The 90,440-nt window shown below is 65.3% G+C and carries 73 protein-coding genes and 2 pseudogenes; 48 read left to right on the top strand and 27 right to left on the bottom strand.

What is annotated here, in order from left to right; translation table 11 throughout:
- Positions 1–86 precede the first annotated feature (86 nt).
- From recC to DN387_RS23780, 6 genes are all read left to right on the top strand, one after another.
- Positions 87–3,566 (top strand): exodeoxyribonuclease V subunit gamma, encoded by a 3,480-nt coding sequence (gene recC, locus DN387_RS23805; protein ID WP_054916700.1) that lies wholly within the window; start codon positions 87–89, stop codon positions 3,564–3,566.
- Complete coding sequence (recB, locus tag DN387_RS23800; protein ID WP_054916701.1) at positions 3,563–7,246, top strand: exodeoxyribonuclease V subunit beta; 3,684 nt, start codon at positions 3,563–3,565, stop codon at positions 7,244–7,246. Before recC ends, recB begins: the two co-directional genes overlap by 4 nt.
- Positions 7,243–9,321 carry an exodeoxyribonuclease V subunit alpha gene (gene recD / locus DN387_RS23795; RefSeq protein ID WP_054916702.1) on the top strand — a complete coding sequence of 693 codons (2,079 nt, stop codon included), beginning with the start codon at positions 7,243–7,245 and terminating at the stop codon, positions 9,319–9,321. The genes recB and recD overlap by 4 nt, the downstream gene beginning before the upstream one ends.
- A gap of 115 nt (positions 9,322–9,436) precedes the next feature.
- Positions 9,437–10,012 (top strand): YfiR family protein, encoded by a 576-nt coding sequence (locus DN387_RS23790; RefSeq protein WP_043860717.1) that lies wholly within the window; start codon positions 9,437–9,439, stop codon positions 10,010–10,012.
- Positions 10,009–11,286: a diguanylate cyclase gene (locus tag DN387_RS23785; protein WP_043860716.1), complete on the top strand. Its 1,278-nt coding sequence runs from the start codon at positions 10,009–10,011 to the stop codon at positions 11,284–11,286. Before DN387_RS23790 ends, DN387_RS23785 begins: the two co-directional genes overlap by 4 nt.
- Positions 11,283–11,783 (top strand): OmpA family protein, encoded by a 501-nt coding sequence (locus DN387_RS23780; RefSeq protein WP_082405805.1) that lies wholly within the window; start codon positions 11,283–11,285, stop codon positions 11,781–11,783. The genes DN387_RS23785 and DN387_RS23780 overlap by 4 nt, the downstream gene beginning before the upstream one ends.
- On the opposite strand, the gene DN387_RS23775 is transcribed toward DN387_RS23780, so the two are convergent.
- Positions 11,780–12,727 carry a LysR family transcriptional regulator gene (locus DN387_RS23775; RefSeq protein ID WP_043860715.1) on the bottom strand — a complete coding sequence of 316 codons (948 nt, stop codon included), beginning with the start codon at positions 12,725–12,727 and terminating at the stop codon, positions 11,780–11,782. The two genes, DN387_RS23780 and DN387_RS23775, sit on opposite strands and share 4 nt — an antisense overlap.
- A gap of 133 nt (positions 12,728–12,860) precedes the next feature.
- Here DN387_RS23775 and DN387_RS23770 point away from each other — a divergent pair, with 133 nt between their 5' ends.
- Positions 12,861–14,387: a CoA-acylating methylmalonate-semialdehyde dehydrogenase gene (locus DN387_RS23770; RefSeq protein ID WP_043860714.1), complete on the top strand. Its 1,527-nt coding sequence runs from the start codon at positions 12,861–12,863 to the stop codon at positions 14,385–14,387.
- Positions 14,388–14,397: 10 nt separating this feature from the next.
- The gene (mmsB, locus tag DN387_RS23765; RefSeq protein WP_054916703.1) at positions 14,398–15,285 is read left to right on the top strand and encodes a 3-hydroxyisobutyrate dehydrogenase; all 888 of its coding nucleotides are present in this window, start codon (positions 14,398–14,400) and stop codon (positions 15,283–15,285) included.
- Between the two features lie 96 nt (positions 15,286–15,381).
- Here mmsB and DN387_RS23760 read toward each other — a convergent pair whose 3' ends face one another.
- From DN387_RS23760 to DN387_RS23730, 7 genes are read right to left on the bottom strand one after another with little or no spacing between them, the layout of a single operon-like run.
- The gene (locus tag DN387_RS23760; protein ID WP_043860712.1) at positions 15,382–16,314 is read right to left on the bottom strand and encodes a phosphatidate cytidylyltransferase; all 933 of its coding nucleotides are present in this window, start codon (positions 16,312–16,314) and stop codon (positions 15,382–15,384) included.
- Between the two features lies 1 nt (position 16,315).
- Entirely contained in the window at positions 16,316–16,939 is a 624-nt protein-coding gene (locus DN387_RS23755; protein WP_043860711.1) for a lysophospholipid acyltransferase family protein, read from the bottom strand.
- A gap of 10 nt (positions 16,940–16,949) precedes the next feature.
- Positions 16,950–17,405, bottom strand: coding sequence for a hypothetical protein (locus DN387_RS23750; RefSeq protein WP_043860710.1), 456 nt, complete (start codon positions 17,403–17,405; stop codon positions 16,950–16,952).
- Positions 17,402–18,721 carry a phosphatase PAP2/dual specificity phosphatase family protein gene (locus DN387_RS23745; RefSeq protein WP_054916547.1) on the bottom strand — a complete coding sequence of 440 codons (1,320 nt, stop codon included), beginning with the start codon at positions 18,719–18,721 and terminating at the stop codon, positions 17,402–17,404. The genes DN387_RS23750 and DN387_RS23745 overlap by 4 nt, the downstream gene beginning before the upstream one ends.
- Complete coding sequence (locus DN387_RS23740) at positions 18,718–20,475, bottom strand: bifunctional alpha/beta hydrolase/class I SAM-dependent methyltransferase (protein ID WP_043860708.1); 1,758 nt, start codon at positions 20,473–20,475, stop codon at positions 18,718–18,720. The genes DN387_RS23745 and DN387_RS23740 overlap by 4 nt, the downstream gene beginning before the upstream one ends.
- 30 nt (positions 20,476–20,505) lie before the next feature.
- Positions 20,506–21,111 (bottom strand): CDP-alcohol phosphatidyltransferase family protein, encoded by a 606-nt coding sequence (locus tag DN387_RS23735; RefSeq protein ID WP_054916548.1) that lies wholly within the window; start codon positions 21,109–21,111, stop codon positions 20,506–20,508.
- Positions 21,112–21,152: 41 nt separating this feature from the next.
- Positions 21,153–22,091, bottom strand: coding sequence for a LysR family transcriptional regulator (locus tag DN387_RS23730; protein WP_054916549.1), 939 nt, complete (start codon positions 22,089–22,091; stop codon positions 21,153–21,155).
- A gap of 77 nt (positions 22,092–22,168) precedes the next feature.
- Between DN387_RS23730 and DN387_RS23725 the strand changes: the two genes are divergently transcribed.
- Positions 22,169–22,933 carry a sulfite exporter TauE/SafE family protein gene (locus tag DN387_RS23725; RefSeq protein WP_054916550.1) on the top strand — a complete coding sequence of 255 codons (765 nt, stop codon included), beginning with the start codon at positions 22,169–22,171 and terminating at the stop codon, positions 22,931–22,933.
- Here DN387_RS23725 and DN387_RS23720 read toward each other — a convergent pair.
- Positions 22,923–23,237: a putative quinol monooxygenase gene (locus DN387_RS23720; protein ID WP_043860704.1), complete on the bottom strand. Its 315-nt coding sequence runs from the start codon at positions 23,235–23,237 to the stop codon at positions 22,923–22,925. The two genes, DN387_RS23725 and DN387_RS23720, sit on opposite strands and share 11 nt — an antisense overlap.
- Before the next feature lie 185 nt (positions 23,238–23,422).
- Here DN387_RS23720 and DN387_RS23715 point away from each other — a divergent pair, with 185 nt between their 5' ends.
- The 3 genes from DN387_RS23715 to ggt all read left to right on the top strand — a co-directional run bounded on the left by DN387_RS23715 (position 23,423) and on the right by ggt (position 26,725).
- A complete protein-coding gene (locus tag DN387_RS23715) occupies positions 23,423–24,013 on the top strand; it encodes an NAD(P)H-dependent oxidoreductase (protein ID WP_054916551.1) in 591 nt (196 codons plus the stop codon).
- Positions 24,014–24,080: 67 nt separating this feature from the next.
- The gene (locus DN387_RS23710; RefSeq protein ID WP_054916552.1) at positions 24,081–24,977 is read left to right on the top strand and encodes a LysR family transcriptional regulator; all 897 of its coding nucleotides are present in this window, start codon (positions 24,081–24,083) and stop codon (positions 24,975–24,977) included.
- Between the two features lie 80 nt (positions 24,978–25,057).
- Complete coding sequence (gene ggt, locus DN387_RS23705) at positions 25,058–26,725, top strand: gamma-glutamyltransferase (protein WP_043860701.1); 1,668 nt, start codon at positions 25,058–25,060, stop codon at positions 26,723–26,725.
- A 97-nt stretch (positions 26,726–26,822) separates the two neighbouring features.
- On the opposite strand, the gene DN387_RS23700 is transcribed toward ggt, so the two are convergent.
- Positions 26,823–28,730 (bottom strand): methyl-accepting chemotaxis protein, encoded by a 1,908-nt coding sequence (locus tag DN387_RS23700; protein ID WP_043860700.1) that lies wholly within the window; start codon positions 28,728–28,730, stop codon positions 26,823–26,825.
- A 195-nt stretch (positions 28,731–28,925) separates the two neighbouring features.
- The gene (locus DN387_RS23695) at positions 28,926–29,810 is read right to left on the bottom strand and encodes a neutral zinc metallopeptidase (RefSeq protein WP_043860699.1); all 885 of its coding nucleotides are present in this window, start codon (positions 29,808–29,810) and stop codon (positions 28,926–28,928) included.
- Positions 29,811–30,003: 193 nt separating this feature from the next.
- On the opposite strand from DN387_RS23695, the gene pcaH reads away from it, so the two are divergent.
- Both pcaH and pcaG read left to right on the top strand, forming a co-directional pair.
- Entirely contained in the window at positions 30,004–30,723 is a 720-nt protein-coding gene (pcaH, locus tag DN387_RS23690) for a protocatechuate 3,4-dioxygenase subunit beta (RefSeq protein ID WP_054916553.1), read from the top strand.
- An 11-nt stretch (positions 30,724–30,734) separates the two neighbouring features.
- The gene (pcaG, locus tag DN387_RS23685) at positions 30,735–31,340 is read left to right on the top strand and encodes a protocatechuate 3,4-dioxygenase subunit alpha (protein WP_043860697.1); all 606 of its coding nucleotides are present in this window, start codon (positions 30,735–30,737) and stop codon (positions 31,338–31,340) included.
- 6 nt (positions 31,341–31,346) lie between these two features.
- Here the strand turns inward: pcaG and DN387_RS23680 are convergent, their stop codons facing one another.
- The 3 genes from DN387_RS23680 to DN387_RS23670 form a co-directional block, all read right to left on the bottom strand.
- A complete protein-coding gene (locus DN387_RS23680; protein ID WP_054916554.1) occupies positions 31,347–31,817 on the bottom strand; it encodes a hypothetical protein in 471 nt (156 codons plus the stop codon).
- A gap of 100 nt (positions 31,818–31,917) precedes the next feature.
- On the bottom strand, positions 31,918–32,829 hold the full coding sequence (locus DN387_RS23675; RefSeq protein ID WP_054916555.1) for a LysR family transcriptional regulator: 912 nt from the start codon (positions 32,827–32,829) through the stop codon (positions 31,918–31,920).
- Positions 32,830–32,885: 56 nt separating this feature from the next.
- On the bottom strand, positions 32,886–34,604 hold the full coding sequence (locus DN387_RS23670; protein WP_054916556.1) for an FAD-dependent oxidoreductase: 1,719 nt from the start codon (positions 34,602–34,604) through the stop codon (positions 32,886–32,888).
- Positions 34,605–34,774: 170 nt separating this feature from the next.
- Here DN387_RS23670 and DN387_RS23665 point away from each other — a divergent pair, with 170 nt between their 5' ends.
- Positions 34,775–35,551, top strand: coding sequence for an IclR family transcriptional regulator (locus tag DN387_RS23665; RefSeq protein WP_043860693.1), 777 nt, complete (start codon positions 34,775–34,777; stop codon positions 35,549–35,551).
- Between the two features lie 145 nt (positions 35,552–35,696).
- Positions 35,697–36,518, top strand: coding sequence for a sugar phosphate isomerase/epimerase (locus DN387_RS23660; protein WP_054916557.1), 822 nt, complete (start codon positions 35,697–35,699; stop codon positions 36,516–36,518).
- A gap of 41 nt (positions 36,519–36,559) precedes the next feature.
- Here the strand turns inward: DN387_RS23660 and DN387_RS23655 are convergent, their stop codons facing one another.
- Positions 36,560–37,900: an MFS transporter gene (locus DN387_RS23655; protein ID WP_043860691.1), complete on the bottom strand. Its 1,341-nt coding sequence runs from the start codon at positions 37,898–37,900 to the stop codon at positions 36,560–36,562.
- Positions 37,901–38,179: 279 nt separating this feature from the next.
- On the opposite strand from DN387_RS23655, the gene quiC reads away from it, so the two are divergent.
- Entirely contained in the window at positions 38,180–40,087 is a 1,908-nt protein-coding gene (gene quiC / locus DN387_RS23650; protein ID WP_054916558.1) for a 3-dehydroshikimate dehydratase QuiC, read from the top strand.
- Positions 40,088–40,168: 81 nt separating this feature from the next.
- Positions 40,169–40,837 carry a TetR/AcrR family transcriptional regulator gene (locus DN387_RS23645; protein WP_043860689.1) on the top strand — a complete coding sequence of 223 codons (669 nt, stop codon included), beginning with the start codon at positions 40,169–40,171 and terminating at the stop codon, positions 40,835–40,837.
- Positions 40,838–40,912: 75 nt separating this feature from the next.
- Here the strand turns inward: DN387_RS23645 and DN387_RS23640 are convergent, their stop codons facing one another.
- Positions 40,913–41,767, bottom strand: a complete 855-nt coding sequence (locus DN387_RS23640; RefSeq protein ID WP_177333025.1) for a shikimate dehydrogenase — start codon at positions 41,765–41,767, stop codon at positions 40,913–40,915.
- A gap of 175 nt (positions 41,768–41,942) precedes the next feature.
- On the opposite strand from DN387_RS23640, the gene DN387_RS23635 reads away from it, so the two are divergent.
- On the top strand, positions 41,943–43,109 hold the full coding sequence (locus DN387_RS23635) for an alkaline phosphatase family protein (RefSeq protein ID WP_054916560.1): 1,167 nt from the start codon (positions 41,943–41,945) through the stop codon (positions 43,107–43,109).
- 108 nt (positions 43,110–43,217) lie between these two features.
- On the opposite strand, the gene trmA is transcribed toward DN387_RS23635, so the two are convergent.
- Together trmA and DN387_RS23625 are read right to left on the bottom strand one after the other, a co-directional pair.
- The gene (trmA, locus tag DN387_RS23630) at positions 43,218–44,303 is read right to left on the bottom strand and encodes a tRNA (uridine(54)-C5)-methyltransferase TrmA (RefSeq protein WP_043860686.1); all 1,086 of its coding nucleotides are present in this window, start codon (positions 44,301–44,303) and stop codon (positions 43,218–43,220) included.
- Positions 44,300–45,595 (bottom strand): NCS2 family permease, encoded by a 1,296-nt coding sequence (locus DN387_RS23625; RefSeq protein ID WP_043860685.1) that lies wholly within the window; start codon positions 45,593–45,595, stop codon positions 44,300–44,302. The genes trmA and DN387_RS23625 overlap by 4 nt, the downstream gene beginning before the upstream one ends.
- A gap of 159 nt (positions 45,596–45,754) precedes the next feature.
- Between DN387_RS23625 and DN387_RS23620 the strand changes: the two genes are divergently transcribed.
- Positions 45,755–46,240 (top strand): N-acetyltransferase, encoded by a 486-nt coding sequence (locus DN387_RS23620; RefSeq protein ID WP_054916561.1) that lies wholly within the window; start codon positions 45,755–45,757, stop codon positions 46,238–46,240.
- Positions 46,241–46,332: 92 nt separating this feature from the next.
- Here the strand turns inward: DN387_RS23620 and DN387_RS23615 are convergent, their stop codons facing one another.
- Positions 46,333–47,562 (bottom strand): MFS transporter, encoded by a 1,230-nt coding sequence (locus DN387_RS23615; protein WP_054916562.1) that lies wholly within the window; start codon positions 47,560–47,562, stop codon positions 46,333–46,335.
- Positions 47,563–47,935: 373 nt separating this feature from the next.
- On the opposite strand from DN387_RS23615, the gene DN387_RS23610 reads away from it, so the two are divergent.
- From DN387_RS23610 to DN387_RS23600, 3 genes are read left to right on the top strand one after another with little or no spacing between them, the layout of a single operon-like run.
- Positions 47,936–49,372, top strand: coding sequence for a cytochrome ubiquinol oxidase subunit I (locus tag DN387_RS23610; RefSeq protein WP_054916563.1), 1,437 nt, complete (start codon positions 47,936–47,938; stop codon positions 49,370–49,372).
- Between the two features lie 3 nt (positions 49,373–49,375).
- Positions 49,376–50,383, top strand: coding sequence for a cytochrome d ubiquinol oxidase subunit II (gene cydB / locus DN387_RS23605; RefSeq protein ID WP_043860577.1), 1,008 nt, complete (start codon positions 49,376–49,378; stop codon positions 50,381–50,383).
- A 12-nt stretch (positions 50,384–50,395) separates the two neighbouring features.
- Positions 50,396–50,551, top strand: a complete 156-nt coding sequence (locus tag DN387_RS23600) for a DUF2474 domain-containing protein (protein WP_043860576.1) — start codon at positions 50,396–50,398, stop codon at positions 50,549–50,551.
- A 116-nt stretch (positions 50,552–50,667) separates the two neighbouring features.
- Here DN387_RS23600 and DN387_RS23595 read toward each other — a convergent pair whose 3' ends face one another.
- Together DN387_RS23595 and DN387_RS23590 are read right to left on the bottom strand one after the other, a co-directional pair.
- Complete coding sequence (locus DN387_RS23595; protein WP_043860575.1) at positions 50,668–51,792, bottom strand: methyltransferase; 1,125 nt, start codon at positions 51,790–51,792, stop codon at positions 50,668–50,670.
- A 108-nt stretch (positions 51,793–51,900) separates the two neighbouring features.
- A complete protein-coding gene (locus tag DN387_RS23590) occupies positions 51,901–52,605 on the bottom strand; it encodes an autoinducer binding domain-containing protein (RefSeq protein WP_054916564.1) in 705 nt (234 codons plus the stop codon).
- Between the two features lie 245 nt (positions 52,606–52,850).
- On the opposite strand from DN387_RS23590, the gene DN387_RS23585 reads away from it, so the two are divergent.
- Positions 52,851–53,627 (top strand): ferredoxin--NADP reductase, encoded by a 777-nt coding sequence (locus DN387_RS23585; protein ID WP_043860573.1) that lies wholly within the window; start codon positions 52,851–52,853, stop codon positions 53,625–53,627.
- Between the two features lie 48 nt (positions 53,628–53,675).
- On the opposite strand, the gene mscL is transcribed toward DN387_RS23585, so the two are convergent.
- Positions 53,676–54,089: a large-conductance mechanosensitive channel protein MscL gene (mscL, locus tag DN387_RS23580; protein WP_054916565.1), complete on the bottom strand. Its 414-nt coding sequence runs from the start codon at positions 54,087–54,089 to the stop codon at positions 53,676–53,678.
- 175 nt (positions 54,090–54,264) lie between these two features.
- Between mscL and radA the strand changes: the two genes are divergently transcribed.
- The 5 genes and pseudogenes from radA (at position 54,265) to DN387_RS26200 (ending at position 57,591) form a co-directional block, all read left to right on the top strand.
- Positions 54,265–55,632 (top strand): DNA repair protein RadA, encoded by a 1,368-nt coding sequence (gene radA, locus DN387_RS23575; RefSeq protein WP_054916566.1) that lies wholly within the window; start codon positions 54,265–54,267, stop codon positions 55,630–55,632.
- 91 nt (positions 55,633–55,723) lie between these two features.
- A pseudogene (locus DN387_RS23570) lies at positions 55,724–56,653 on the top strand (ShlB/FhaC/HecB family hemolysin secretion/activation protein); the annotation flags it as partial.
- 212 nt (positions 56,654–56,865) lie between these two features.
- The gene (locus DN387_RS26205; RefSeq protein ID WP_156326253.1) at positions 56,866–57,033 is read left to right on the top strand and encodes a colicin E5-related ribonuclease; all 168 of its coding nucleotides are present in this window, start codon (positions 56,866–56,868) and stop codon (positions 57,031–57,033) included.
- Positions 57,034–57,038: 5 nt separating this feature from the next.
- Positions 57,039–57,356: a hypothetical protein gene (locus tag DN387_RS23565; RefSeq protein WP_156326252.1), complete on the top strand. Its 318-nt coding sequence runs from the start codon at positions 57,039–57,041 to the stop codon at positions 57,354–57,356.
- A gap of 25 nt (positions 57,357–57,381) precedes the next feature.
- Positions 57,382–57,591, top strand: coding sequence for a polymorphic toxin type 28 domain-containing protein (locus DN387_RS26200; RefSeq protein WP_156326254.1), 210 nt, complete (start codon positions 57,382–57,384; stop codon positions 57,589–57,591).
- A gap of 65 nt (positions 57,592–57,656) precedes the next feature.
- Here the strand turns inward: DN387_RS26200 and DN387_RS23560 are convergent.
- The 3 genes and pseudogenes from DN387_RS23560 to DN387_RS23550 form a co-directional block, all read right to left on the bottom strand.
- Positions 57,657–58,096: pseudogene (locus DN387_RS23560) on the bottom strand (IS5 family transposase); the annotation flags it as partial.
- A 299-nt stretch (positions 58,097–58,395) separates the two neighbouring features.
- Positions 58,396–59,916 (bottom strand): nucleobase:cation symporter-2 family protein, encoded by a 1,521-nt coding sequence (locus tag DN387_RS23555; RefSeq protein WP_054916569.1) that lies wholly within the window; start codon positions 59,914–59,916, stop codon positions 58,396–58,398.
- Positions 59,917–60,180: 264 nt separating this feature from the next.
- Positions 60,181–60,546: a PilZ domain-containing protein gene (locus tag DN387_RS23550; RefSeq protein WP_054916570.1), complete on the bottom strand. Its 366-nt coding sequence runs from the start codon at positions 60,544–60,546 to the stop codon at positions 60,181–60,183.
- 197 nt (positions 60,547–60,743) lie between these two features.
- Between DN387_RS23550 and DN387_RS23545 the strand changes: the two genes are divergently transcribed.
- From DN387_RS23545 to yjiA, 3 genes are all read left to right on the top strand, one after another.
- Complete coding sequence (locus DN387_RS23545) at positions 60,744–62,810, top strand: carbon starvation CstA family protein (protein ID WP_043860566.1); 2,067 nt, start codon at positions 60,744–60,746, stop codon at positions 62,808–62,810.
- An 18-nt stretch (positions 62,811–62,828) separates the two neighbouring features.
- Positions 62,829–63,026, top strand: coding sequence for a YbdD/YjiX family protein (locus DN387_RS23540; RefSeq protein WP_043860565.1), 198 nt, complete (start codon positions 62,829–62,831; stop codon positions 63,024–63,026).
- A gap of 86 nt (positions 63,027–63,112) precedes the next feature.
- Positions 63,113–64,072, top strand: a complete 960-nt coding sequence (yjiA, locus tag DN387_RS23535; protein ID WP_054916571.1) for a GTPase — start codon at positions 63,113–63,115, stop codon at positions 64,070–64,072.
- Positions 64,073–64,214: 142 nt separating this feature from the next.
- Here the strand turns inward: yjiA and glyA are convergent, their stop codons facing one another.
- Both glyA and DN387_RS23525 read right to left on the bottom strand, forming a co-directional pair.
- Positions 64,215–65,468, bottom strand: a complete 1,254-nt coding sequence (gene glyA / locus DN387_RS23530; protein WP_043860563.1) for a serine hydroxymethyltransferase — start codon at positions 65,466–65,468, stop codon at positions 64,215–64,217.
- Positions 65,469–65,676: 208 nt separating this feature from the next.
- On the bottom strand, positions 65,677–69,519 hold the full coding sequence (locus DN387_RS23525; protein ID WP_054916572.1) for a bifunctional diguanylate cyclase/phosphodiesterase: 3,843 nt from the start codon (positions 69,517–69,519) through the stop codon (positions 65,677–65,679).
- A gap of 364 nt (positions 69,520–69,883) precedes the next feature.
- On the opposite strand from DN387_RS23525, the gene tssA reads away from it, so the two are divergent.
- From tssA to DN387_RS23445, 16 genes are all read left to right on the top strand, one after another.
- Positions 69,884–71,446: a type VI secretion system protein TssA gene (gene tssA, locus DN387_RS23520; RefSeq protein ID WP_043860561.1), complete on the top strand. Its 1,563-nt coding sequence runs from the start codon at positions 69,884–69,886 to the stop codon at positions 71,444–71,446.
- A gap of 32 nt (positions 71,447–71,478) precedes the next feature.
- Positions 71,479–71,988: a type VI secretion system contractile sheath small subunit gene (gene tssB, locus DN387_RS23515; RefSeq protein ID WP_043860560.1), complete on the top strand. Its 510-nt coding sequence runs from the start codon at positions 71,479–71,481 to the stop codon at positions 71,986–71,988.
- Between the two features lie 25 nt (positions 71,989–72,013).
- Positions 72,014–73,489 carry a type VI secretion system contractile sheath large subunit gene (tssC, locus tag DN387_RS23510; protein ID WP_043860559.1) on the top strand — a complete coding sequence of 492 codons (1,476 nt, stop codon included), beginning with the start codon at positions 72,014–72,016 and terminating at the stop codon, positions 73,487–73,489.
- Positions 73,490–73,503: 14 nt separating this feature from the next.
- Positions 73,504–73,911, top strand: coding sequence for a type VI secretion system baseplate subunit TssE (gene tssE, locus DN387_RS23505; protein WP_043860558.1), 408 nt, complete (start codon positions 73,504–73,506; stop codon positions 73,909–73,911).
- Between the two features lie 65 nt (positions 73,912–73,976).
- Complete coding sequence (tssF, locus tag DN387_RS23500; protein WP_054916573.1) at positions 73,977–75,764, top strand: type VI secretion system baseplate subunit TssF; 1,788 nt, start codon at positions 73,977–73,979, stop codon at positions 75,762–75,764.
- Positions 75,728–76,735 (top strand): type VI secretion system baseplate subunit TssG, encoded by a 1,008-nt coding sequence (gene tssG, locus DN387_RS23495; RefSeq protein ID WP_043860556.1) that lies wholly within the window; start codon positions 75,728–75,730, stop codon positions 76,733–76,735. The genes tssF and tssG overlap by 37 nt, the downstream gene beginning before the upstream one ends.
- 6 nt (positions 76,736–76,741) lie before the next feature.
- Positions 76,742–79,330, top strand: a complete 2,589-nt coding sequence (gene tssH, locus DN387_RS23490; RefSeq protein ID WP_177333023.1) for a type VI secretion system ATPase TssH — start codon at positions 76,742–76,744, stop codon at positions 79,328–79,330.
- Between the two features lie 10 nt (positions 79,331–79,340).
- On the top strand, positions 79,341–80,858 hold the full coding sequence (locus DN387_RS23485) for a sigma 54-interacting transcriptional regulator (RefSeq protein ID WP_054916575.1): 1,518 nt from the start codon (positions 79,341–79,343) through the stop codon (positions 80,856–80,858).
- A 96-nt stretch (positions 80,859–80,954) separates the two neighbouring features.
- Positions 80,955–81,095, top strand: coding sequence for a hypothetical protein (locus DN387_RS23480; protein ID WP_043860553.1), 141 nt, complete (start codon positions 80,955–80,957; stop codon positions 81,093–81,095).
- Between the two features lie 17 nt (positions 81,096–81,112).
- Entirely contained in the window at positions 81,113–82,276 is a 1,164-nt protein-coding gene (gene tagH, locus DN387_RS23475) for a type VI secretion system-associated FHA domain protein TagH (RefSeq protein WP_054916576.1), read from the top strand.
- A 5-nt stretch (positions 82,277–82,281) separates the two neighbouring features.
- The gene (gene tssJ, locus DN387_RS23470) at positions 82,282–82,776 is read left to right on the top strand and encodes a type VI secretion system lipoprotein TssJ (protein ID WP_043860551.1); all 495 of its coding nucleotides are present in this window, start codon (positions 82,282–82,284) and stop codon (positions 82,774–82,776) included.
- A gap of 2 nt (positions 82,777–82,778) precedes the next feature.
- A complete protein-coding gene (gene tssK, locus DN387_RS23465) occupies positions 82,779–84,110 on the top strand; it encodes a type VI secretion system baseplate subunit TssK (protein ID WP_054916577.1) in 1,332 nt (443 codons plus the stop codon).
- A 4-nt stretch (positions 84,111–84,114) separates the two neighbouring features.
- Positions 84,115–84,981: a type IVB secretion system protein IcmH/DotU gene (gene icmH, locus DN387_RS23460; protein ID WP_054916578.1), complete on the top strand. Its 867-nt coding sequence runs from the start codon at positions 84,115–84,117 to the stop codon at positions 84,979–84,981.
- A 17-nt stretch (positions 84,982–84,998) separates the two neighbouring features.
- On the top strand, positions 84,999–88,556 hold the full coding sequence (gene tssM / locus DN387_RS23455; RefSeq protein ID WP_054916579.1) for a type VI secretion system membrane subunit TssM: 3,558 nt from the start codon (positions 84,999–85,001) through the stop codon (positions 88,554–88,556).
- A complete protein-coding gene (locus DN387_RS23450) occupies positions 88,557–89,285 on the top strand; it encodes a PP2C family serine/threonine-protein phosphatase (RefSeq protein WP_054916580.1) in 729 nt (242 codons plus the stop codon).
- Positions 89,282–90,331 (top strand): serine/threonine-protein kinase, encoded by a 1,050-nt coding sequence (locus tag DN387_RS23445; RefSeq protein WP_043860548.1) that lies wholly within the window; start codon positions 89,282–89,284, stop codon positions 90,329–90,331. Before DN387_RS23450 ends, DN387_RS23445 begins: the two co-directional genes overlap by 4 nt.
- Positions 90,332–90,440 lie beyond the last annotated feature (109 nt).

The raw sequence follows: 90,440 nt of genomic DNA, 5'->3' as shown, positions 1-90,440 counted from the left end.
GTGGGGCGAAAAGCTGCAGGCCCGCGGTCTGTACGCAGACCGTGATAAGGTTCCCCCCAAAATCCGCACAGCCCAAGGGATGCCCCATGCCGCATGCAAGCACGCTTCAACCGGGATTCATGGTCGTTCACGGCAACCACCTGGATGAACTGCGTGGCCTGGTGGTGAGCCTGATGCGGCGTTATCCGCTGGCACCCCTGGAAAACGAGATGGTGCTGGTGCAGAGCAACGGTATCGCCCAGTGGCTCAAGCTAGCCCTGGCCGAAGACCCGCAGGACGATGACCAGGGCGGTTGCGGCATCGCGGCCGCCATCGATGTGCAGTTGCCTGGTAGCTTCATGTGGCAGCTGTACCGCCGGGTACTTGGCCGCGAAGAGATTCCTGAAACCTCCCCGCTCGACAAGGCGCCCTTGACCTGGCGCCTGATGCGCCTGCTGCCGGAAGTGATCAACCAGCCGCATTTCGAGCCGTTGCAGCGCTTTCTTACCGATGACAGCGACCTGCGCAAGCGCTACCAGCTGGCCGAGCGCCTTGCCGACCTGTTCGACCAATACCAGGTGTACCGTGCCGATTGGCTGAAGGACTGGGCAGCCGGACGTCACGTGCTGAGCAACGCTCGTGGCGACTCCCGTGCGCTGGCCCCCGCCAACTGCTGGCAGGCAGAGTTGTGGCGTGCCTTGCTGCTGGATGTGGGAGAGGAAGGCATGGCCCAGAGCCGTGCCGGCGTGCACCAGCGTTTCGTCGAGCGCATCAATGCACTGGAACAAGCCCCCAAGGGCCTGCCATCGCGGGTCATCGTGTTCGGCATTTCTTCGTTGCCGGCCCAGGCCCTTGAAGCGCTGGCAGGCCTGGCACGTTTCAGCCAGGTGCTGCTATGCGTGCACAACCCCTGCCGTCACCACTGGGCCGATATCGTCGCCGACAAGGACCTGCTGCGCCATCAGTACAAGCGCCAGCAGCGCAAGCAAGGCATGCCCAGCCTGATCGACGCCGACACCCTGCACCAGCATGCCCATCCGCTGCTTGCGGCCTGGGGCAAGCAGGGCCGGGACTACATCAACCTGCTCGACAGCTACGATGACCCGGGCAGCTATCGCAATGTGTTCAGTGACGGGCGCATCGACCTGTTCACCGAAAACGGGCAGGCCACTCTGCTCAACCAGTTGCAGGACGACATTCTCGAACTGCGCCCATTGGTCGAGACCCGCGCCTTGTGGCCCGCCGTCGACCCGGCCAAGGACCGCTCGGTGCGTTTTCATGTGGCCCACAGCGCGCAGCGCGAGGTCGAGATCCTGCACGACCAGTTGCTCGCCCGCTTCAGCGCCGATCCCGGTCTGCGCCCGCGCGACGTGATCGTGATGCTGCCGGACATCAACACCTATGCGCCCCACATCCGCGCCGTGTTCGGCCAGCTTGGGCGCAACGACCCGCGCTACATTCCCTTCACCCTGACCGACCAGGGCCAGCGCGGCCGCGACCCGCTGCTGATTGCCCTGGAGCACCTGCTCAAGTTGCCGGACAGCCGCTTCCCGGTGAGCGAGATTCTCGATCTGCTGGATGTTCCCGCCCTGCGTGCCCGCTTTGCGATCAAGGAAAGCGACCTGCCCACGCTGCACCGCTGGATCGAAGGGGCCGGCGTGCGCTGGGGCCTCAATGCACAGCAGCGTGCCGGCCTGGGCCTGCCCGATGACCTCGAGCAGAACAGCTGGCGATTCGGCCTGCGCCGCATGCTGCTGGGCTATGCGGTGGGCACGGGCGACAGCTGCGACGACATCGAACCCTATGATGAAATCGGCGGCCTCGATGCTGCCCTGATCGGCCCGCTGGTGGCCCTGCTCGATGCGCTCGAGGTGGCCCATGCCGAGCTCTCGCAGCCGGCACCGGTGGCGCAATGGGGCACGCGCCTGCATGCCCTGCTGCAGGTGTTCTTCCTGGCCGAAACCGAACACGATGACTACCTGCTGGTGCAACTGCAGGGCCTGTGCGAAACCTGGCTGCAAACCTGCGAGTCGGTCGGGCTCGAGGACGCCTTGCCGTTGACGGTGGTGCGCGAAGCCTGGCTCGCCGGCCTGGACCAGGGGCGCTTGTCCCAGCGCTTTCTGGCCGGCTCGGTGAACTTCTGCACCCTGATGCCCATGCGTGCCATTCCCTTCAAGGTCGTGTGCCTGCTGGGCATGAACGATGGTGACTACCCGCGTGCGCAGCCGCCGCTGGACTTCGACCTGATGGGCAGCGACTACCGCCCCGGCGACCGCTCTCGACGCGAGGACGACCGTTACCTGCTGCTCGAAGCCTTGCTGTCGGCGCGTGAGCAACTGTACGTCAGCTGGGTGGGCCGCAGCATTCGCGACAACAGCGAGCGGCCGGCGTCGGTGCTCATCGGCCAGTTGCGCGATCACCTCGCCGCCGGCTGGCGCAGCCCCAAGGCCAAGGCCGACGACCCAGTGGAGGGCGGTCTGCAACTGTTGCACGCCTTGACGCAGGAACACCCCCTGCAACCGTTCAGCGCCCGCTACTTCCACAAGCACAGCAACCTGTTCAGCTATGCCAGCGAATGGCGCGCCCTGCACCTGCCGCCAACGCAGTTGCCGACCGAGGCCGACCAACTGGAGCCTTTCGTGCCCGAAGAGCCCCTGAGCCTGACCTTGCTCCAGGACTTCATGCGCCACCCCGTTCGGCACTTCTTCAGCCAGCGCCTGAAGGTGTTCTTCGAAGCCGCCGAAGCCCCCCTGGCCGACGAAGAGCCCTTCGTGCTCGACGCCCTGCAGCGCTACAGCCTGAGCGAAAGCTTGCTGGGCGCAGCCCTGGCCGACCCCACCAACAGCACCGACGCCCTGCAGGCCCAGGCCCGTCGCCTGCAACGCAGCGGGATGCTGCCGCTGGCCGGCTTCGGTGAATGCCTGCAGGCCGAACTGATCGAGCCATTGCCCGACCTGCTGTTGCGACACGCTCAACTGCTCGGCCAATGGCCAACCCTGATCGACAGTGCGCTGCCGATCAGCTTCGTGTATCGCCAGCTGCGGCTCGAAGGCTGGCTGGGGCGGGTGTACCAGCGTGACGACCAGGCGCTGCTGAGCATCACCACCTTGCCCAACGGCATCAGCAGCGGCAAATCGCTCAAGTGGCACCGACTGGTGGCGACCTGGGTCATGCACCTGGCAGCGTGTGCCGTTGGGCACCGGTTGAGCAGCGCAGTGGTCGCCACCGACGTGACCCTGTTGCTCGACCCGCTGGAGCAACCGCGTGCCGCGGAACTGCTCGGCGACCTGCTGGTGGCCCGGCAGGCCGGCATGAATGCGCCGCTGCCGGTGGCGATCAAGACCGCCTTCACCTGGCTCGGCCAGAGTGACCCTGAAAAAGCCCTGGCGGCCGCAGCCAAGGCCTACGACGGCGACGGCCAGAACACCCGCGGCGAGCGCAGCGAAAGCACCGCACTGGCCCGACAGTTCAGTGATTTCGCGGCGCTGACCGCGAGTGAAGAATTCGAGGGCTGGTGCGAGGCACTGTACCGGCCGATGTTCGAAGCCGCCTGGCAACGCCTGGGCAGTGAAGAGGCGCATCCATGACTGCCCACGCACACCAGCCGCCGCTGGCACTGACCTTCCCGCTGCACGGCAGCCAACTGATCGAAGCCAGTGCCGGTACCGGCAAAACCTTTACCATCTCTGCCTTGTACCTGCGCCTGGTGCTCGGCCATGGCGGCGAGCAGGGCTTCGGGCGCGAGCTGCTGCCGCCACAGATCCTGGTGGTGACCTTCACCGATGCGGCCACCAAAGAGCTGCGTGAGCGCATTCGCACCCGCCTGGCCGAAGCGGCGCGGTTCTTCCGTGGCGAACTGCCCGAAGCCGACCCCTTGCTGGTGCAACTGCGCGAGCACTACGCCCCGGACACCTGGCCCGCCTGCGCCAACCGCCTGGACGTTGCCGCGCAGTGGATGGACGAAGCCGCCGTCTCGACCATCCACAGCTGGTGCCAGCGGATGCTGCGCGAGCACGCGTTCGACAGCGGCAGCCTGTTCACCCAGACCCTGGAGACCGACCACAGCGAGCTGCTCGGCCAGGTCATGCGCGACTACTGGCGGCGCTTCTGCTACCCCATGCACGGCGAGGCCCTGGCCTGGGTGCGCAGCCACTGGAGCAGCCCCGAGGCATTGCTGCCCAGGGTGCGCGCGCTGTTCGGCCGCACGCGGAGCGAGGAAGACAGCGCCGACCCACAGGCGCTGATCGAAGCGGTGGTGCAGCAACGTGCCGAACGGCTGCGCCAGCTCAAGGCGCCCTGGGCACAGTGGGCCCAGGAACTGCTGCAACTGTGCCATGCCGCACATGCCGCCAAGCAGGTGGACGGGCGCAAGATGCAGCCGCGCTATTTCGAACCCTGGTGCGAGAAGATCGCGGCCTGGGCCCAGGACGAGCAGGCGGTGGAGCTGGATATTGGCACCGGGTTCACCCGCTTCACCCCGCAAGGCATGGCCGAAGCCTGGAAGGGCGAGCCGCCCAGCCACCCGGCGCTGGATGCCATGCCCGGCCTGCGCCTGGAGCTGCAGGCGTTGCCGACCCCGGACGCCCGCCTGCTCGAACACGCCGCCAACTGGGTGTCGAAACGCTTCGAGCAGGAAAAGCGCCGCCGCGCCGAAATGGGCTTCGACGACATGCTGCTGCGTCTCGACTCGGCCTTGGGCGGGACGGCCGGCGAGCGCCTGGCCGGGCTGATCCGCGAGCAGTTCCCGGTGGCCCTGATCGACGAATTCCAGGACACCGACCCGGTGCAGTACCGCATCTTCCAGCGTATCTATCGCATCGAGGAGGACGTGCGCGAAACCGGGCTGTTCATGATCGGCGACCCCAAGCAGGCCATCTATGCCTTCCGCGGCGCCGACATCTTCACCTACCTGGGCGCCCGGCGCGCCACCCACGGCCGGCTGCACAGCCTGGACACCAACTACCGCTCAAGCCAGCCGATGGTCGATGCGGTCAACCATGTATTCATGCGCGCCGAACAGCGCGAGGCCGGTCGCGGGGCGTTCCTGTTCCGCGACGGCGCCGACAACCCCGTCCCCTTCGTGGCGGTCAGGGCGCAGGGGCGCAAGGAGCACCTGCAGGTCGACGGGCAGCCCCTGGCAGCGCTCAACCTGTGGCACCTGGCAAGCGACGAGCCGCTGTCCGGCGCGGTCTATCGCCAACAGGTAGCCGCCAGCTGCGCCACCCAGATCGTCAGCCTGCTCAACGGCGGCCAACTGGGCACCAGCGGCTTTGTCCAGCCAGGCCAGGCGTTGCGTGGCTGTTTGCCATCGGACATTGCGATCCTGGTTCGCGACGGTCGCGAGGCCCAGCTGATCCGCGCCGAACTGGCCGCCCGCGACGTACGCAGCGTCTACCTGTCGGACAAGGACTCGGTGTTCGCCGCCCAGGAGGCACACGACCTGCTGGCGTGGCTCAAGGCCTGCGCCGAACCCGACAGCGAGCGCCTGCTCAAGGCGGCGCTGGCCAGCGTCACCCTCGACCTGCCGCTGACCCGGCTGGCCCAGCTCAACCAGGACGAGCGGGTGTGGGAACACTGGGTCATGAAGTTCCGCGACTATCGCCACCTCTGGCGCACCCAGGGCGTGCTGCCGATGCTGCGTCACCTGCTGCACGACTTCGACCTGCCCCAGGTACTGATGCGCCGCAGCGATGGCGAACGGGTGCTGACCAACCTGCTGCACCTGGCCGAGCTGCTGCAGCAGGCGGCCACCGAGCTGGACGGCGAGCAGGCGCTGATCCGCCACCTGAGCGAACACCTGGCCAGCTCCGGCCAGGCCGGTGAAGAACAGATCCTGCGCCTGGAAAGCGACGAGCAACTGGTCAAGGTGGTGACCATCCACAAATCCAAGGGGCTGGAATACCCGCTGGTGTTCCTGCCCTTCATCAGCACCGCCAAGCCGGTGGACGGAAAGCGCCTGCCCCTGGGCTGGCACGACGCCCAGGGCAATGCCCAGCTGACCCTGACCCCTGATGCCGAGCAGATCGCCCTGGCCGATGACGAGCGCCTGGCCGAAGACCTGCGTCTGCTCTACGTGGCCCTGACCCGTGCCCAGCACGCGTGCTGGCTGGGGGTGGCGGACCTCAAGCGCGGCACCGGCAAGGAATCGCTGCTGCACCGCTGCGCGCTCGGCTACCTGCTGGGCGGCGGCGCTGTACTGCCGGCTTCCACCGCCCTTGAGGGCTGGCTGCAGGCATTGCAGGAAGGTTGCGCGACCATCCACAGCCAGGTATTGCCGATTGCCGACACCCAGCGCTACCAGGCCCCGCGCAACACCGCCGAGCTGCTGCCGGCCCGCCAGCCGCGCCGCCGCGCCGCAGAGAACTGGTGGATCGCCTCCTACAGTGCACTGCGTATCGGCGAGGAGCTGCTCACCGCCGACAGCTCCCAGGCCCAGCAACTGCTCGATGACGAACCGGCCGATCCGCAGGCCCTGCGCGAGGTCGTGGCGACGGGCGGCGACATTCACCGCTTCCCGCGTGGCCCCAACCCCGGCACCTTCCTCCACGGGCTGCTCGAATGGGCCGGTCACGAAGGCTTCGGCCAGGTGGTCGCGGCGCCCGAGCAACTGCACAAGACCGTGGCCCAGCGCTGCAACCGGCGCGACTGGACCGGCTGGATCAACACCCTCGGCAACTGGCTCGAACACCTGCTGAACGCACCGCTGCACCTGGCACCGGACAGTGCGCCGGTTGCCCTGGGCCAGTTGAGCCAGTACCAGATCGAGATGGAGTTCTGGTTCGCCAGCCATCAGGTCGACGTGCTGGCCCTCGACCGCCTGGTATGCACCCACACCCACGACGGCGCAGCCCGACCGGCCGCGCAGTCGGCGCTGCTCAATGGCATGTTCAAGGGCTTCATCGACCTGGCATTCGAGCACGACGGGCGCTACTACGTGGCCGACTACAAGTCCAACTGGCTGGGCACCGACGACCAGGCCTACAGCGAGCTGGCGATGGAGGGCGCGATCCTCGAGCATCGCTACGACCTGCAGTACGTGCTGTACCTGCTGGCCCTGCACCGTCAGCTGCGTGCCCGCCTGCCCGACTACGACTACGACCGGCATGTGGGCGGCGCGGTGTTCCTGTTCCTGCGTGGGGTGCACGCGGCCAGCCAGGGCTTGTACTTCATCAAGCCGCCGCGCGTACTGATCGAGCGGCTCGATGCCCTGTTCAGCGGCGCAAGCACACCGCAGCAACCTGATCTGTTTTCCGGAGACAGCGCATGAGCCGCACGTTCGACGACCTGTTGCCCACCCCTCTGGATGCCGGGCATCTGGCGGCCCTGGCGCCGTTGACGGTGGGCGCCGACCTGCTGGCGCTGCTCGATCGATGGGTCGAGCGCGGCTGGCTGCGAGCACTGGACCGCGCCTTCGTGGCTTTCCTCGGCGAACGCGACCCGCAGGCCGACCCGCTGGTGCTGCTGGCCGCCACACTGGCCAGCCACCAGTTGGGGCACGGGCACGTGTGCCTGGACCTGGCCGAAACCCTGGCCGAGCCTGACTTTGCCCTGTCGTTGCCACCCGAGGGCGATGCCCTGGCCGGCCCCTTGCTGCTGCCTTCGCAACTGCTGGAGCGCCTCGATCTGGCCACCTGGTGCCAGCGCCTGCAAGGCAGCGCGCTGGTTGCCCTGGGCAGCAGCGAAGCGCAGGCTTCGCGCCCGCTGGTGTTGAGTGGGCAGCGCCTGTACCTGCGCCGCTACTGGGCCTATGAACGGCGCATCGACAGTGCCCTGCGCGAACGCCTGGAACAGGCCGAACCCACGCCCGCCGATTTGCGCGCCCGCCTGGATGCGCTGTTCGAAGGCTCGGCGCTGGCCGGTCAGGTCGACTGGCAGAAGCTCGCCTGCGCGCTGGCCACCCGCAGTGCGTTCAGCATCATCACCGGCGGCCCCGGCACCGGCAAGACCACCACCGTGGTGCGCCTGCTGGCCCTGTTGCAGGCCCCGGCCGTGGAGGTCGGGCGCCCGTTGCGTATCCGCCTGGCCGCACCGACCGGCAAGGCAGCGGCGCGTCTTACCGAATCCATCGGCCAGCAGGTGGAGCGGCTGGCCGTCAGTGACGCCGTGCGCAGCAACATCCCCAGCGATGTCTCTACCGTGCACCGCCTGCTGGGCAGCCGCCCGGGCTCGCGACATTTCCGTCACCATGCCGGCAACCCGTTGCCACTGGACGTGCTGGTGGTCGACGAGGCCTCGATGATCGACCTGGAAATGATGGCCAACCTGCTGGCGGCGATGCCGGGGCATGCGCGCCTGATTCTGCTCGGGGACAAGGACCAGCTGGCGTCGGTCGAGGCCGGCGCAGTGCTGGGCGACCTGTGCCGCGATGCCGAGGCCGGGCGCTACAGCGCTGCCACCCGCAGCTGGCTGGAGCAGGTCAGTGGCGAGTCGCTGGCCGGCAGCGGCCTGGTCGAGGGCGATGCCCAGCGCGACCCCTTGCCCCAGCAAGTGGTGATGTTGCGCCATTCGCGCCGCTTTGGTGAGGGCAGCGGTATCGGCCAGCTGGCGCGCCAGGTCAACGGCCAGCAGCCGGAACAGGCCCGTGCGCTGCTCGAGCAAGGTCTTGCCGACGTGCGCAGCCTGCGCCTGAGCGGCGAGCACGACCGCAAGCTCGACACCCTGCTGCTGCAGGGGCTGGGCCGCGGTGGCGACAGTCCGCAGGGCTATCGTGAGTACCTGCACCTGATTCGCCAGACCCGCCCGGCGCCGGATACCGCCGCTGACGATCCACGCTGGGAGGCGTGGGCACTGAAGGTGCTGCGCGCCTTCGAGCGCTTCCAGCTGCTGTGCGCGGTGCGCAAGGGCCCCTGGGGTGTCGAGGGCCTGAACCAGCGGGTCGGCAAGGTGCTGGCGGCGGCCGGCCTGATCGATGGCGAACAGCCCTGGTACGAAGGTCGCCCGGTGCTGATGACGCGCAACGACTATGGTCTGGGCCTGATGAACGGCGATATCGGCATTGCCTTGCGCCTGCCGGACGCCCAGGCCTCCACACCGTTGCTGCGGGTGGCGTTTCCTCGGAACGATGGCCAGGGCGGCGTCAGATTCGTCCTGCCCAGCCGGTTAAGTGAGGTTGAAACCGTGTACGCCATGACGGTGCACAAGTCCCAGGGCTCGGAGTTCTCCCACACGGTTCTGGTGCTTCCCGACGCCTTGAACCCGGTGTTGACCAAGGAACTGATCTACACCGGCATCACCCGCGCCAAGGACTGCTTCAGCCTGATAGAGCCGCGCCAGGGCATTTTCGAGGAGGCGGTGCGGCGCAAGGTCAAGCGTATTTCCGGGCTGATGCTGGAACAGGTGTAAGGCGCCGCCGCAGCCGACGATTCGGCTGATCCGCCTTTGGAGGCGACCTCGCGGGAAAAGCAGGCGTTATGCTATCTTGCCCCCACGCAAGGCATGGTCTTAAGAGATTTCCTATATGAAGGTCGCCGCCCTTACACCGGGACGTGTAAAACGCTGGAGGCTCATGCTGCTGGCGGCGTTGGTGCTGGTACTTCCGCTGCACGGCATGGCCCAGGGCGCCGCGGCCGCCACACTGGCCGAGCAGCGGGCCAAGGCAGTGACCCAGGTGGTACTGGGTATCCTCAGTTACGCGCGCTGGCCGGTGGAACCCGAACAGCTGCGCCTGTGCCTGATCGGCCCTACCGAATATGCCGACGACCTGGTCAAGGGGACCACCCAGGCCACCGGCCGGCCGCTGACCGTACGTCGTCTGCTGGCGGGGGATCCGCGTATCCTCACCCAGTGCGATGCGGTGTACATCGGCAAGCTCAGTGGCGAGGCGCGCAGCCAGCTCATCAGCGCGATCAACGGCAAGCCGGTGCTGAGCATCAGCGAAGCGGATGACCCCTGTACGGTCGGCAGCCTGTTCTGCCTGCGGGTCAAGGACACCCAGGTGGCCTTTGACGTGAACCTCGACTCGGTGGCGCGCAGCGGCGTGCGCATCCATCCCAGCGTGCTGCAATTGTCGCGGCGCCGAGCGCTGCAGCCATGATCGGCTGGCTCAAGACACGCGAACGGACCACGTTGCGCGCGGTGCTCAGCCGCGGGCACCTGGGCGTGGCGTTGCTGGCCATCGGGCTGGCCGGCATCTCGCTGACCGTGCTGGGGGTGCTGGCATTGCGCGTCTATGCCAACCACAACCTTCACCTGATTGCCCGTTCGATCAACTACACCGTCGAGGCCGCGGTGGTGTTCAACGACAGCAGCGCCGCCAACGAAGCCCTGGCGCTGATTGCTGCGGCCGAGGAAGTGGCCAACGTCAAGGTCTTCGACGATGCGGACCAGTTGCTGGCCAGTTGGGAGCGCAGTGAAGGCGGCATGCTCGACCAGCTGGAGCTCAAGATCGCCCGGACCCTGCTCGAAGAGCCGATCCGGCTGCCGGTGGTGCACCAGGGCCAGCAGGTGGGGCGCATCGAGCTGGTTGGCCAGGGCGGCAGCCTGATGCGCTTTCTGCTCAGTGGCCTGGCGGGCATTCTGCTGTGCACGGCGCTCAGCGCGGTAAGTGCCCTGTACCTGTCGCGCCGGCTGTTCGCCGATATCGTGGGGCCCCTGCGCGGGCTGGCCAGCGTGGCCCATGCGGCGCGGCGCGAACGCAGCTTCGACCGGCGCGTGCCCTCCACCCAGATCGCCGAACTCAACGAGCTGGGCAACGACTTCAATGCCCTGCTCGACGAAATGGAAGCCTGGCAAAACCACCTGCAGAGCGAGAACGAGACCCTGGCCCACCAGGCCAGCCACGACAGCCTGACCGGCCTGCCCAACCGGGCGTTCTTCGAGGGCCGCCTGAGCCGCAGCCTGCGCAACGCGATCAAGCATGGCGACGGGCTGGCGCTGCTGTTTCTGGACAGCGACCGCTTCAAGGAAATCAACGACAGCTACGGCCATGCCGCAGGCGACGAGGTGCTGGTCGCCGTGGCCAGCCGGGTGCGTGCGCAGCTGCGCGAGCACGACCTGGTGGCGCGTCTGGGGGGGGACGAATTTGCGGTGCTGCTTACCCCTCTGCATCGCTTCGAGGATGCCCAGCGTATCGCCGACAAGATAGCCGCCAGCATGAGCCTGCCTATCCGCCTGCCGGACGGCCAGTGCGTCGTTACCTCGTTGAGCGTAGGCATCGCAGTGTTTCCCGATGACGGCCGTACCCCGGCCGAGTTGCTCAATGCCGCCGATGCGGCGATGTACCAGGCCAAGCGTCACACCCGTGACGGGCCCCAGTCGGCAGAGGCGGAGTTCTCTGCGTCCAGCGCAAAAACAGGAGCTGAACCGTGATTCACCTGACTCGATACCTTCGCTTGCACCTGGCCTTTCTGGCCCTGGCCCTTTTCGCCCTCGGCGGCTGCCAGACCCCGCCGCCCAAGGGCCTGACCCCCGAGCAGATAGCCGTGCTCAAACAGGAGGGGTTCACCCCCACCGACGAGGGCTGGACCTTCGGCCTGTCCGGCAAGGTGCTGTTCGGCAGCGACCTGGATGCACTCAACACCCAGAGCCGCGAGATCGTCGAGCGTATCGGCAAGGCGCTGCTGTCGGTGCACATCGAGCGGGTGCGGGTGGATGGCCATACCGATTCGTCCGGCAAGGCCAGCTACAACGAACAGCTGTCGGCGCGCAGGGCGGCCAGTGTGGCCAGGGTGCTGGTGGGCGTGGGCATGCGCCCCGAGAACGTCGAGACCCGCGGCCTTGGCAGCCGCGAGCCGGTGGCCAGCAACGACACCGCCGCCGGCCGCACCGAAAACCGCCGCGTGGCGATCGTGGTCGCCTCCGACTAGTCGGCAAAACTCATCGTGTGCGACTCGCCCATCAGCAGGGGCGCGTTGCGCTCGGTCACGTCGCGGATGTAGTCCCACAGCAGCGTGATGCGCTTGAGCTTGCGCAGGTCCTCCCGGCAGTACATCCAGAACTGCCGGGTAATCTCCACTTCCCCCGGCAGCACCGGCACCAGCCGCGGGTCCTGTGCGGCCAGAAAACACGGCAGGATGGCCAGCCCGCGACCCTGCTGGGCCGCCACGTACTGGGCGATCACGCTTGTGCTGCGCAGGTGTGCGGTAGCGGTGGGCAGCAGGTTGGCCAGGTACAGCAGCTCGGAGCTGAATGCCAGGTCGTCCACGTAGCTGATGAACGGGTGCCGGGCCAGGTCGCTGCTGCGCAGGATCGGCTCGTGGTTGTCCAGGTAGTCGCGGGTGGCGTACAGGCGCAGGCGGTAGTCGCACAGCTTGCAGCACACATAGGGCCCGTGTTCCGGGCGCTCCAGCGCGATCACGATGTCGGCCTCGCGTTTGGACAGGCTGATGAAGTGCGGCAGCGGCAGGATATCCACCGAGATCGCCGGGTAGGCATCGACAAAGTGGCTCAACTGCGGGGTGATGAAGAAGCTGCCAAAGCCTTCGGTGCAGCCCATGCGTACATGCCCCGATAGCGCCACGCCCGAGCCGGACACCTGCTCGCAGGCCATGTGCAGGGTGCTCTCGATGGCCTCGGCATAGCTGAGCAGGCGCTGCCCCTCGGCGGTGAGCACGAAGCCGCTGGTGCGCGACTTTTCGAACAGCAACGTGCCCAGCGCCACCTCCAGCGAACTGATGCGCCGCGACACCGTGGTGTAGTCCACGCCCAGGCGCTTGGCGGCGCTGCTGGCCTTGCGCGTGCGCGCCACTTCGAGGAAGAACTTGAGGTCGTCCCAGTTCAGCGACCCCAGGGATGTGATGTTTTTTTGCATGTTGGTCCGGCTTTTATGTGCGTTCTTATTAGAAGTTTGCACATCTATACTCCAATTCAGCCCAGGACCCAAGCACCGTCGCGGCTGCCGCGTCGGCGTTTCTCTCCCTAACAATAAATCCAGGAGAACCCTCATGAACGCATCCCTCACGCCCGGCCAGACCAAGGTCGACAGTGTCAAGCTGCTGATCGACGGCCAGTGGGTCGAGTCGAAAACCACCGAATGGCGCGACGTGGTCAACCCGGCCACCCAGCAGGTGCTGGCCCGCGTACCCTTTGCCACCGCCGAAGAAGTCGATGCCGCCATCGCTGCCGGCCAGCGTGCGTTCAAGACCTGGCGCGATACCCCGATCGGCGCGCGCATGCGCATCATGCTCAAGCTGCAGGCGCTGATCCGCGAACACTCCAAGCGCATCGCCGTGACCCTGAGCGCCGAGCAGGGCAAGACCATCGCCGACGCCGAAGGCGACATCTTCCGCGGCCTTGAAGTGGTCGAGCATGCGTGCTCCATCGGCACCCTGCAGATGGGCGAGTTCGCCGAGAACGTGGCCGGCGGCGTCGATACCTACACCCTGCGCCAGCCCATCGGCGTGTGCGCCGGCATCACCCCGTTCAACTTCCCGGCAATGATTCCGCTGTGGATGTTCCCGATGGCCATCGTGTGCGGCAACACCTTCGTGCTCAAGCCGTCCGAGCAGGACCCGCTGTCGACCATGATGCTGGTGGAGCTGGCGCTGGAAGCCGGTGTGCCGGCCGGCGTGCTCAACGTGGTGCACGGCGGCAAGCAGGTGGTGGATGCGCTGTGCACCCATACCGACATCAAGGCGATCTCGTTCGTCGGCTCCACCGAGGTCGGCACCCACGTGTACAACCTGGCCGGCCAGCACGGCAAGCGCGTGCAGTCGATGATGGGCGCCAAGAACCACGCAGTGGTGCTGCCCGACGCCAACCGCACGCAAACCCTCAATGCCCTGGTAGGTGCCGGTTTCGGCGCTGCCGGCCAACGCTGCATGGCCACCTCGGTGGCGGTGCTGGTGGGCAAGGCCCGCGAATGGCTGCCGGAGCTCAAGGCCCTGGCCGCCAAGCTCAAGGTCAACGCCGGCAGCGAGCCTGGCACCGATGTGGGCCCGCTGATCTCCAAGCGCGCCAAGGAGCGTGTGCTGGGCCTGATCGAAAGCGGCATCAAGGAAGGCGCCACCCTCGAACTCGATGGCCGCGACGTGCAGGTGCCCGGCTACGAGCAGGGCAACTTCGTCGGCCCCACGCTGTTCTCCGGCGTGACCACCGACATGCAGATCTACACCCAGGAAATCTTCGGCCCGGTGCTTGTGGTGCTGGAGGTCGACACCCTCGACGAGGCCATCGCGCTGGTCAACCGCAACCCGTTCGGCAACGGCACCGGCCTGTTCACCCAGAGCGGCGCCGCGGCGCGCAAGTTCCAGAGCGAGATCGACGTGGGCCAGGTGGGCATCAACATTCCGATCCCGGTGCCGGTACCGTTCTTCAGTTTCACCGGTTCGCGCGGCTCCAAGCTGGGTGACCTGGGCCCCTACGGCAAGCAAGTGGTGCAGTTCTACACCCAGACCAAGACCGTCACCGCGCGCTGGTTCGACGACGACAGCGTCAACGATGGCGTGAACACCACCATCAGCCTGCGTTAAGGAGTCGACCATGCGTATTGCATTCATCGGGCTGGGCAACATGGGCGCGCCGATGGCGCGCAACCTGATCAAGGCCGGCCATCAGCTCAGTCTGTTCGACCTGAACAAGGAGGTACTGGCAGAACTGGCCGAACTCGGCGGGCAGATCAGTGCCTCGCCCAAGGACGCGGCCAGCGCCAGCGAGCTGGTCATCACCATGCTGCCGGCCGCTGCCCATGTGCGCAGCGTGTACCTCAACGAAGACGGCGTGCTGGCCGGCGTGCGCGCCGGTACCCCGGTAGTGGACTGCAGCACCATCGACTCGCAGACCGTGCGTGCGGTGCATGCAGCGGCGGCCAGGCAGGGTGTGGACCTGGCCGATGCACCGGTGTCGGGCGGCACCGGCGGCGCGGCGGCGGGTACCCTGACCTTCATGGTCGGCGCCAGTGAGGCGCTGTTCGCCACCCTGCAGCCGGTGCTGGCGCAGATGGGGCGCAACATCGTGCACTGCGGCGAGGTGGGTACCGGGCAGATCGCCAAGATCTGCAACAACCTGCTGCTGGGCATCTCGATGATCGGCGTGTCCGAGGCCATGGCCCTGGGCAATGCCCTGGGCATCGACACCAAGGTGCTGGCCGGCATCATCAACAGCTCCACCGGGCGTTGCTGGAGTTCGGACACCTACAACCCGTGGCCGGGTATCGTCGAGACGGCGCCGGCATCACGCGGGTACACCGGTGGCTTTGGTGCGGAGCTGATGCTCAAGGACCTGGGGCTGGCCACCGAGGCGGCGCGTCAGGCGCACCAGCCGGTGATTCTGGGCGCGGTGGCGCAGCAGCTGTACCAGGCGATGAGCCTGCGCGGGGAGGGTGGCAAGGACTTCTCGGCGATCATCGAGGGCTATCGCAAGCCCGAGTAGAAAGCATCGCGGGTCAAGCCCGCTCCCACAGGGACTGTGCTGTACCTGTGGGAGCGGGCTTGACCCGCGATCGAGTGCGCAGCACTCGCCTGGCCCTCAAGCCCACCAGTAACGTACAAAGTGAAAGAACACCGGCGCCGCGAAACATACCGAATCCATGCGGTCCAGCATGCCGCCGTGCCCCTCGATCATGTGCCCCCAGTCCTTCACCCCGCGGTCACGCTTGATCGCCGACATCACCAGCCCGCCAAAGAAGCCCATGACGTTCACGGTCAGCGCCATCAGCGCCGCCTGCCAGAAGGTGAACGGGGTGATCCAGAACAGCGTCGCGCCGATCAGCGTGGCCAGTGCCACACCGCCCAGCAACCCCTCCAGCGTCTTGGACGGCGACAGCCGCGGCGCCACCTTGCGCTTGCCGAACAGCTTGCCGCACACGTACTGCAGTACATCGGAAATCTGTACCACCAGAATCAGCCAGGCGATCAACAGCAGGTTGCGCCCCTCGAACCCGGGGATATCCAGCGTCATCAGGGCCGGTACCGACGACAGGCAGTACACCGCGATCATCAGCCCCCACTGCACCTTCGAGGCCCGCTCCAGAAAGCGCGTGGTATCGCCGCCGAAACTGGCCAGGATCGGCAGCAGCAAGAACAGGTACACCGGGATGAAGATACTGAACAACCCGTACCAGTCCATCGCGATCAGCAGGTACTGCACCGGCAGCGCCACATAGAACGCCGCCACCAGTGCCGGGTAGTCGCCACGCCGGGTGGGCGTGAGGGTGAGGAACTCGCGCAGCGCATAGAACGACACGCAATAGAACAGCAGGATGACCCCCAGCTTGCCGAACACGAAGGCCAGGCCGATCACCAGCACCATCACCCACCAGGCATTGATGCGCGCATTGAGGTTGTCGATGACCGCGTGCGGGGCCGGGCCCGCGCGCCATTTGAGCAGGCGCCCGATCAGGCTGGCGAGCAGCAGCAGGCCACCGATACCGGCAAACAGCAGAAGTGTGTTGTGGTCCATCTCAGGATTCCTTGGGGGCCAGGGCCAGCAGGGCAAGGCGTGCCCGTTCCAGAAACGCGTGCTTGCTGTCATCGGGCAAGCGTTGCAGCGGCTCGCCGAAGCTCAGGGTGCACAGCAGCGGCAGGGGCAGGGCACGGCCCTTGGGCATCACCCGGTTGAGGTTGGCGATCCACACCGGGATCAGCTCCACCTCGGGGTGGGCACTGGCCAAGTGGAACAGCCCGCTCTTGAACGCCAGCAAGGGCTCGTCGCCCAGGTTGCGCGTGCCTTCGGGGAAGAAGATCAGCGAGTCGCCCTGCTCCAGCGCCGCATGGATCGGCTGCAAGGGGTCGCTCTGAGCCTCGCTGTGCTGGCGGTCGATCAGCACGCCGTTGAACACCCGGTTGATCAGAAATTGGCGAATGCCCGGTTTTTGCCAGTAATCGGCCCCGGCCACCGGGCGGGTGTGCCGGCGCAGTTCCTGGGGCAGCGAGGCCCAGATCAGCACGAAGTCCCCGTGGCTGCTGTGGTTGGCGTAGTACAGGCGTTGCACCGGCTGCGGTGTACAGCCCAGCCACAGGGCGCGGGCGCCCGTGATCAGGCGGGCCACCGAGGTGATGCCGAAGGCGGTGAGGGCGGCTAGCATGACGAGGTCCTTATCCGACGAGAGAAAGCCAGGGCAGGCACAGTATGCCGGCAATCGCCAGCAGTACCTGCACGCCAAGGCACAGCAGTTGCTGGCGCATCAGGCGCAGTGCGGCCCGGCTGCGCGCCTGCCAGTCGCGGTCGTCGACCGGGGCGGGCTTGAGGCCCAGGTCGAACAGCGCCTGGTCCAGCACGCGGGTAGTTGGCGACAAGGTTGCGGCCTGGGTGGCCAGGTGCGCGAACAGCTCGGCGTCCAGCGCAACACGCATGCCCCAGTATTTTTGCAGCAGGCCGGCTGCCAGCAGCAGTACGCACAACAGGGCGCCAATCACAGGGGCCGGCGCGCCGGCAAGTGGCGCCAGGCCATAGGCCAGCGCCAGCAGGCTGATGCCGTCCGACAGGCGTTCCACCTGGCGCCCGCGCCGCAACAGGCTGGCCACCAGCGCCAGGTGGGTCTGGCTACTCACAGGCCGCCCCCCGCCGGCAGGCTGTCGATCACCTGGCGGTGCGCCGGGTGCAGCACGACCCCGGGGCGGGCCTGGGCGATCAGTTGCTGGGCCTGCTGCGCGTTCTGGCAGCGCCCGCCGAGTACCAGCCAGGCGGCCACGGCGCAGGCACTGCGCGAGTAACCCAAGGCGCAGCACACCAGTAGCGGGCCCTGCTGGCGCAGTCGCTCGATGGCCTGGGCCGCCTCGCGGCAACGTTCGGCACTGGGCACCACCAGGTCCAGGCAGGGCAGGCTGCAATAGGCCTGGCCCGGCGTGTGTGCCGCCGGCAGTTCTGCACACAGGTCGACCACCGCGGCAAACGATGCCGCCTGACCTCGTGCAGGCACCCGCCCCAGGTACACCCCCTCGCACACCTCGTCGGCCTGTGGATGGCGGCGCGTACACCAACGCGAATTGAGCCAGGCGCCGATCAGGTACGGCGCCAGCAGCCAGCGCGCGGCATACGACAACTGGCCGCTCGGGCCTTTTTGAAAGCCCTCGGCGCCCAACACGGCATAGTTGAGCGCCACCATCAGCAGTGCGAGGGCGGGCCACAGCAGCAACAGGGCGATACCGCCGGCATACAGCGCCAGCCCACCCAGCACGGCGCTGCCCAGCGCGTAGTACGCGGCCAGGCGCCAGCGCCGGCGGTCACGGGTCGGCTGCAGGCTGCCCAGTACCGGCCGGCCCTCCACGGGCCACAGCCATACACACAGCGCGCCTGCCACTGCGCCACTGGGCACGTCGATGAAGTGGTGCTGCCAGGTGGTCAGCACCGACAAACCGATCAACCCCATCCAGCCATGCAGCAGCCAGCGCACCAGCCGCCCACGGGTGTGCCGGGCGAACATCGCCCAGATGATCACCAGCAGCGCGATGTGCAGCGAAGGGGCCTGGTTGAACGGCTTGTCGAAGCCCATCAGCACATCGAACAGCCAGCCGAACACGCCCTGCAGTTCAGGGCGCTCGAAGGTGAAGCGCAGCGGCCACAGCAGAAAGCCGGCGATGCAGATCAACTGTGCGCTCAGCAGGCGCAAGGCATGCCGGTCCATCTCCAGGCGGCTGAGCGGCAGCAGGAAGGACAACCCGTACAGCAGGTCGATGGACCAGTACGGCAGGATGGTCCACGGCCACAGCGGGATGCTGCTTTCCCAGGCGAACACCAGGCTGCCGACGTCGCTGCGCCCGGCGGTGAAGGTGTTGCTCAGGCCATAGCTCAAGAAGAACAGCGGCCCGAGCAACAGCAGCCAGAGCACGCCGCGCTGGATCAGGCCCGGCTCGCGCACTGTGCTCATTCAGCAACTCGCTGGGCCAGGCTGACGCTGAAGATGCCCCACTCGTCGATGCGCTGGCACACCTTGCGAAAGCCTGCCGCTTCCACCAGCTGGTCCATCTCCACCTGGCTGCGCCGACGCATCACCCAGGCCTGACCGGCGCGGTGGCTGGTCAGGGCGCGGGCGATCATCTCCAGCTGCGGGTGCCACGGCTGGCCGGTGTACACCAGGTAGCCGCCCGGCGCCACGGCCTGGGCCAGGCCACCCAGCGAGTCGCCGACCATCTGATTGCTGGCGAACAGTTCATACAGCCCCGATACCACCGCCAGGCTCGGACGCGGTTCAAGGGTGGCCAGGCTCTGCGCATCGAAGGCATCGCCCTGCACGAAGCGGGCGATGTCGGCCAGGCCTTTGTGTTCGATCAGCGCCGTGCCTTCGCGCACGTTGAGCTCGCTGTAGTCGCGCAGCAGGATCGAATCCGGGCGCTGCTCCAGGCCCTGCAGGGCTTCGAGAATGTAGCGGCCATGGCCGGCGGCGATGTCGACGATATGCACCGGTGCGCCTTGTTCGCGCAGGCGCTCGATGGCCAGGCGCAACAGCTCTTCCACATGCAGCTTGCGCTGGCGGATGCCCTTCCAGCCGATGGCGTCGAGGTAGTTGCGGTCGATCATGCGGCCCAGCTTGCCCTTGCCGGTGGCCTGGTTGCGGTAGACGTAGTCCAGCGTGCTGCCCGAATCGAAACCGGTGTCGAAGCCCAGCTTGACCCCGCTCGACAGGCCCTTGCCCAGGCGCAGGCCGGCGCGGGTTGCGCGCCAGTACAGGTCGGCCGGCGAGTTGCGTGGCAGCGGCGCGGCCAGACTTTCGGCCTCGGCGCAGCTGGCGCCGAGCTGGTCGGCATCGAGCAGCGACGGGCGCTGGGGCGCCACACTGAAGCAGTGCTCCACGAAACGCCGGATACGCGCCAGCGCATGCCCGCGATCACGCTCGCCGAGGGTGTCGTGGAAGAAGCCGGGCAGCACGTGCTTTTCCTTGTGCACGCTTCCCAGGCGCTCGAAGAACTGCTCCTGCGGCTGGCGCTTGACCACGAAGTCGGCGCCGGAAATCAGCAATTGGGTCGGCACCTGGATCGCCTGGGCATCGGCCACCACGCGATCGGCAGCTTCGTACAGCCCAAGCAGCATGTTCACCGAAATCGGCCGGCTGATCAGTGGGTCGTTTTCATACGAGGCGATGCGCTCGGGGTCGTGGCTGAGCAGGCGCGGCTTGACGTAGCTGTTGACGAAGAAGTTGCCGCGCCAGGCGCGCATCAGCTTGAGCCCCGGGCGGGCGAACGGCACGTACAGCTTGACCTTGAAGGCCGGCGAGGCGAGCACCAGGCAGCGCACCTTCGGCGCATAGTCATGCGCCCAGGTTGCGATCAGCACGGCGCCGACGCTTTGCGCCAGCACCGCCATGTCCTGTTCGTCGATGGCATGCTCGCGGGCGATGTGCTCGATGAAGGTCTGCACATCGCGCACGCTGCACGCGAAGCTCGGGCTGTCGCCACGGGCCCCGGGCGACTCGCCATGGCCACGGGCGTCCCAGGCGAAGAAGTCATGGCCGGGCAGGTCGAGTTCATCCACCAGGTGGGCCATGCGCCCGCCGTGTTCGTGGCCACGGTGGAACAGCACCACGGCGCGGCGCGGCTGGCCGGGCTGGCGGTTGGCCGGCCAGTGGCGGTAATGCAGCTCTACGCCGTCATGGGTGGTGAAATGCAGGGATTGCGCGGTGCGCATGGCAAATATCCTTATCTGGCTCGGAGGGCTTCAGCGGGGTTGCGCCAGGCCTCGGCTCACCCGGTTGTAGAGGGTATGAAGCGACAGCAGCAGCACCACCAGCAACACGCCGTTGAGCCACGCTGCGCTCAGCAGGCCGGTGGCCACGCCGGCACCGAGCACACCGAACACGAAGGCACGGTCGCTCTTGCCCATCGGGCCGTCATAACGGCGTTCGGCGCCTACCAGCGGGCCCATCACCCCGGCGTATTCGCTCACCAGCGCGGCCAGCACCACGATCACCACCAGCGCCGGCGACACGCCCGGCAGCAGGGCGAAGGGCAGGTACAGTGCGCTGTCGGCGACCACGTCGCACAGCTCGTTGAGGTAGGCGCCCAGGCGTGACTGCTGGCCGAATTCCCGGGCGAGCATGCCGTCGATGGCGTTGAGCGCCATGCGCAGCAGCATCCAGGCCGGCACCAGGGCGAACAGCCAGGTGATGTGCGGTGCGGCGGCCAGCAGCAGGCCGAGCGCCACACTGACCGCCGCGGCGGCGACCGTCACCTGGTTGGCAGTTATGCCGCGCTCGTACAGACGCTTGACCATAGGGCGCAGCAGCGCCTGGAAGCGCGGTTTCAACTGGTAGATCGACGGCACGGAAAACTCCCTTTACGGCTCGTAGGCACGGCATTGTCTTGTTACATAGCGGTGCGCGAAGGCGATTGTGGGTGGATTGTCCCTGCCGGGGCAATAGCGCCTGCCGACAAGCTTTGCAGAAGTGTGCGCGTGTGCCCGGGAAGCGCCGAAAAATTGCGGCTGCACAGGCGCAGCTGGCGTTGTGCCCAGGGTTCGTCCAGCGCCAGGCTGTGCAGCGCCAGTACCCCTTGCCAGCGTTGCACGGCAGCCTGCGGCACGATGCCCAGGCCTGCGCCATGGGCCACCATGCGTATCACCCCGTCGAAGCCTTCGGCACGTACCCGCACCTGCAGCCGGCGCCCCAGGTGCAGGGCCTGTTCCTCCAGGTACAGGGCCAGGGCGCTGTCTGCCTGCAGGCCGACATGGCCATGTTCAAGGGTGTCGGCAAAGCGCAGGTGCGGGTGGCTGGCCAGCGGGTGATCCGGCGCCATGATCAGCACCAGCGGGTCGTCGCGAAACGCCACGCTCTGCAGGTGCTCGCTGGCCACGGCATTGGAGATGATGCCCAGGTCGGCCTCGCCCTGGGTGATCGCCTGCACGATACGCAGGCTGGGCAATTCGACCACGTCCACGTCGATGGCCGGGTGGTGGGCCAGAAACGTCGCCAGCAGTTCGGGCAGGTACTCGGTCAGCGCCGCGGTGTTGCACAGCAGCCGCACCTGGCCCTGCAACCCCTGGGCATACTGGCCCAGGTCGAATTGCAGCCGCTGCACCTGCTGGCCGATCTGGCGCGCATGGTTGACCAGGGCCTGGCCGGCGGCCGTGGGTTGCACGCCGCGCCGGTTGCGCTGCAGCAGCGGTACGCCCAGCGAGCTTTCCATGGCGCGAATGCGCGCGCTGGCCGCCGGCAGCGACAGGTGGCTGCGCTGGGCGCCGGCGGTGATGTTGCCGCACTCCACGGTGTGCAGAAACAGTCGTAGGTCAATCAGATCGAAATGCATGAGCCTCTGCCTGGGCAATAGTCTGGCTCAGTATATGGCAACTGTTCAGGGGCGTGCGGGCAGGGCAGCATGGGCCCATGACGACTTTATTCGGCTTCTATCAGGCTATCGGCCCGGCGCTGTCGCTGCTGGTTGTGCTTACCTTCGTGCTGGCAGGCACGGTCAAGGGCGTGATCGGCCTGGGCCTGCCCACCGTGGCCATGGGGTTGCTGGGGCTGGCTATGTCACCGGCGCAGGCTGCCGCGCTGCTGATCGTGCCGTCGACGGTCACCAACCTTTGGCAGCTGGCGGCGGGTGGCCACTTGCGTGCGTTGCTGCGCAGGCTCTGGCCGATGCAACTGATGATCTTCATCGGCACCTTGCTGGGCAGTGTCTGGCTGGGCATCGACAGTGGCGCGTGGGCGGCGCACGCATTGGGCGTGGCGTTGCTGGTGTATGCACTGTACGGCCTGTGCCACCCAGGCCTGCACCTGGCCCCCCGCCACGAGCGCTGGCTGGGCCCGCTGTGCGGGTTGGTGACGGGCATCATCACCGCCGCCACCGGGGTGTTCGTGATACCGGCCGTACCGTACCTGCAGGCCCTGGGCCTGCACCGTGAACAGATGGTGCAGGCGCTGGGCCTGTCGTTCACCGTCTCGACCCTGGCGCTGGCCGTGGGTCTTGCCGGGCAGGGCGCACTGGGCGGCGAGGCGCTGGTGGCCTCGCTGGTGGTGCTGATACCGGCATTGCTGGGCATGTGGCTGGGCCAGTGCCTGCGTCAGCGCATCAGTGCCGTGCTGTTCAAACGCTGCTTTTTCATCGGCCTGGCGCTGCTGGGCGCCCATCTGGCGCTCAACGGCTAGCCGAGGACGGGCTGAGCATCTCGATCAACTGGATGTCGAAGTCGCGCTCAAGGTATTCCATGCGCCGCTCGGCAAACTGCTGCATGTGCGGCAGCGCCGAATGCACATCCAGTGCGGCCTTGCTGGCCCAGATTTCGTAGAACACGAACAGGCTCGGGTCCTGCCGGTCGCGCAGCATGTGGTACTCGATGCAGCCGGGCTCGGCACGGCTGGGTTCTACATAGCTGCGAAACAGCGCCTCGAACTCCTCGGCTTTTTCGGGGCGGGTCTTGGCTTTGAGGATGAAACCGTAGGGTTCGCTCATGGGGAGGCTCCTGTAAAAGTGAGCCAATATTATTTCAACAATAAGCGCTGAATTCGTGCTTTTTGGTCAAAAGCGTTTTGCCCGCGCGAGGGTATTTCCGCTGCGCTGAACTGATTAATCTGCCGCCATCACATTCACCGGGCCGCCCCTTCTGTTGGCCGCCCCGAACACACATGAGGCAGATGATGAAGAAGATCCTGTTGCTCAACGGCGGCAAGCAGTTCGCCCACTCCGATGGCCGCCTGAACGAGACCCTGCACGAGGCCGCGCTGGCGTTTCTCGACCGCGCCGGTTTCGACGTCAGGAGCACCTACATCGATGGCGGCTACGACGTTGCCGAAGAAGTGCAGAAGTACCTCTGGGCCGACGTGGTCATCTACCAGATGCCCGGTTGGTGGATGGGCGCGCCGTGGACCGTCAAGCAGTACCTGGACGAAGTGTTCACCGCCGGCCACGGCAGCCTCTACGCCAGCGACGGGCGCACCCGCTCCGATGCGTCGAGCAAGTACGGCAGCGGCGGCCTGATCCAGGGCAAGCAGTACATGCTGTCGCTGACCTGGAACGCACCGCAGGAAGCGTTCGACGATCCGGCGCAGTTTTTCGAAGGCAAGGGCGTGGACGCGGTGTACTTCCCGTTCCACAAGGCCAACCAGTTCCTGGGCATGAGCGGTCTGCCGACCTACCTGGCCACCGACGTGATGAAGAACCCCAACGTCGAGGCTGCCGTGGCCGGCTACGAGCAGCACCTGGCCCGGGTTTTCCACACTGGCGCCTGATGAAGGGTTGCGCGGGCAACGCCAAGCGGCTATCTATCACGGCTGAACGCCACACCAGGGAACAGCCGTGAAAGCCAGGTCCGATGAATTGCAGATGTTCGTCTCGGTCATCGAGTGCGGCTCTATTTCCGCCGCCGCCGAACAGGGCGGGCAGACCCCGTCGGCCATCAGCCGCAGCCTGTCGCGGCTGGAGGCCAAGCTGGGCACCACGCTGATCAACCGCACCACGCGGCGCATGGACCTCACCGAAGAGGGGCGGTTTTTCTTCGAGCGTGCCAAGGCCATCCTGCAACAGATGGACGAACTCGAAGAGCGCCTGAGCCTGCACCGCCAGACCCCGTCCGGGCGCCTGCGCATCAATGCGGCGGCGCCGTTCATGCTGCATGCCATCGTGCCCTGGGTGGGGGAGTTCCGCCAGCTGTACCCGGATATCCAGCTGGAGCTCAACACCGACGACCTGATCATCGACCTGCTCGAACAGAGCACCGATATCGCCATCCGCATCGGCGAGCTGGCCGACTCCAGCCTGCACGCCCGCTCGCTGGGGTGCAGCCCGCTGCATGTGCTGGCCAGCCCCGCGTACCTTGCGCGGCGCGGTACGCCACGGCATGTGGAGGAACTGGCCGGGCATTCGCTGCTGGGCTTCACCCAGACCGAAACCCTCAATCACTGGCCGCTGCGCCACACCGAAGGCGACCGCCTGGCGATCCGCCCCGACCTGTGCGCCTCCAGCGGCGAAACCCTGCGCCACCTGGCGCTGGCCGGCGAAGGCATCGCCTGCCTGTCGCACTTCATGACCCACGAAGACCTCCAGGCCGGCCGCCTGCAACTGGTGCTGGCCGAGGCCAACAGCGGCTATCGCCAGCCGATCAACGCGGTGTACTACCGCAACTCGCAACTGGCCCTGCGTATCCAGTGCTTTCTGGATTTCATCCAGCACAAGCTGTCGATCTACGCCTGCTGAAAACCGCAGGCGGCATTTGAAAAATCCCTGGGCATGCGCCTTAATGGTTGTTCGATAAAAACAACACCAAGGAAACCCGCATGCGCACTCTGATGTTTCGAACGCTGACCTTGAGCGCTGCGATCGTCGCCAGCTCATCAGCCTATGCCGTGACGCTGGACGGCGGCGCGGTGGCCGCGCCCGATCAATATGGTGCACAGGTCGCCGCCGACATCCTCAAGAAGGGCGGCAACGCAGTGGACGCCGCGGTGGCCACTGCCTTCACCCTGGCCGTTACCTACCCCGAGGCCGGCAACATCGGCGGCGGCGGTTTCATGACCCTGTACATGGATGGCAAACCCTACTTCCTCGACTACCGTGAAGTGGCGCCCAAGGCGGCCAGCCGCAACATGTACCTGGACGACAAAGGCGAGATCATCGAGAACCTCAGCCTGGTGGGCGCCCGGGCCGCCGGGGTGCCGGGCACGGTGATGGGCCTGTGGGAGGCGCACCAGAAGTTCGGCAAGCTGCCCTGGGCCGAGCTGCTGACCCCGGCGGTGGGCTACGCGAAGAACGGCTTCAAGATCGCCGCCAAGCAGTACCAGTACCGCGAAGATGCCCAGGGGCTGTTCAAGGACAGCACCAACTTCAACGACTATTTCGGCAGCATGAAGGTGGGCGAGACCTTCAGGCAGCCCGAGCTGGCGCAGACCCTGGAGCGCATTGCCGACAAGGGTGTGAGCGAGTTCTACCAGGGCAAGACCGCCGACCTGCTGGTGGCGCAGATGCAGGCCGACAAGGGCCTGGTCAGCAAGGAAGACCTCAAAGACTACAAGGCCGTGTGGCGTGAGCCGATGGGCATCGAATGGCGTGGCAACGTGGTCTACACCGCGCCGCTGCCCAGCTCGGGCGGCATCGCGCTGGCGCAGTTGCTGGGCATCAAGGAAAACCGCGCAGCCGACTTCAAGGGTGTCGAGCTGAACTCGGCACGCTACATCCACCTGCTTTCGGAAATCGAGAAGCGTGTGTTCGCCGACCGTGCCGACTACCTGGGCGACCCGGCGTTTTCCAAGGTGCCGGTGGCGCAGCTGATTGCCAAGGACTACCTGGCCAAGCGCGCGCAAGAGGTCAACCCGACCGCCATCTCCGACACCGCCAAGGTGCGTCCGGGGCTGGAGCCGCACCAGACCACGCACTTCTCCATCGTCGACAAGCAGGGCAACGCGGTCAGCAACACCTACACCCTGAACTGGGACTACGGCAGCGGCGTGGTGGTGAAGGGCGCGGGCTTCCTGCTCAATGACGAGATGGACGACTTCAGTGCCAAGCCGGGTGTGGCGAACGCCTTCGGTGTGGTCGGTGGCGATGCCAATGCCATCGAGCCGGGCAAGCGCATGCTGTCGTCGATGGCCCCGAGCCTGGTGACCCGCGATGGCAAGGTCACGCTGGTGCTGGGTACGCCGGGTGGCTCGCGGATCTTCACCTCGATCTTCCAGGTGCTCAACAACCTGTACGACTACAACCTGCCGCTGGAGAAGGCGGTGGCGGCGCAGCGTGTGCACCACCAGTTGCTGCCCAAGGACACTATCTACTACGACGCCTATGCGCCGCTCGATGGCAAGGTGGCCGAGGAACTGAAGAAGATGGGCTACACCCTGGAGGACCAGGGCTGGGAGATGGGCGATATCCAGGCGATCCGGGTGACGGGTTCGGCGCTGGAAACCGCGTCTGACCCGCGTGGACGCGGGGTGGGGCAGGTCGTCAAGTAAGGGCTGACAGCATCGCGGGCCAAGTCCGCTCCCACAAGGTTTCGCTGAACCTGGTGGGAGCGGGCTTGACCCGCGATGGCTACGCCGTCCGATGCGGTCAGACGCGGAAGTGGCTGACCAGCATCTGCAACTGATTGCCCAGGCGCGCCAGCTCGACGCTGGATGCCGCCGTCTCCTGGCTCGCCGCCGCCGTCTGCTCCGACACATCACGCACGTTCAGGATGCTGCGGCTGATCTCTTCGGCCACCGCGCTCTGCTGCTCGGCCGCCGCGGCGATCTGCTGGTTCATCGACTGGATGTTCGACACCACGCGGGTGATGTTCTCCAGCGAGGCACCCGCCTTGCGCGTCAGCTCCACGCTGCTGTCGGTCAGGCTGCGGCTGCCATGCATCACGTTGGCCACCTGCTGGGTGCCGCTTTGCAGGCCCGCCACCAGCACCTCGATTTCCTCGGTGGACTTCTGGGTGCGCTGCGCCAGGCCGCGCACTTCATCGGCCACCACGGCAAAACCACGCCCGGCTTCACCCGCCCGTGCCGCTTCGATCGCGGCGTTGAGCGCCAGCAGGTTGGTCTGTTCGGCCACCGACTTGATCACGTCCATCACGCTGCCGATCTTCTGGCTTTCCTGCTGCAACTGGCCCATGGCCTCGGTGGAGCGGTTGACCTCGACCGCCAGGCGCTCGATCTGCGCGATGGCCTGGGCCACCACCTGGTCACCGGCGCGGGCCTGGCCGTCGGCGTCGGTGGCGGCCTCGGACGCCTGCTCGGCATTGCGCGCCACTTCCTGCACGGTGGCCGCCATTTCGTGCATGGCGGTGGCCACCTGGTCGGTCTCGACCTTCTGGCTGTTGACCCCGGCGTTGGTCTGCTCGGTGACCGCCGACAGCTCTTCGGCCGCGCTGGCGATCTGGGTCACGCCGTCACGGATGCCGCCGATCAGGTCGCGCAGGGTTTCGCCCATGCGCTGGATGCCTTGTTGCAGCACGCCCAGTTCGTCACGGCGGGTGACGCGCAGGGTGTGGGTCAGGTCGCCGGTGGCGATCTTCTCGACCACTTCCAGGGTTTCGCGCAGCGGGCGGGTGATCTGGCGGGTGATGATGATCGCCGCCAGCACGCCGAACAGCAGCGCCGCCAGGGTGCTTGCCAGTTGCCAGGTACGCGCCTGGGCACTTTCGAGGTCGCGACGTTGCAGCTGGATGGCGTACAGCTCATCGCTCAGGCGCACGATGTCGTAGCCCTGGGTGGTCATTTCCTTGCGCGCCTCGCCGATCGCCGTGTTGGCGGCCTTGAAGCTGCGCACCGCTTCGGCGTAGTGCAGGGTGGCGGCCTCGAGCGGTCGGGCACGAGCATCGGTGGCGGCCAGCTGGCGGGTTTCGGCCAGGGTGGCGTCGAGCTGGCGGGCGGCGACCTGTTCGGTTTCCGGGGTGAGGTCGGCGATGTAGCCGCGCACCTCGAAGCGGGCCAGCAGCAGGTGCTGGCGTACGGTGGTCAGGCGCTTGAGATGTTCCAGGCGCTCGCTGTCACTCTGGCCAGAGGACAGGCTGTCGGCCAGCAGGGTTTCCATCAGGGCACCGGCCTCATTGGCGGTAACGCCCATGCTGCGGCGCGCTTCGCCACCCTGCTTGTAGGCGCTGCGCATCTTGGCCAGGGACACCTCGTAGGCGGCGACCACCTGCGCCTGTTCGCGCAGCAGCTTGACGTTCTCCGGGCTCTTGAAGGTGTTCAGCAGGTTCTGCTGGCGGGCCTTGAAGGTATCCAGCTTGGCCTGGACATTCTGCGCGAGCTTGTCGTCACCGTCGGCAATCATGTACTGCAGGCGGGCGATGCGCAGTTCGGTGAGCTCGTTGTTGAGCTGGGTGATGTCGCTCATCCAGTTGCTGCGGTCGATCAGACCGCCCAGGCTGGTCCAGCCGGTCAGGGCCAACAGGCCGGTCAGCAGCAGCACCAGGCCGAAGCCCAGGGCGAGTTTCAGGTTGACGCTGATATTGGCAAACCAGCTGTTCATGCGATCCCTCCAGGATTCTGTGCGCTCTTTGATCTAAATCGCTGGAGGTTGTTTTTCTTGGAGGCCAGCTGACGTGAGCTGCCTTTATCGGCGGGATGTTGCAGAGCTGAAACGCTTTTTCTCCAATTCCGACGAAAACCATCAACAAAATGTTTAGGGTGTTTGCGCCAGGCCGCAAACACCCCATTACAGGCGTCAGAGTCTGCTGGCGCCAAAGGTGTCGCACTGGTTGAGGTCGCCCTTGGCGAAGCCGGTCTTGAACCAGCGCACGCGCTGCGCGGAAGTGCCGTGGGTGAACGAGTCGGGCACCACGCGGCCTTTGCTCTGCTGCTGCAGGCGGTCATCGCCGATCGCGTTGGCGGCGTTCAGGGCCTCTTCGATATCGCCCGGCTCCAGCCAGTTATGGCGTTGCTGTGCCTGGTAGGCCCACACGCCGGCCAGGCAGTCGGCCTGCAGTTCCTGACGTACCAGCAGGCCGTTGTCGCCTTGCAGGCGCTGGCCGCTGCGACGGGCCTGGTCGATCCTGGCTGACACCCCCAGCAGGGTCTGCACATGGTGGCCGACCTCGTGGGCGATCACGTAGGCCTGGGCAAAGTCGCCCGCTGCCGCGAAGCGGGTTTCCATCTCCTTGAAGAAGCTCATGTCCAGGTACACCTGCTGGTCGGCCGGGCAATAGAACGGGCCGGTCGCCGACGAGGCAAAGCCACAGGCGGAGTTGACCTGACCGCTGAACAGCTTGAGGGTCGGGTCCTTGTACTGGCGCCCGGCCTGGGCAAACAGGGCGCGCCAGGTGTCCTCGGTGTCGCCCAGGATGCTGGCGACGAACTCGGCCTGTTCGTCGCCGGCCGGTGGTGCCTTGCGCTCGCCGGTGCTTGCCGGCGCGCTCTGTTCGCTCATCTGCCCGCTCAGTTGGCCAAGGATCTGCATCGGGTCCTGCCCGGTCAGCAGGCCGATCCCCACGATCAGTACCACCGCCGTCAGGCTCAGGCCCTTGCCGCCCAGGCGCATGCCACCACCACCGCCGCCTTCACCGCGAGCGTCGACCACGTTGTCGCTGCGCCTGCCTTTTCGCCAGAGCATGAGCGTTCTCCCAAGCTTGAAATATGAAGATAAAGATTAGTCCACCCGGCCCGGCGGCGTCAGCGCTTTGGACATAACCATACGGTTATGGGTTCAAGGATTCTTTTCAATGTTCGCCGGTGCATGCCTCGGCCACACTGCCCATCACTCCTGCCCGTACAGGCCTCCAAAAATCCAATAAGAGGAGAACGGCATGTCTGCACAAGACACCAGTCGTTTCGTTATCCGTGATCGGAACTGGCATCCGAAAGCCCTTACCCCCGACTACAAGACCTCCGTCGCGCGCTCGCCTCGCCAGGCGCTGGTGAGCATTCCACAGTCCGTCAGCGAAAGCACTGGGCCGGATTTCTCCCACCTGAAATTTGCCGAGCACGACAATGACCTGCTGCTGAACTTCAACCACGGCGGCCTGCCCATCGGCGAGCGCATCATTGTGGCCGGGCGCGTGTGCGACCAGTACGGCAAGCCGATCCCGCACACCCTGGTCGAAATGTGGCAGGCCAATGCCGGCGGCCGCTATCGCCACAAGAACGATCGCTATCTGGCGCCGCTGGACCCCAACTTCGGGGGTGTGGGGCGTGCGCTGACCGACAGCGAGGGCTACTACAGTTTCCGTACCATCAAGCCGGGCCCGTACCCGTGGCGCAACGGCTCCAACGACTGGCGCCCGGCGCATATCCACGTGTCGATCAGCGGCCCGTCGATTGCCACGCGTCTGATCACCCAGCTGTACTTCGAAGGCGACCCGCTGATCCCGATGTGCCCGATCGTCAAGTCGATCGCCAACCCGGACGCGGTACAGAGCCTGATCGCCCGGCTCGACATGGCCAATGCCAACCCCATGGACTGCCTGGCCTACCGCTTCGACATCGTTCTGCGCGGCCAGCGCAAGACCCACTTCGAAAACCGCTGAGGAGCCCCGCCATGCCTATCGAACTGCTGCCGGAAACCCCATCGCAGACCGCCGGCCCCTACGTGCACATCGGCCTGGCCCTGGAAGCGGCCGGCAACCCGACCCGTGACCAGGAAATCTGGAACCGCATGGCGCGCAGCGATGCGCCCGGCGAGCACATCCTGCTGATCGGTCACGTCTACGACGGCAACGGCCACCTGGTGCGCGACTCGTTCCTGGAGTTCTGGCAGGCCGACGCTGCCGGGCAGTACCACAGCGAATTCAACCTGGAACAACCGTTCAACAGCTTCGGACGCACCGCCACCACCTTCGATGCCGGTGAATGGACGCTGCAGACGGTCAAGCCCGGTGTGGTCGCCAATGCCGCCGGCGTGCCGATGGCACCGCATATCAATGTCAGCCTGTTCGCCCGCGGCATCAACATCCATCTGCACACGCGGCTGTACTTCGACGACGAGGGCCAGGCCAATGCCAAGTGCCCGGTGCTCAACCTGATCGAACAGCCACAACGCCGCGAGACCTTGGTCGCGCGGCGCTGCGAAGTGGATGGCAAGCTGGCCTACCGTTTCGATATTCGCATCCAGGGTGAAGGCGAAACGGTGTTCTTCGATTTCTGAGGCCGCCTAGCGGGGCACCGGGTTCAGGTCGAAGTGGTTGCGCTGGTACTGGAACAGCAGGCAAGGCTCCTTCTTGGCGGTCATCTTGCAACCGCTCTCATGTTCCAGCCCGGCCGGCAACTGGTAGTACGAACCGGCCGGGTACTCGGTCTCGACCAGCTTGCCGTTCTTGTCCTTGATGCGGGCGTAGAACACGCCGCTCAGCACCACGGTCGGCAACGTCTCGGTGTGGGTGTGGTAGCCATTGTTCACACCGGGACGGAAACTGACGAAGGCCTCGTAGGCACCATTGCCCAGGATGTCGCCCTGCACGTTGGCGTAGGTGACGTTGTTGTTGGTGCCCGGTACCACTTTCCAGGTCAGCGCATTTTTCGGCAGGGAGATGAGTGGGGCGGTGCAGTAGCAGACCGCAGCCACGGCGGTAGTGGCGCAAGCTGCCAGCAGCAAGCCGGCGGCGGTAACTCGAAGTGCTTTCATGGTTGAAACCCTCTGATGAACAATCGAAAGAAGGTTAATCAAACAACGAACGCACAAATACGGCAGAAGCAGCCCAGAACCTGTGTGCTTCTTGCACAGATCACATCTTGATTTCCCATCGTGGTTCAGTGTAGTACGCCCGCGCATACTCGACCAATGCCCGAACCTTGGGTGCCGGATAGCGGCTTTGGGGGAACATCGCGTACACGTGCCGGGAGGGCTGCTGCCATTCGGGCAGCACCTGTACCAGGCGCCCGTCGAGCAGGGCGTCATGCACGATGAAGCGGTCGAAGCTGGCGATACCCAGGCCGGCAATGGCCGCCGTACGCAACGCCATCGGCGAGTTGGCGCTCAGCCGGCTGGGCATTGCCACGTCCAGGCGCTGCCCGTCGGGCCCCTGCAGGCTCAGCCGTTGCGGCTGGGCCAGGCGGTTGTAGCCGAGCAACGCATGCTCGCCCAGGGTGTGCGGTTCGATGGGGGCCGGCCAGCGCTGCAGGTACGCGGGGGCGGCTACCAGCACGACTTCGCTGACGGCCAGTTGCCGGGCCACCAGGTTGGAGTCGGGCAGGTGGGTGGTCACCCGCAGGCACACATCGACCCCTTCTTCGAGCATGTCCACAAAGCGGTCGGTGCAGATGAGCTCCACCTGCAACTGGTCGAAGCGCTCGACGAAGTCCGGTAGCCAGCGCCCCAGCTCCAGTTCACCGAATGCCGTGGCCACGCTCAGGCGCAGGGTGCCTGTGGGTTGCTGCTGGTGTTCGGAAATCTCCAGGCTCATGGCTTCGAGCTGCTCCAGCACCTGCACGCAATGGCGGTAGCACAGTGCGCCGGCTTCGGTGACGTGCAGGCGCCGCGTGGTGCGGCTGAGCAACTGGGTGCCGAGGTGGCGCTCCAGGTTCTTGACCTGGCGCGACAGCACGGTGTGCGATTGCCCGGTCAGGGCCGCAGCGGCGCTGAAACCACCACTCTCTACCACGCGGCGAAACGCCTGCATCGCGCTGATCTGGTCCATGGTCGGCTGGCTCTCATGAAGGAGTCGGGTCGCCAGTCTAGCAGCAGCCGGCGCGCCTACTCGTAGGCACTGACCCCGGCAATGTGCCGCCCGGCGATGTAGCCGAAGGTGGTCGCCGGCCCCAGATTGATCCCGCCCGCCGGGTAATGCCCGCCCATGATGCTGAGCATGTCGCTGCCGGCGGCATACAGGCCGGCAATTGGCTGCTGCTGTGCATCCAGTACCTGGGCGTGGGCATTGGTCCTGAGCCCGGCAAAGGTGCCGAAGCAGCCCGGCTCCACCTTCACCGCATAGAACGGCCCCTGCTCGATGGGCGCCACGCACGGGTTGGGCCGGTGCAGCGCATCGCCCTGCTTGCGGTTGTAGGGCGTGCTGCCACGGCCGAACTGCGGGTCTTCGCCGTGGCGCGCATGGCGGTTGTAGTCGCTGAGCGTGGCACTCAGGCCCTGGGGGTCGATGCCGCAGGCGATGGCCAGCGCCTCGATGCTGTCGCCGCACTTGAGGTAGCCGCTGCGAATGAAGGGCTCCACCGGCAGTGGGAAGGGCCGGGAGATGCCCAGGCCGTAGCGGCGCTGAAAGGCGTGGCTGCAGATCAGCCACGAGGCCACCTGCTCGCCGGGCGCGTTGGCGACCATTGCACTCACGTAGTCGTAATAGCCGTTGGCTTCGTTGACGAAGCGCTTGCCGTTGGCCAGCACACCGATGATGCCGGGCTTGGCACGTTCGATGATGTGCGGGAAATGGCCGAAGCTGCCGTCCTTGTACGGCACTTTCGACACCGGGGCCCAGGCCACCGGGCTTGCCAGGTCGTCGACCACGTGTGCGCCCACGCTCTCGCCCAGGCGCAGGCCATCGCCGCTGGCGCCCAGCGGCGGCAAGGCCAGGTGCTCATGCCCGGTGGGGGTACGCGGGAACAGCGCCTTGCGCCGCTCGATATCGTTGGGGAAGCCGCCGGCTGCCAGCACCACGGCCTTGCGCGCATGAATGCTCACGTCGCCGTTGGCCGTCTGCACCACCGCCCCCGTCACCCGGCCAGCGTTGTGCAGCAGGCGCTGCGCCGGGGCCGATGCCCACAGCAGCACGCCGAGGTCTTCGGCCGACTTGGCCAGGCGCGCGATCAGGGCCACGCCGTTGACCAGCTGCATCGCCCGGCCGTAGCGTGCGAGGTCGAGCAGATGGCGTGCCAGGCGCTTGCCCACATGCAGCAGCGAGCGCCACGAACGGGTCAGGGTGAGAAAGGCGGTAAGGTCCTTGCCGGCCATGATCGGCATGCCCATGAATGAGGTTTCGCGCATCGTGCGGCGCAGCTGCCTGAGCAGCTTGCCGACCTTGCGCCCGTCATACGGGGCGGCGATCACCGAGCGCCCGCCCGTGCCGGCCCCGGGCGTGTCGCCGTGGATATCGGCAATGCCGTTGCCGTCGGCGAACTGCAGGGCGGTATGGCGTTCGAAGAACGACACCATGTGGGGCGCCGCCTCCAGGAACGCATCGATCATCGCCGGTTCGAAGCGTTCGCCCAGTTCGTGTTGCAGGTAGGTGCGCGGCAGCGAACGGTCCTCGACGATGCCGGCGCGCTGTGCCAGCGGGTTGCACGGTACCCACATCCAGCCGCCGGACCAGGCCGTGGCGCCGCCGAACACCGGGTCCTTTTCGACCACGATGACCTTCTGCCCGTGAAAGGCGGCGGTCACCGCGGCGCTCAGGCCGGCAGCGCCGGAGCCGATGACCAGGACATCGCAGTCCACCGGGCGGGAGGTAGGGGTGTGGGCAGTCATGCTGGGTCCTCGCAGTGCGCGCAATTATTATTTTGGAACGAAGTTCCATATTCTATGATTGCACGTCGGCTGCCAAGGCCGTCGCCTGCAAAGTTGGGCGAAGATCGAACAGTGGTTTGCGCTTTGCCCGGCGCTCTTTAGAATCGGCGAAATTTTCAGGGACCGTGACCATGGCCGGCAGTCAGATCGAACGTGCTTTCAGCCTTCTCGAAAGCCTCACCAGCGAGCCGCGCGGGCTGCCGATGCAGACCCTGGCCGAGCAGCTGGACATCCCCAAGAGCGCGACCCATCGCATGCTCGCCGAGCTGATGCGCCTGGGCTACGTGCGCCAGAACCCGGAAAACAGCCGGTACCTGCTGAGCACCAAGCTGGTGGGCATGGGTTTTCGCTACCTGGCCCAGAGCGGTGCCGACATCGTCCAGCCGATTCTCGACCAGTTGGCCGCGCAGACCGGCGAGCTGGTGCGACTGGGGATCATCGACGGCGAGCGCCAGGTGTGGATCGCCAAGGCCCAGGGCGCCCGCTCCGGCCTGCGCTACGACCCGGACATGGGGCGTGAGGCGCCGCTGTTCTACAGCGCCTCGGGGCATGCCTGGCTGGCCAGCCTGAGCGATGCCCAGGCGTTGCTGCTGGTGGAGCGCCAGGGCGTGGGCCGGCGCGAGGACTTCGGGCCGAACGCGCCGGCTTCCAATGCCCAGCTGCTGGAACGCCTGCGCATGGCGCGGGAACTGGGCTATGCGTGGGTGGTGGAGAGTTCGGCGCTGGGTACGTCGGCGTTGGCGGCGGTGGTGCGACACCCGCAGGATGGGCATGTGGTCGGGGTGTTGAGCGTGGCCGGGCCGACCGCGCGCCTGAACGAGGCGCGCCTGCACGAGCTGGCGCCGGCGTTGCTGGCGGCGGCGGCCGAGCTGTCGGCGGCCAGCCCGGCGTCGGAGCTGTTTGTCTAGACGCTTCGCTGGCAAGCCAGCGAAGCGGCCCTCAGGCAAACAAAGGCAGTTTTGCGGAGCGCAAAGCTGTTTTTTTTGTACTTGCATTGAAATTGGAACTAAGTTCTAAATAATGCAAATACAACAACGCACCTGAGACTCCTCCATGAACCCACGCGTCATGTCCCTGGCCGCCCTCACTGTCCTTGAGCTGTCCCCACCCCGGATGGTCGAAGTCGCCGCCCGGGCCGGCTACAGCCATGTCGGCCTGCGCCTCGAGCCGGCCACCCCCGAAGAGCATCACTTCCCGCTGGCAAGCGACGCCGGCCTGCGCCGGCAGACAGCCGAGCGCCTGCGCGACACCGGCATCCGGGTGCTCGATGTGGAGATTCTGCGGCTCAAGCCCGACACCCTGGTCGCCAACTTCGAGGCCCTGCTCGCGGTGGGCGCCGACTTCGGTGCCAGTGAGCTGCTGGTTGCCGGCAACGACCCGGATGAACAGCGCCTGACCGACAACTTCGCGGCGCTGTGCGACCTGGCCGCGCCGTATGGCCTGCACCCGCACCTGGAGTTCATGCCGTGGACCGATGCCAAGGACCTGACCCAGGCCACCCGCATCGTCGAAAACGCCGGGCGCGCCAACGGCTGCGTGCTGGTCGATGCCTTCCACTTCGATCGCTCGGCGTCGCGCTTGGAAGACCTGCGCCGCCTGCCGGCCTCGCGCATCCGCTACGCGCAACTGTGCGACGTGGCGGGCCCGCGCCCCGACGACATGGCCGAGATCCTGCGTCAGGCGCGTAACGAGCGACGTTTTCCCGGGGATGGGGAGTGCGACCTGAACGGGTTGCTGCACAGCTTGCCGGCCGACCTGCCGCTGAGCCTGGAGATCCCCACGCGCCAGTTGCTGGAGCAGGGGGTGAGTGCGCTGCAGCGCGCGCAGTGGGCGCTGGAGAAGGCCCGCAAGGTAATGAACGCCGGCTCCCTGTAGGAGCCAGCGTTGCTGGCGAAGGGCTGCATTGCAGCCCGGGCTTACGCCTCGACTGTCGGGATCCTGCGCGGTGCCATGAAATACATCCACAGCAGCGCGATGAAATACATCGCCGGAATCATGGTGAACAGCACGGTGTAGTTGTTGTTGGTGCTGGTCAGCACATGCCCCACGATCTGGGTCATGAACATCCCCCCGGTGGCCGCGCACATGCCGCCAAAGCCGAACACGGTGCTCATCATGTGCTTGGGCGTGTAGTCCATCACCAGGCTCCAGATGTTGGCGGTCCAGGCCTGGTGCGCGGCAATCGCCAGGGAGATGGCCAGTACCGCCACCCACAGGCTGCTGGCGCCTGCGGCGAAGATCACCCCGACGATGGTGGTGGCGAACAGCAGCATCGACAGCAGCCGCGCCTTCACCGGCGCCATGCCGCGGCCGATCATGAACGAGGACAGGATCCCGCCACCCACGCTGCCGAAGTCGGCACTGAGGTAGATCACGATCAGCGGGATGCCCATCTGCGTGACGCTGATGCCCAGGTTGTACTGCTGGTTCAGAAACGGCGGCAGCCAGTACAGGTAGAACCAGAACACCGGCGCGGTGATCGAGTAGGCCAGGGCAAAGGCCCAGGTGCCACGCATGCGCAGGATACGGGTGAACGGCACGGCCGCCTGTTCAGGCTCGACCTCGCTCTGGATGTACGCCAGTTCCGCCTTGCTCACGCTCGGGTGGTTTTCCGGGTTGAAGTACTTCAGGCCCCAGAACGTGGCCCACACCAGGCCCAGCGCGCCCATGGCCATGAACGCCGCCTGCCAGCCCCACACAGTGAGGATCAGCGGCAGCAGCATCGGGGTGAACATGGCGCCGACGTTGGTGCCGGCGTTGAAGATGCCGGTGGCCACCGCCCGCTCGCCCGCCGGGAACCACAGCCGGGTGGTCTTCACGCAGGCCGGGTAGTTGGCCGCTTCGGTCAGGCCGAGGATGAAGCGACAGACCATGAAGCCCACCGCCGAGGTGGCCAGGCCGTGGGCGCCAGTGGCCAGGCTCCACAGCAGCACCGCGCAGAAGAACACGCGCTTGACGCCGATGCGGTCGATCAGCCGGCCCTGCAGCACGAAGCCGATGGCGTAGCCCACCTGGAACCAGAAGTTGATGTTGGCGTAGTCCATCGCCGTCCAGCTCATTTCCTTGGCCAGGATCGGCTGCATCACGCCCAGTGCGGCGCGGTCGATGTAGTTCAGGGTGGTGGCGAAGAATACCAGCGCCAGCATCACCCAGCGGGTCTTGCCGACGCCCATGGCGCCACGGATCTTGTCGCCGATACCGGCGTGCGGGGTACTGGCCGATGGCTGGGCCAGGGGAGTGCTTTGGCTGTGGATCATGTGGTGATTACCCGTATTTTTATGTTTATGGGTCAAGCCAGGATGACACGCGGTACACCAGTCGACTACGGCAGGTTCGTCGGTGCTTTTGGCAAGATGCTCGTCTGCCCGGTGGTAAGAAATGGTGCGCATTGGTCAAAAAAGGGTCAATTGATCTGGGCGGGTACTGGGCGATAATCGCACACAAAACTAACCAGTTCGTACCTTTTGATTGAGCTAGGATAAACCCCAGCCAATAATTCGTGCAGCTGGGCACTGCCTGCCCGTTGGAGCCTGAAGATGCAGCGTTCGATTGCCACCGTGTCCCTGAGCGGCACCTTGCCGGAAAAACTCGAAGCCATTGCCGCCGCCGGATTCGACGGCGTGGAGATCTTCGAAAACGACCTTCTCTACTACGACGGCAGCCCCCGCGAGATTCGCCAGCGCTGCACCGACCTGGGGCTGGACATCACCCTTTTCCAGCCGTTTCGCGATTTCGAGGGCTGCCCGCGCGGGCGCCTGGCGCGCAACCTGGAGCGCGCCGAGCGCAAGTTCGAACTGATGCAGGAACTGGGCACCGACCTGGTGCTGGTGTGCAGCAACGTGTCGGCCGACGCGCTGGGCGGCCAGCAACTGCTGGTCGACGACCTGAGCCTGCTGGCCGAGCGGGCCGCCGCCCACGGTGTGCGCATCGGCTACGAGGCGCTGGCCTGGGGGCGGCACGTGAACACCTGGCAGCAGGTGTGGGACATCGTGCGCCAGGCCGATCACGCCAACCTGGGCATGATCCTCGACAGCTTCCACACCCTGTCGCTCAAGGGCGACCCCAGCGCCATCGCGCAGGTGCCGGGGGACAAGATCTTCTTCGTGCAGATGGCCGATGCGCCGATCCTGGCCATGGATGTGCTGGAGTGGAGCCGGCATTTTCGCTGCTTCCCGGGGCAGGGCGAGTTCGACCTGCCGGGGTTTCTGGCGCCGATTCTGCAGGCCGGCTATCGCGGGCCGCTGTCGCTGGAGATCTTCAACGACGGTTTTCGTGCCGCGCCGCCACGGGCCAATGCCGCCGACGGCCTGCGTTCGCTGCTGTACCTGGAGGAAAAGACCCGTCAGTTGCTCGAACGCACCGCACCGCTGGCCGACCCCGAGCTGCTGTTCGCGCCGCCGCCGGCCAGCAGCTGCGATGGCATCGAGTTTCTCGAGTTTGCGGTCGACGACGCCTCGGGCGCCAAGCTGGGCAACTGGCTCGAAGGCCTGGGCTTTGCCCGTGCCGGCAAGCATCGCTCGAAGAATGTGAGCCTGCTGCGCCAGGGCGAGATCAACCTGATCCTCAACGCCGAACCCTATTCGTTCGCGCACAACTTCTTCGAAAGCCACGGCCCGTCGCTGTGCGCCACGGCGATCCGGGTCAGGCACAGCGCCCAGGCGCTGGCCAGGGCGGTGGCCTATCACGGCCAGCCCTATCGTGGCCTGGTGGGGCCCAACGAACGTGAGCTGGCAGCGGTACGCGCCCCCGACGGCAGCCTGATCTACCTGGTGGACCAGGGCGCGGACGGGCGCACCATCTACGACACCGACTTCAGCCTCAGCGAGCAACCGGCCCATGGCCTGGGCCTGACCCGCATCGACCACATGGCACTTGCCCTGCCGGCCGACAGCCTGGACAGCTGGGTGCTGTTCTACAAAAGCCTGCTCGACTTCAGCGCCGATGACGAGGTGGTGCTTCCCGATCCCTATGGCCTGGTCAAGAGCCGCGCCCTGCGCAGCCAGTGCAGTTCGATCCGGCTGCCGTTGAACATCTCCGAAAACCGCAACACCGCGATTGCCCACGCGCTGTCCAACTACCGCGGCTCGGGCGTGCATCACATCGCCTTCGACTGCCAGGACATCTTCGCCGCCGTCAAGCGCGCCAAGGAAGCCGGTGTGGCGCTGCTCGATATCCCGCTGAACTACTACGACGACCTGGCGGCCCGGTTCGACTTCGACGATCAGTTCCTGAGCGAGCTGGCCTACTACAACGTGCTGTACGACCGTGATGCCCAGGGCGGCGAGCTGTTCCACGTGTACACCGAGCCGTTCGAGGAGCGCTTCTTTTTCGAGGTGCTGCAGCGGCGCAATGGCTACAGCGGTTACGGCGCGGCCAACGTCGCGGTGCGCCTGGCGGCGATGGCCAAGGCGCGCAGCGGCGGGCTGCGGCATGCCAAGCTGTAACGTGTCAGCGCCCGTCAGGCTTTCTTCTGGCGCACCCCGGGGCCATAATCGCGCGGTTAACCGACTGGTCAAGAGCCCCGTATGACGACAACTCCAGCACCCTTGGCGGCACCTGCCGAGGCGCCGCGCAAGAGCCGCAAGAACAATCCTGAGAAAACCCGCGAGAACATTCTGCAGGCGGCCATCAGCGAGTTCGTGCAGCAAGGCCTGGCCGGTGCCCGGGTCGATGCGATCGCCGAGCGCACCCAGACCTCCAAGCGCATGATCTACTACTACTTCAACAGCAAGGAGCAGCTGTATGTGGAGGTGCTGGAGAAGCTTTACGGCGATATCCGCAGCACCGAAAGCAACCTGCACCTGGCTGAACTGGAGCCGCGCCAGGGCATTCGCCGGCTGATCGAGTTCACCTTCGATCACCATGATCGCAACGTCGACTTCGTGCGTATCGTGTGCAACGAAAACATGCACCACGGCGAGTACGTCAAGCAGTCGGCCGCGATCCGCTCGATGAACAAGACGGTGCTCACCGCGCTGGACGAGATACTCCAGCGCGGGGCTGCCGAGGGGGTGTTCCGCCAGGGCCTGACGGCGCTGGACGTTCACCTGCTGATCAGCTCGTTCTGCTTCTATCGCGTGTCCAACCGGCACACCTTTGGCGAGATCTTCCAGGTGGATTTCGAGGACAAGGCGCTCAAGGACAAGCACCGCGAGATGATCTGCGAGTCGGTGCTGCGCTACCTGCAGGCGTGATGCCGGGGAGCCTCCAGTCGCCGGCAGGGCCGGCACCTATGGGTTGATCACCCTGTACAGGTGCCGGCTAAGCGTTCAATCCCCCAGGCTGTTGAAGTGCCCGATCATGCGCTGTGCATCCGGCACCACGCCGCTGAACAGCTCGAAGGCCTTCACCGCCTGAAACACCGCCATGTTGGCCCCGTTGAGCGTGCGGCATCCCAGTGCCCGCGCCTCGCGCAGCAATAGGGTCTCCAGCGGGAAGTACACGATCTCGGCCACCCACATTTCGGCGCGCAGCAGCGCCCTGGGCACCGGCATGCCCGGCAGCTTGGCCATGCCCATGGGGGTGGTGTTGACCAGCCCGCAGGCCTGGCCCATGGCCGCTTGCAGGTCATGCCCGCAGCGTGCCGGGCTGCCCTCGAAATGCTGGTTGAGGTTGTCTGCCAGTGCCTGGGCCCGGGCGGGCTCCACATCGAAGAGCGTCAGCTGGGCCACCCCTTCGCTGAGCAGCGCATGGGCCACCGCGGCACCCGCACCGCCTGCCCCCATCTGCACCACATGACGACGTGAAACATCACCCAGGCCACGCCTGAAGCCCTCGGCAAACCCCAGACAGTCGGTGTTGTGGCCGATGCGTCGACCGTCCTTGAGCACCACGGTGTTCACCGCGCCGATACCACGCGCCTCGGGCGACAGCTCGTCGAGCAGGGGCACGATCGCCTGCTTGCACGGGAAGGTGATGTTGAGCCCGGTAAAGCCCATGTACTCGGCCGCGGTCAGCAGTTCTTCGAGGGCGCTGCTGTTCAGCTTCAGCTGGTCCAGGTCGATCAGCCGGTACAGGTAGTTGATGCCCTGGGCGGCGCCTTCGTGCTCGTGCAGGGCCGGGGTACGCGAGGCCTGGATGCCGGCGCCGATCAGGCCGGCGAGAATGCCGGAAGGGGAGGCCAAACTCATCGGTAAAACTCCATTGTTGTTCTTGGCAGGGGGGAGGGAGCGTCACGACTAAAATGTACTGACTGGTTAATAGGGTCAATCGGGGCGGGCCGTGCATTGATCGTTTCTGTTCGCTGATCGAACAAGCTGTGCTAAACCTGTTGTTTTGCACGGCACCACGGAGGGCGACATGGCGGCGCAGTTCGAAGAGATGCGGGACGTTCACGACACCTGGCCGGGCCTGGCCAGCCTGACCCAGTCGGTTTTCGCCGGGTTGGGCGCCAGGGGCTTCAGGAATCCGTTCCGGCTCGAGCGCTCTACAGCCACCTGCCTGCTGTTGATCGACGGCTTGGGCTGGAACCTGCTCAAGGCGCACGCCGAGCATGCACCGTTCCTGGCCGCGCTGATGCAGCCCGACAGCCATTTCAAGGTCGGCTTCCCGGCCACCACTGCCGCCAGCCTGGCCGCGGTGACTTCCGGCATGGGCAGCGGTGCGCATGGCATCGTGGGCTGCGATTTCGCCCTGGATGCCCATTCGGTGTTCTCGCCGCTGTCATGGACCACTGCGGCCGCGCAGACGGGCAGCGTGCCGACCGCGGCGCCTGTCGCGGCCTCCTTCATCGTGCCGCAGACCGCCTGGGAAGACGCGGCCGCCCAGGGCGTACAGATCAGCACGGTCATGCTCGGGCGCTTTGCCGATTCGGACTTCACCCGTGCCATCTACAAGGCCGGCGGCATCCTTGCCGCGCCGGCCTACGATGCCTATCCCGAGCTGGTGCGTAGCGCACTGGAGGTGGAGGCGCCAGCCTTCTGCTTTGCCTATTTCGGTGACCTGGACTTTGCCGGGCACCTGTATGGGCCGGGCTCGCCCGACTGGTGCAGGCAACTGGAGATTGCCGATCAGCTGGCCCGCGACATTGCCGGGCGCCTGCCGCGCTCGGCGCGCATGCTCGTGATTGCCGACCACGGCATGCTCGACCTGGACCGCGCCCAGGTGCATGACTTCGATACCGACAGTGCCTTGCAGGACGGGGTGCGGGCGATGGCCGGGGACATCCGGGCGCGCTACCTGTACACCCACGAGCATCAGCAGGACCGCGTGCACGAGCGCTGGCAGAACCGCCTGGGGGATGAATACCGGGTGTTGAGCAAGGCGCAGGCGATTGGCGCGGGGTTGTTCGGGGACGTGATGCTGAGCCAGGCCGAGGGGCGTATCGGGGACCTGATCGTGGTTCCGACCGGGGCCGGCGGGATCATTCGCAGCGTGGAGGAGAAGCACCCCAGCCAGTGGCGCGGGCACCATGGGGCGTTGACGGACGCGGACCAGGTGGTGCCGCTGTTGATGTACTCAGGTTAGGGCCATCGCGGGTCAAGCCCGCTCCCACAGGTACCCCACTGCCCTTCAGAGCCGTGACATTCCTGTGTGAGCGGGCTTGACCCGCGATAGAACACCGCCGATCCGGGCCTAGCGCCGAACCAGCAGCACCCCGCTTTCCATATGGTGCGTATACGGGAACTGGTCAAACAGCGCACACCGCTCGATACGGTGCGTATCGCTCAACTGCTCGATGTTCGCCGCCAGTGTCTCGGGGTTGCACGAGATGTACAGGATGTTATCGAAGCGCCGGGTCAGCTCGCAGGTGTCCGGGTCCATGCCCGCGCGCGGCGGGTCGACGAACACGCTGCCAAAGGCATAGCTTTTCAGGTCGATGCCTTCCAGGCGCCGGAACGGCCGCACCTCGTTCAGGGCCTCGGTCAGCTCTTCGGCCGACAGGCGCACCAGGCGCACGTTATCCACGCCGTTGTCGTCCAGGTTGTGCAGCGCGGCGTTCACCGAGGTCTTGCTGATCTCGGTGGCCAGCACCTTGCGCACCCGCGTGGCCAGCGGCAGGGTGAAGTTGCCGTTGCCGCAGTACAGCTCCAGCAGGTCGTCCTCGCGCTCGCCCAGGGCCTCGTAGGCCCAGTTGAGCATCTTCTGGTTCACCGTGCCGTTGGGCTGGGTGAACGCGCCTTCTGGCTGGCGATAGCGGAAAGTGCGCCCGCCCACGGCCAGCTCTTCAACCGCATAGTCACGGCCGATCACCACGCGCTTGCCCTTGGAGCGCCCGATGATGCTCACGCCCAGGTCGGTCGCCAGTTGCCGGGCAGCGGCTTCCCAATGCTCGTCCAGTGGACGGTGGTAGCACAGGGTGATCATCGCGTCGCCCGCCAGGGTGGTCAGGAACTCCACCTGGAACAGCTTGAAGCTCAGCGCCGAACTGGCCTGCCACGCCGCCTTGAGCTGCGGCATCAACTGGTTGATGCGCTGGCTGGCGATGGGGAAGTCGTCGATCAGGATCGCCTGGTGCTTTTCACCCGGGGCGAACATCGCGTAGTGACGCTGCTCGTTCTCGCGCCACAGGCGAAACTCGGCACGCAGGCGGTAATGCTCGCGCGGCGAGTCGAACACCGCCGGCTCCGGTGCGCCGAATGGCGCCAGCAGTGCGCGCAGGCGCTCGACCTTGGCCTCAAGCTGCGCGGTGTAGGTAGTCGGGTCGTAGACGGAACTCATGCGGCGTACCAGCCCAGCTTGATCACGAACAGGATGGAGAGCACCACCAGCGCCGAGTTCAGTTCATGCCGGCGGCCCGAGATCAGCTTGATCACGGTCCAGGAGATGAAGCCGAAGGCGATGCCGTTGGCAATCGAATAGGTCAGCGGCATGGCCAGCGCGGTGACCACCACCGGGGCGGCCTCGGTCACGTCGTCCCAGTTGATTTCCGCCAGGCCCGAGGCCATCAGCACGGCGACGAACAGCAGTGCAGGCGCGGTTGCGAAGGCCGGCACGCTGCCGGCCAGCGGGGCGAAGAACAGTGCCAGCAGGAACAGCCCAGCCACCACGATGGCGGTCAGCCCGGTGCGTCCGCCAGCACTCACGCCGGCCGCCGATTCGATATAGCTGGTGGTGGTCGAGGTGCCCAGCAGCGAGCCGGCCATGGCCGCGGTGCTGTCGGCGATCAGGGCGCGGCCCATCTTCGGCATGTGGCCGTCTTTGCCCATCAGCCCGGCGCGCTTGGCCACGCCGATCAGGGTGCCAGAGTTGTCGAACAGGTCGACGAACAGGAAGGCGAAGATCACGCTGATCAGGCCGACATCCAGTGCGCCCTTGATGTCCAGCTGCAGGAAGGTCGGGGCCAGCGAGGGCGGCATCGACACGATGCCGTTGAACGGGGTGTAGCCCAGGCCGATGGAGGCGACGGTGACCGCCAGGATGCCGATCAGCACGGCGCCGCGTACCTTCATCGCCTCGAGCGCGACGATCAGGAAGAAGCCCAGGGTGGCCAGTACCGGTGCCGGGTTGCGCAGGTCGCCCAGGCCCACCAGGGTGGCCGGGTTGTCGACCACGATGCCGGCGTTGTGCAGGGCGATCAGCGCCAGGAACAGGCCGATGCCGGCGGCAATTGCCGAACGCAGCGGCAGCGGAATGCTGTTGACGATCCATTCGCGGATGCGAAAGATCGACAGCAGGAAGAACAGCACTGCCGAAATGAATACCGCCCCCAGTGCCACCTGCCAGGTGTGGCCCATGTGCAGCACCACGGTGTAGGTGAAGAAGGCGTTCAGGCCCATGCCCGGCGCCAGCGCGATCGGGTAGTTGGCGATCAGCCCCATCACCGCCGAACCGATGGCGGCAGCCAGGCACGTGGCGACGAAGATCGCGCCCTTGTCCATGCCGGTCTCGCCGAGGATGCTCGGGTTGACGAACAGGATGTAGGCCATGGCCAGGAAGGTGGTGACCCCCGCCAGGATTTCGGTGCGCACGTTGGTATTGTGCGCTTTCAGTTGAAACAGCCTTTCCAGCATGCCAGCTCCCCGTGGCGCACTGCGGCGCCTTGAATGTTCGACCCCATCAGCAAAGCACAGACTGTACCGGACACGGGGTGCCGGACTGAGTGATTTTTGAATGGGCCGCAAAAAAGCCGCGCATCATATCAGCAAGACCGCCACTTTTGGACCAGGACCATGACCGTGCAGCTGATTCACTACGATGCGCTGACCCCGGCCCAGCGCGCAGGCCTGCCCGGCATCGAGGTGCTGGCGGCGCAGCGGGCGTTTTGCGGTGACATCGAGGGCGCGCTGCATACCCTGCTGAACCGGCCCGGCGACGATGTGCGCGGGCTGGCGCTGCTGGTGGGGGGCGTGCCGCAGGGCTTCCTGCTGCTCAAGCGTGGTGCACACCTGCCGCCGTGGGCCCGCCATGATGCGGCCACCTTGCATGCCCTGCAGGTGGACTGGCGGGCGCAGGGGCAGGGGCTTGGCCGCTGGTGCCTGGCGGCGCTGCCGGCGCGGGTGCGCGAAGTGTGGCCGCAGGTGCGTTGCCTGCAACTGTCGGTGGATACCGACAATCAGGCGGCGTTGAGGCTGTACCGCGCGGCGGGGTGGGTGGACAGCGGCGAGGGGTATCGCGGGCGGGTGGGGTATGAGCGGCAGATGACCCTGATGCTTTGATCTGGCTGGCCTCATCGCGGGTCAATCCCGCCCCCACAGATTCAGTGAGGCCCTTGTGGGAGCAAGCTTGACCCGTGATTGGGTGCGCGCGGTCAGCCCTTTTTCTGGGTATGCATGTGATCGCGCCCCGCCAGCGTCGGGAACAGCTTGATCCACACGCCCGTCACCACCAGCGTGCCCACCCCGCCCAGCACCACCGCCGGCACGGTGCCGAACCAGTGCGCCGTGACCCCGGACTCGAACTCGCCCAGCTGGTTCGAGGCGCCGATGAACAACCCGTTCACCGCGCTTACCCGACCACGCATCTCGTCCGGCGTCTCCAGTTGCACGAACGCGCTGCGGATCACCATGCTGATCATGTCCGCCGCGCCCAGCACCGCCAGCACGCCCAGCGAGAACCAGAACGAGGTCGACAGGCCGAAGGCAATGGTCGCCACGCCAAAGACCCCCACCGCCGTGAACATCACCCGCCCGACCTTGCGCTCGATGGGAAAGCGCGCCAGCCACACCGACATCAGCAGCGCCCCCACCGCCGGCGCCGAGCGCAACAGGCCCAGGCCCCACGGGCCGGTCAGCAGGATGTCCTTGGCGAACACCGGCAGCAACGCCGTGGCGCCGCCCAGCAGCACCGCGAACAGGTCCAGCGACACCGCGCCGAGCACGTCCGGGCGGCTGCGAATGAAGCGAATGCCCGCCAGCAGCGATTCCAGGCTCGCCCGGCCCCGGTTGGCCGGCTGGCGGGCGGCGCTCAGGCGCAAGGTCAGGCAGCAGGCGATCACGTACAGCACCACGGTCGGGCCATACACCCACACGCTGCCAAAGGCATACAGAAAGCCCCCCAGCGCCGGCGCGACGATGGTCGCCGACTGCATGGCCGAGGCCGATGCGGCCACTGCCCGCGGGAACAGCGCCGAGGGCACCACGTTGGGCAGCAACGCCTGGGTGGCCGGCATCTCGAAAGAGCGCGCACTGCCCAGCAGGAACGCCAGCACGAAGATCAGTTCGCGGGTCACGCTGTGGGTGCTGCTGCCCACCACCAGCGCCAGGGCGATCAGCGCCTGGGCGAACTGGCACAGCGCTGCCACCCGGCGCCGGTCATAGCGGTCGGCCACATGCCCGGTGTGCAGCATGAACAGCACCCGCGGGGCGAATTCCACCAGGCCCACCAGGCCCAGGTCGAGCACGTTGCCGGTCAGCTGATAGAGGTGCCAGCCGATGGCCACGGTGAGCATCTGGAAGCCGCTGGCAGTGAAAATTCGCGCGCACCAGAACGCCAGGAAGGGGCGGTGATGGCGCAGCAGGAGCGGGGCATGGTCTGACATGTGCGATACAGAGCCTTTGCGGGGGCGGCGGGGCAGATTATCACCAGTTTGTAACAGCAGGTTGCGAAAGCCGTCATCCCCGTGCGGTAGGCGCACCGATTCCTGTGTGCGTAAAGGGGGTGAGGCAACCGGTCACGCGGCAAACCACCACACAACCATGCGGCCCGTTCAGGACTATGCTTTCAGGCAATCGTTGACCTGGATCAATTGTTGTTTTTGCAACTGTTTCAAATGCAACGATGTGGCCGGAGGGCCGAATTCCCTGCGATTGCAAGTTTTCAGAACAATTCCAACTCGCCGCACTCAATGACGTAGGGGCAGTTGGCGCCAAGGCCGTGACCCTGACGCCGGATAACCTGACAGAGGAAGCACTATGTTCGGATTAGAGGCTCTAGATCTCGCCCGAATCCAGTTTGCGTTTACGATCTCTTTCCACATCCTGTTCCCGGCCATCACCATCGGCCTGGCGAGTTACCTGGCGGTGCTCGAAGGCCTGTGGCTCAAGACCCACAACAGCGTCTACCGCGACCTGTACCACTTCTGGTCGAAGATCTTTGCCGTCAACTTCGGCATGGGCGTGGTCTCCGGCCTGGTCATGGCGTACCAGTTCGGCACCAACTGGAGCCGCTTCTCGGACTTCGCCGGCTCGATCACCGGTCCGTTGCTGACCTATGAGGTGCTCACCGCGTTCTTCCTCGAAGCGGGCTTTCTGGGTGTCATGCTGTTCGGCTGGAACAAGGTCGGGCGCGGCCTGCACTTCTTCGCCACCATCATGGTCGCCGTCGGCACGCTGATCTCCACCTTCTGGATCCTGGCGTCCAACAGCTGGATGCAGACCCCGCAAGGTTATGAAATCGTCAACGGCGTGGTGATCCCGGTCGACTGGTTCGCGGTGATCTTCAACCCGTCCTTCCCCTACCGCCTGGCGCACATGGCCACGGCAGCATTCGTGGCCACGGCCTTCTTCGTCGGCGCCTCGGCCGCCTGGCACCTGCTGCGCGGCAAGGACAACCCGGCGATTCGCAAGATGCTCTCGATGGCCATGTGGATGGCGCTGATCGTGGCGCCGGTGCAGGCGGTGATCGGCGACTTCCACGGGCTCAACACCCTCAAGCACCAGCCGGTGAAGATCGCCGCCATCGAAGGCCACTGGGAAAACGTCGGCGACGAGCCGACCCCGCTGATCCTGTTCGGCATCCCCGACATGAAGAACGAGACCACCCACTTCAAGCTGGAGATCCCGGCACTGGGCAGCCTGATCCTGACCCACAGCCTGGACAAGCAGGTGCCGGCGATGAAGGAGTTCCCGCCTGAAGACCGGCCCAACTCCACCGTGGTGTTCTGGTCGTTCCGCATCATGGTCGGGCTGGGCATGCTGATGATCGCCGTGGGCCTGTGGAGCCTGTGGCTGCGCAAGCGCGGCACCCTGTACAGCTCGCGCCCGTTCCTCTACCTGACCCTGTGGATGGGCCCGTCCGGGCTGATCGCGATCCTGGCCGGCTGGTTCACCACCGAGGTCGGTCGCCAGCCGTGGGTGGTGTACGGGCTGATGCGTACCGCCGATGGCGTGTCCAACCACAGCTATGCGCAACTGGGCATCACCCTGGTGATGTTCGTGGTGGTGTACTTCGCGCTGTTCGGCGCGGGGCTCGGCTACATGATGCGTCTGGTGCGCAAGGGGCCGGAAACCGGCGAGGGCGACGAGCCGACCCATGGCGGGCCTGGCCAGCATCGCACCCCGGCGCGGCCGTTGTCGGCTGCCGACGACGACCATGCCGACGACCACGCCAGCCTGAGCAAGGGGAACTGACTCATGGGTATTGATCTTCCGCTTATCTGGGCCGTGATCATCATCTTCGGCATCATGATGTACGTGGTGATGGACGGCTTCGACCTGGGCATCGGCATCCTGTTTCCCTTCGTCAAGGGCGAGCGCGACCGCGATGTGATGATGAACACCGTCGCCCCGGTCTGGGACGGCAACGAGACCTGGCTGGTGCTGGGCGGGGCGGCGCTGTTCGGCGCCTTCCCGTTGGCCTATGCGGTGGTGCTCTCGGCGCTGTACCTGCCGTTGATGCTGATGCTGATGGGGCTGATCTTCCGTGGCGTGGCCTTCGAGTTCCGCTTCAAGGCCAAGGCCGACAAGCGCCACCTGTGGGACAAGGCGTTCATCGGCGGTTCGCTGGCCGCGACCTTCTTCCAGGGCGTGGCACTGGGCGCATTCATCGAAGGCTTCAAGGTGGTCGAACGCAACTACGCAGGCGGCTCGCTGGACTGGCTGACGCCGTTCAGCCTGTTCTGCGGGGTGGGGCTGATCGTGGCCTATGCCTTGCTCGGCTGCACCTGGCTGATCATGAAGACCGAAGGCCCGTTGCAGAGCAAGATGCATGACCTGGCGCGCCCACTGGCCTTCGTGCTGCTGGCCGTGACCGGTGTGGTGAGTATCTGGACGCCGCTGGCGCATCCGGACATCGCCACGCGCTGGTTCAGCCTGCCCAACCTGTTCTGGTTCCTGCCGGTGCCGATCCTGGTGCTGGTCACTTTGTACGGGCTGGTGCGGGCGGTGGCACGCCATGCCCACTACACCCCGTTCCTGCTGACGTTGGTGCTGATCTTCCTGGGCTACAGCGGGCTGGGCATCAGCCTGTGGCCGAACATCATCCCGCCGTCGATCTCGATCTGGGACGCCGCAGCGCCGCCGCAGAGCCAGGGCTTCATGCTGGTGGGCACGCTGTTCATCATCCCGTTCATCCTGGGCTACACCTTCTGGAGCTACTACGTGTTCCGCGGCAAGGTGACCCACGACGACGGCTATCACTAGGAGGGCCTGGCAATGACTGGCAAAGACACCTTCGAACCGGAGAAAAAGCCGCTGATGCAGCGCCTGGGCTGGCTGCTGCTGATCTGGGCAGTGAGCGTGGCAAGCCTGGCCGTGGTGGCCTGGCTGATGCGGATGTTCATGGCGGCGGCGGGCTTGAGTACCCACTGAGCCAAGGTATTTCCCATCCCGCCCTGGGCGGGTTTACACCCTGCGCCGCGTGAGCTGCGCAGGGTTTTTTTTGCCTGTCTCGGCCGCCTGGCGCAGGTGTCGGCTCCGTACCCGGCCTACTTGCGCGCCTTGAGCACCACGAACTTCGGCGTGGCTGCCACCTGCTCCACTCCCCGGAACAATCGCGCCAGCTTGCTGTGATAGCCCAGGTGCCGATTGCCCACGATGTACAGCGCCCCGCCCACCACCAGTGCCTCGCGTGCCTGCTGGAACATGCGCCAGGCGAGAAAGTCCCCCACCACCTGCTGCTGGTGAAACGGCGGGTTGCACAGCACCACGTCCAGGGACTGCGGTGCCTGCCCGGCCAGCCCGTCGTCGGCGCGCACCGTCACGGCTCGCTCGCCCAGCGCCGCCTGCCAGTTCTGCTCGGCCGACTGCACCGCCATGTACGACTCGTCCACCAGGGTGTAGTGCGCCTGCGGGTTGGCCAGCGCGCTGACGATGCCCAGCACGCCGTTGCCGCAGCCAAGGTCGGCCACCCGCGCATCGCCCAGGTCGCGGGGCAGATGTGGCAGGAAGGCACGGGTACCGATATCCAGCCCTTCGCGGCAGAACACATTGGCGTGGTTCACCAGCTCCAGCGGTGGTTGCTCCAGTTGATAACGGGTGGGGTAGGGCGAGGCTGCCGCCGCCCTGGGCTCGGCCGTGGCGATCAGCAGGCGCGCCTTCTTGCGCGCCAGCGATGCCTGCACCGGGCCGATGTACTTCTCCAGCAGGTCGCCGGCTGCCCGTGGCAGGTGCTTGATCATCGCCCCGGCGATTACCTGCGCGCCGGGTGCCAACTGGCCCTGCAGCCGGATCAACTGCTCTTCGAGCAGCGCCAGGGTCTTGGGTACGCGCACCAGCACCCGGTCGAACGGCCCCTGCCAATGCTGGCTGGCGGCGATGAAGGGCACGCTGTCGAATGCCTGGCCATTGCGCACCAGGTTCTTCTCCAGTGCCAGCCGGGCCAGGTAGGAGTCGCCGCTGCCCAGCACCTGGGCATGGGCGCGCAGGCTGATGGCCAGCGCGCCGAAGCTGTCGTTGAGTACCAGTACCCGGCTCGTGGCAGGCAGCGCCTGCGCGGCCAGGTGTTCGAGCAGGTACTCGTCGGCAGCGTCGAAGGCCTGCAAGGGGTCGTTGGCGTATTCGGGCTGGCGAAGCAGCTCGAGCTCGGCGAAGGGGGTGATCAACAGGGGCATGGCGTAGGGCTCTGGGCTTTGGCGCGCGCGCTGGGGCTTGGCGCTGGACGGGCGCAGATTCTACAGCGTTTTTGCAGGTGGGGAGGGGGGGTGTTGGCGAGCAGAACCTCAGATCAACCCGTACTGGGTGGCGATGGCGACCGCGCTGGTCTTGTTGGTGGTGTTGAGTTTGCTGGTGATGCTGCGGATATGAAAATTGACCGTGCTTCTGGACAGCGTGAGGATGCAGCTGATGTCTTCGGCAGTCTTGCCGGCAGCGGTCCACTGCAGCACCTCGCGTTCCCGGGGCGAGAGTGCCTGCAAACGGGCCTTGGGCGGATGCAACTTGGCAACCATCAGGGTGTGCAGCAGGTTGCACAGCCACAGGGTCTGGGCCGACTTTTCGTACAGTTCCGCCATGCTCACTTCGCCCTGCCGGCGTGATACGCACAGCACGCTTTCGTTGCCGCGCAGGTCCTGGGTGCCCTGGCTCCAACCATGGCACAGGCCATGTTCGCACGCCGTCTGTCGCAACTCGGGGGCTTGCCTGTACAACTGCGGGGACCACAGCACCGGCATGTTCGAATGATGGCAATGCACAAGCACCGGGTCGATGCGCTCGTACTCGTTCTTCTTGTAGAGCTCGTTCCATTCGGCCGGGTAGTTGTTGAACATCATGACCTGCGGGCCTTCGGCGACCGTCCTGCCGTTCAGGCGGTATGCCAGAAACTCCATGTCCAGTTGCTCGGCCAGTGACAGTGCAGTGGCAAACATCTGTTGCTGGTTTTCCTCCTGCGTCAGTTGTTGCAATTGCTCCTGCTTCCAATATGGCATTTGAGCCTCCGTGCACCTTTACAATTAGTCACCCTGGATCGAGTGTAGGAAAAATCGCACGTTGTTCTAGGTTTTTTTTGCTATAGAAATGTTCCAGTGCTCTACATAAAAATAAGGTTGTACAACCCGCGTTACATGCTTTGTTACGTGGTTGAAACACATGAGCGTAATGCCATTACATCGCGGCGGTGTTTATCCCGTCAGCTTTGCGCGACACTGTGTTTACCTGAATTGTGGAGCACACCATGACTGCCAGTGCGGAGAAGTTCACCCGCCAGACCCTGCTCGATGTCCAGCCGCTGACCCCCAACCTGTTCAGCCTGCGCGTAACCCGTGATCCCGGTTTTCGGTTCCGGGCTGGCCAGTTTGCTCGCCTGGGCGTGACCCGTGCCGATGGCAGCGTGGTGTGGCGGGCGTACTCGATGGTCTCGTCGCCGTTCGACGAGTACCTGGACTTTTTCTCGATCGTCGTGCCCGGCGGCGAGTTCACCAGTGAGCTGAGCCGGCTGCGCGAGGGTGACCAACTGTTGATCGACCGCCAGGCGTTCGGTTTCCTGACCCTCGATCGCTTCGCCGACGGGCGGGACCTGTGGTTGCTGGCGACCGGTACCGGCATTGCGCCCTTCATGTCGATACTGCAGGACTTCGAAGCCTGGGAGCGGTTCGACACCATCAAGCTGGTCTATTCGGTGCGCGAAGCCAGGGAGCTCGCCTATCAGCAGGAGATCGCCGGCCTGGAGCAGCGCGACTACCTGGCCGAACATGCGGGCAAGCTGCAGTTCATTCCGGTGGTCACCCGCGAGCAACACCCGGGTGCGCTGAACGGGCGTATCACCACCCTGATCGAGAACGGTGAACTGGAGCGTGCGGCCGGCCTGGCGCTGACCCCCGAACATTCGCGGGTGATGCTCTGCGGCAACCCGCAGATGATCGACGACACCCGCCAGGTGCTCAAGGCACGTGATCTTCAGCTGAGCCTCAGCCGCCGGCCGGGCCAGGTGGCGGTGGAAAACTACTGGTAGACAGCACAACGGCGCCCGAAGGCGCCGTTACGGTCAGGCAGGCCCGGTTCAGGGCTGCTGGTTCTGCGCCTTGAGCAGGTCGCGGATTTCGCCCAGCAGTTCTTCTTCCTTGGTGGGTACCGGCGGCAGGGTCGGGGCCACCGCTTCTTCGCGCTTGAGCCGGTTGATCACCTTCACGCCCATGAAGATCGCGAAGGCCACGATCAGAAAGTCGATCACCGTCTGGATGAACTTGCCATAGGCCAGCACTACCGCCGGCGCGTCGCCCTCGGCCGCCTTGAGCACCACCGCCAGATCACTGAAGTCCACTCCACCGATCAGCAGGCCCAGGGGTGGCATCACCACATCGCCAACAAACGATGAAACGATTTTGCCGAACGCGGCGCCGATGATGATACCGACGGCCATGTCGACCACGTTGCCCTTGACCGCGAAGGCCTTGAATTCACTGATCACGCCCATGGTTTATTCCCTGTAACAGATGAGATTGGTCATCGCAGTGTAAATCAGCTATGCGCTTCATGCTCCGCGTTGCAGTAAAAGACCCCGGCTATGCCGAATAGTTTTGTCGCCCAGGCGGCGCCCCGCAGCTGGGTCGGCTCGGCTATCATGGCCCCTTTTTCCAGGAGACTGCCCCATGGCCAAGGCCAAGCGCATGTACGGCTGCACCGAGTGCGGCGCGACCTTTCCCAAGTGGGCGGGCCAGTGCGGCGAATGCGGCGCGTGGAACACCCTGGTCGAGACCATGATCGAAAGTGGCGGCGCTGCGGCGCCTGCCGGGCGCACCGGCTGGGCCGGGCAACAGGCGCAGATCAAGACCCTGGCCGAGGTCAGTGTCGAGGAGATCCCGCGTTTCAGCACCGCCAGCGCCGAGCTGGACCGCGTGCTCGGTGGCGGCCTGGTCGATGGATCGGTGGTACTGATTGGTGGTGACCCGGGCATCGGCAAGTCCACCATCCTGCTGCAGACCCTGTGCAACATTGCCACGCGCATGCCGGCGCTGTACGTCACCGGGGAAGAATCCCAGCAGCAGGTGGCCATGCGTGCCCGTCGCCTGGGCCTGCCGCAGGATCAGTTGCGGGTGATGACCGAGACCTGCATCGAAACCATCATTGCCACCGCGCGGGTCGAAAAGCCCAAGGTGATGGTGATCGACTCCATCCAGACCATCTTCACCGAACAGTTGCAGTCGGCGCCCGGTGGCGTGTCGCAGGTACGCGAGAGTGCCGCCTTGCTGGTGCGCTATGCCAAACAGAGCGGCACGGCGATCTTCCTGGTCGGCCACGTGACCAAGGAGGGCGCGTTGGCCGGGCCGCGGGTACTGGAACACATGGTCGACACCGTGCTGTATTTCGAGGGCGAGTCCGACGGTCGCCTGCGCCTGCTGCGCGCGGTGAAGAACCGCTTTGGTGCGGTCAACGAGCTGGGCGTGTTCGGCATGACCGACCGCGGCCTCAAGGAAGTCTCCAACCCGTCGGCGATCTTCCTGACCCGTGCCCAGGAGGAAGTGCCGGGCAGCGTGGTGATGGCCACCTGGGAAGGTACCCGGCCGATGCTGGTGGAGGTGCAGGCGCTGGTGGATGAAAGCCACATGGCCAACCCGCGCCGTGTGACCCTGGGCCTGGACCAGAACCGCCTGGCCATGTTGCTGGCGGTGCTGCATCGCCATGGCGGCATCCCCACCCACGACCAGGACGTGTTTCTCAACGTGGTGGGCGGGGTCAAGGTACTGGAGACCGCGTCGGACCTGGCCTTGATGGCGGCGGTGATGTCGAGCCTGCGCAACCGCCCGCTGCCACACGACCTGCTGGTGTTCGGCGAGGTGGGCCTGTCCGGTGAAGTGCGCCCGGTGCCGAGCGGGCAGGAGCGCCTGAAGGAGGCCGCCAAGCACGGCTTCAAGCGCGCCATCGTGCCCAAGGGCAACGCGCCCAAGGAAGCGCCGCCGGGGCTGCAGGTGATTGCGGTGACGCGCCTGGAGCAGGCGCTGGATGCATTGTTTGAATAAAATGTAATCAATTTGCCATGATGGCAAATTGACGCCATTGTTCTGTCTCTCTACTATCGCGCCTTCGTTTTTTGCTTCCAGGGATGGGAAGATGGCGTTTTTGGTATCTGGCACAAAGCTGTCCTGCTTCTGGCTGTTGTTGGGCATCCTTGCTGGCCCTGTATCGGCCGCGAGCTTGCCGGGGGACCAGGAACTGATTCGCGAGCGTCAGGGGCGGTTGCTTGAAGAGCAGCAGCGGCGCCTGCAGGAACTCAAGGAGCTGCCTGGCAGCACCGCCCCTACCCAGACTGCACCGGCGCCGGCCGATGCCCGCTGCTTTCAGATCGACACCATCGAGCTCAAGGGCGCCGACAGCCTCTCGAGCGCCCAGCGCAGCCGCGTGCTGCAGCCCTACATCGGCCAGTGCCTGGGCGTTACCCAGCTCAATGAAGTGCTCAAAGCCATCACCAACCTCTACATCGACAAGGGCTGGGTGACCAGCCGCGCCTACCTGCCGCAACAGGACCTGTCCTCAGGACACCTGCAGGTGCTGGTGGTGGAAGGGCGACTGGAAGGTCTGCGCGGTGCCGATGACAGTCAGCTGTCCGCACGCGAGCTGGGCATGACCTTTCCTGGCCGTGAAGGCGAACCGGTCAACCTGCGTGAAATCGAACAGATGGTCGACCAGCTCAATCGCTTGTTGTCGAACAAAGCACAGATGGAACTGAGCCCCGGTGCTGCCGTAGGAGGCAGTACCGTGCTGGTGCGCAATACCGCACAGAAACCCTGGCGCGCAGCGATCTCGCGCAACAACAACGGTCAGAAGAGCACCGGCGAGCAGCAGGTCAACCTGGGCTTCGAATGGGACAGCCCGCTGGGCCTGGCCGACCAACTGGTGCTGCGCGGTGGCCACGATGTGGTCAGTGACCACGCTGTCGGTTCGAAGAACGGCGTGCTGTTTTACAACCTGCCGTGGGGCTGGTGGAACTTCACCTACAGCTATAGCGGAAGCGAGTACCGCGCGCTCGGCCAGGGCAATGGCTAGAGTTGTCAGCAATTAGTGATGATTTTGCCTAACCGATTAGATCGTTAAATGGTCTAGATAATTTTTGGGGTTAGAGATTTTGGCCGTGTACGGGTACAGAATTAAGAATGTTGACGAAGGTTACGTTGGGATATACCTGGATTTTGGTGGTTGTGGACTTGGTCTTATTGTGTCTGATCAATGCCTGTCGATTGTAGAGGGGTGATGCAATATTTGGATGGCGAGATTTCGATCCGGCTTCTGGTACCAGACTCAATGATCCCGCAACTGGTTATGTAGCCAAAGATGGTTCTTACGTTGTGCGGAATGACCGGACTGGTGCGATCGTGCAGATATCGGATAAGAATGATAAAAATTGGGTCGCGCCATGGGGCTAAATGTAATGAACGAATTTGTATTTCTGGGTGCGGGGCCGGAGCCCACTAGGTTTTGGGGTGAAACGCCGTTATTTAACTTAATTGATGGGCATAAATTACTAGTTTTTTGCGATGAACACGATGCAGCCGTACTCGGAATCGAGGGGTTTAAAGTCATTGGAGATAAAAGAGTGCCTGACATGGATTGTATTGCGGATTTTTCTGCCCTGGCTATGACTGCCGGAGAGCTATTCCCGGCTGAGTCTAGAAAATCGGCCAAGTACTTCCTAAGTACGATTTCAGACCCTGATACGCTATTGGAGTTCGTTTTAATTAAAGCTTGACGGTGCAAAAGGGGCTGCAGACACTCTGGCTACGCTGAGTCAAGGCCAAAAAAGAGCTGTCGGAAAAATTGACAATATTCTTAATAATTTCAAGAATAGTGATATTACGGGTACCTTAAAGGATATGGCTGGTAATCCTGTTCCGAAGCCTGGCGGTTGTTATCGGGATCACCCAAGGATACTCCGATCAACTTGCCGAAAAGCGGCGGCAGGCCAAGCATTCTGCGGCGCGTAGCGCTGATTGCCGAAAGAAAGTCCCAGGCACAGCGTTTTGAGGGCTTTGTCGCCCGTTCTTCCGTGTTACGCGCGTAACTCGCCCATACTCATTAGCTTTTTTCGAGCCATCCACAGGTTCGACAGAGCGAACAGCGTGGTCAACTGAGCCGTGTTCTTCATCAGCCCTCGAAAGCGCACTTTCACGTAACCAAATTGCCGTTTGATCACCCGAAACGGATGCTCAACCTTGGCCCGTGTCTGAGCTTTGCAGTACTCAATTTTGCGCTTGGCTTTGTAAAGCAGGCTGCGTTTGTTCAGCTTGGAATACGCGCTGCGGCGCGCGGCGACTTGCCAGATTACTCACGACTTTCATGCTCTTCGCGCTTCTCGACACCGGTGTATCCGGCGTCTGCATACACCGTGCTTTCTTCGCCATGCAACAGCTCGGCGACCTGTGTGACATCGGCCACATTGGCTGCGGTGCCATGGACGTGATGAACCAGGCCGGACTCAGCATCGACGCCAGCGCCTGGGATAGGTCGGCACTGTCGGCCAGCGCGTTGCCGGCATGCAGCCCATGACGGTCAGGGCCGCGTCCAGCAGGCGAGCGGTACGAGGAACAACAGGGTGGCCGGGCATACGTGCCATGTGTGCGTCCTTTGAAGGGGTATCGAGGGCGCGGATGATCACAGAGAGACCATGCTTGTGCCGTCAGGCCTTCCCGTCTCGGTGCCCCCACATTCAGTCGCTTTCCGATGGCCAACAGGCACACACAAAAAGGGCCGGTGCACGTCACCAGCCCTTCCTCATCAACCGAGCACTATCAATGCTCAGCCACCGTCTCTCGCCTCACTATCTGCCCCCCATGCTCATCCTTCTCCAGCAACGGAATCTCCTTGCCCTCGGCATCGAACAGCTTGCCGTCTTCGAAGTAGTCGCCGTCACGCAGCCCCGAAATGTCCGAGTAGTTCAGCGTGCGCTCGGAGGCGGCCACGAACACCGACTGATGATCGGAGTTGCCGGTCTTGAAGTGGTTGAACACCAGGTTCAGCAGAATCGCCATGATCGCCGACGAACTGATGCCGGAGTGGAAGATGGTCTCGAACCAGTTCGGGAACTGCGCGTAGAAGTTGGGCGCGGCAATCGGGATCATGCCGAAGCCCAGTGAGGCGGCCACGATGATCAGGTTCATGTTGTTGCGGTAGTCCACCTTGGACAGCGTGCGGATACCACTGGCCGCCACGGTGCCGAACAGCACGATCCCCGCGCCACCCAGTACCGAGGTCGGTACGGCGGCAATCACCCGGCCCATGATCGGCAGCAGGCCCAGCACCACCAGGATCACGCCACCGGTGGCCACCACGTAGCGGCTCTTCACCCCGGTCACGGCCACCAGGCCGACGTTCTGGGCGAATGCGCTCTGGGTGAACGAACCGAAGATCGGCGCCAGGATGCTCGAGGCCATGTCGGCACGCAGGCCATCGCCCAGGCGCTTGGAGTCGACCTTGGTGTCGATGATCTCACCTACCGCGAGGATGTCGGCCGAGGTTTCCACCAGGGTCACCATGATCACGATGCACATCGACAGGATGGCCGCGATATGGAAGGTCGGCATACCGAAGTGGAACGGGGTAGGGAAGGCCACCAGCGGACCTTCGAGCACCTTGCTGAAATCAGCCATGCCCAGCGACCAGGCGATCAGGGTGCCGAACACCATCGCCAGCAGGATCGACAGCCGCGAGATCGCCGCGCTGCCCAGCTTGCTCAGTATCAGCACGATCAGGAAGGTCACCGCCGCCAGGCCGATGTTGGACATGCTGCCGAAGTCCGGTGCCTTGCTGTTGCCGCCCATGACCCAGCGCGCCGCGACCGGCATCAGGGTCAGGCCGATGGTGGTGATCACGATGCCGGTCACCAGTGGCGGGAAGAACTTGGTGATGCGCGAGAACACCGGGGTGATCAGAAACCCGATCAACGAGGCCGCCATCACCGCGCCCAGCACTCCCGGCAGGCCGCCGCCGCCCTCGCTGCTGAGAATCGCGCCCATGGTGGCCACGCCGGCAAACGAAACGCCCTGTACCAGCGGCAACTGGCAACCGAAGAACGGCAGGCCCAGGGTCTGCAGCAGGGTCGCCAGGCCACCGGCAAACAGCGATGCGGCAATCAGCAGGCCGATGTCGGCCGGGCCCAGGCCGGCCGCCTGGCCGAGAATCAGCGGTACCGCGACGATACCGCCGTACATGGTGAGTACGTGTTGCAGCCCGTACGCCAGGTTGGCGCCGAGCCCCAGGTTCTCGTCTTCAGGACGTGATGCCGTGGACGTGTCGGGGGAGGACGTAGTCATGGGAGCAGGTTCTCTGTTTTATTGTTGTGGCGCTACTGTAGACAACTCGTGCCATTCATTGCCAGAACAATTGTATACAATTTTTAGATTGGCACAGGAACAGTCAGGTCATTGGTTTGGGTGCAGGCGTGGATGCAGTTATCGTTCCAACACGCAGCACCAGGCCCGCCAGGGCTGGGTCCGGTGGCATGAACGGCTGTTTGAAAGCTGTCTGGGTGGACAGGAAGGCGGGGCGGGGTCAGGTCGGTAGCGGGCTAAAAGATTTCAAATGTCGATGAGTTGATGGAATTCGCGCTCCAGTTCGGTGCGATCGGCCAGGTTGAGCTCCACCAGGCGGCACAGGTGCTCCAGCGAATCGAGGTCGATGTGCTCGCAGATAAACCCCAGCTGGGTGTCGTCGACATGGCGCAGTTCCACCGTCATGGTGACGAGCGCCTCTTCACCCAGGCGTATCTGCGCAGCGAACGGCCGCTCGAGGTCGGCGTCCCAGGCGTTGGGCGCCTCGATCAGCAGGCCCTTGAGCGACAGGTCGAGCAGGTTGACCGGCCAGCGTCGTTCGCCCTGGAGCAGTTCGGTCGGTGCGTCGAAGGGTATGCGCTGGAAGCGCCGGCGTTCTGGGTGATCGCTCATGGTGAAGGCCCTTTGCAGTAGAACCTGGCTGGAACCTGACTGACTATAGCTCAGGGCTTGCCAGCATGATCGCGAACGCGCATAACGAGACTGTGGGCGGGCCTGCAGGCTCTAGACCAAAGCAAGTATGGCAATGCGCCAAGACTCGCCCTAGACTCGATGGGCGGTCTTTCATATCCACTAGCTGGAAGCAAACCATGAACAACAATAATAGCCTGCTACGCCATATACCATGGCTGCTGCTGGCAGTCCTGGGGGCCTGTGCGCTGGGTGTGGTTGCCCTGCGCCGTGGCGAAGCGATCAACGCCTTGTGGATTGTGGTTGCCTCGGTAGCCCTCTACCTGGTCGCCTACCGTTACTACAGTCTGTTCATCGCCACCAAGGTGATGCAGCTGGACCCGCGCCGGGCCACCCCGGCGGTGCTCAACAACGATGGTCTGGACTACGTGCCGACCAACAAGCACATCCTGTTCGGTCACCACTTCGCGGCCATCGCCGGCGCTGGCCCGCTGGTGGGCCCGGTACTGGCTGCGCAGATGGGCTATCTGCCCGGTACGCTCTGGCTGATCGCCGGCGTGGTACTGGCCGGTGCAGTGCAGGACTTCATGATCCTGTTCCTGTCCACCCGCCGCAACGGTCGCTCGCTGGGCGACATGGTGCGTGAGGAAATGGGCCGCATTCCCGGCACCATCGCCCTGTTCGGCTGCTTCCTGATCATGATCATCATCCTTGCGGTGCTAGCGCTGATCGTGGTCAAGGCCCTGGCCGAAAGCCCATGGGGCATGTTCACGGTGATGGCGACCATCCCCATCGCTATGTTCATGGGCGTGTACATGCGTTATATCCGCCCGGGCCGCATCGGCGAGATCTCGCTGATCGGTGTGGTGCTGCTGTTGCTGTCCATCTGGCTGGGGGGCCTGGTGGCCGCCGATCCGGTGTGGGGCCCGGCGTTCACCTTCACCGGCGTGCAGATCACCTGGATGCTGGTGGGCTATGGCTTCGTCGCCGCCGTGCTGCCGGTATGGCTGGTGCTGGCGCCGCGTGACTACCTCTCTACCTTCCTCAAGATCGGTACCATCATTGCCCTGGCCATCGGCATCCTGGTGCTGGCGCCCGAGCTGAAGATGCCGGCGCTGACCCAGTTCACCGACGGCACCGGCCCGGTGTGGAAGGGCACCCTGTTCCCGTTCCTGTTCATTACCATCGCCTGTGGCGCGGTATCGGGCTTCCATGCGCTGATCTCCTCGGGCACCACGCCCAAGCTGCTGGACAACGAAGTCAACGCCCGCTACATCGGCTATGGCGGCATGCTGATGGAGTCGTTCGTTGCGATCATGGCCATGGTTGCCGCCTCGGTGATCGAGCCGGGCGTGTACTTCGCCATGAACAGCCCGGCCGCGGTGGTCGGTGCCGACGTGGTGTCGGTGGCGCAGACAGTCAGCAGTTGGGGCTTTGCCATCACCCCCGAGCAGCTCGAGGCGGTCGCCCGGGACATCGGCGAGCACACCGTGCTGGCCCGTGCCGGTGGTGCGCCGACCCTGGCGGTGGGTATCGCACAGATCCTGCACCAGGTACTACCGGGTGAAAACACCATGGCGTTCTGGTACCACTTCGCGATCCTGTTCGAAGCCCTGTTCATCCTCACTGCGGTAGACGCCGGTACGCGTGCCGGGCGCTTCATGCTGCAGGACCTGCTGGGCTCGTTCGTGCCGGCGCTCAAGCGCACCGAGTCGTGGGGCGCCAACCTGCTCGCCACCGCCGGCTGTGTGGCGTTGTGGGGCTACCTGCTGTACCAGGGCGTGATCGACCCGCTGGGTGGCATCAACACCTTGTGGCCGCTGTTCGGCATCTCCAACCAGATGCTGGCCGGTATCGCGCTGATGCTCGGCACCGTGGTGCTGATCAAGATGAAGCGCCAGCAGTACATGTGGGTCACCCTGGTGCCGGCGGTATGGCTGCTGATCTGCACCACCACCGCAGGCTTCATCAAGCTGTTCGACCCGAACCCGGCGGTGGGCTTCCTGGCCCTGGCCAACAAGTACAGCGCGGCGCTGGACGCCGGTCAGGTACTGGCCCCGGCCAAGGACATCGCGCAGATGCAGCACGTGATCTTCAACGCGTACACCAACGCGACGCTGACCGCGCTGTTCCTGTTCGTGGTGTTCAGCATCCTGTTCTTCGCGCTCAAGGTCGGTATCCGCGCCTTGAACAAGAAAGAACGTACCGACAAGGAATCGCCGTTCCAGGCCTTGCCGGACGCGTAAACCAAGAGGATTGCAGACATGTTCAACGATCTCGGTCGACTGGGTAAGTACCTGGGGCAGGCAGCCCGCCTGATGGTCGGCATGCCCGACTACGACAATTACGTCGAGCATATGCAAACCCGGCACCCCGACCTGCCGCCGATGACCTACGAGGAGTTCTTCCGGGAACGCCAGGAGGCGCGCTACGGCGGCAAGGGCGGGCCCAAGTGCTGTTGAAAGACGGCACCGCCCGCGTGTGACAAACCTGTGGGAGCCCGGGCAGCCGGGCTCCCACAGTCATTTCAGTGTTCAGGAGATTTTCCGTGCAACCCATTCCCGTCACCGTGCTCAGCGGTTTTCTGGGGGCCGGCAAGACCACCTTGCTGCGTCACCTGCTCAAGGCCGAGCACGGCCTGAAAATCGCCGTGATCGAAAACGAGTTCAGCGACGCCGGCATCGACACCCAACTGCTGGGCGACGAACCGGTGCAGGTCATGACCCTGGCCAACGGCTGCGTGTGCTGCACCATCCACACCGACCTGACCAAGGCGCTGTTCCTGCTGCTGGAGCGTCTGGACAGCGGCGAAATCGCCTTCGACCGGCTGGTGATCGAGTGCACCGGCCTGGCCGACCCGGCACCGGTGGCGCAGACCTTCTTCATCGACGAAGAGCTGCGCGAGCGCTACATCCTCGACGGCATCATCACCCTGGTGGATGCCGCGCATGCCGACCTGCACCTGACCCAGACCATCGCCCAGGCCCAGGTCGGGTTTGCCGATCGCCTGCTGGTGAGCAAGACCGACCTGGTCGATGCGGCCGCGTTCGAGGCTTTGAGCCAGCGCCTGGCGCGGATCAACCGACGTGCGCCGATCCGTGTGGTGGACAACGGCAGGATCGACCTGGCCGAGATGCTGGATGTGCGCGGGTTCAACCTCAACGCCAGCCTCAACCTGCGGCCTGTTGTGGCGGCGGGCAACAGCCTGGACCGGGTCTCCAGCATGGTGCTGCGTACCGATGTGCCGCTGGATATCGACCGGCTGAGCGAGTTCATGAACCAATTGCTGGAGGCGCATGGCAAGCAGCTATTGCGCTACAAGGGCGTGTTGAACATTGCTGGCGAGGATCGGCGGCTGGTGTTTCAGGGCGTGCTGAAGCTCTATGGCTTCGACTGGGATACCGAGTGGGCCGAAGGCGAACAGCGCGAGAGTGTGATGGTGTTCATTGCCGATGACCTGCCCGAGGCGAAGATTCGCGAGGGGTTCGAGGCCTTGGGTCGCCCCTGAGGGCCCATCGCGGGTCAAGCCCGCTCCCACAGGTTTACTACCCATCTGGAGGGCTATGAAATCCTGTGGGAGCGGGCTTGACCCGCGATGCCACAAAAAAGCCCGGCTGGGAGCCGGGCTTTTTCACATCAGGTACCTGCGATCAGTTGCCGTACACCGGCAGCTTGGCGCAGATGGCCTTGACCTTCTCGCGAACGGCGTCGATCACCGCTTCGTTGTTCAGGTCGTCCAGGATGTCGCAGATCCAGCCCGCCAGTTCCTTGCACTCGGCTTCCTTGAAGCCGCGAGTGGTCACGGCCGGGGTGCCGAAGCGCAGGCCGGAAGTGACGAACGGGGAGCGTGGGTCGTTTGGCACGGAGTTCTTGTTGACGGTGATGAAGGCTTTGCCCAGGGCAGCGTCTGCGTCCTTGCCGGAGATTTCCTGCTTGATCAGCGACAGCAGGAACAGGTGGTTTTCAGTACCGCCCGACACCACGTCGAAGCCGCGCTCGATGAACACGCCGGCCATGGCCTGGGCGTTCTTCACCACTTGCTGCTGGTAGGCCTTGAACTCAGGCTGCAGCGCTTCCTTGAAGCAGATCGCCTTGGCCGCGATCACGTGCTCCAGCGGGCCGCCCTGGGCGCCCGGGAATACGGCGGAGTTCAGCTTCTTCTCGATGTCGGCGTTGGCACGGGCCAGGATCAGGCCGCCACGTGGACCGCGCAGGGTCTTGTGGGTGGTGGTGGTGACCACGTCGGCGAACGGTACCGGGTTCGGGTACACGCCAGCGGCGACCAGGCCAGCCACGTGGGCCATGTCGACGAACAGGTAGGCACCGACCTTGTCGGCGATTTCGCGGAAGCGCGGGAAGTCCAGCACCTGCGAGTAGGCCGAGAAACCGGCCACGATCATTTTCGGCTTGTGCTCGACCGCCAGGCGCTCGACTTCGTCGTAGTCGATCAGGCCGTTGGCGTCGATGCCGTACTGGATGGCGTTGTACAGCTTGCCCGAGGACGACACGGCCGCGCCGTGGGTCAGGTGGCCGCCGTGGGCCAGGCTCATGCCCAGGATGGTGTCACCGGCCGACAGCAGGGCCAGGTAGACGGCAGCGTTGGCCTGGGAGCCGGCGTGCGGCTGCACGTTGGCGTAGTCGGCGCCGAACAGCTGCTTGGCGCGGTCGATGGCCAGTTGCTCGACCACGTCGACGTATTCGCAGCCACCGTAGTAGCGCTTGCCCGGGTAGCCTTCGGCGTACTTGTTGGTCAGTACCGAGCCTTGAGCTTCCATCACCGCAGGGCTGGTGTAGTTTTCCGAAGCGATCAGCTCAATGTGCTCTTCCTGGCGCTGAGCTTCTTGCTCCATGGCGGCAAAGAGATCGGCGTCGTACTTGGCAATGGTCAAATCACGGCTGAACATGGCGGTCCTCAAGGATCGTGCTGAAATAGGCGGGCATTCTACCTCATCGGCTTTTGTCTGGCATATGAAAGGGCATCATGTCGCAGACAAGCGGGGCTCATTCAGGCTCGGTGTGAACTTATCGCGGGTCAAGCCCGCTCCCACAGGTCTGGTATCCGCTCTCGGGGGCCGAGAACATCCTGTGGGAGCGGGCTTGACCCGCGATGCGTCATTCGAACATGAACAACGTTTCGTTGCTGAACTGCGCCTCGAACTGATTGGCCGGCATCGGCCGCCCGAACAGGTAGCCCTGCACCTCGTCGCAGCCGTGCTCGCGCAGAAACTCCAGTTGCTCATGGGTCTCCACACCCTCGGCGATCACCGCCAGGTTCAGGCTGTGGGCCATGGCGATGATGGCGCGGGCGATCTGCGCATCCTGCTCGCCCTCGGGCAGACCGTCGACGAAGGTGCGGTCGATCTTGAGCACGTCGATGGGGAACTGCTTGAGGTAGTTGAGCGACGAGTAGCCGGTGCCGAAGTCGTCCACCGCAATGCTCAGCCCCAGATTCTTCAGGCTGTCGAGGATCACCATCGCCTCGTTGACCTCGCGCATCAGGATGCTTTCGGTCAGTTCCAGCTCCAGGCACGCCGGCGGCAGCCCGGTATCGGCCAGGATGGTGGCGATGCGCGTGCCCAGTTGGCCATCGGAGAACTGGCGCGCCGAAATGTTCACCGACACCTTCGGCACTCGCACCTTGGCCTGGTGCCAGGCCTTGAGCTGGCGGCAGGCTTCGCTGATGACCCAGTCGCCCACGTCCACCACCAGCCCCAGTTCCTCGATCACCGGGATGAAGTCGCCCGGCGGCACCAGCCCGCGGCGCGGGTGGCGCCAGCGCAGCAGGGCCTCGGCACCGGTCAGGCGCTTGCCGTCGCCGCTGAACTGCGGCTGGTAGTAGAGGATGAATTCGTTCTGCTCCAGCGCATGACGCAGGTCGCTTTCCAGCTCCAGGCGCTCCAGCGCACTGGCGTTCATGTCGGCCTGGTAGAACTGGAAGTTGTTCTTGCCGCGCTCCTTGGCGTGGTACATCGCGGTGTCGGCGTTCTTCATCAGCTGGCTCAGCTCGCTGCCATCCTGCGGGCTGAGGGCGATGCCGATGCTGGCAGTGACGAAGAACTCGCGGTTCTCCAGCACGAACGGTCGCACCAGGCTGCCCAGGATCTGCTCGGCCACGTGGATCGCGCGGTTGAGCGCGATTTCGCGGGTGGCCTTGGGTTGCAGCAGCAAGGTGAATTCGTCGCCGCCCATGCGTGCCACGGTGTCGTCGTCGTGTACGCAGTCGAGCAGGCGTTCGGCCATGTCCTTGAGCATGCGATCGCCCGCGGCATGCCCCAGGGAGTCGTTGATCGGCTTGAAACGGTCCAGGTCCAGGAACATCAGCACCACCCAGGCCTTCTGCCGCTCGGCCTGCTGCAGCGCGGTGTGCAGGCGGTCCTGGAACAGCGTGCGGTTGGGCAGGTGGGTCAGGGCATCGTAGTAGGCCAGGCGGTGAATGCGCTGTTCGCTGGCCTTGCGCTCGCTGATGTCGGTGAAGAAGCACACGTAGCTGGCCAGGTCACCCTCGTCGTCGAGTACCGCGGTGATGCCGACCCACGCCGGGTAGTGCTCGCCGCTGCGGCGCTTGAGCCAGACCTCGCCTTCCCAGGTGCCGCGCTGGTGCAGTTGCTTGAGCACGTAGTTGAGGTGGGCTTCCTGCTGTTCGTCGACGGTGAGCAGGCTCGGCAACTGGTCGAGCACGTCGCTCACCGCGTAGCCGCTGACCCGGCTGAAGGCTTCGTTGGCCTGCACGATGTAGCCGGCCGGGTCGGTGATCAGGATCGCCGAGGTGGAATGCTCGAACACCGTGGCGGCCATGCGCAGGTCTTTCTCGGCGCGGCGTTGCTGGCTGATGTCGCGGCCGACGCCCAGGATGCCCTCGAAATGGTTGTGCTCGTCCCACACCAGTACCACGCGCAGCTCGATCGGGATCTTGCGGCCGTCGGCGCGCAGACAGTCGAACAGGAACAGCTGGGTGGTCACCTCGGTGCGCAGGCGCTCCAGCGCGGCGGGTTCCTCGAGGGCCCGCTTGACCCGTTCGAACAGGGTGAACACGCCGGTCAGCTGCGCCGGGTTGGCAATGGTCGACTGCCAGCCGTTGGCGAAGATCCACGGCACGTCGTAGCCCAGTACCGTCTGCACCGAAGGGCTGACGTAGTTGAGCTGCAACTGCGGGTCGGTGGAGAAGATCACGTCGCTGATGCTCTCGGCGAGCATGCGGTAGCGCTGCTCGCTGTCGCGCAGCGATTCGCTCGCCTCGATCTGGTCGGTGACGTCCTTGCCCACCCCGATGATGCGCAGCACCGTACCGTCAGGGTCGCGGGTCAGGGCCTGTTCGCGAATGTCGTAGCGCCGCCAGCTCTGGTCGTGGTGAAGAAAACGCAGTTGGCAATGCAACTGCTCCACATAGCCGCTCTGGCGCTGCTGCTGGCGCATCTGGCGAAACAGCTCGGCGTCCTGCGGGTGCAGCAGCACTTCCCAGAAGTACTCGCCCATCTGCGCCAGCTCGCTGCGCGAATAGCCCAGGGTCTGGCCCAGGTGGCGGTTGCTGAAGATCATGCGCAGGCTGTGCACATCCTGCACGTACAGCTGGTCGGGCACGGTGCGCACCACGTCCGACCAGAAGCTTTCGCGCTCCAGCAGCGACAGCTCCACGCGCTTGCGGCTGGTGATATCGCTGATGCTCAGGATCACGGCCTGGTAGTCACGCCGTGCCTGGGGGAAGCGCACCATCAGCCACAGGTGCTGGTCCTGGCCCTGGGGGTCGCTGAGCCGCACTTCCAGCTCCAGCAGGCGCAGGTCCTGCACCACTGCCTCGACCAACTGCATGCCCACCCCTTCGGCGCCCGGCGAGTGGCCTTCGATCAGGCGCTGCCAGGCGCTCTCGCAGCAGCCGGCGCCCAGCAGTTGCAGGGCCACCTGATTGACTTCGGTAACCTTCAGCTCGCCCAGCAGGCTGTGGCGCAGCGATACATCCTGGGCCAGGCGCTGGGCCAGCTCGGCTGTGCTGCGCAGGCGCAGGCGTTCCAGCAGCTCGGTCAGCCCCGACAGGTCGAGTACGCACAAGGCCACGCCAGTGCCTTCGAAGATGTCCTGATAGCGTCGCCGACCTTCCTGCAGGGCGCGGTGGCGGCGGCGCATGCTGATCAGCGCCAGCAGCGGGATCAGCGCGCACACCAGGCCCAGCACGCACTTGCCGATCAAGGCCGGCAGCAGTTGCTGGCGGCTGTGGGCGGCATCGAACAGGCCGCGCAGTTGCCAGTCGCTGTTGTCCAGGTACGCCAGCAGCACGCTTTGCGGCGGCTCGATGCTGGCGTCGCGCGCATCGAGCGGCGGCGCGTGGCGATCGATGACCTGGGCCGTGCGGCTGTTTTCCAGCAGCCACAGCGGCGGCGTGGCGTGGTCCAGGGGTTGGCTCAGTTGCTGGTAGTACTCCGGGGCCAGGCGCAGCAGCCAATAGCCACGGGTGTCGCTGTCGGGGTGCTGCAGCAGCAGGTAGACCAGGCTGTTGTCGTCGCTGTTGCTGAAGTAGTACGGGCGCTCCTGGCCCAGGTGCAGCAGCTCCTGGAGCGCCTTGCGGTCGGCACTGATGCCCGCGCTGTCGCGCAGCAACGCGCCCTGGGCGTCCACCCACACCAGGCTGCGCAGGGCGGGCAGGCGTGCGTGCAGGTGTTCGAGCAGCGGCGGCAGGTCGGTGACGGCCGGTGCGGCGGGGTAGGGTTGCAGCAGGGTGAGGGCTTTTTGCGCGTTCAATGCCAGGCTCAGGTTGAGCTGGCTGGCCAGTTCGGCACTTGCATCCAGGCTCTGCTGGCGGCGATCGGCCTGGGTATGGCGGAACTGCTCGAACACCTGCCAGAACAGCAGCGCGAGCAACAGCAGCACCAGGATGGCCAACGCGCCTTTGAGCGAGCCACGCAAGGGCGAACCGGACGCACTCGTGGCTTTGCGCGGGGATGAAGGCTGAGTCAGATTGGTCAAACGCTGTTCCTGCGTGAGGCTGTGGCAGGTGATCGCTACGCAGCGACAAGCGGCGCAGTGTGCGGTAGTCCTGTCGCATCCCGGTTCCAGGCGCGCACTATAAGCTGCACGCCCGAAGGGCGGCTAGCATGCCTTGAAGTGTGGCAAAGTGCCAGTCCTGTTCGTCAGCGGAATGGTTTCCTGCTTTTTGATACAAATTGCACACGCTGTGTTGATTGCAATGTGCCATTTCCCTATCTAGGATGTGCCCCCTCACTTAAGGCAGCGAACCCACGGATGGGTGTTTGACGCTGTTTTGGTAGGCTCCGTGCCGCCTGGGCTTTTTCGGTCGGCGCGGGGCCTGCAGTCCAACTACAGGCCAAGGATGTCCTACTCAAGCAAGTTGCACGCTCGTTACCACGAGGTTGCCCGGCAGGCTGTATCACCAGACTGTTTTGCGGGCGAGGACGTGCGTTTTTCCAGTGAGTACGAAGCACTGGAAGGCGAGTTGAACAAGGCTCAGTCCGTTCACGAGAGCGGCCAGATCGACTGGCTCCGCGTGCTCGAGAACAGCGAGACGCTGCTGCGCACACAGTCCAAGGACCTGCGGGTTGCCGCCTGGTTGACGTGGGCGTTGTATCAACGCGAATCCTTCCCGGGCCTGCTGGCCGGCGTGGGGCTGTTGCAGCACCTGTGCGAGCAGCACTGGGCGCAGGTGCACCCGGCCAAGCCACGCACGCGGGCCGCGGCCATCGGCTGGCTGGTGCCGCGCCTGGAGCAGGTACTGGGTGAAAACGTCGCGATCAAGGAGCAACTGGCGCTGTTCCGCCGCCTGGTCGACAGCCTGCAGGCGCTCGATGCGGCCCTGACCACGCACCTGGGCGATGAGGCGCCGCTGTTGCTGCCGTTGTGCCGACGCCTGTCGAGCATGGTGCAACGTGCTGCCGACAATCAGCCCGAACCTGGTGCCGTGGGCGCGGTCGTGGCCCAGGTCAAGCAGGCCGCCACCCAGTTGCTCACCCCCGGCGCCCCCGTCGACAGCGAAAAAGACGCGCACAAGGTGTTACGCACCCTGCAGGATGGCGCTCGACCGTTATCGAACTGGTGGCTCAAGCAGAAGGCCACCGACGTGCGCGCCTTGCGCCTCAACCGCACGCTGTTGTGGTTGCAGATCGACGCGGTGCCCGAGCGCAATGCCGAACAGGTGACCGTGCTGCGCGGGTTGCCGGTCGACCGCCTGAAGATCTACCAGGAACGCTTTGCCAACGGCCAGTACGCCGACCTGCTGATGGAGCTCGAAGCCAGCCTGGCCAAGTCGCCGTTCTGGTTCGACGGCCAGCGCATGGTCTGGGAGTGCCTGCTGGAGCTCAACGCCGAGCAGGGCATGCGCGAGGTGGAGTTCCACTTCGCGCAACTGCTGCAGCGCCTGCCCGGGGTGGTGGAGCTGCGCTTTCATGACGGCACGCCGTTTGCCGACCCGGCGACGCGGGGCTGGATCAACGCCAGCGTCATGCCGCACCTGCAGAGCACCAGCGCACCGCGCAAGGTCGAGACCGACCTCGCGACCAGCCTGCCACCCTGGGAGCTGGCCCTGGAGGCGGTGCTGCCCGTGCTGCGCAAGGACGGCCTCAAGCCTGCCGTGCAGATACTCAAGCAGGGCATGCAGGCGGCTCAAGGCGGGCGTGTGCGCTTTTTCTGGCAGCTCAGCCAGGCGCGGCTGTGCTTTCTGGCCAAGAAGTACGAACTGGCCAAGACCCAGCTCGAAGCCCTCGATCACGAACTGCAACAGGCCGGCCTGCATCAGTGGGAGCCGGACCTGGCACTGGAAGTACTGCGCCTGCTGCACAGCTGTTGTGAGCTGCTGCCGCAGAACCACGCCGTGCGCGAACGCAAGGATGAGGTTTATCGCAGGCTGTGCCACCTCGACCTCGAAGTGGTACTCGACTAGGCCCCCGGGCCGCAAACGCAAGGAGAAAAGCCATGGCCAAAGAAGGCTCGGTAGCCCCCAAGGAACGCATCAACGTCACGTTCAAACCTGCCACGGGCGGTGCCCAGGAAGAAATCGAACTGCCCTTGAAGCTGCTCGCGATCGGTGACTACACCCAGCGTCCGGACGAACGCAAGGTAGAGGACCGCAAGCCCATCAGCATCGACAAGATGACGTTTGACGAAGTGCTCGCCAAACAGGAGTTGAGCCTGACCCTCAGCGTGCCCAACCGCCTGCAGGACGACGAAAGCGCCAGCGATGAGCTGGGCATCAGCCTGCGGGTCAACTCCATGAAGGACTTCAACCCGGCCAGCCTGGTCGAGCAGGTGCCAGAGCTCAAGAAGCTGATGGAACTGCGCGATGCGCTGGTGGCACTCAAGGGCCCGCTGGGCAACGCACCGGCTTTTCGCAAGGCAATCGAAGGCGTGCTCGCCGACGATGAGTCGCGCACCCGCGTACTCGGCGAACTGGGCCTGAGCGCCACGCCGACCACCGACGCTTGAGCCTCCCCCGTCAAGGAAGAACACCATGAGCACCAGCGCAGCACAGCAAACCAGCAGCACCGATGGCGAGTACAGCATTCTCGACAACATCATCGCGCAAACCCGCCTGACGCCCGACGATGAAGCCTATGACATTGCCAAGCGCGGCGTGTCGGCCTTCATCGAAGAGCTGCTCAAGCCGCACAACGACGGCGAACCGGTCAAGAAGGCCATGGTCGACCGCATGATCGCCGAGATCGATGCCAAGCTCAGCCGCCAGATGGACGCGATTCTCCACCACCCCGACTTCCAGTCGCTGGAGTCGGCCTGGCGTGGCCTGCAGTTGCTGGTCGACCGCACCAACTTTCGCGAAAACATCAAGATCGAAATTCTCAACGTCTCCAAGCAGGACCTGCTGGACGACTTCGAGGACTCGCCCGAAGTCATGCAGGCCGGTCTCTACAAGCACATCTATACCGCAGAGTACGGCCAGTTCGGTGGCCAGCCGGTGGGCGCGATCATCGCCAACTACTTCATGTCGCCCAGCTCCCCCGACGTCAAGCTGATGCAGTACGTCTCCAGCGTTGCGTGCATGTCCCATGCGCCGTTCATCGCCGCTGCCGGTCCGAAGTTCTTCGGCCTCGAAAGCTTCACCGGCCTGCCGGACCTCAAGGATCTCAAGGACCACTTCGAAGGCCCGCAGTTTGCCAAGTGGCAGAGCTTTCGCCAGTCCGAGGACGCGCGCTACATCGGCCTCACCGTGCCGCGCTTCCTGCTGCGCAACCCTTATGACCCGGAGGAAAACCCGGTCAAGTCGTTCGTCTACAAGGAAACCGTGGCCAACAGCCACGAGCACTACCTGTGGGGCAACACCGCCTATGCGTTCGGCACCAAGCTGACCGACAGCTTCGCCAAGTTCCGCTGGTGCCCGAACATCATCGGCCCGCAGAGCGGTGGCGCGGTGGAAGACCTGCCGCTGCACCACTTCGAAAGCATGGGCGAGATCGAGACCAAGATCCCCACCGAAGTGCTGGTGTCGGACCGTCGCGAGTACGAGCTGGCCGAGGAAGGCTTCATCTCCCTGACCATGCGCAAGGGCAGTGACAACGCCGCCTTCTTCTCCGCCAGTTCGGTGCAGAAACCCAAGTTCTTCGGCATCAGCGCCGAGGGCAAGGCCGCCGAGCTGAACTACAAGCTCGGTACCCAGCTGCCGTACATGATGATCGTCAACCGCCTGGCCCACTACCTCAAGGTACTGCAGCGCGAGCAGCTGGGCTCGTGGAAGGAGCGCACCGACCTGGAGCTGGAACTCAACAAGTGGATCCGCCAGTACGTGGCCGACCAGGAGAACCCGAGCGCCGAGGTGCGCGGGCGTCGTCCGCTGCGCGCGGCCCAGATCATCGTCAGCGATGTGGAAGGGGAGCCGGGTTGGTACCGGGTCAGCCTCAACGTGCGCCCGCACTTCAAGTACATGGGCGCCGACTTCACCCTGTCGCTGGTCGGCAAGCTGGATAAAGAGTAAGCGGGGGCGCGTACATGAGCGGATATGGCAGCCTTTTCGAGCGTCTGGGCGGCGAAGCCGACAAGCGTCGCGGCTGGAGCCGCGAGAGGGCTGCCATGGCCTCGGTGGCGGTGCACCTGGGCAAGATGCTCAGTACCCGTGCGGGCAGCGTGCAGACGCTGCCCGATTACGGGCTGGCAGACCTCAATGACATGCGCCTGAGCCTGCATGACGCGCTGAGCCAGGCGCGTCAGGCCATCGAGCAGTTCATCGAAGCCTACGAACCGCGCCTGACCAATGTGCGCGTGGTGTCGCTGCCGCGTGATCACGATCAGCTCAAGCTGGCTTTCAGCATCGAAGGCCTGCTTGAGCTGGACGGGATCAAGCGTCAGGTCAGCTTTTCCGCGCGCCTGGAGGGCGGCGGGCAGGTGCAGGTCAACTGAGACGCGCACCGCGCTGTCGTCTCGCGAACAGGACGTTCCTGAGCATGCAAAACAGGTAACCGAGCATGTCCTTCAATCATTACTACCAGAGCGAGCTCACCGCGTTGCGCCAGCTGGGGCGACGCTTTGCCGAGCGCAGCCCGGCCCTGGCGCCGTTTCTGGGGCAGGCCGGGCGCGACCCGGACGTGGAGCGGCTGCTCGAGGGCTTTGCCTTCCTCACCGGGCGCCTGCGCCAGAAGCTCGATGACGAACTGCCCGAGCTGAGCCATTCGCTGATGCAGTTGCTGTGGCCCAACTACATGCGCCCGCTGCCGGCGTTCAGCATCCTGCAGTTCGACCCGCTGGGCCAGTCCGGCCCGCCCTTGCGGGTGGCGCGCGATACACCGGTCGAGAGCCAGCCGATCGATGAGGTGCGCTGCCGTTTTCGTACCTGCTACCCCACCGATGTCATGGCCCTGGACCTCACCGCGCTCAATTACTCGGTAAAGGGTGATGGGGCGCTGCTCAGCCTGCGCCTGGAGATGAGCTGCGACGGGCATGTCGGCGAGCTGGAACTGAGCCGCCTGCGCCTGCACCTGGCAGGCGAGCGCTACATCAGCCAGATGCTCTACCTGTGCCTGCTGCGCAACGTGGAAGGCATCGAGCTGGTGCCACTGGGGGGCGATGGCAAGCCGCTGGTGCGCGCCAGTGGCGAGAACGTGACAGTGCGCCTGGCTGGCAACCGTATCCAGCCGGTCGGCTTCGCCGAGGAAGAGGCGCTGATTCCCTACCCGCTGAACACCTTTCGCGGTTACCGCTACCTGCAGGAGTACTTCGCCTTCCAGGACAAGTTCCTGTTCGTCGACCTCGACGGCCTGGAGGCACTCAAGTCCCTGGGCACGGAAACCCTCAAGCAGATGCGCGGGCTGGAGATACGTTTCGACATCCGCAGGGGCGGCATCCAGCGCATGCGTCCCACGCTGGACAACGTCAAGCTGTACTGCACCCCTATCGCCAACCTGTTCCAGCACGATGCCCTGCCGATTCGCCTGGATGGCAAGCAGGACGAATACCTGCTGCTGCCCGCCGAGTACGACCTGGAGAACTGCGGGGTGTTCTCGGTGCACAGCGTGACCGGCTGGAAGCCCGGCGGCGTGGGCTACCAGGCCTATGTGCCGTTCGAGTCGTTCGAGCACGACCCCAGTTTCGACGTGCCGCAGACCAGCCCGCACTACAGCATTCGCCAGCGCTCCTCGCTGTTGCATGACGGCCTGGACACCTACCTGAGCTTCGGAATACGCGATACCCGCACCCACGAGACGCTGTCCATCGAGCTCACCTGCACCAACCAGAACCTGCCGCGCCGGCTCAAGCTGGGTGATATCGACCAGCCGTCCGAGCAGACCCCGGAGTTCCTCACCTTCCGCAACATCACCCCGGTCACGGCCAGCTACGCACCGCCCCTGAACCGGGATTTCCTGTGGAAGCTGATCAGCAACATGTCGCTCAACTACCTGTCGCTGGCCAACGTCGATGCGCTCAAGGTGATCCTGGAAACCTACGACTTGCCGCGCTACTACGACCAACATGCCGAGAAGGTCAGCAAGCGCCTGCTCGGCGGGCTCAAGTCGATTCGTCACGAGCATGTCGACCGATTGCACCGCGGCCTGCCCCTGCGCGGGCTGCGCACCGAACTGACCATCGACCCGCAAGGCTACATCGGCGAAGGCGACCTGTTCGTGTTCGCCTCGGTGCTCAACGAGTTCTTTGCCCTTTATGCCAGCCTCAACTCGTACCACGAGTTGCGGGTCAGAAGTACCCAGGGAGAGGTGTACCAATGGACACCACGTATGGGCCTGCAGCCCCTGCTTTGAGCGGGCTGAGCCACGCAATACGCGAATACTCGCTGTTTCAGGCCGTGCTGCTGGTCATCGACCGGCTGCGCGAGTTCCATCCGCACCTGAGCGAAGAGGAGCTGTACGACCAGCTGGAGTTCCAGGCCAATCCGAGTCTGGGCTTTCCGGGCAGCGACGTCGATCGCGTCGAGTTCTTCGACGACCGCGGGCAGATGCGCGCACGCCTGCGCTTCAACCTGATCGGCCTGTGCGGCGCCAGCTCGCCGCTGCCGGCGTTCTACGTGGAGCAGGCGCTGGGCGATGGCGAGGACGGCAACACGACCCGGCAGTTTCTCGACGTGTTCCACCATCGGCTACAGCGCCTGATGCTGCCTATCTGGCGCAAGTACCGTTATCGCGCACGCTTCCAGAGCGGGGCGATGGACCCATTCTCGGCGCAGCTGTTCGCCCTGATCGGGCTGGGCGGCGAGCACATTCGCGAGGCCCGCGAACTGAACTGGAAGCGCCTGCTGCCCTACCTGGGCCTGCTGAGCCTGCGTGCCCACTCGGCGGCATTGATCGAGGCGGTGCTGCGCTACTACTTCAAGCATGCGCAGCTGGTCATCGAGCAGTGCATCGAACGTCGCGTGGTCATCCTGCAGGAGCAGTGCAATCGCCTGGGGCGCGCCAACAGCCTGCTGGGCGAGGACGTGGTGCTGGGCGAGCGGGTGCGTGATCGCAACGGCAAGTTCCGCATCCACATCACCCAGCTCGACTGGCAGCGCTTTCACGAGTTCCTGCCGATCGGCTTCGGCTATCAGCCGCTGTGTGCCCTGGTGCGTTTCACCCTGCGCGACCCGCTGGACTACGACATCCGCCTGGTGCTGCGCCAGGAAGAGATTCGCGAGCTGCGTATCGGCCAGGACAACGCCTGCCGTCTGGGATGGACGAGTTGGCTCGGTCACGAACGCGCCGATGGCGTGGTGACCCTGGGAAGCAAAATTCATTAAGGACCGATGGACATGATCACCGTAGACCTGCAACAACTCATCCAGGCGCTGGACGCCGACACCCGTCGTGACCTGGAGCGCTGCGCCGAACGTTGCGTGGCACGTGGCGGCAGCAGGATCCTGGTCGAGGACCTGCTGCTGGAATTGCTCGATCGCCCCGAAGGCCTTCTTGAACGGGCCTTGCACGACGCCGACGTGGCGCCGGGCGAACTGCGTGCCACCTTGCAGGTGCAGCTTGAACACAGCGCTTCGCGCAACCCGGTGTTCGCCCCCGAACTGGTGCAGTGGCTGCAGGATGCGCTGCTGGTGGCCAACCTCGAACTGGGCAGCAGCCAGGTCGAACAGGCTGCGCTGATCCTGGCGCTGCTGCGCAACCCCGTGCGCTATGCCGGCAGCCATTACCAGCCGCTGCTGGCCCGCCTGAACATCGAGCGCCTCAAGGGCTTCGCCCTGGCGTCCCGGCCGGTTGCAGCGCAGGGTGCCACGGGCGGCCAGGGCGAGTCGATGCTGCAGCGCTTTACCCACAACCTCACGCAGCAGGCCCGCGACGGCCGACTCGACCCGGTACTGTGCCGCGATCAAGCGCTGCGCCAGATGATCGACATCCTTGCCCGGCGGCGCAAGAACAACCCCATCGTGGTGGGCGAGGCCGGTGTGGGCAAGACCGCCATCGTCGAGGGCCTGGCGCTGCGCATTGCCGCCGCCGAAGTGCCGCCGGCACTGCGCGGGGTAGAGCTGCTGGCGCTGGACATGGGCCTGCTGCAGGCCGGCGCCAGCGTCAAGGGCGAGTTCGAGCGACGCCTCAAGGGCGTGATCGACGAGGTCAAGGCCGCGCCCCGACCGGTCATCCTGTTTATCGATGAAGCCCACACCCTGATCGGTGCGGGCGGCAACGCCGGCGGTTCGGATGCGGCCAACCTGCTCAAGCCTGCACTGGCGCGGGGCGAGCTGCGCACCATCGCCGCCACCACCTGGAGCGAGTACAAGAAGTACTTCGAGAAGGACCCGGCCCTGGCCCGGCGCTTTCAGCCGGTACAACTGCACGAGCCGACAGCGGACGAGGCGGTGACCATCCTGCGCGGCCTGGCCCAGGTGTATGAGAAGAGTCACGGTATCTACCTGCGCGATGATGCGGTGGTGGCGGCGGCGCACATGTCGGCGCGCTACCTGGCCGGGCGACAGTTGCCGGACAAGGCGGTCGATGTGCTCGACACCGCCTGTGCCCGGGTGCGCATCAGCCTGGCCGCCGCGCCGCAACGCCTGGAACGCCTGCGTGCCTCGCTGGCCGAGGGCGAGCGGCAGGTGCAGGCGCAGCAGCGCGACGCCGAAGCCGGCGTGGGCATCGACCAAGAGGCGCTGCACCTGTTGCAGGCGCAACTGCGCAGCGACCAGGCCGACCAGCAGGCCGTGCAGGTGCGCTGGGAACAGCAGCGCGCGCTGGCCGAGCAGGTGCTGGACCTGCGCCGGCAGTTGGCCGAAGCCCGCGAGCAGGGCAATGCACGGGATGACGTGGCCGTACTGCAGGCCAGCCTGGAGACCACCCGCAGCCTGCTGGAAGCGGCGCAGGCCGAAGAGCGCCTGGTCAGCTTCGAAGTGTGCCCGCGCCTGGTGGCCGAAGTGATCAGTGCCTGGACCGGCGTGCCGCTGGAGCAACTGGCCCGCGAGCACAACGCCAGGATCATGCGCTTTGCCGAAGACCTGCGTGCGCGCATCCGTGGTCAGGAGCAGGCCGTGCAGGCACTGGACCGGTCGATGCGGGCCAACGCAGCCGGCCTGGCAAAGCCCGATGCGCCGGTCGGGGTGTTCCTGCTGGTGGGGCCCAGTGGCGTGGGCAAGACCGAAACGGCCCTGGCCCTGGCCGACCTGCTGTACGGCGGCGAGCGCTTCATCACCACCATCAACATGTCCGAGTTCCAGGAGAAGCACACCGTGTCGCGGCTGATCGGCGCGCCGCCCGGTTACGTCGGCTATGGCGAGGGCGGCATGCTCACCGAGGCGGTGCGCCAGAAGCCCTATTCCGTGGTGCTGCTGGATGAGGTCGAGAAGGCCGACCCGGACGTGCTGAACCTGTTCTACCAGATCTTCGACAAGGGCGTGGCCAACGACGGCGAGGGGCGCGAAATCGACTTTCGCAACACCCTGATCCTGATGACCTCCAACCTGGCCAGCGAGCAGATCGCAAGCCTTTGCCAAGGCGCCGAACGGCCCTCTGCCGAGCAACTGGAACAGGCCATACGGCCCGCCTTGAGCAGGCATTTCAAACCGGCCTTGCTGGCGCGCATGCGTGTGGTGCCCTACTACCCGGTGAGCGGCCCGGTGCTGCGCGAGCTGGTCGAGATCAAGCTGCAGCGCTTTGGCCAGCGGCTGCTGCGCCGGCAACTGGGTTTCACCTATGCCCCGGCGCTGGTCGAGCACCTGGCCGAGCGTTGCACCCAGGGCGACAGCGGCGCGCGGCTGATCGACCACCTGCTCGACCTGCACCTGATGCCGCAGGTGGCTGACCGGCTGCTGGCAGCGATGGCGGCCGGGGAGTCGTTGCAGCAGGTGCATGCCACGCTCGATGGCGATGCGGGCGTGAGGTGCGAGTTTGCCTGAGGTGGGGGTGATGTTCACCCACGTGCCGCAGCCCTTGCGCTATGCCGAAGCCCTGTTGACGCACTTCGCCAGCCTGTCGCGTACGGGCCGGGAACCCGCGCTGCAGGAGCGCTTCGTGCAGGCGGTGGCCGAGCTCAGCGGTTGCGAACTCAGTCAGCTGTACCTGCTCGATGCCACCCACACTTCGCTGAGCCTTGCCGCCGAATGGCTGGGCGGGGCCTTGCAGCCGCGTGCTGCCGCCAGCGTGCCGGTGGATTACAACGGCGAGCAACTGCTGCAGTTCGCGCTGTGCCAGAACCGTTCGGTAAGCCTTGCCGACCTGCCCGCCAGCCTGCTCGACACCAGTTTCCTGCCGGTGCTGCACAGCCCCTGGCAGTCGCTGCTGTGCGTACCGCTGCTCAACCCGCACCAGGCCATCGCCGGCCTGCTGCTGTGTGCCAGCCGTACCAGCGTCGACCTGGGCGGCTTTGCCCAGTCGCTGGGACAGCTGGGGGCGTTCGTGCTGATGCAAATGGAGTTGCTGCAACGCCTGCACCAGCCCGAGGCGCCGCCGGCGCCGCTGCCCGCCACGCGCGCCGGCGCCACCGACTACGGGCTGATCGGCAACAGCGCCGCGATGCGCCAGGCCTACCAGCTGATCAGCAAGGTGCTGCACAGCCCCTACACCGTCCTGCTGCTGGGCGAGACCGGCACCGGCAAGGAGGTCGTGGCCCGGGCGATTCACGACTACGGCCCGCGCGGTACCCGGCCGTTCGTGGTGCAGAACTGCGCGGCCCTGCCGGAGAACCTGCTGGAGAGCGAACTGTTCGGGTATCGCCGGGGCGCCTTCACCGGCGCATTGCGCGACCGCCCTGGCCTGTTCGATGCCGCCCACGGCGGCACCCTGCTGCTCGACGAGATCGGCGACATGCCGCTGTCGCTGCAGGCCAAGCTGCTGCGCGTGCTGCAGGAGGGCGAAATCCGCCCGCTGGGTTCCAACGACACCCACACCATCGATGTGCGCATCATCGCCGCCACCCACCGCGACCTGGCGGTGCTGGTCAGCGAAGGGCGCTTTCGCGAAGACCTGTACTACCGCCTGGCGCAGTTCCCCATCGAGTTGCCGGCCCTGCGTCAGCGCGGCGGCGACGTGCCAGTGCTGGCCCGGCATTTCTCTGCCAAGGCCTGCGAGTTTCTGGGGCGCAAGCCCCTGCAGTGGTCGCCGGCGGCACTGGCCTACCTCGACGGGCTCGCCTGGCCGGGCAACGTGCGTGAACTCAAGGGCCTGGTGGAGCGCGCGGTGTTGCTGTGCGACGGCGAGTGCCTGCTGCCTGAGCATGTTGCCCCGGCCAGCGAAGTACCGTCGGGGGACAGCGGGCTGAACCTGCGCGACCGCCTTGAAAACGTGGAGCGCCACTGGCTGCTCGACTGCCTGCGCAAGAACGCCGGCAACCAGACCCTGGCCGCACGCGAGCTGGGCCTGCCTCGGCGCACCCTGCTGTACCGCCTGGGGCGGCTGAACATCAACCTTGGCGAGTTCGAAGGTTGAGCGGCCATGGCGAGCAATGCTGCATTTTCCCTTACAACCGTGCGCTGCCCCCGGCGGGCGGCGCCCCGTGCAATGCCCACCGATGGAGATCTGCAAATGTCTGTTCGTCAATGGCCCGCCTTGCTGCTGGCGCTGATCGTGCTCAGCGGCCTGGGCGGCTGTAGCGGCAATTACAAATTCAACGACGACACCTATCGCCCGCTGGGCGATCCGCAGGCAGCCAACCGCGGCAAGTGAGTGCAAGGAGCATCAACATGGAACTGGTTCTTGAAACGCAGGGACGCAGCAAGACCTTCACCCGTGCAGGCGGCGTGATCGGGCGCGACGAGGCGTGCGACTGGGTCATCAGCGACCCGCAGCGGCATGTCTCCAAGCGACATGCGCTGGTCACCTGTCAGGAGGGCGTGTTCTTCCTCACCGACATCAGCAGCAACGGCACCCGCGACGGACGCAGCGGTGCGCAGCTGCGCAAGGGGCAGGCGCAGCGAATCGAGCAGGACAGCGTGTACCTGCTGGGCGGTTTCGAGGTGCGCGCGCGCCTGGTCACCCGCACCGCAGCCGATGTCGAGGTCGGCCTGCCCAGCGCCGCGGGCAGCATCATCCCTGACGACGCCTTTCTTGAGCTGGACCCGTTCCATGCCCTCGACCAGCAGGACGTCGAGCCTTCGCCCCTCGACGCACTGAGTGCACTCGACACGGTTGCACCGGTGGCCCGCCAGCGCCCCGACTACGCGCGCATAGACATGGAAAGCCTGCTGGTACCCAACCTGGTGGCGCAGCCCGAACCCGACGACGAACCACAGGCGCCGCCGGCACCTGCATGTAACGAACGGTTCTGGGCAGCCTTTGGTTCCGCCCTCGGGGTCGATCTGGGCGGGCTCGACCCTGGCGCCCGTGAAGCCCTGGCGATCAAGGCGGCCGGCCTGCTCAAGCAGAGCATCGGCGGCGTGCAGCAAAGCCTGCGCACCCGCAGCGAACTGAAGAACGAGTTGCGCCTGGCCCTGACCACCTCCCACCGCGCCAGCCACAACCCGTTGAAGTCGAGCGCCGATGCCGGCCAGGCGCTGGGCCTGTTGCTGCACCCGGCCGCGCCCGGCCAGCTCCCTGCGAGCCAGGCACTGACCCAGGCCTACCGCGACCTGCAGGCGCATCAGGTGGCGATGCTGACGGCCTGTCGCGCTGCGCTGCAGGGTGTGCTTGAGCACTTTTCGCCACGCCAGCTGGGCCTGCAGTTCGAGCGCGGCCGGGCACCGCTGCTGCGGACTGCCGGCAGCCAGTGGCGCGCCTACGTGCGCTACCACCAGGCCCTTGGCCAGGACGATGAATGGAGCGAGCGCCTGCTGGCGCGCGACTTCGCCCAGGCCTACGCCGAACAGGTTCGCCTGATCGGCACCCTTCACACCGACGCTCAAGGATGATCCCCATGCTGCGCTGCAAGACCTTTCTCTCCACCGGCCTGATGGCGCTGGCGCTGTTGCTGGCCGGTTGCTCCGCGCTGTCGCCGTACTCGGAACTGACCAAGCTGCAACTGACCCTCGACGCCGGTGACCAGCTCAACCCGGACCTCAATGGCCGGCCCTCGCCGATCGTGGTGCGCCTGTTCGAACTCAAGCACCCGGTGGCCTTCGAGCATGCCGACTTCTTCAGCCTGTACGAGCGGGCCAAGGAATCCCTGGCGCCAGACCTGGTGGTCAGCGAAGAGCTGGAGCTGCGCCCCGGTGAGCACGTGACGCTGCGCCTGAGCGTGGAACCTGGCAGCCGCTACGTCGGCGTGCTGGCGGCCTACCGCGACCTGGAGCAGACCCAGTGGCGCTACGTGGTCCAGATCACCCCGCAGGCACTCAACAGCGCCAGCCTGACGCTGGACCAGGCCGGCATTCGCAACAGCAACGCCACACTGGCCCGGACGGAAAACTGATCATGCATGTGCACAAAGTCATTTGGCAGGAAGGCATGCTGCTGCGTCCGCAGCACTTCCAGCACAACGATCGCTACTACGACTACCAGATGAAAACCCGTACCCAGCTGCTGGGCAGCTACAACTGGGGTTTTCTCAGCCTGGAGATCGACCAGCAGTTCCTGAGCATGGGCAAGCTGGTGGTCAGCCAGGCCAGCGGCGTGCTGCCCGACGGCAGCCTGTTCGAGCTCAGCAGCAACATCGAGCCGCTGGCCCTGGACATACCGCCCAACACCGGCAACACGCCGGTGTACCTGGCACTGCCGCTGGTGACCGGCAACCACATCGAGACCCGGCGACTGGAGCAGTCCGATGTGCTGGCGCGCTACATCGCCTACGAAACCCCGGTCAGCGACTCCAACGCCGGTGACGACATCAACAGCGACATCAGCTGTGCACGGCCGGACTTTCGCCTGCTGCTGGGCGAGCAGCAGGGCGATCAGGCCTACGTCAAGCTCAAGCTGTGCGCCGTGCTCGACACCACCCCGGACGGCGTGATCAGCCTGGACCCCGAGTTCGTGCCGACCTTCATCCACACCCACGCTTCAAGCTACCTGCTGTCGTGCCTCAAGGAGGTGATCAGCATGCTCGGCCACCGTGGCGACACCATTGCCGAGCGCATCCGTTCCAACGGCAAGGTCGGCGGCGCGGAGGTGGGCGACTTCATGATGCTGCAACTGATCAATCGCACCGAACTGCTGCTGCGTCACTACCTGGGCCTGGACCAGCTGCACCCCGAGGAGCTGTACCGCACCCTGCTGACCATGCTGGGGGACCTGGCGACCTTTGCCAGCGACACCAAGCGCCCGCGTACCGACAGCCGTTATCAGCACAGCGACCAGGGCGCGAGCTTTCGCCGGCTGATGGACGGCATACGCGAGGTGCTGTCGATGGTGCTGGAACAGCACGCCATCGAACTGGACCTGCAAACCCGCCAGTACGGCATCCTGGTGGCCGCTGTGCACGACCAGACGCTGCTCGCCTCGGCCTCGTTCGTACTGGCCGCCAGCGCCAACTGCGACAGCGAGACCCTGCGCACGCGCCTGCCCTCGCACCTCAAGGTCGGCCCGGTGGAACGTATCCGGCAACTGGTCAACCTGCACCTGCCTGGCATCAAGGTGGTGCCGTTGCCGGTGGCGCCGCGGCAGATCCCGTTCCATTCCAACAAGACCTACTTCCTGCTCGAATTCAACGCCGAAGACCAGGCCCTGCTGGAGCGCTCCGGTGGTTTTGCCTTCCACGTCTCGGGCGAGTTCGCCGAGCTCGAACTGAAATTCTGGGCCATCAGGAACTGACTGCATGCACAAGGACATCGAACACCGTCAGGACGACAAGACCGTGCTGGTGGACCGCCAGGGCCAGGCGCCCAGGCAGGTTCCGCTGACCGATGGGTTGGCCACGCCGCGCCTGGAGCAACTGGAAGACCGTATGATCTACTCGGCTCGCCTGGGCCCGGCCGAGGCCATCAACATCAGCCTCAACACCCTGGTGGCAGCCGCCTCGGACCTGCTCTCGCACGTGGTGCGGCTCAAGCACAGCGACAGCCGCGAAGATCTCGACGCCCTCAACCAGACCCTCACCCATGGCATCAAGCTGTTCGAGGCCCATGCGCTGCACAACGGCGCCGAGCCCAGCCAGGTGATGACCGCGCGCTACGTGCTGTGTTCGGTGCTCGACGAGGCCGTGGTCACCACCTCCTGGGGCAACGAGAGCGAGTGGGCGCAGATGAGCCTGCTCAGCACCTTTCACAACGAGACCTTCGGTGGCGAGAAGTTCTTCCAGCTGCTCGATCGTCTGTCGAAGAACCCGGTCAAGCACCTGCCGATGCTGGAGCTCATGTACCTGTGCCTGTCGCTGGGGTTCGAGGGCAAGTACCGCGTGATGGTGCGCGGCATGCTCGAACTCGAAGGGATTCGCGACGCCTTGTTCCGCCAGGTGCGGCAACTGCGCGGGGATGCCCCGCGCGAACTTTCGCCGCAGTGGGAAGGGCTCAACGACCAGCGTCGCAGCCTGGTGCGGGTGGTGCCGTGGTGGATGGTCACGCTGTTCGCGCTGATCTGCCTGGTGGTGATGTATTCGGGGTTCGCCTGGGTGTTGGGCGAGCAGCGCGAGGCCGTGCTGCAACCTTTTCAGCAGCTTGACCCGGAAACGGTCCAGGCGCAGTAGTAGAACAGGGACGTGTGATGAAAAACTTCTTCAAGAAAGTCGGCGATTTTTTGCGCAAGACGTGGGTATGGACGCTGTTGCTGGTGCTGTCGCTGGTACTGCTGGTGTGGTTCGTGGGGCCGCTGCTGGCAGTCGACGATCACCGCTTCTGGGCCTCGGCCACCTCGCGTCTGCTGACCATCAGTGCGCTGTTCCTGTGCTGGGGGCTGGGCATGGTGTTCGCCAGCTGGCGCGCCGGGGTGCAGAAAAAGGCTGTCGAAGAGAGCGAGGACGGCCAGGAACGCCTGCGCCGTGAAGCGCGCATCGATGAGGACCACAAGGAACTGCGCAGCCGCTTCAGCGAGGCGTTGCGTACGCTCAAGGGCTCGAGCCTGTATGGCGGGCGCAGCGAGCGCTGGCGCAACGACCTGCCCTGGTACTTGCTGATCGGCCCCCAGGGCAGTGGCAAGACCAGCCTGCTGGACTTTTCCGGCCTGGAGTTTCCGCTCAACAAACTGGACCGCCAACTCACCCGCGACACCCGCGGTACGCGTCATTGCGACTGGTATTTTGCCGACCACGCGGTGTTGATCGACACCGCCGGACGCTACCTGACCCAGGAAACCGCCGAGGTCGACGCCAGTGCCTGGCGTACCCTGCTCAACCTGCTGCGTCGACGCAGCCGCAGCCGGCCGCTCAACGGCGTGCTGGTCAGCGTGCCGGTCGAGCTGCTGCGCAGTGGCGACGAGAAGGGCCTGGAAAACCTGGCGCGCCAGGTCCATGCGCGACTGCAGGAAATCCAGCAGACCCTGCATGTCCAGGTGCCGGTGTACCTGGTGCTGAGCAAGGCCGACCAGTTGCAGGGCTTCGACGATTTCTTCGACCAGCTCAGCCGTGAAGAAAGCGACCAGGTACTGGGCAGCACCTTCACCAAGGCGCAGAACGGCACCGATGTGGCCGTGCTGCGCCAGGCCTTCGAGGCGCTGCTGCGGCGCCTCAACAGCCAGGTGATCATGCGCATGCACCACGAGCGCGATACACAGCGGCGCGCGCGCATCCTCGACTTCCCGCACCAGCTGGCGCAGATCGGCGAGCAGCTGTGCCTGTTCGTCGACATCGCCTTCACCGGCAATCGCTACCAGCGCGCCAGCCAGCTTCGCGGGTTCTACCTCACCAGTGCGCCGCACCTTGTCCAGCAACTGGACCCGGACACCGCCAGCATCGGGGCCAGCCTGGGCCTGCCCAGCACGGTGCTACCCACCTTGCGCAGCGGGCGTTCGCGGTTCATCCATCACCTGCTCAGCCGGGTCATCTTCCCCGAGGCCGACCTGGCCGGCCTCGACCAGCGCGAGCGGCGACGCATCGACTGGGGTCAGCGCGCACTGTATGTCGGCGCGCTGGGCGTACTGGTGTGCTGCGGGTTGCTGTGGGCGTGCGGTTTCAGTGCCAACCACGACCGCCTCGAGCAACTGCGCGGGCTCGGTCAGGTGTGGGCCGGGCAGCGTGCAGCGCTGACCCCGCAAAGCGATGCCATGGCCGCGCTCAAGCCGCTGGACAGCAGCTATGCCGCGACCCAGGTATTCCCGCCTTCGGGTGATGCGTCACTGCATGAACGCCTGGGCCTGTACCAGGGCGAGCAGAGCAATCCGTTGCTTCGCAGTGCCTACGAACAGGACCTGCACACCCAACTGCTGCCACGGGTGGCCAAACAGCTCGAAGGGCAGATACGTGGCAACCTGCGCGACCGTGAGCGCCTGCTCAACAGCCTGCGTGCCTACCTGATGCTGAGCATGCCCGACCGCCGCGAAGCCGCCTGGCTGCAGGAGTGGGTAGCTGCTGACTGGTCGCGCCGCTACGCGGGCAACACGGCGGTGCAAAACGGGCTCAACGGGCATTTCGAACGCCTGCTGCAATTGCCATTCAGCTACCCGCTGGACCCGCAACTGGTGGCCCAGGCACGCAAGGTGCTGCGCAGCGAATCGCTGGTCAACGTGGTGTACCGGGTACTGCGCGAGCAGGCCAGCAGCCTGCCCGACTACCGCCTCAGCCAGCACCTGGGCCCCCAGGGCGGGCTGTTTTTCGGCACCGACTACGTGATTCCGGGGTTTTACACCCAGCAGGGCTACGAGCAGTATTTCTCGGTACAGGGCTCGACCCTGGTCAGCGAGCTGCTGCGTGACAACTGGGTCCTGGGTGAGGGCAGCGGCATCAGCGACATGGACATGCGCCGCCTGCTGGTAGGATTGGAACAGCTGTACTTTCGCGACTACGCCAACCACTGGAGCGAGGCTGTCGGCCAGGTCGGCCTGCAACCGTTCGGCGATGCCGGCGAGGGCGCCGATCAGCTCGCCGGGCTCACCTCGGCCAACTCGCCGGTACTTCAACTGCTGGTGCAGGTGCGCGACAACACCCGTTTCGAGCCCGTGCCGGGCAGCACCGATGAGCCCGCCGAGGCACCGGCCAGCGACCCGGCCAAGGGGGTCAAGCTGGGCAAGAAGGCCAACACGGCGGTCGCCGTGGCCGGCAAGGTCCAGGGCGCCCTGGCGAGCAAGCCCGCCGTGGCGGCCAAGCCGCTGCCCGACACCGCGAAGAAGTCCCTGCAGCGGCGTTTCGAATCCCTGCATCGGCTGCTGGACGAAAACAATGGCCCCTCCGCCGACCTCACCCCGGCGCTGCAGGCGCTCAACGACCTGCAACTGCAGATGGCCGGCATCGCGCGCGCCAGCCAGCCGGAGCAGATGGCCTTCGAGCTTGCCAAGACCCGCATGGGGGGCCAGCGCGATGCGCTCAGCGCCCTGCGCAACGCCTCCGGGCGTCTGCCGCGACCGCTCAATGGCTGGTTCAACCTGCTGGCCGAAGACAGCTGGCGGCTGGTACTCAACGATGCCTACCAGTACGTCAACGAGCGCTACCAGAGCGAGCTGTACGGCTTCTACGGTGAGTCGATCCAGCAGCGCTACCCGTTCGATGCCCACAGCACCAGTGACGTGGCGATCAACGACTTTCGCGAGTTCTTCAAGGCCCAGGGCATCGCCGAGCGCTTCTTCGACACCTACCTGCGCCCGTTCATCAGCGGCGACCCGGGCAGTTACCGCCTGCGCAGCATCGACGGCCAGAGCCTGCCGATCTCGCGGGTCTACCTGGACCAGATGGCCAGGACCCAGACGATTCGCCAGAGCTTCTTCGCCGAGAACCCGGCGCAGCCGCAGGTGCAGTTCAGGCTCGAGCCCTACACCCTGGACTCGGCGGTGAGCCGCGCCGAGTTCCGCTTTGGCGATCGGCAGCTGGACTATCGCCACGGCCCGGTGGTGCCCATGACCTTCAACTGGCCGACCGATGCCCAGGACGGTCGCGCAAGCCTGGTGCTCGAACGCATGGTCGAGCGCCCGATCGGCATCGAGAAGAACACCGGGCCGTGGTCGCTGTTCCGCCTGTTCGACCTGATGCAGACCGAGTACCTCAAGGGCCGCGACGTGCTGGTGCTCAAGGCCGAAGTGGGCGGGCTGCGGGCCAACTACCTGCTCAGCAGCCAGCGTGCGCCCAACCCTTTCGACGTTGGCGTGTTACGCGGCTTTCGTCTACCGGGGTCGCTCTAGATGCAGGTTGGAGCACGCTGGCGCAGCGCGGCGCGCACGGATGCTGGCAAGGTGCGCATGCGCAACGAGGACGCCTTTCTGGAGTGCCCGGCGCAGGGCCTGTGGGTGGTGGCCGATGGCATGGGCGGCTACCGCGGTGGCGACCTGGCCAGCCAGCTGATCGTCGCCAGCCTGGCCGAGTTGCCGGCCCATGGCAGTTTTGACGAGCGCCTGGAAGGGGTGCGCGGGTGCCTGCATTGGATCAACCGGCGCCTTGGCCAGGAACTGACCGTCACGGATGCACATCACGACAGCATCATGGGCAGCACGGTGGTGGCGCTGCTGCTCGAGGGCGAGCGTGCCGCGTGCATCTGGGCCGGTGACAGCCGCTGCTACCTGTGGCGCCAGCAGCGTCTTTATCAGCTGTCACGAGACCATTCGTTGCAGCAGCAGTTGATCGACCAGCGCCAGATGAGCGCGGAGCAGGCGCGGGCGCAACCGGGCGCTCGCGCCCTGACCCGCGCCCTTGGCGCCAGCGAGCAGCTGACCCTGGAGGTGCTGGAGCTGCAGGTATACCCGGGCGATGCGTTCCTGCTGTGCAGCGACGGCCTGTATCAGGAACTGAGCAGCGATGCACTGGGCAAGGCGTTGAGCCTGGCGTCGGCGCAGGTCGCGCTGGAGCGTCTGTTCGAAGGGGCATTGCGCGGCGCGGCGGGGGACAACCTGACCGCAGTGGTGATTCGCCAATGAGCAGACACCAGCCCGACCTCGGTGCCTTGCTGGCCACCGAATCCCGCGACGCCAACCTCACCTATTTCGCCTTCGTCAACGGCCAGTTGGCCGCCCCGGCGCCCGCTGCGGCCAAGCGCAAGGGGCGCCGCACAGGCAAGAAAAAGCCGGCGCCGACACCGCCGCTGGTGCCGCTGCCGCAGGTGCTGGCCGGGCGCTATAGGCTCGAACGCCTGCTCGGTGCCGGCGGCATGGGCATGGTCTATCGCGCCCGCGATCTGCTGCGCGAGCAGTTCGGTGACCCGCAGCCCTGCGTGGCGATCAAGCTCATGAGCGAGGCGCTGGCCGCCTCGCCGGATGCCAACGCGCTGCTGTTCAGCGAGTTTGCCCTGACCCGGCACGTGGCGCACCCGCAGGTGGTCAACCTGTACAGCTTCGAGATCGACCCGCCGAGCCAGCGCGCCTTCATCACCCTGGAGCTGCTGCGTGGGCCTGCACTGGACAAACTGCTGTGCGAGCAACCGCTGGGCCTGCACGGGCAGGCGTTGAACGCGATCGTGTTGCCGCTGCTGGAAGCCCTGGCCTGCTGCCATGCCCGGGGCGTGTTTCACGGTGACCTCAAGCCGAGCAACGTGATGCTCGGCGAAGACGGCGTGCGCCTGTTCGATTTTGGTCTTGGCCAGGCCGACGCCGGTGTGCTTTCGGGGCTGGCCCACCTCAGCCGCGAGCGCTTCAACGCCTGGACGCCTGGCTACGCTGCACCGGAACTGCTGGAACACGGCACGCTGGGTGCGGCGGCGGATATGTATGCGGTGGCCTGCCTGATCTACGAGCTGGCCAGCGGCAAGCATCCCTATCGGCGCCTGCCTTCAACTCAGGCCCGCGCCGAGCAGCTCGATCGCACGCTGACGCGCCCGTCGAACCTGCCCGCGCACTGCTGGCCTGCGCTGAAAATTGCGCTGGCATTCGACCCTGCCCAGCGCACGATCAGTGCGCGGCAACTGCAGGAGGCGCTGGCGTCGAAAGGGGGCTGTTGGGGGCGTGTTTTTTCGCTTTTCAAGCGCTGAAAACCTACCCTGCCGTTTTTACCAACTGCGCAACTTCTTGCGCACTCAAATGTGGATAACCCTGTGCATACATTTCCCTAGGCCTTTGGGATAAAGGCCTACAGACGAG

This window comes from Pseudomonas sp. FBF18, assembly GCF_024261405.1.
Taxonomy (GTDB): Bacteria; Pseudomonadota; Gammaproteobacteria; order Pseudomonadales; family Pseudomonadaceae; genus Aquipseudomonas; species Aquipseudomonas palmensis.
The sequence above is the reverse complement of the archived record's forward strand: the minus strand, read 5'-3'. Positions and strand labels throughout refer to the sequence as shown.

Bases quoted from the DNA above. Each gene is read 5' to 3' on its own strand.
- DN387_RS23645 (WP_043860689.1), top strand. From the start codon at position 40,169: ATGACGACAACTCCAGCACCCTTGGCGGCACCTGCCGAGGCGCCGCGC.
- cydB (WP_043860577.1), top strand. From the start codon at position 49,376: ATGGGTATTGATCTTCCGCTTATCTGGGCCGTGATCATCATCTTCGGC.
- recD (WP_054916702.1), top strand. From the start codon at position 7,243: ATGAGCCGCACGTTCGACGACCTGTTGCCCACCCCTCTGGATGCCGGG.
- DN387_RS23785 (WP_043860716.1), top strand. From the start codon at position 10,009: ATGATCGGCTGGCTCAAGACACGCGAACGGACCACGTTGCGCGCGGTG.
- tssH (WP_177333023.1), top strand. From the start codon at position 76,742: ATGGACATGATCACCGTAGACCTGCAACAACTCATCCAGGCGCTGGAC.
- tssM (WP_054916579.1), top strand. From the start codon at position 84,999: ATGAAAAACTTCTTCAAGAAAGTCGGCGATTTTTTGCGCAAGACGTGG.
- DN387_RS23790 (WP_043860717.1), top strand. From the start codon at position 9,437: ATGAAGGTCGCCGCCCTTACACCGGGACGTGTAAAACGCTGGAGGCTC.
- DN387_RS23590 (WP_054916564.1), bottom strand. From the start codon at position 52,605: ATGCCATATTGGAAGCAGGAGCAATTGCAACAACTGACGCAGGAGGAA.
- DN387_RS23620 (WP_054916561.1), top strand. From the start codon at position 45,755: ATGACCGTGCAGCTGATTCACTACGATGCGCTGACCCCGGCCCAGCGC.
- DN387_RS23485 (WP_054916575.1), top strand. From the start codon at position 79,341: ATGTTCACCCACGTGCCGCAGCCCTTGCGCTATGCCGAAGCCCTGTTG.
- DN387_RS23775 (WP_043860715.1), bottom strand. From the start codon at position 12,727: ATGCAAAAAAACATCACATCCCTGGGGTCGCTGAACTGGGACGACCTC.
- DN387_RS23555 (WP_054916569.1), bottom strand. From the start codon at position 59,916: ATGACTACGTCCTCCCCCGACACGTCCACGGCATCACGTCCTGAAGAC.
- DN387_RS23670 (WP_054916556.1), bottom strand. From the start codon at position 34,604: ATGACTGCCCACACCCCTACCTCCCGCCCGGTGGACTGCGATGTCCTG.
- tagH (WP_054916576.1), top strand. From the start codon at position 81,113: ATGGAACTGGTTCTTGAAACGCAGGGACGCAGCAAGACCTTCACCCGT.
- DN387_RS23700 (WP_043860700.1), bottom strand. From the start codon at position 28,730: ATGAACAGCTGGTTTGCCAATATCAGCGTCAACCTGAAACTCGCCCTG.
- DN387_RS23655 (WP_043860691.1), bottom strand. From the start codon at position 37,900: ATGATCCACAGCCAAAGCACTCCCCTGGCCCAGCCATCGGCCAGTACC.
- DN387_RS23715 (WP_054916551.1), top strand. From the start codon at position 23,423: ATGAAGAAGATCCTGTTGCTCAACGGCGGCAAGCAGTTCGCCCACTCC.
- DN387_RS23585 (WP_043860573.1), top strand. From the start codon at position 52,851: ATGACTGCCAGTGCGGAGAAGTTCACCCGCCAGACCCTGCTCGATGTC.
- DN387_RS23725 (WP_054916550.1), top strand. From the start codon at position 22,169: ATGACGACTTTATTCGGCTTCTATCAGGCTATCGGCCCGGCGCTGTCG.
- DN387_RS23595 (WP_043860575.1), bottom strand. From the start codon at position 51,792: ATGCCCCTGTTGATCACCCCCTTCGCCGAGCTCGAGCTGCTTCGCCAG.
- DN387_RS23625 (WP_043860685.1), bottom strand. From the start codon at position 45,595: ATGCTGGAAAGGCTGTTTCAACTGAAAGCGCACAATACCAACGTGCGC.
- DN387_RS23565 (WP_156326252.1), top strand. From the start codon at position 57,039: ATGAACGAATTTGTATTTCTGGGTGCGGGGCCGGAGCCCACTAGGTTT.
- DN387_RS23755 (WP_043860711.1), bottom strand. From the start codon at position 16,939: ATGCTAGCCGCCCTCACCGCCTTCGGCATCACCTCGGTGGCCCGCCTG.
- DN387_RS23540 (WP_043860565.1), top strand. From the start codon at position 62,829: ATGTTCAACGATCTCGGTCGACTGGGTAAGTACCTGGGGCAGGCAGCC.
- DN387_RS23600 (WP_043860576.1), top strand. From the start codon at position 50,396: ATGACTGGCAAAGACACCTTCGAACCGGAGAAAAAGCCGCTGATGCAG.
- DN387_RS23665 (WP_043860693.1), top strand. From the start codon at position 34,775: ATGGCCGGCAGTCAGATCGAACGTGCTTTCAGCCTTCTCGAAAGCCTC.
- tssC (WP_043860559.1), top strand. From the start codon at position 72,014: ATGAGCACCAGCGCAGCACAGCAAACCAGCAGCACCGATGGCGAGTAC.
- pcaH (WP_054916553.1), top strand. From the start codon at position 30,004: ATGTCTGCACAAGACACCAGTCGTTTCGTTATCCGTGATCGGAACTGG.
- pcaG (WP_043860697.1), top strand. From the start codon at position 30,735: ATGCCTATCGAACTGCTGCCGGAAACCCCATCGCAGACCGCCGGCCCC.
- DN387_RS23740 (WP_043860708.1), bottom strand. From the start codon at position 20,475: ATGCGCACCGCGCAATCCCTGCATTTCACCACCCATGACGGCGTAGAG.
- tssB (WP_043860560.1), top strand. From the start codon at position 71,479: ATGGCCAAAGAAGGCTCGGTAGCCCCCAAGGAACGCATCAACGTCACG.
- tssA (WP_043860561.1), top strand. From the start codon at position 69,884: ATGTCCTACTCAAGCAAGTTGCACGCTCGTTACCACGAGGTTGCCCGG.
- tssG (WP_043860556.1), top strand. From the start codon at position 75,728: ATGGACACCACGTATGGGCCTGCAGCCCCTGCTTTGAGCGGGCTGAGC.
- tssE (WP_043860558.1), top strand. From the start codon at position 73,504: ATGAGCGGATATGGCAGCCTTTTCGAGCGTCTGGGCGGCGAAGCCGAC.
- DN387_RS23730 (WP_054916549.1), bottom strand. From the start codon at position 22,091: ATGCATTTCGATCTGATTGACCTACGACTGTTTCTGCACACCGTGGAG.
- tssJ (WP_043860551.1), top strand. From the start codon at position 82,282: ATGCTGCGCTGCAAGACCTTTCTCTCCACCGGCCTGATGGCGCTGGCG.
- recB (WP_054916701.1), top strand. From the start codon at position 3,563: ATGACTGCCCACGCACACCAGCCGCCGCTGGCACTGACCTTCCCGCTG.
- DN387_RS23545 (WP_043860566.1), top strand. From the start codon at position 60,744: ATGAACAACAATAATAGCCTGCTACGCCATATACCATGGCTGCTGCTG.
- DN387_RS23635 (WP_054916560.1), top strand. From the start codon at position 41,943: ATGGCGGCGCAGTTCGAAGAGATGCGGGACGTTCACGACACCTGGCCG.
- mmsB (WP_054916703.1), top strand. From the start codon at position 14,398: ATGCGTATTGCATTCATCGGGCTGGGCAACATGGGCGCGCCGATGGCG.
- DN387_RS23610 (WP_054916563.1), top strand. From the start codon at position 47,936: ATGTTCGGATTAGAGGCTCTAGATCTCGCCCGAATCCAGTTTGCGTTT.
- DN387_RS23695 (WP_043860699.1), bottom strand. From the start codon at position 29,810: ATGCTCTGGCGAAAAGGCAGGCGCAGCGACAACGTGGTCGACGCTCGC.
- ggt (WP_043860701.1), top strand. From the start codon at position 25,058: ATGCGCACTCTGATGTTTCGAACGCTGACCTTGAGCGCTGCGATCGTC.
- tssF (WP_054916573.1), top strand. From the start codon at position 73,977: ATGTCCTTCAATCATTACTACCAGAGCGAGCTCACCGCGTTGCGCCAG.
- DN387_RS23745 (WP_054916547.1), bottom strand. From the start codon at position 18,721: ATGAGCACAGTGCGCGAGCCGGGCCTGATCCAGCGCGGCGTGCTCTGG.
- DN387_RS23615 (WP_054916562.1), bottom strand. From the start codon at position 47,562: ATGTCAGACCATGCCCCGCTCCTGCTGCGCCATCACCGCCCCTTCCTG.
- DN387_RS23480 (WP_043860553.1), top strand. From the start codon at position 80,955: ATGTCTGTTCGTCAATGGCCCGCCTTGCTGCTGGCGCTGATCGTGCTC.
- recC (WP_054916700.1), top strand. From the start codon at position 87: ATGCCGCATGCAAGCACGCTTCAACCGGGATTCATGGTCGTTCACGGC.
- DN387_RS23660 (WP_054916557.1), top strand. From the start codon at position 35,697: ATGAACCCACGCGTCATGTCCCTGGCCGCCCTCACTGTCCTTGAGCTG.
- DN387_RS23760 (WP_043860712.1), bottom strand. From the start codon at position 16,314: ATGGACCACAACACACTTCTGCTGTTTGCCGGTATCGGTGGCCTGCTG.
- tssK (WP_054916577.1), top strand. From the start codon at position 82,779: ATGCATGTGCACAAAGTCATTTGGCAGGAAGGCATGCTGCTGCGTCCG.
- mscL (WP_054916565.1), bottom strand. From the start codon at position 54,089: ATGGGCGTGATCAGTGAATTCAAGGCCTTCGCGGTCAAGGGCAACGTG.
- glyA (WP_043860563.1), bottom strand. From the start codon at position 65,468: ATGTTCAGCCGTGATTTGACCATTGCCAAGTACGACGCCGATCTCTTT.
- DN387_RS23675 (WP_054916555.1), bottom strand. From the start codon at position 32,829: ATGGACCAGATCAGCGCGATGCAGGCGTTTCGCCGCGTGGTAGAGAGT.
- DN387_RS23550 (WP_054916570.1), bottom strand. From the start codon at position 60,546: ATGAGCGATCACCCAGAACGCCGGCGCTTCCAGCGCATACCCTTCGAC.
- radA (WP_054916566.1), top strand. From the start codon at position 54,265: ATGGCCAAGGCCAAGCGCATGTACGGCTGCACCGAGTGCGGCGCGACC.
- icmH (WP_054916578.1), top strand. From the start codon at position 84,115: ATGCACAAGGACATCGAACACCGTCAGGACGACAAGACCGTGCTGGTG.
- trmA (WP_043860686.1), bottom strand. From the start codon at position 44,303: ATGAGTTCCGTCTACGACCCGACTACCTACACCGCGCAGCTTGAGGCC.
- DN387_RS23720 (WP_043860704.1), bottom strand. From the start codon at position 23,237: ATGAGCGAACCCTACGGTTTCATCCTCAAAGCCAAGACCCGCCCCGAA.
- quiC (WP_054916558.1), top strand. From the start codon at position 38,180: ATGCAGCGTTCGATTGCCACCGTGTCCCTGAGCGGCACCTTGCCGGAA.
- DN387_RS23770 (WP_043860714.1), top strand. From the start codon at position 12,861: ATGAACGCATCCCTCACGCCCGGCCAGACCAAGGTCGACAGTGTCAAG.
- DN387_RS23680 (WP_054916554.1), bottom strand. From the start codon at position 31,817: ATGAAAGCACTTCGAGTTACCGCCGCCGGCTTGCTGCTGGCAGCTTGC.
- DN387_RS23450 (WP_054916580.1), top strand. From the start codon at position 88,557: ATGCAGGTTGGAGCACGCTGGCGCAGCGCGGCGCGCACGGATGCTGGC.
- DN387_RS23445 (WP_043860548.1), top strand. From the start codon at position 89,282: ATGAGCAGACACCAGCCCGACCTCGGTGCCTTGCTGGCCACCGAATCC.